Genomic DNA, 107,690 nt, shown 5'->3' on the forward strand with positions numbered 1-107,690 from the left:
TCCGCGCGCTGACGGTCATGGGCGTCCTGGAGGCGCGGCACGGCTCGGGTATCTACGTCACCGCGCTGGAGGCCGGCGATCTGCTGGAGACCTTCGGGGTGGTCGCCGACCTGTCGCGGGGTCCGCGGCTGGTGGAGCTGCTGGAGGTGCGCCGGATCCTGGAGTCGACGGCGACCGCGCTGGCCGCCGCACGCATCACCGACGACCGGCTGGCCGCCGTGGAGAAGCACCTGGCGGCGATGAACGCCACCGACGACCCGGAGGAGATCCTCGCCCACGACCTCGCCTTCCACCGGGAGATCGCGTCGGCCGCCGGCAACGAGACCATGGCCGCCATCCTGGACGGCCTGTCCTCGCGCACCTTCCGCGCCCGGGTCTGGCGCGGCTACCAGGAGGAGGGGGCCTTCGCCCGCACCCGCCGGGAGCACGCCGCCATCCACCGCGCCCTCGCCGCCCGCGACCCGGAGGCGGCGCGGGCGGCGGCAGCGGCCCATGTGGGCGAGGTGGAGGAGTGGCTGCGGGCCCAGCTGGGCGGTTAGCGCCGGCCTCAGCGCCTCCGAAGCCGCAGCGTCACCAGCTCGAACGGCCGCAGCCGTACGCCGATGCGCTCCCCGTCGGCCCGCGGTGCCGGGGCGTCCGGCAGCGGGCGTTCCAGCAGGTCGGTGACGGTGACGCCGGCGACCGGGAACCCGGCCGTCAGCGTGGCCCGGGCCCGGCCGCCGTGGGCCTCGTGGAAGCGGACGACCACGTCCCCGCTGCCGTCGTCGGCGAGTTTCACGGCCGTGATCACGACGGCGTCGTGATCGGCGGTGACCAGGGGGGCGACCTCCCGCGCTCCGGTCGTGTGCCGTTCCGGCAGGTTGATCCGCCAGCCCTCGCGGACCGCGTCGGCGACGCCGGCGCCGGGAAGCAGGGCGTGCCGGAAGCGGTGGACGCCCTGGTCGGTCTCGGGGTCGGGGAAGCGCGGGGCGCGCAGCAGGGAGACGCGGACCGTCGTGGTCGTACCGTGGTCGCCGTCGGCGCGGACGGTGCGGGTGACGTCGTGGCCGTAGGTGGAGTCGTTGACGACCGCGACGCCCCAGCCGGGTTCCTCCAGGTGGACGAAGCGGTGGTTGCAGGCCTCGAACTTGGCCGCCTCCCACGAGGTGTTGGTGTGGGTCGGGCGGAAGACGTGCCCGAACTGGGTCTCCGACGCGTACCGTTCGGCGTGCAGGTCGAGCGGGAAGGCCAGTTTCAGGAACTTCTCCGTCTCGTGCCAGTCGACCTCGGTGTCGATGAGCAGCCGCCGTTCCCCGGGATGCAGGGACAGCAGCTGGGTCACCCGGGAGGAGCCGAAGGTCCGGACGATCCGCACCGAGGCACCGTCCTCGCCGGCCGTGACCGACTCGGCGTCGGTGAGGTCGGTGACGGTGTTGCGGTAGAAGGAGTCGACGTCCCAGGCGTCCCACATGTTCGGGAAGTCCGGGTGGAGCTGGAGGAGGTTCGCGGCCCGGCCGGGGGCGACGGTCTCGCGGTCGGCGGCCGGGTCGTAGGCGGAGACCACCAGGCCCCGGGCGTCGACGGTGATCCGCAGCAGGCCGTTGTCCAGCGTGAAGCCGCCGTCCTCGCGGGGGGCGAGCGTGGTGGCGCCGGCCTCGGCCGGGGTGGCGGCGCCGCGGGCCGGGACGCCGTGGCGGGCGTGCGGGGCCGCGTTGAAGACCAGCGGGGTGGTGCCCGCGCCGGCGAGCGCGCGCTGCGCGGCCTCGGTGATCGCGGTCAGTTCGGCGGCCACCCGCTCGTACGTCGCCCGCGCCTCCCGGTGCACCCAGGCGATGGAGGAGCCGGGCAGGATGTCGTGGAACTGGTGGAGCAGCACCGTCTTCCAGACGCGGTCCAGCTCCGCGTACGGGTAGGGGAATCCGGTGCGTACGGCGGCGGTGGCCGCCCACAGCTCGGCCTCGTACAGCAGGTGTTCGCTGCGCCGGTTGCCCTGCTTGGTCTTCGCCTGGCTGGTGAGGGTGGCGCGGTGCAGTTCGAGGTACAGCTCGCCCACCCAGACGGGCGGTTCGGGGTACTCGGCCTCGGCCTTCTCGAAGAACGCGCGCGGTGTTTCCCAGGTGACGGTGGGTGAGCCCTCCAGGTCGCGCAGCCGGGCCGCCTTGGCGACCATCTCGCGGGTGGTGCCGCCGCCTCCGTCGCCCCAGCCGGTGGGCGCCAGGGAGTGCCGGGCCCGGCCCTTGTCCTTGAAGTTGCGGGCGGCGTGGGCGAGTTCGCTGCCCTTCATCGAGCAGTTGTAGGTGTCGACGGGCGGGAAGTGGGTGAAGATCCGGGTGCCGTCGATGCCCTCCCAGTGGAAGGTGTGGTGCGGGAACGTGTTCGTCTGCGACCAGGAGATCTTCTGCGTCAGCAGCCACTTGGAGCCGGCCGCCTTGATGATCTGCGGCAGACCCGCGGCGAAGCCGAAGGTGTCCGGCAGCCAGGCCTCCTCGTTCTCGACGCCGAACTCGTCGAGGAAGAACCGCTTCCCGTGCACGAACTGCCGGGCCATCGCCTCCGAGCCGGGCATGTTGGTGTCCGACTCCACCCACATCCCGCCGGCCGGCACGAACCGCCCCTCCGCGACGGCCTTCTTCACCCGTGCCCACACCTCGGGCCGGTGCTCCTTCACCCAGGCCCACTGCTGCGCCTGGGACATGGCGAACACGAACTCCGGCTCGTCCTCGATGAGCGCGGTCATGTTGGACGTCGTCCGGGCCACCTTGCGCACGGTCTCGCGCAGCGGCCACAGCCAGGCCGAGTCGATGTGCGCGTGCCCGACCGCGCTGATGCGGTGCGCGGACGGCACGGCGGGCGCGGACAGCACGCCGGTCAGCTGCTGCCGGGCCCGGTCGGCCGTGCCGTTGACGTCCTGGAGGTCGACGGCGTCCAGGGCGCGTTCGACCGCGCGCAGGATGTCGTGCCGGCGCGTGGAGTCCACGGGCAGCTCCGCCATCAGCTCGCCCAGCGCCTCCAGGTCCAGGACCAGCTGCCACACGGTCTCGTCGAAGACGGCGAGGTCCATGCGGGTGAGCGTGTACTGCGGCTCCTGGCCGGCGGTGTCCTTGTCGCCGAGCCGGGTGGGCCGGAAGGGGTGGTAGTCGAGGATGACCGGGTTGGAGGCGGCCTCGATGTGCAGCCGCACCTCCTCGCCGCCCGCGACGGGGGCGCCGACGCGCACCCACTGGTTGCGCGGGTTGAGGCCCTTCACCGGGGTGCCGTCGGGCCGGTAGACCAGGCCCTCGCACTGGAATCCGGGCATGTTCTCGTCGAAGCCCAGGTCCAGCAGTGCCTCGACGGTCCGCCCGGCCCACGCCTCGGGCACGGTCCCGGTCACCCGGAACCAGCTGGTGCCCCAGGGGGCACCCCACCGGGCGCCCACCTCGATCGGCTCGGGCTCCGCGGCGAGCCCCTCCGCGACGGGTACGGGTTCGCCGGGCGCGTGCCACACCGCTGCCCGCAGCGGCACGGACTCGGGGTATACGGCAGGGCGGATACGTTCGTCGAGGACGCGCCTGAGGCGGGCTTCCACCAGAGTGCGGTCGTCATGCATGCGGGGTGCTCCCTGCGGGTCCGGGTGATTACCAGGGGTGGGTGACGGTGGCGGCGGACGAGGCGTTGTACAGCTCCCCCACGGCGCGCACCTCCAACCGTGCGGTGCCCTCGTCCTGTTCGGGCCCGAGGCCGGTGACGTAGTACGCGCACTGGCCGGTGGCGCCGAGGAAGCGGCGGGTGCCGTCGGGGAGGAGGCGGTGGAGGGTGTAGTGGCGGACGGGGCCGGGGGCGGCGGTCCAGGCGAGGCGGAGGTCGCCGCCGTCGGCGGCGGTGACGCGGGCGGCGGAGGGGGCGGCGGGGGCGGGCGGGGTGCCGTCGGGGCGGACGGCGAGGCCGCCCAGCCGCCAGCGGACGGGGCCCTGGGCCGCGGTGAGCCGTACGCCGAGGGCTCGGAGGGTGCCGGACAGCCCGGTGAGCGGGACGGTCACCGTCTGCCAGCCGTTGACCGAGCGCACCCGGGTGCCGCCGTCGACGACCGACCACGCCGGGCTCCCGCTGTTGCCCGGCGGCTCCGTGCTTCCGCTGTTGACCGGGTTCACAGCGAGATACGTGTACGGCGGTGTCGTCCCCGGCGTACGCGGTTCGGCCGTCGCCACCGCCAGCTCGACGTTCACCTCCCCAGCGTCGCCCCGGAACGTCAGGTCGACAACCGTGTTCACACCGATCGGCAGCCGGGTCGCGTACACGTCCAGTACCGCCGGTTGATCGAGTACACCCGCCACCAGCACGCTGCTGCCGCCCCGCCAGGCGTCGGCGAAGTCGAAGGAGACGGCCGGCCGCTCCCCCGCCGTCCGCACCACCCACCGCCGCGACGGCAGCCGGTCCTGGAGCCCGAGGTGGCTCCAGGGCGCCTGGGAGGCGACGGCCCCCTCCTCGTACCACCGCAGCCCGTGCCCGGTGTTGAACACGCTCGCGAACGGCACCGAGGTCACGGTCGACCGGTCCGCCACGGACACCGCCGGTGCCCGCCACGCATCGCCCGGGTCGGGCCGCGACGGGTCCAGGGACCGCCCGGTCCAGAACCGGTCGTCGGCGGCGTGGAAGTCCTCGGGGGCGCGCCGGTCGGCGGGCAGGTGGTTGCGGGTCCACTCGGGCCGGTAGAAGCCGATCGACGCCACGTGCGGCTTGCCCGCCGGCACGATCGCGTCCCAGTCCGCGTACGTGCCGGACCCGTTCGACTCCACGTCGACACCGGCCCACAGCTCGTACCGGCTGCGCCCCAGCCGGTCCGCCTTCGTGCCGGACGAGGCGAGGGTGGCCGCGCTCCACCGGAAGTCCACGAACATGTCGTCGGCGGCCTGGAAGAACGCCTGGTTCTGGCTGTTCAGGGCGCCCTGCCAGCTGACCGTGCCGTTCACGGTCATCGCGTCGTACCAGGTCACCCGCTGTCCCCTGGCCGCCGCCAGGGCTCTCAGCTCCTTGACGAAGCCCAGCATGGCCGTGCCCAGCGCGGTGTTCCCGCCGCCGGTCTCGGCGTTCACGAACCAGCCGTCGAAGCCGTACGCCGCCGCGACGGCGACGAGTTGCGCGGCGAGCGGGTAGTGCCCGGTGGCGTCCTTCTGCACCAGGTCCCGCGTCCACTGCAGCTGTCCGCCGTAGGCCGCCGGCGGCAGGAAGACGTTCCCCAGGACGGGGACGCCGTGCCGGTGGGCGGCGTCCACGACCGGCGCGTTCGGCGCGAGGACCAGGCCCTCGCCGGCCGAGCCGCCCCAGAAGACCAGCTCGTCCAGGTAGGCCCAGTGGGTGAGGGCGTACGTGTCGGCGGTGGCCGAACCCTGGGAGGGGTTGCCCGACGTCGGCCCGAAGGAGACGAGCGCCTGGACGCGGGCCTGTCCGGAGCGGGCGGTGGTGTTGGCGGGGGTCGGGGTGAAGCGGGGGGCGAGCGGCACGGTCGCGGCGTTGAAGGCGAGGTCGGGGTCGTCGGCCGCGCGCCAGCTCTTCAGGCTGCGCCAGGTGATGCCGGGGCCGGGGCTGCCGGCGGGCAGTGTGTCCGGGTACCAGTAGGAGGCGTACGGCGGGGTGGCCGCGGCGGCGCGCGGGACCGCGGCGGCGGGCGGTGCGGGGGCCAGGGCGGGGGTCAGGGCGGTGGCACCGGCGGCGATCAGGACGGTGCGTCTGGCGGGGTTCACGAGCGGGTGCCTCCTTGGGGGGTGGGGAGTACCTGGTCGGGAGTGACGACGTCGGTGATGCCGCGCGCGGCGAGGTGGTCCTTGTCGTCGGCGCGCGTGTCGAGCACGGTGGTGGGGCGGGCGCCGTCGGCGACGAGCCGGAAGAAGGCGTCGAAGACGTCCCCGCCGGGCGCGCAGCGGGAACGCTGGGCGGGCTCGGCGGGTACGGCGAGGGCCGTGCCGCGCACCGCGGGGGTGCGGTGGGTCCGGCGGGCCGCGCCGGCCAGGACCCGGGCGATGTCCTTGGCGCGCCGGCCGTCGGTCAACAGGCCGAGGGAGTACTCCAGCTCGGGGAAGTCGGCGAGGGTGCGCGGGACGTCGTGGGAGCACCACCAGGTGATGCCCCACAGGTCCGGGCAGTCCAGGGCGTTCTCGATGGTCGCCTCGGCGAACGCGGCGGCGTGCTCGGCGGGCACCAGGGGCGCGGGGGCGCCGACCTCCTGGAGCCACACCGGCCGGTGCGGTTCGTCCGCCCAGGCCTTGCTCAGCTCGACCAGGTAGGCGGCGTGGTGCTCGGTGGGCACGGAGGTGCGGCCGTGGCGCTGGGCGGTGCCGTTGAACACCCAGGAGTGCACCGCGGTGAGGTCGCCGAGCCGGGCGGAGTGGCCGGGGGTGAAGGGCTGGTCGTCCTGGTACCAGGCGGCGTCGTAGGAGGCGTGCAGGTGGAGCCGGCCGGGGGCGCCCTCGGCACAGGCGGCGAGCATCCGGGTGAGCCAGCGCTCCGCCTGCTCGGCGGTGATCCGGTCGGGGTCGGGGTGGGGGCCGGCGGCGAACTGGTTGACCTCGTTGCCGACGGTCATGCCGAGGAAGCCCGGCCGGTCGGCGAGGGCGGCGGCGAGGGTGCGCAGATAGGCGGCCTGGCCGTCGGTGACGTCGGGGTCGGTGAAGAGGTTGCGGCGGTGCCAGGTGCGGGTCCAGGCGGGCAGGAAGTCGAAGCTGCTCACGTGCCCCTGGAGCCCGTCCACGTTGACGTCCAGGCCGCGTTCGGCGGCCGCGTCGGCCAGGGCCACGAGCTGGTCGACGGCGCGGGGGCGGATCAGGGTGCGGTTGGGCTGGAAGTAGGGCCACAGCGGGAAGACCCGGATGTGGTCGAGGCCGAGCGCGGCGATCGCGTCGAGGTCGGCGCGCACGGAGTCGAGGTCGAAGTCGAGCCAGTGGTGGAACCACCCTTCGCTGGGGGTGTAGTTGACGCCGAAGCGCACGGCAGGAGGCATGCGGTGTCCTTGGACTCGGGGGACGGCACTCGGGGAGGGTTCAGCCCTTGACCGCGCCCTCGCCGACGCCCCGGAAGAAGTACCGCTGGAGGCAGGCGAAGAGGGCGATGAGCGGCGCCACGGCGATCACGGTGCCGGCGGCGACGAGACGCTCGTCGTTGGCGAAGGTGCCGTGCAGGTAGTTGAGGCCGATGGTCAGCGTGAACTTGGACGGGTCGCTGAGCACGATCAGCGGCCACAGGAAGTCGTCCCAGGCGCCCATGAAGGCGAAGATCGCGACGACGGCGAGGGTGCCCTTCACCGACGGCAGGGCGATGCGCCGGAACCGCTGCCAGGCATCGGCGCCGTCGACGTAGGCCGCCTCCTCGATCTCGAAGGGCAGGTTGCGGAAGGCGTTCCGCATCAGCAGGACGTTCATGGCACCGACGGCGCCCGGCAGGACGACTCCGACCAGCGTGTTGTTGAGCCCGAGTTCGCGCATGGTGGTGAACTGGGCGATGACGATGCCCTCGACGGGCACGAGCATCGCCAGCACGAAGACGAGGGTGGCCGCGCCCCGTCCGCGGTAGCGCAGCCGGGCCAGGGCGTATCCGGCGAGCGCCGAACCGACGCAGTTGGTCACGACGTTGGCGGTGGCGACCTTCAGGGAGTTCAGGGCGTAGTCCCAGACCGGGACCGTGTCGGCGACCCGGGCGTAGTTGTGCAGGGTGGGGTGGCCGGGCAGGAAGCGGGGCGGGGAGCCGTAGATGTCCTCGGTGGGTCCCTTGAGGGAGGTGGACAGCTGCCAGAGGAACGGGCCGATGGTCAGCGCGAGGACGGCGAGGAGCAGCAGGTAGCGCCAGAGCAGTTCGCCGGCCCGGATCCGGCGGCCGTGCTCGTCGGTGACGCGCGGCTCCCGCGCTCCGGTGGCCGGCCGCTCGGGCCGTACCTTCTCCAGGACGCTCACGGCTCCTCCCTGCGGTCGGCGCGGAGCACGAGGAGCATCAGGGCCACGGTGACGGCGAACACGACGACGGAGAGGGCGGAGGCGTAGCCGACCCGGCCGGTGAGGCCCGTGCCGGTGCGCTGGACGAGCATGACGAGGGTGGTGTCCTCGCCGGCCGGGCCGCCGCTCGGGCCTGCCATCAGGTAGACCTCGGAGAACACCTTGAAGGCGGCGACGGACGACAGCGCGGCGACCAGGACCATGGTGGAGCGCACGGCGGGCACGGTGACCGAGAGGAAGCGGCGCACCGGTCCGGCGCCGTCCACGGCCGCCGCCTCGTACAGTTCGCGCGGCACGTTCGCCAGCGCGGCCAGGTAGATGATCATGTAGTACCCGAGGCCCTTCCACACCGTGACCGCCATGGCGCTGAGCAGGAGCAGCCACTGGTCGCTGAGGAACCCGATCCGGCCGATCCCGATGGTCTCCAGCAGGGAGTTGACCAGCCCGCGTTCGTCCAGCAGCCACACCCAGATCAGCCCGACCACGACGATCGAGGCGACGACCGGGGTGTAGAAGGCGGAGCGGAAGAAGGTGATCCCGGGGATGTTCTTCTGCACCAGCAGGGCGAGCAGCAGCGGCAGCAGGACGAGTGCCGGGACGACGCCCAGGATGTACAGGGCACTGTTGCGCAGGCCGGTCCAGAACATGTCGTCGTGGAGCAGCTCGCGGTAGTTGGCGAGGCCCACGAAGCGGCCCGGGACGAGGGTGCGGCGGTCGGTGAAGGAGTTCACCAGGGTGGAGACGAACGGGTAGAGCACGAAGGCGCCGGTGACCAGCAGGCCGGGGGCGGCGAACAGCCACGGGCTGTGCGGGAGCTGGCGTCTGATGCCGAGGGGCGCGGCCATGGCGGGTCAGCCCTGCTGGAGCAGCCGGTCGGCGGCGCCGACAGCGTTGTCGAGGGCTTCCTTGGGGCTCTCCTTGCCCTGGAGCGCCTTGGCGACCTCGTTGCGCAGCGCGGTCTTCATCTGCTCGCTGAACAGCACGGGTGTGTAGTTGACGGCGTTCTTCAGGGACTTGGCCGCGGCGACGCGCACCCGGGTCTCGTCGGTGCCGTCCTCCTTGGTGAAGTACGGGTCGTCGAGGGAGCCGGCGGTGCTCGGGAAGATGGCGACCTTCTTCGCGAAGGACATCTGGTTCCGTGCGTCGGTGACGAAGTGGGCGAAGGCGACGGCGGCGGGGGTGTGCCGGGTGCGGGAGTTGACCATCACGCCCATGACGTACATGTTGACGTGCCCGGTGCTGGTGATCTGGTCGGTGATGCCGATGTTCCGGTACAGGCTCGGCGCGTTCTTCTTGAAGTTGCCGAGGTCCAGGGCGCTGCCGGGGTTCATGGCGACGGCACCGGTGAGGAACTTCTTGCCGGCGGACTCCCCGGTGGCGGTGAGCGCCTGCGGATCGAGGGCCTTGGCGTCGTACAACTGCTTGTACTTCGTGAGCAGTTCGACCCCCTTGGCGTCGTTGAAGGCGAAGCCGGTGCCCTGTCCGTTCATGAGCGGGACGCCGTAGCGGCCGAAGTCCTCGATGGTGGGCACGTTGGCGAGGGTGGCGACCTTGCCGTGGCTCCTGCCGGCCATGCGCAGGGCGTCGGCGAAGAGTTCGTCGTACGTCCTCGGCGGCTGCTCCGGGTCGAGTCCGGCCTTCCTGAACAGCTCCTTGTTGTAGAAGAGCGGGCCGGTGTTCAGGTACCAGGGGAAGGCGTACACGCCCTTCATCCCCGGTATCCGGTGGCTGGCCCAGGCACCCTGCAGGTACTCGGACCGGTACTTCCCGGCGGCCTTGTCGAGGTCGAGGGCGAGGCCCGCCCTGGCGAGCGGGGCGACCAGGTCCGGGGAGACGTTGACGACGTCGGGGAGGGTGCCGCCGGCCGCGTCGGCGCTGAGCTTGTCCGGGTAGCCCTCGGCGGGCTGGTCGACCCACTTCACATGGGTGCCGGGGTACGTGTTCTCGAAGTCGGCGATCAGGCCCTCGAAGTAGGGCTTGAAGTTCGCGCGCAGGTTCCAGGTCTGGAAGGTGATGTCGCCCTCCACCTTGCCGGAGGCGTCGGTCGAGCCGCCGTCGTCACCGCCCGAACCGCAGGCGCTCAGCGGCAGGACGAGGGCGACGGCAGCGGCGGCGAGGGCTCTGCGGGGCATGGGCACGGGGACACGGCTCCCTTGCGGTGGCGGGCGGCGAGTGGCGTCGAAGACCTTGCCCGCGGCCTTCCGGGAAAGTCAATGGATTCACCGAGCTAAAGAAATACACACTTCATTAGTGCAGGCCAGAGCCCGAATGATCAGAGCTTGCCGTGATGAGCTAATGCGCTTTAGGGTCTTGACACTCAAGCGCATTAGCTCAAGCGCGTCAGCGAGCCTGCTCCCGAAGGGGGAGAAACGTGCCGACCAAACGGTCCCCGGCCCGCCGGCCCACGATGAAGGACATCGCCCGGCGCGCCGGAGTCTCCGAGAGCGCCGTGTCCTTCGCGCTCAACGACCGCCCCGGCGTCTCCGAGGCCACCCGCGCCCGGGTCCGCCGGGTCGCCGAACAGCTCGGCTGGCGTCCCAGCACGGCGGCCCGCGCGCTGTCCGGGGAGGGCGCGGCGACGGTCGGCTTCGTCCTGGCCCGCCCCGCGCACACGCTGGGCGTGGACTCGTTCTTCCTCCAGCTCGTCTCGGGCATCCAGGAGGTCCTGGCCGAGCGGCACCTCGGCCTCCTCTTCCAGGTGGCCGGGGACGTGGCCGACGAGTGCGCGGTGTACCGGCGCTGGTGGGCGGAGCACCGGGTGGACGGGGTGCTGGTGGCCGACCCCCGTGCGCGGGATCCCCGGCCCGACCTGCTGGACGAACTCGGGCTGCCCGCCGTGGTGATCGGCGGTGCGCCCGACGTCCGCCACCCCGGCCTGTCCACGGTCTGGGCGGACGACGCGGGCGCGATGGCCTCCGTCGTGGACGAGCTGACCGCCCTCGGCCACCGGCGGATCGTCCACATCGCGGGCCTCCCCGACCTCGCCCACACCCGGCGCCGCATCGCCACGCTGCGCGCGGAGGCGGAGCGGCGCGGCCTGACCGAGGTCCGCTCGCTGACCACGGACTACTCCGACGCGGAGGGCGCCGCGGTGACCCGCCGCGTGCTCGGCGGGTCACCGCCGCCGACGGCCCTCATCTACGACAACGACGTGATGGCCGTGGCCGGTGTGGCCGCCGCGACGGACCTGGGCTTCCGTGTCCCGCAGGACGTGTCGGTGGTCTCCTGGGAGGACTCGGCGCTGTGCCGCATGGTCACCCCGCGGCTGTCCGCCCTCTCCCGCGACAGCGCCGAGTTCGGCCGCACGGCGGCCCGGGAACTACTGGCCCTGCTGGACGGCAGCCCGGCCCGCTCGGTGGGGGTACCGGTGCCACGGCTGACGGGCCGGGGCAGCACGGGGGCGGCGGCTCCGTCCGACGCCGGGGAGTCGCCGGGCACGTGAGGGCCCGGCAGCGGCGCCCGGCGAACCGCGGACGTCTCGACGCGCCGCGGACGTCTCGACGCGCCGCGGCCTCTCGACGCGCCGTGGCCTCTCGACGCGCCGCGGCCTCTCGGCGCACCCCGGCCTCTCGGCGCACCCCGGCCTCTCGACGTACCGCCTCCGACCGGGCACAGTTCTCCTACCCCTCTTCCGTACCGATGAGTAACGAGGAGTGTCACGTGAGCAGCTGGGCCGGCCGGAGTGCCGTCGAGATCGCCGCCGCCGTCCGTGAGAAGCGGGTCACGCCCCGGGAGGTGGTGGCCGGGCACCTCGCGCGGATCGAGCGGCTCGACGGCCGCATCGGTGCGTTCCGGAAGGTCCGGGCCGAGGCGGCGCTGGCCGAGGCGGACGCGTTGGCCTCGCGTGCGGATCTGGGCGAACTGCCGCTCGCCGGCGTTCCGTTGGCGGTCAAGGACAACCTGGCGGTGCGCGGCGAGGCGCACCGCAACGGTTCCGCCGCCACCCCGGACGCCCCGGCCGCCGAGGACCACGTGACGGTGGCCCGGCTGCGGGCGGCCGGCGCGGTGGTCGTCGGGCTGACGAACGTGCCCGAGCTGTGCGTCTTCGGCACCACCGAGGGCCCGTACGGCACCGCCCGCAATCCCTGGGACCTCTCGCGCACGGCGGGCGGCTCCTCCGGCGGCAGCGCGGCGGCCGTCGCCGCGGGCCTGGTACCGCTCGCGCTCGGCAACGACGGCATGGGCTCGCTGCGCATCCCGGCCGCCAACTGCGGGCTCGTCACCCTGAAGCCGGGGCACGGAGTGGTGCCCGCCGGGATCGGGAACGGTGACTGGTTCGGCATGTCGGAGAACGGCCCGCTGGCCACGACGGTCGAGGACCTGCGGCTGATGCTGGCGGTCCTCGCCGGCACGACGTTCGAACTCCCGCAGGAGCGCGCCCGCCGGAAGATCGCCGCCGCGGTGCGCAGCCCGCTCGCCGGGGTGAGCGTGAGCCGTCCGTATACGACCGCCGTCCGGCAGGCGGCCGGCGTGCTGGCCCGGGCCGGGCACCGGGTACGGCGGGCCGAGCCGCCGTACCCGCTCTCCCTCGGCGTGACCGCGCTCCAGCACTGGACGGCGGGTACGGCGGTGGACGCCGCCGGCCTGGACCCGGCGCGGCTGGCCCGCCGGACCCGGGTGCACGCGGCCGTGGGCCGCCGGTTCGTCCGCCCGGTGCGCACCGGCGACGCCCGTGAGCGGCTGCGGGACCGGCTGACGCCGTTCTTCACCGAGTACGACGTGCTGCTCACCCCGGCGCTGGCCCGCCGCTCCCCGCAGGCCGGCCCGTGGCACGAACGCGGCTGGCTGCGCAACATCCTCGCCAATACCGCGTATTCGCCCTTCACTCCGGCGTGGAACCTGACGGGTTGGCCCGCGATGTCCGTACCGGCCGGCACCCTGCCCTCGGGCGCCCCCTGCGCCGTACAGCTCGTGGGGCGGCCGGGCACGGAGGCCGTACTGCTGGAGCTGGCGCAGGAACTGGAGGAGCTGAGCCCGTGGCAGCGGACGGCTCCTGTGGCGGACCGGCCCTGAAAGAAGTCATGAGGGGCGGCCGGGGAGAGCCGTAAAAAAGGGGAGCCCGGCACGGGCGTGAGTCCGTCACGTCCGTGCGGGCGGCGATCGCGAAGGGTTCGGAGGGGGGTCAGTCCACGCTCGGCAGGATGTGCGGCTCGGCGAGGTCGTCCTCGTAGCCCGCGAGGCGGATCGGGGCGGACCGGGCCCACACGTCGAGGCTGCCGAGTTCTCCGGGCCGTCGGCCCGCACGCTCCGTGTGTTCCTCGGGGCTCTGGTCGCGATTCGTCTTCTCCGGTGTCACCGCGCACTCCTTATGTGTCGGGCTCACCCTCGGGGCGTACCGGACAGCCTGTGCTCCGGTGCTCGACGCCCGCTCGGGTCTGGTTGGAAGGCCAGTTCGGACGCGGTGGCGCCGGTACGTCTGTCAGAGCGGGCCGTTGTCGACCGGCTCACCCCAGGACGGACGATGGGTGTGGGTGGGACCCCTTGGTGCTGTCCGTCCACTCCAGGTTAACCAAATGAGCGGGCATCCGCTCGATAGGGAATGCAAACAACCGGTAACCGATACGCTTCCTGTGGCTCCCCAATACCCCCTAATATGGGGCCTTTTGAAACAAGATGCTCACTCGGACGACTTGGGGAATCACCCACGTGGCCTACAGGAGCGAACACCTCTTCAAGTGCTGTTGGCCGGGCCGCAAGCCGGCCATGGTCTGCTGACGCGGCAACGGCTGTCTCGCGGAAGGACTGACGCATGGAGCTGCGCAGCGTCGAGGAGCTGATGGATCTGCTGTACGCCGGCCGGCACCGGCACGCGCTGCGGACCGCCGCGTTGCTGCGCCGCGGCCGCCCCGCCGACAAGGAGCTTCAGGTGGCGGGACTGGTGCGGGGGATCGGCCCGGTGCTCTGCCAGGGGAGCGAGGCGGAGCGGGCACGGGCCGCGGCCGACGCGGTGCGCGCCCTGCTCGGGGAGCGGGTGTTCCGGCTGGTGCGCGGGGACGCGGACCCGGGCGACGACGATGCGCTGCGGCTGCGCCAGGCCGGCGAGGAGAGCCGCACGGCCGGCTTCGACGCGGGTGTGCTGGAGGACTGGCGCACGGTGCTGGAGCTGGTGGCGGCCCGTCACGCGCGGCTCGGCGCGGTCGACTGAGGCCGGGCCGCCGCCCTGCCTCCCGATCCGCCGCCCCCGGTCCCGGGCCTTTTCATCCCGGACCTCACGATCCGGGACCTCCCGATCCCGGACCTCCCGATCCCGGACCTCCCGATCCCGGACCTCCCGATCCGTGCGTGGCCCGCGCGGCGGCTCACCACTTGCCGGGCGCGTAGTCCTTCAGGAAGACGCCGTACAGGTCCTCGCCCGCCTCGCCGCGCACGATCGGGTCGTAGACGCGGGCGGCGCCGTCGACCAGGTCGAGCGGGGCGTGGAAACCGGCCTCGGCGAGGCGCAGCTTGTCGTAGTGGGGGCGCTCGTCGGTGATCCAGCCGGTGTCGACCGAGGTCATGAGGATGCCGTCGGCCTGGAACATCTCCTCGGCACTGGTCCGCGTCACCATGTTCATCGCGGCCTTGGCGGCGTTGGTGTTGGGGTGGCCCGCCCCCTTGTAGCCGCGGCCGAACACGCCTTCCATGGCGGAGACGTTCACGACGTAGGCCCGTCCGCTCTCCGCCTTCCTCGCGGCGTCGGCCATGGCCGGGCGGAGCTTGCTGATCAGGATGAACGGCGCGGTGTAGTTGCACAGCTGGGTCTCGAGCAGCTCCACCGGGGAGATCTGGTCGATGGTCTGCACCCAGGTGTTGCTCTCGACGACGTCGGGCACCAGACCGCCCGCGTCGATGGCGGTGCCGTCGAGGTGCCGGGCGACACTGGCGTTGCCCGCGACGAGGGCGAGGTCGGCCACCTTCTGCGCGTCGAGGCCGCTGGTACCGACGGGCAGTGCGGCCAGGCCGTCGACCGCGCCGGAGTTGAAGGCGCCGATCACGTGGTGGGCGGGCAGCTCGCCGGCGGGCAGCGGGGCGCTCTCGCCCTCGACCAGGGCGGCGTAGGCGGAGGGCAGGCGGCGTACGGTCTGCGTGGCGTTGTTGACCAGGATGTCCAGCGGGCCCGCCTCGGCGACCTGGTCGGCCAGCGCGACGGCCTGGGCGGGGTCGCGCAGGTCGATGCCGACGATCTCCAGGCGGTGCATCCAGTCCGCCGAGTCCTCCATCGCCTTGAAGCGGCGGATGGCGTCCTTGGGGAACCGCGTGGTGACGGTGGTGTGCGCACCGTCCCGCAGCAGCCTGAGGGCGATGTACATGCCGATCTTGGCCCGGCCGCCGGTGAGCAGGGCGCGCTTGCCGGTGAGGTCGGCACGGGCGTCGCGCTTGGCCCGGTTGAGGCCGGCACAGTCGGGACAGAGCTGGTGGTAGAAGTAGTCGACTTCCACGTACCGGGTCTTGCAGGTGTAGCAGGAACGCGGGCGCTGGAGTATGCCCGCGATCTTGCCCGCCTCGACCTTGGAGGAGGGCAGGATGCCCTCGGTCTCGTCGTCGATGCGCTCGGCCGAGCCGGTGGCGGTCGCCTCGGTGACGGCGCGGTCGTGGGCGGTCTTGGCGGCGCGGCGCTCCTGGCGGCGGCGCTGCTTGACCACGCGGTAGACGTGCGAGGTGGCCCGGCGCACCTTGATCGCGTCGGGGTGGTCGACCTCCAGCCGGTCCAGTTCCTCCAGCACGCTCAGGCAGACGGCCAGGCGCTCGGGGTCGATACCGGGCCCGTGGACCACCTCGTCCACGGAGGCGTCCGTGGGCATGTCCATGGACGCCGAGCCGTCCTCTGTCACCGTCATCGCGCTGCCGCTTCCCTGATCACCCGCGCAGCGCTCCGACTCGCGCCCGCTTTCGAACAGCGGATTTTACGGACCTCCACCCCGGGGAACCAAACGGGCACGGTGGATCACCCGGAGTGGGACCGGCGGGCGGCGTCCCGCGACCACCCGCGCCCGCCGCCCTGCCTCCTCCCTCACGCACCCGCTCCCCCGCGCACCGCACCCGCACCGCGGCCTTTGACGGCGCGCCCCCAGGGGCCGCCCGCACCCGGCGACGCGGTCGCCCGGGTGGCCGGGTGGGCGCGGCCGTGCGGCCGTGCGGCCGTGCGGCCGGATCAGCCGTCGCAGACGGTCAGCAGGGTCTGCACCTCCGCCGACACCGCGTGCGCGAACCGGTCCAGGTCGGGTACGGCCTCCGCGTCGGCGACCAGGCCGTAGTGGACGCGTCCGCGGTACGTGGAGATCGCGACCGCCAGCGCCTGGCCGGGTGCGAGGGGGGCCAGGGGGTACACCTCGCTCAGCTCGTGGCCGCCGAGGCGCAGGCCCAGCCCGGGCAGGGGCACGCTGGTGACCAGGATGTCGAACCAGAGCCGGGCCGCCTGGCCGACCAGCGGTCCGCCGAGCCGGTGGCCGAGCGCCGGCACGTGGTCGGCGAGCAGCCCGACCGCGCCGGCGCCCCGGTTCGGCCCCGCGTCCTTGTTGCGGAGCATCGCGGTCCGCACCGTTTCGAGACGGCCGAGGGGGTCGGGCTCGTGGACCGGAAGCCGTATCAGGTAGCCGGAGAGCCGGTTCCCCTGTGGCTGGGCGGTGTGCGGGCGGCGCCGGGAGACGGGGATCAGGGCGCGCGGCGCCACCCCCTTGCTGCCGTCGCCGCGTTCGTCCAGCCAGCGGCGCAGCGCGCCGGCGACGACGGCGATGAGGACGTCGTTCACGGTGCCGCCGGCGCTCTTGCGCACCCGGTGGACGTCGTCGATGTCGAGCACGACCCCGGCGGTGCGGCGGGTGCCGCTGGGCGCGGAGGTCAGCGCGGCGGTCGGGCGCATGCCGAGGGTGGACAGGGCGAGGGAGGCGCCGATGTCCAGGGCCCGGCCCATGTCCGACAGAGCTCCCCGGACCAGTCCGGGGACCCGTGTGGGCAGCCGGCGTACGTCGGAGAGCAGGCCCTGCGGCGGCTCGACGGCGCGGGGCGCGCGTTCGGGCAGGTCGACGGGGTCCAGGACCCCGGCGGCGAGCTTCAGGGCGCGCAGCCCGTCGGCGAGGGCGTGGTGGAACTTGAAGAGGACGGCGAAGGAGACCCCGTCCCCGCCGGGCAGGACGTGCGCCTCCCAGGGGGGCCGGCCGCGCTCCAGCGGACGCTCCATCAGCCGGCCGGCGGCGGCGTGGAAGTCGTCGGTCGGGGCGTGCAGCCGTACGTGGTCGAGCGGGTCGAAGTCCGGGTCCGTCTCGCGGGCGGCGCCGCCGAAGGCGAGCGGCTGCCAGAGGTCGCGGATGCGCATGCGCAGGCCGGGGACGGCGGCGGCGCGGGCGGCGAGCAGGTCGGCGGCGTGGGCCCCGGCCGTGGGCGAGTGCGCGGCGAAGACGCCGAGCGCGCCGAGGTGCATCGGGTGCCGGTCGGACTCCATGTTCCAGAAGGCCAGGTCGAGAGGAGCGAGCAGGTCGGAAGTCAAGGGCTTGCCTCACGCGTCGACAAGGGGTGGATCAGCAGTCAATCCCCGCTGGACGATTACGGTCAAGTACGATCACGCTACGCTCAGTTAACGCCAGGTTAAGTCCCGCCGCCGGTGCAGGAGACGGGACGCGGGCGACGGCTGGGGTCATCTCAGGACGGGCGGCGCCGCTTCGGGTGACGTACCCCACTCCGACGGGCGCGGGCCGACCGTGAAGGCGAGGGAGCGCACGGAGCGCAGGGCGCCGGTGGTCAGATAGGTGCGGCCGTGCGGTCTGCCGTCCGTGCGGACGGACTGGACGTAGCGGTCGGCGGCCGAGGTGCCGGGCGCGGTGACCGTCAGCCGGCCGGCGGGCCAGTAGCGGCGGTCCAGGGTCAGGTCGACGCGGTCGAAGACGGGGGTGGTCAGGCCCCAGGTGTCGTAGCCGGGCTGGACCGGGAAGAGGCCGATGGAGGACAGGACGTGCCAGGCGGACATGGTGCCCAGGTCGTCGTTGCCGGTCATGCCGGCGGGGCTGTCGGTGAACAGGGTGAGTGCCGCGTGCACCACGTCCGTGGTCTTCCAGGGCTGGCCGGTGGAGAGGTAGGTGTAGGGGGCGATGAGGTCCGGCTCGTTCATCGGGTTGTACACGGCGGCGTTGTAGTAGGCGTACGGGTCGCCGTGCACCCACACCTCGCGGGCGGTCCCCTCCGGGTCGGCGAGCAGCCGGTCGTAGGCGAAGAAGGTGTCCAGGCGGGCGTTGGCCGCGCGGGTGCCGCCGATCAGGCCGACCATGCCGGGGACGTCCTGCGGGACGAGCCACTGGTACTGCCAGGCCGTGCCCTCGTGGAAGCCCGTGCCGCGGGCCGGGTCCGGCGAGCCGGTGAAGGCGCCGGAGGTGTCGCGGGCCCGGAAGAAGCCGGTGGCGGGGTCGAAGACGTTCCGGTAGTTCCGCGAACGGGCGGCGTACCGGGCGGCGTCGTCCCGGTGGCCGAGGTCGCGGGCCATCTGGGCGAGCATCCCGTCGGCGAGCGCGTACTCCAGGGTGACGGAGGCGCCGTGGTGGTAGTCGGAGTCGCCCATCTTGGCGTACGGCCGGTCCTTGACGTACGGCGCGAAACCGTTCGCGATGTACTCGGCGTTGGCCTCCCGCCCGATGCCCGGGTACGCGGCGGGCGGCACGCCGTCGGCGTTCTTCCGCAGCGCCCGGTAGGCCCGCTCCTCGAAGCCCTTCAGCAGCCCCATCCGGTAGGCGGTGGTCAGGAACGGGGTGACCGGGTCACCGCTCATGATGTTCGTCTCGACCGGGCCGTAGCCCCACTTGGGCAGCCACCCGCCGTCCTCGTCGACCGCGACCACGGAGCGGGCCATGTCCCGTGCCTCGCGCGGAGCGAGCAGCGCGAGCAGCTGGGCCTGGGTGCGGTAGGTGTCCCACAGCGACCAGTTCTGGTAGTAGGTGAAGCCGCGGGCGCGGTGGGTACGACGGTCCCAGCCGAGGTAGCGGCCGTCGGCGTCGCTGCCGATGTTGGGCGCGAGGTGGGCCCGGTACACCGAGGAGTAGAAGGCCCGGCGCAGCGCGGGCGTACCCCCGCGCACCCGGACGGCGGCGAGCCGGCGCTCCCACTCCTCGCGGGCCCGGTGGCGTACGGCGTCGAAGGACCGGCCGCCCTCGGCCCGCAGGTTGGCCGCCGCACCGCGCGCGTCGACGTACGACAGGGCCGTGGTCGCCTCCACCGTGCGGTCCCGGGTGGTGTCGAAGCGGACGTAGGCGCCGCCGGACCCGCTGCGGGCGCCCGGGGCGACGGTCCCGCCGTCCCAGGTGCCGTAGGCGGTGAAGGAGCGGCTGAAGCGGGTGATCGTGTGGACCGTGTAGGGGCCGGTGTCCCGGCAGAAGCCGTGGCCGGTGATCTCGGTGCTCACGGTGCGGTCGTCCAGGATGCGCACCGTGCTGCTCACCGGCTTGTGCAGCGCCTGGGCGGCGTTCAGCAGGACGTTGGCCCGGTCGGTGGCCGGGAAGGTGTAGCGCTGTACGCCGGTGCGGGCGGTCGCGGTGAGTTCGGCGCGGATGCCGCTGTCGAGGCCGACCCGGTAGTAGCCGGGGCTCGCCTCCTCGTCGTCGTGCGAGAAGGCCGCCGCGTACCGGGCGTAGTCCGTCTGGGTGACGTCGCCGGTGGTGGGCAGCACGGGCAGGTCCCCGCCGATGCGGCAGCCCACGCCCGAGAGGTGGACCAGGGAGAAGCCGCGGACACGGTTCTGCGCGTAGTCGTAGCCGGTGCTGTGCCCGGTGTCCGGGGAGAGCTGCACCATGCCGAAGGGCACGGCCGCGCCGGGGAAGGTGTTGCCCTCGTTCTGGCTCCCGATGAACGGGTTGACCAGGTCGGCGAGGTGGCCGTCGGTCCGCTCGGCGGCCCGTGCGGCGGGGGTGGCGATCAGCGCCGACGCTGCCATCACCCCGGCCAGGCAGAGCCGCGTGCGCCGGGTCCCTCTCATGTCGGATGACCTCCGCAGGTTGGACATCGTTGGCTGCATCCTGAACGGCGGAGGCCGAAAACCCGGGCATTCGTGGATATTTCCATGGAACGCGTCGCGCGTGGACGCAAGGGCCCCGGGCTGAGGGCTGGTCAGAGGGCCGGGGCTGAAGCCCTCGTGGCCGCGGGCGGACCCCGGCCCGGCGGCCGCGGGGTCCACCACCCGCTCCTCGTCGGCGAGCAGGGCGAGGACGGCGGGCAGGTCGCTACGGGGTGCCGGACGGAACGCGAGTGCGAAGGCAGCGGGTATGACGTCGGCCCCAACGCATCGCTACGGCACTACGGCACTACGGCACCCGCTGCCCCTTGCCCAGCGCGATGACACCGCCCTTGGAGACGGTGTACAGCTCGGCGTCGCGCTCCGGGTTGACGCCGATCGTCGCGCCGGGCGGCACCTCGACGTTCTTGTCCAGGACGGCACCGCGCACCACCGCGCCCCGGCCGACGTGCACGTTGTCGTGCAGCACCGAGCCCTGCACGACCGCGCCCGGGTCGACCCGTACCCCCGGCGACAGCACGGACCGGGTGACCTGACCGCGGATCAGGCAGCCGGAGCTGATGATGGACTCGCTCGCGATGCCGCCCGCGTTGAAGCGGGCCGGGGACAGCTGGTAGGAGTGCGTGTAGACGGGCCACTGCCGGTTGTAGAGGTTGAACGCGGGGCGCTCGGCGATCAGGTCCATGTGCGCCTCGTAGTAGGCGTCCAGGGTGCCCACGTCCCGCCAGTAGCCCTGGTCGCGGCTGGTCTCGCCGGGCACGTGGTTGTCGCTGAAGTCGTACAGCTGTGCCTCGCCGCGCGCGGTCAGCTGGGGCAGGATCGAGCCGCCCATGTCGTGCGCGGACCGGCTGTCCTCGGCGTCCCGGTGCAACGCCTCGATCAGGGCCTTGGTGGTGAAGACGTAGTTGCCCATCGAGGCGAAGACGCTCTCCGGGTCGTCGGGGAGACCCGGCGGGTCCGCCGGCTTCTCCAGGAACCGCTCGACGGCACGGCCGTCCGGGCCCGGTGTGATCACCCCGAAGGAGGAGGACTGCGCGCGCGGCACCCTGATGCCGGCCACCGTCACCCCCGCACCGCCCTCGATGTGCTGGGCGAGCATCTGCCGCGGATCCATGCGGTAGACGTGGTCGGCGCCGAACACGGCCACGTACTCGGGCTGTTCGTCATGGACCAGGTTCAGGGACTGCAGGATCGCGTCGGCGCTGCCCAGGTACCAGCGCGGGCCGAGGCGCTGCTGGGCGGGGACCGGGGTGACGTAGTTCCCGAGCAGGCTGGACATCCGCCAGGTGGTGGTGATGTGCCGGTCCAGCGAGTGCGACTTGTACTGGGTCAGCACGCAGATGCGCAGCACGTCGGCGTTGACGAGGTTGGACAGGACGAAGTCGACCAGCCGGTAGGTGCCGCCGAAGGTGACGGCCGGTTTGGCACGGTCCGCGGTCAGCGGCATCAGGCGTTTGCCCTCGCCGCCCGCCAGCACGATCCCGAGTACGGAAGGCCCTCCACGACGCATGGCCGCTCCCCTCACCGTGGTTGACACCATGGCTGCCCCGAGCAGGCCGGACTAAGCCTGCTTGAGGATCTCCTCGTACAGCCCCGCCGTGCGGCGGGCCACCGCGTCCCAGCCGAACTCCCCGACCGCGCGGGCCCGTCCGGCCTCCCCCATCCGCCGGGCCGTCTGAGGGTCGGCGAGGACGGTGTCCAGCGCCCGGGCGAGCCCGGAGGCGAAGTCGTCGTCCGCCTCGACCAGCAGACCGGTGCGGCCGTCCGCCACGACCTCCGGGATACCGCCCACCCGGGACGCGACGACCGGTGTGCCGCAGGCCATCGCCTCCAGGTTGACGATGCCGAGCGGCTCGTACACCGAGGGACAGACGAACACCGCGGCCCGGGTGAGGAGTTGGACGACCTCCGTGCGCGGCAGCATCTGCGGGATCCAGAACACGCCCTCCCGGACCCGGCGCAGCTCCTCGAACAGCTCCTGGAACTCCCGGTCGATCTCCGGGGTGTCGGGCGCGCCCGCGCACAGCACGACCTGGGCGCCCGGGTCGATGTCCCGTACCGCGCGCAGCAGATGGGGCACGCCCTTCTGCCGGGTGATCCGGCCGACGAACAGGACGTACGGGCGGCCCGGGTCGATGCCGTGCCGGGTGAGCGCGTCGGTGCCGTGGTCGGGCCGGTAGAGCCGGGTGTCGATGCCGTTGTGCACGACGTGCACCCGGGCCGGGTCGAGGGCCGGGTAGCAGGCCAGGATGTCCTCCCGCATGGCACCGGAGACGGCGATCACCGCGTCGGCGGCCTCGATCGCGGTGCGCTCGGCCCAGCCCGACAGCGCGTACCCGCCGCCGAGTTGCTCGGCCTTCCACGGACGCAGCGGCTCCAGCGAGTGGGCGGTGACCACGTGCGGGATGCCGTACAGGAGCTTGGCGACATGGCCGGCGAGGCCCGCGTACCAGGTGTGGGAGTGGACGAGTTCGCGGCCTTCGAGGGCGGCGGCCATGGCGAGGTCCACGGAGAAGGTGCGCAGCGCGTCGTTGGCGCCGTCGAGGGCGGACCAGGGGCGGTGGCGTACGACGCCGACCCCGCGGCCCTCGCCCCAGCAGTGCACCTCCAGGTCCACCAGTGAGGCCAACTCGCGGGCGAGGAACTCCACATGGACACCGGCGCCGCCGTACACGTCCGGGGGGTACTCCCGGCTCAGCAGTCCCACTCGCACCCGACAACCCCCTGGTCTCGGCGGCAGGTCCCCTTCATGGTCACCCAGATGCGGCGCCCGGGGAAGAGCGCGGGGACGTGCGGGGGGAAGAGCCCGGGGACGTGGGCGGTGCGGGGCGGGGCGGGCGGGTGAGGCAGCAGTCGCCGCAGAGCCCGCCGCCGGGGACGCGGTAGTACAGGCAGCAGCTGCGGCGCCGGAAGGCGGTGCCGGTGCGGGTGCCGGTGGCGTTCAGCAGGGGATGGGCGAAGAGTTCGGCGGTGAGGGCGCGGGTGCGGGCCGCGACGTCGGTACGGCCGTGGGCGCGGGACCAGCGGCCCAGCTCCCGGGCCGTCGCGGCGAGCGCGGAGCCCGCGTTGCCCCACAGGAGGCCGGCCGCGACGCCGTAGCGGGCGTGCAGGGTCGCGGCCAGCGGCTCCAGGTGGGCGTGCAGCACGGCGGCGGTGAGGGCGGCGGCCGTGTCCCCGGGCCGCGGGCGCGGTTCGGTGAGCCACAGGTCGTCGGGGGCGGCGGCGCGGACGTCCCAGCGCAGCAGGCGGGGGTCCAGGTCGGGCAGTCGGCCGTACAGGACGGCGCAGCCGAGGGCCACCGACCAGAGCCGGGCGGCCAGTCCCTGGTGGGCGAGGGAGGCGGCGACCCGCGGCTCGGCGGTCCGCAGCCGCTCGGCGACGGTGGCGACGCGCGACGCCACCGGGTCGCCGTGACCGTCCGGGGCGCCCCCCGCATAGCCCTCCGCGAGGGTGGGCAGCCGCGGCGGGCCGGCGGCTCCGGCCGTCTCCGGGAGGGTGCGCAGGACGAAGAAGCCGCCCAGCGGGCGCAGCGCGGCGAGTTCGGGGTCGAGGTCCACGACAGGTACTCGTACCAGGCGCTTCGCGGGGACGGCCGGGCGGGTGTCCACCTCGTGTACCCCCCTCCAGGGGATGATCATCTGCCCTGTGTACTCCATCGGCAGTAGGACGCATTGCGTGCTCAGGTACGACGACGGGAAGTGCGCGGGCGGGCAGAGTGTTGGCCATGAGAGCCGACCGCACGCCGCACCGGGCCCAGGACGCCCGGCGCACGCAGAGGAGACACCGATGAGCGCGCTGGCGTTGTCCGTGCTCCTGTCGTTCGTCTCCGCCCTCGCCTACGCGGGCGGAGCGATCGTGCAGGAGCAGGTCGCGGTGTCCGGCCCCGCCGGCGGGTACCTTCCGCTGCGCCGGCCCGGCTGGTGGGGCGCGCTCGCGCTCAACGGTCTCGGCGGTGTGCTGCACGTCGTGGCGCTCGCCTGCGGGCCGCTCAGCCTGGTCCAGCCGCTCGGCGCGCTGACCATCGTCTTCGCTCTGCCCATGGCGGCGCTGTGCGTGGGCCGCCGGGCCGGCGCGACCGCCTGGCGGGGCGCCCTCATGGCCACGGCGGGCCTCGCCGGTCTGCTCTCCCTGGTCGGCTCCTCCTCCGCGCACTCCCTCGACCCGGCCCAGCGGCTGGTGGTCGCGCTGGTCACCGGCGGGGCGGTGGCGGCGCTGATGTGCGCGGGCCTGGCCGTGCACCGGCACCCCGCGGTGCGCAGCGTGCTGCTCGCCACCGCGTCGGGCATCGCCTTCGGCATGTCCTCGGTGTTCACCAAGACCGTGGCCGTCGACTGGACCGGGGGCATCGGCCTCGGCGGTCTGTCCTCGCTCGCGGTGATCGGCGTGTTCGCGGCGGCCGGCGTGCTGCTGTCCCAGGCCTCCTACCGGGGCGGCGGCCTCGCCGCCCCGCTGGCCACGCTGACGGTGGTCAATCCGGTGCTGGCGGCGGCGGTCGGCATCCTCATGTTCGGCGAGACGTTCCGCTACGGCACCACGGGCACCGCGCTCGCCCTGGGCTGCGGAGTGGTGGCGGCGGGCGGCCTGCTCATGCTGACGACGGAGCGGATGGATCCCGCGGCGACGTCGGACACCGCCGCACCGTCCCCGGCCACGGCCGCACCGGCGCCGGCCTCGGCCGCCCCGGCTTCAGCCTCGGCCGCACCGGCCCCGGCCACCCCGGTCTCGGCCGCGGCCGTGGTGGAGGCCGGGGTGGCGCCGGCCGTGGTGTTCGCGGCCGGCGCCTTCGCCGTACCCGGTGGGCCGGCCGTTGCCGAGCCGTCGGCCGCCCCGGGCGCGGCGGCGGGGGCACACCTCGGCGTGCCCCGGCAGCGCGGCGCCGGGCACGGCGTGACGGGCCGGGCCGGGGGTGCCGGGACCGGCGCCGCGACGGGTGCCGGACCGGCCGCGACGGTGCTCGGCGAGCTGCTCCTGCCGGCTCCGGCCGGGAGCGGGGCGGGGGGCGTCGGAGCGCCGGCCGCCGGGGCGCCGGCCGCCGGGGCGCTCCCCGTCTCCTACGTGCCGCTGTCCGCGAGCTTCCATGTGCCGCTGCCGGTCCGGGACCGGCGGCGCGCCCGCGTCACATCCTGACGTAGGCCGCGCCCGCGTCAGATCCTGACGCCGCCGGCCCGGAGATAGGCGAGCGGGTCGATGTCCGAGCCGAAGCCGGGCCCCGTCCGTACCTCGAAGTGCAGATGCGGGCCCGTGACGTTCCCGGTGGCGCCGGAGCGGCCGATGCGCTGGCCCGTGGCGACGGTCTGGCCCGCCCGCACGGCGATGGCCGAGAGGTGGGCGTACTGCGTGTAGCGGCCGTCGGAGTGCCGGATCACCACCTGGTAGCCGTACGAGCCGCCCCAGCCCGCGGCCACCACCCGCCCGGCCGCCGCCGCCTTCACGGAGGTGCCGGTCGGCACGAGGAAGTCGACGCCGGTGTGGTAGCCCTTCGACCAGTGGGAGCCGGCCACGTGGTAGCCGGTGCCGACGGACGCGGTCACCGGGGCGACGAGGGCGTGCCGGGCCGGGGGCGTCGTGCGGTGCGTGGTGGGGTGTTCCGAAGGGGCTTTCTTCTTCGGGGACTTGGGTGGCGCGGTGCGGGTGTGCGTGCCGCTCAGGCTGAGCCGCTGGCCCGGCAGGATCATGTCGGGATCGGCGCCGATCGTGGCACGGTTGCCCGTGTACAGCGCTCGCCAGCCGCCCGGCACATGGTGGTCGCCGGCGATGCCGGAGAGGGTGTCGCCGTGCACCACCGTGTACATCTCGGCCCGGCCGGCCCGGGACTGCGGGGTGGTCTGCGGCTGAACGTCCCTGACCGAGCGGGACCGCGTGGCGGCGGACTCGGCGGAGCGGGTGGCGGCGGACTCGGCGGGACGCGTGGCGGCGGAGTCGGTGTGCACGTCGGGGCTGCCGCCCCGGGCCAGCCCGCCCCGTACCGAGCACACCGGCCAGGCGCCCGGCCCCTGCCCGTCCAGGACCTTCTCGGCGACGGCGACCTGCTCGGCCCGGGTGGCGAGGTCGGCGCGCGGTGCGTACCGGGTGCCGCCGTACGCCTCCCAGGTGGACTGGGTGAACTGCAGCCCGCCGTAGAAGCCGTTGCCGGTGTTGATGCTCCAGTTTCCGCTGGACTCGCAGGCGGCGACCTTGTTCCAGGTGGCCGCGTCGGCGGCGTCCGCGGTGCCGGCGGCGACCAGCGGCAGCGCCAGGCCGGCGCCGCCCGCCGTGACGGTGAGTGAGGCGCGGTTGATCCTGTTCGGCTGGTACCGGCGATGCCGGCCGCGTACGGCCATGTCCGAATTCCCCTCGGCATGCGTCAGGAGCGGCAAAAGTAAGCGCCACGAACAGGCCATGACAAGACGGTAAACCGGCCTCGCGCCGGGGCCAGTTGGCCGGAAGGGGACCCTGCCCGAGCCGGTGGGCCGGTGACTGAGGCGGAAGGCGGTCGCGCCGCGTACTCATGCCTGGCGGGTCGGATGTGCGCTCGCCGTAGCGGCACGTCAGGATGGGCGAGGACCCGTACTGACGGAGCCGTAGTACACGAGGCAACCAGGGAGCAGGCGGTATGAGCACTTCAGCGCAGATCGGTGTCACGGGCCTCGCGGTCATGGGCCGCAACCTAGCCCGCAACTTCGCGCGCAACGGCTACACGGTCGCCGTCCACAACCGCACGGTGTCGCGGACGAAGGCGCTGGTGGAGGAGTTCGGGCACGAGGGCGACTTCGTCGCGGCCGAGACCGCCGAGGAGTTCGTCGCGGCCCTGGAGCGTCCGCGCCGCCTGGTCGTCATGGTGAAGGCGGGCGGGCCGACGGACGCGGTGATCGAGGAGTTCGCGCCGCTGCTGGAGCCCGGCGACATGATCATCGACGGGGGCAACGCGCACTTCGCGGACACCCGGCGCCGGGAGCGGGAGCTGCGGGAGCGGGGCATCCACTTCGTCGGCACGGGCATCTCCGGCGGTGAGGAGGGCGCGCTGCACGGGCCGAGCATCATGCCGGGCGGTTCGAAGGAGTCGTACGACTCGCTGGGCCCGATGCTGGAGAAGATCTCCGCGAAGGCCGCCGACGGCGCGCCGTGCGTGACGCACGTGGGCCCCGACGGTGCCGGGCACTTCGTGAAGATGGTCCACAACGGCATCGAGTACGCCGACATGCAGCTGATCGGTGAGGCGTACCAGTTGCTGCGCGATGTCGCCGGGTACGAGCCCGCGCAGATCGCGGACATCTTCCGCACCTGGAACACCGGCCGGCTGGACTCGTACCTGATCGAGATCACCGCCGAGGTGCTGTCCCACGTGGACGAGGCCACCGGCAAGCCGTTCGTGGACGTGGTGGTGGACCAGGCCGAGCAGAAGGGCACCGGCCGCTGGACCGTGCAGATCGCGCTGGACCTCGGCGTTCCGGTGTCCGGGATCGCGGAGGCGGTCTTCGCCCGTTCGCTGTCCGGCCACGCGGAGCTGCGGGCCGCCTCGCGGGACCTGGCCGGGCCGCAGCCCGCCCCGCTGAGCGAGTCGGAGGCGGCGGCCTTCGCGGACCGGGTGGAGCAGGCGCTGTACGCGTCCAAGATCGTGTCGTACACGCAGGGCTTCCACGAGATCGCCGCGGGCAGCGAGGAGTACGGCTGGGACATCGACCTCGGCGCCGTCTCCTCGATCTGGCGCGGGGGCTGCATCATCCGCGCGGCCTTCCTCGACCGCATCCGCTCCGCGTACGACGCCCGGGGCGACCTGCCGAGCCTGCTGTCCGACGAGACGTTCGCGCGGGAGATCGCCGACGCGCAGGACGACTGGCGGGAGGTGCTGATCGCGGCGACCCGGCAGGGAGTACCGACGCCCGGGTTCGCGGCGGCGCTGGCCTACTACGACGCGCTGCGGGCGCCGCGCCTGCCGGCGGCCCTGACGCAGGGCCAGCGGGACTTCTTCGGGGCGCACACCTACCGGCGGGTGGACCGGGAGGGGTCGTTCCACACGCTGTGGGGCGGGGACCGGTCGGAGGTGTCCGCCTGACGGGGGCGTGACCGACCGGCGACGCCCGCCCCGACGGGAGCGCGACCGACCGGCGATGCCCGGCCCGACGGGAGCGGAACCGACCGGCGATGCCCGCTGGCGGGGCCTGGCCTGACGAGGCCCCCCGGGGCGGGGTGCGGGTCGGGCGCGGCTGGTCGTGCGGGCGTGCTCTTGCGGGCGTGGTCGGGCGCGGCTGGTGGTGTCACCCGGCCCCCGGCCGACACGCACCCCGGCGGCACTCCCCCGCGCCGCCGTCCGAGAGGCCGGTCCGTCTCAGGTGAGGGGCGGGCCCGGTTCCGGGTCGGGTACGGGCTCCGGGCCCGGCGGAATGGGTGAGGGCGAGGGCTCCGGCGGGCCGGGGTGCGGCGGGGCCGGTGGCGGGGTCGGGGTGGGCTCCGGCAGGGGCGGGGTGGGCTGCGGGCCCGGTTCCGGCGGCGGGACCGGGGTGGGGTACGGGTCCGGCGGGGTCGGCTGCGGGCCCGGGCCCGGTGTCGGGCCCGGCGGAACCGGGTCGGGGTGCGGATTCGTCATGGGTGTCCTCCGGGCAGTCACGGGACGTCGCCTCTGGACTACTCCCCCGCCTACCCTTCGGCCGCACGCCCACTCACCCGACGGCAGCACCGAACGGATCCAGGCGGGTGGCACCCGTGGGCCCCGGCGCCACGGGGCCCCGGGCGGAGGCGAGGGCCGGACGGAGGCGAGGGCCGGACGGAGGCGAGGGCCGGACGGAGGCGAGGGCCGGACGGAGGCGAGGGCCGGACGGCGTCAGGTGCTCGGGCGGAGGCGCAGGCGGGGGCGGGGCCCCGGGGAGACCGTCCGCCCGGTCAGAACCGTTCCGGGTGGGCGCGCAGCCAGTCCTTGGCGGCCGACAGCAGGCCCGGGTCGGCCGGCGGGGCCGCCTCGGGGTGGCGTTCGGCCCACTTCACGACGTACGGGCAGAGCGGGGCCACCGGGACGCCCTCGCGCTCGGCGAGGGCGTACAGCTCGCGGGCGAGGGACCCGGCGATGCCCTTGCCCTCGTGGGCGGGCTCGACGACGGTGTGGACGGGGACCAGGGCGCGCTCGGGCGCCTCCAGCACGAAGTACTCGATGCGACCGACGACTTCACCGTCGCCGACGGCCTCCAGGCGGCCCGCCGCCCGGTCGTCGCGGATCTCGGTCTCGCTCACGGGCACGCACGCTCCTGGTCCTGTCGCTGGTCCGCCGGTCAGGCCCCTACGGCCTGCGGGCTGCGCTCCTGGTCCGATCCGGGGACCGGTTCGGACGGGTCGGCGCCGAGGGACACGATCCGGTTGCCGGCGTCGACATGCACGACCCGGGGCCGCAGCTCGCGGGCCTCCGCGTCGGTGACCTGAGCGTAGCTGATGATGATCACGAGGTCCCCGGGGTGCACCAGGTGGGCCGCGGCCCCGTTGATCCCGATCACGCCGGACCCGCGCTCGCCCTCGATGACGTACGTCTCCAGCCGGGCCCCGTTGGTGACGTCGACGATGTGCACCAGTTCCCCGGGCAGCAGGTCGGCCGCGTCGAGAAGGTCGGCGTCGATGGTCACGGATCCCACGTAGTGCAGGTCGGCCTGGGTGACCGTGGCGCGGTGGATCTTGGACTTGAACATGGTGCGCAGCATGTTGGACTCCTCGAAGACGGCTCCCTGCCTGCTTTGTGCAGGTCAAGGGCTGTTCTCTCACCTTACAGCGGCCCGCCACCCACGCGCTTCCGACGCCCGTCGCGGGCTTTTCGCTGACCGCTTGCCGACTTGGCTGACGCTTCGCCAGCCCCATGCGGAAGGCTCTTCACGAGCCTTGCCTCTCACCTTCGGCCAACAAACGGGCCCAGACTATAGACCGTCTACCGCAGGCACATCGAGATCTGTGTCACGTCAGCGTCGAGGCAGAGGACTCGGCCTACGGTCTTCCTCATCCCCTGGCCGCGCGGCCCGCGCCGCTCCCCCGACGACGACGGCGTGTTCACGACACGTCGAACAGGCGTTCCGCGTTGCGCAGCGCGTGCCCCGCCACCCGCTTGCCGAGGGCGAGGCCGGCCACGTCGGCCGAGCGGGTGTGGATGCCGGAGTAGACGCGGGCGTCCTCGTTGTCCTGGGACAGCTGACTCCAGGCCGTGTATGTGCGCGTCACTCCGGGGGCGGTGGGGCTGGTCAGCTCGAACGGTGCGGTACGCGGCCCGGTGAGCTCCGTGAGGATCGTTTCCGCCGCGCCCGAGTAGGTGTTGTGGCCGCTGGGGTAGTCGGGGTGGGCCGGCGTGACGTGCAGCGGCGTCCAGTCGGGGTCGAGCGTGCCGGCGCGGAGGGCCGTGACGGGGCGCCAGCGCAGGTACGCGTACTTGGTGTCGGAGGTGGCGATCTGCGTGTCCACCAGGGCGATGTGGAACAGCGCCACCAGCGCGGCCCGTGCGGGGACGAAGCGTGGCGACCGGGCCAGGGCGACCCTCAGCGGCTCGGTGTACAGCGTCAGTGAGGAGCCCAGCCAGAAGGTGGCGGTCTCGGTCTGCAGCGCTGTGCGCACGGTGCTGTCCACGGCCCCGTACGCCCGTACCTCGGCCAGGTCGGCACGATAGCGCGCGGAGTCCAGGGCGGGCGGCGCGGGCAGCCGGTACTGGTCGGGGCCGTCCAGCAGGAAGGGTCTCGCGAGCCGGTTGCCGTACTGTGCGGCGGGGGCGTAGGCGGGCGGCGTCGGCTGCCACACGCCGGGGGCCGCGGGCGGCACGGTGAAGGGCGCGTTGACCGAGGCCGGGTCGAGACCGTCGCCCTCGCGGGAAGCGAGGGCCAGCCGTGCCTGGCGCGCACCGGCCGCCACACCCTTCGACTTGGCCAACCCGTCCGGGACGCGGTCCAGAGTGGTGCGCAACGCGGCATCCAGTTCCTGGGTGCGGGACGGGACCAGGGCCAGCAAGGCATCGTGTACGGCGGACGCCAGGGCCGCGTCCTGGAAGTCCCTCCGGTCGACGCCGGGCGGCACCTCGCGGGTGGCTCGGGCCGCCGCGAGCCAACTGATGGCCCAGGTACGGTTGTTGGTGATCTGGGTGGCGGCGCCGGCGGCCGCGATGGTGGCGGCCGTCAGGTCGTACCAGTCGAGTGCCACGGACGGGCGCGACGTCCGTTCGTCCGCCACGGCAGCCGTGGCGGACGGGACGGTGACGGAGGCGGCCAGCAGGGCGGCCGAGCCCAGCGCCCTCAGGGCGGAGCGGCGGGTGGTGAGCGGGTGCACGGGTACTCCCTCGCGGAGGTGCGGTGACTGCTGTGGACCGGGGCGCAGGTGAGGGTCAGCTACACAGCGCGGCGGCGACACGCAGCAGATCAACGGCGCGCCGCCGAGCGAACCGCAGGGAGATCGGCATGCCGGGGACGCTATCCAGGCCCCGACCCCCGGTCAACGAAAGGCGGTTGCCTGCCTGACATTGCAATGGCGGCTTCGCGTCCCCGCCATACGCCCGTTACCCGAGGACCTTTCGAGACGAAGCGACGGCTCGTCTCTCGACATTGACGGGCTACGACGGCGATAGGTAGCTTTTCAACCGGCATTGAGTGTCAGCGTCAAGCCCTGGCTTGCTGACCGGCAACCCTCCGACGCGGTGGGGTGCTCCAGGTGAAAGCCCGGCCGGGTCGCCGATCCGGCAAGCGCGTGGCGCCGTGGCAGGGGCCTGGGACACGGAGGGGTGAGCGTGCGGTACAGCAGCGTCCCCGGTCCCTCCCCCATGTGTGCGGCGACTTTCTCTCGGTTTTCCCGCCGACGCCACATCGATCTGCAGCGCATCACCAGCTGTCTGTGTCATGGCTGACTGCGTCCCGTCGGCTGTCTGAGGACGTTCAGCGCTGTTCGACGCCCGCGGCGCTCTTCTGTCGTTCCCCCCTCGTCCCCACGAGGGCTTTCGTGTTCACCCACCCCCGCCACAGCGACATCCGCGAGCTGCTCGCGGTGATCCCTGCGGCCGCCATGCCACGGCCGCGTCCCGGCCGATGCAAGCAAGGGAGCCCGCATGACCGTTCATGACACCACCGCAGACCTGTCCGCCTTCACCCACGACTGGCAGGAATGGCACACCAGGCAGGAGGCGGTACTCGCCGCCCCGCACGGGTTCCTCGCGATCACCGGGCAGCACTGGCTGGGTGAGGAACCGCAGCGTATCCCGGACGCTCCGGGCGCCTGGTCGACCGGGGCCGACGGGGTCGTCGTCATCCTCGACGACGGTGAGGAACTGGTCGTGGACGGCGTCCCCGTCCGCGGCGAGCACCGCTTCGGGGTGCTCCCGGAGCGCGGCGGAGTCAACGCGGTCTGGGGCGACGCCGTGATCGAGGTGGCCAAGCGCGGCGGACACGACATCGTCCGTCCCCGGCACCCGGACAACCCCCTGCGCACCGCCTTCACCGGCACGCCCGCCTATGCCCCGCATCCCCGCTGGGTGGTGACCGGCCGCTACACGGCCTTCGACGAGCCACGACCGACGACCGTGGGCGCGGCGGTCGAGGGCCTCGAGCACGTGTACGACGCACCGGGCCGGGTCGAGTTCGAACTGGACGGACGGCCCCAGGCCCTCACCGTGTTCCCCGGACACAGCCCGGGCAGTCTGCTGGTGCTGTTCACCGACGCGACGTCCGGGGTCACCACCTACGCCGCCAACCGGGCCCTCGTCCTCCCCCCGCCCGCCGCCGACGGCACGGTCGTCCTGGACTTCAACCGGGCGGCGAACCTGCCGTGCGCCTACACCGATCTGGCCACCTGCCCGCTGCCACCGGCAGAGAACCGGCTGCCCGTGGCGATCGAGGCCGGGCAGAAGATCCCACGTGAGCGGAGCGGCTCCTGAATGCCTCGCGCCACCGAGAAGACCACGACGAAGAGGGCGGACACCGCATGAGCACACCCACGATCAGCTCGCTGGCCTTTCTCACCCCGGGAAACTTCGCCGATGACGACCCGTACACCGGCCTGGAGGAAACCCTGCAGCTGTTCGAGTACGGCGAACGACTCGGCTTCGACGGTGCCTGGATCCGGCAACGCCATCTCGAACACGGTGTCGGCTCGGCCGCGGTGTTCCTCGCCGCCGCCGGCCAGCGCACCGAGCGGGTGGAACTGGGGACCGCGGTCATCCCGATCGGGTACGAGAACCCGTTCCGCCTCGCCGAGGACCTGGCGCTCGCCGACGTACTGTCCCGCGGCCGCCTGCAGGTCGGCTTCAGCACCGGCATGCCGCACGCCGAACTCCTCGGTGACCTGGTCCACGACGGGGACTGGCACAGCTTCGACCTGTCGTACGGCAGGATCGCCCGTGTCATCGACCACCTGCGCGGCGACTATCTCGGCGGCCCCGACACGGTCATCCGGTCGCCCGGCAACACCCAGCGGCCGCGCCTGCAGCCGCACGACCCCGGCCTGGTGGACCGGGTCTGGTACGGCGGGGGAAGTCTGCGCTCGATCCGCTGGGCCGCCGAGCACGGCCTGAACCTGCTCAGCGGCAACATCGTGACGGGCGAGGGCACCGACGACTTCACCACGGCCCAGCTCGCCCTGCTCTCCGAACACCGGCGGTTGATCACCAGCGACCGCTCGCCACGGGTGGCATTGGGACGGGTGATCGTGCCGTTCGACAGCGCGGACGCGACGACCCGGGCCCGCTACCGTGCGTACGCGGCCAGTCGGCACGCACGCACCCTGACGCCGCAGGGCCCGAAGCGGACCCTGTTCGCCCCGGACGTGGTGGGAACCGCGGACCAGATCCTGGAGCAGCTGACCGCTGATCCCGTGGTCGCGGCCGTCTCGGAGCTGCGTCTGGAGCTGCCGTACGAGTTCGAACGGGCCGACTACGAGCAGATCCTGTACGACGTACGGCACTCGATCGCGCCTGAGCTGGGCTGGCGGCCCGACTCCGCGCTGCTGCACGAGGCGGGCCGATGAGCCCCGATCCGCGGGAGCCGCCGTGCGGCCGGAGATCCACACCCGGGAGCCGTTTCGCCGACGGCCACCGCTTCAACCGATGCCGGGGCGAACGACACTGGGGTGCCACCTCTCCTCTTCGGCCACAGAGCGATCAGGTCGCTGCGGAGACTCGCATTGCGCGGCCGTCTGCTGACCGAGTTCCCGGCGGCCCTCGGCAGCGGACGGTGCCGCGTTCAAGACGGTGACGCGTTTGCGTGCTGCTCACGTCGGTCGGCAGAATCTTCACCTCGCCAGCCGTGATCACGTAAAGGTAATGTCCCGCTGCGCTGAGTCACGCGATGTAGATCCGGGCGCTCTCGTACTGGCGTTTGGTCTCGGGTGTGGGGGCTACTCGCACCCGGAAGCCTGCCCGCGGCGAGGGCCGGCGAAGTCGACGCGCTCCTGCTGGCGGTCTCCGCCGACGGAACCATGCAGAACGGACAGCAAGGGGATGGTCGCGATGACCGTAGCGACACAGCAGGGCGGCGGGGGCGGTTCCAGCGGACTGTATGACGTCCTGGAACTCATTCTCGACCGCGGACTGGTGATCGACGCGTTCGTGCGGGTCTCCCTCGTGGGCATCGAGATACTCAAGATCGACATACGGGTCGTGGTCGCCAGCGTCGACACCTACCTCCGCTTCGCCGAGGCGTGCAACCGCCTCGACCTCGAAGCGGGACCCCGCAAGCCGGCCGGACTCACCGAACTCACGGGAAAGATGACGGAGTCCGGTGCCCGCGGCAAGACCAAGGGAGCCCTGTCCGGCGCCGCGGAGACCATCTCCGAAGCCTTCAGGCAGGCACGCGACGAGGGCCAGGAGCGTCAGGGCGAGCGGGCCACGCGCAGGGGAGGGGAATAGCAGATGAGCACCTACGTCTACGGGATCATCCGCGCCTCCCACTCCCCCCTCCCCCAGGACCTGGACGGCGTCGGGGACCCCTCGCAGCCGGTGCGCGTACTGCGCGAGGGCGAGCTGGCCGCGATCGTCAGCGACGCCCCCGAGGAGCTGCGGCCCAAACGCCGTGATCTGCTCGCCCACCAGCACGTCCTGGACGAAGCAGGAGCAGACGGAGTGGTCCTGCCCATGCGGTTCGCCAGCGCCGCGCCGGACGACGACACGGTGACCCGGGTGCTCGCCGAGCGCGCCGGGCAATTGCTCGAGCGGCTGCAGGCGCTGGACGGCATGGCGGAGTACAACATCAAGGCCAACCACAACGAGGATGCCGTCCTCCGTCTGATCATGGCGAGCCACGACGACATCCGGTCCCTGGCCCAGGCGAACCGCGAAGCCGGCGGAGGCACGCAGGAGGACAGGATCCGGCTCGGGGAAATGGTCGCTGCCGCCGTCCAGGAACGCGAGGCGAGAGACGCGGAGCTGCTTCACCAGGCGCTGGCACCGATGGTCCGGGCGGTCAGCGTCGGAGCGCAGAGCACGGGCTGGCTGGCCAACCTTTCCTGCCTGGTGGAGCGCCGTTCGGCGGAGCGGTTCCTGACCGCGGTCGATGCACTCCGCCAGGAGCACCCGCACCTCGAGCTGCGGGTCAACGGCCCGCTGCCGCCCTACAGCTTCGCCGAACCCCCCTCATCCCCGCAGGCCGAAGGCGGCATCACAGAAGCGTTCGGAACCGCGGCAACCCAGCAGGACGAGTAGACGAGTAAGAGGCCGCCTTAGGCCCACACCTGACATCTTTGCGAGACCGACACGAAAGGCAAGGAGGCCAGGACACGGCAGCCGGCCCGGCTCCCCGTCCGGCGAGCGCAGGGCTCTGCCTCCGCTCGCCTCATGCCGGGCTTTTCATCCACGCGACGAGTCGGGCGAGCCAGCGCTCCTTCGCTCGGCCAGGCGGACCGTCCAGGTGCCGAGGAAGGTGCGTGCGTCGTACCGCTGCGTCCGGCCGGACCGGATCCGGTCCCGTTCGGGTTCTCGGCTCCCCCGTGGGCACACGCGTGCGCCCCGCCGGCTCACACGTGCACCGTTGATGAGCTGGCACGCCGGCGAGGACTTGCTCCACGTGTCCGCCGCAGCCCTCGTAGGTCGCCTTCCGGCATGACTCGCAGACAGCGCGTCGGCACATAATTCCCCTTCATTCACGCCACTATTAACGACCAGTAATATTAACAGTTTCGTCACAGCCGAATTCACGGTTTCGCCACACACAGCTCCCATATCTGCACCGTCTCCACGAACACCCGACCCCGTCGACAGAAGGGGCGCTCATGAGGCGGCACCACGACCCAATGATGCGTGACATGCCTCACTCGGCAATGTCGAGTGGTCATGCTCAGAATCCCCTGAAGTTGCCCGCCCTGCGGCAACAGTGGTTCCATCTCGCCCGGTCGAGAAACGGAGGAACCCCTTTCGTGTTGTGACAGGCCGTCACCGCGTCCTTTTTCAGTTCGTCGACCCGGACGCGGCGAGGCAAGAGACCGAGAACGGCAACCGCCCTCACGGATCGGGTGGTGTGCGCCGGTCAGAAGGGAGCAACGTGAGTTGCTCGCACGCCGCAGGATGCCCCCTCTTCCCCTTGCTCAGGGCGAGCTTGCAAGGGTGGCGCGACTACTACTGCGACAGCGAGGATCAGTGGCTCGGCTGTGCGCGCTACCAGGTGTCACTCACCGGCGAGCGTGTACCGATCAGTCTGCTGCCCAACGGGGCGAGCGCGCGACATCTTGAAGTCGCGGCCACCGGCGCGGACCCTTTCGACGCCGCCGCCCCGGAGCAGAGACTCCAGCAGGCCCCTGCACCACACCACCCCCGGCCCCAGGAGAACGCGTCCTGGTCGCCGACGGCACCCGCCGGGCCGCCCGAGCCGCCGGGACCCGTGCCCGCGGCATCGGAGACGGGGGCTCAGTTCGGGCCTGCATCTTCGACGGTACCGGTTTCGCACTACCGACCGTCAACGTCTGCACCAATTCCCCAGCCTCCGGACCGTTCATCCCGGCACGCGGGGCAACCCGCCAATGCGAGGCGCGGCTGGTGGACTCGATTCACCGAATGGATGGGAGGCCCCGCATGAGTGGCTACTGGCCCTGGTGGGCCGGCGCTGCCGGACTCGCACTGATCACCATCAACTACGCCCTCACCACCGACCGGTCCTTCGGGGTGTCGTCCGCGTGGGACCGCGTGCTGCACTGGCGCAGGGAACGCCGCCTCGAGGAGATGGACGCGGAATTCACCGACGAGCGCGCTCTCGCTGACGCTCTCGCAGCAGCTACGGCAGAGCACTTCGGCACCAGCCCCACCGCGCCGCCTGCCCCGTACGGGACTTCACAGCTGCTCGAGACAGGCGCCGAGCCGACGGTGAACGAGGACACCTCGGTGACGAACCCCGGCCCGGCCCCGCTCGTGACCCAGGCCGCCCTGCTGATATCGATCTTCTTCGGCGGACTGATCGCCGCGGTCACCTCCGGGCGGTTCCACCTCCGCTTCGACATGGGCCCGGGCTTCCGGAACGTGGTCACCGCACATCCGGCCACCATGACCGTCCTGCTGTTCCTCGGGGGCGTTCTGGTCGGCTTCGGCACCCGGCTGGCCGGCGGGTGCAGCTCCGGCCACGGACTCAACGGCTGCGGCCGTCTACGCCCGGTCAGCCTCGTGGCGACCGCCGTGTTCTTCGGCACCGCCGTCGCGGTGTCGTTCCTGCTGTGGAAGGTGATCTGATGCGTACCCGGGGTGCGATTCTGCTGGCCAACATCATCACCGGGCTGACACTCGGCTACACCGTCTCCAACATCGGCTTCGGCGACTACACCGAACTGAACCGCATGTTCACCTTCCAGGACCTGCGCATGCTCCTCTCCTTCGCCGGCGCCGTCGTGATCATCGTGTGCGCGTTCGCTCTGCTGCGGGTCCGCCGCACCCCGGGGCGCATCCATGCCGGCGTGATCCCCGGCGCGGTGCTGTTCGGTACCGGCTGGGCGATCTCAGGCGGATGCCCGGCCATCCCGATCGTCCAGGTCGCCTCCGGATACCTGCCCGCCCTCGTCACCATCCTCGGCGTCACCGTCGGTATCCGGCTGTGCCGCTGGGCCAACGCCCGCTACTTCCACCTGGACCGCGGCTCCTGCGGCCTGTGACCAGGGACATCCCCCGACAGCCCGCCGACACGAACGACCGCGTGGGGGTGAGCCTCCGTATCGCTCTGCTCGGGCCCATCCGGCCCACACCGACCCGTTGCCGTCTCCGACGGCGCCAGTCGCACACGTGTACCCGGTAGACGTCGCCGGCCGCTGCCGGTCATGCTCGTCCGCCTTCCGGTCCGACGGCTCATCGCGGAGCCGACGGCGGAGCGCTCGGACGGTCGGAACCGTGACGACGGCTGGTCGGGGCATCGCGATCGAGACACACCCGGCCGGCCCGGTACCAGCGACGTACCCTCCCCGGTCGGCGGGCGACACGGCGGAAGGCGGGACACCCCGGTCACAGATCTTTCAGGGTGGTCCGAAGCTAAGATCGAGTATCTTCTGTCGACCCGGGTCCGGGAGCCCTGACCTGGGGAAATCAGCAGGAGCTGTCCTGCGGCGCGGTGGCGATGGATCATCCTGTCCCGCTCTCCGGGTACCGTCAGGGTATGAGTCATCCGCACCCCGAGCTGAAAGCCGCCCCGCCCCTTCCCGAAGGAGGGCTGCGGGTCATCGCCCTGGGCGGCCTGGGTGAGATCGGCCGCAACATGACCGTCTTCGAGCACGCGGGCAAGCTGCTCATCGTCGACTGTGGCGTGCTGTTCCCCGAAGAGACGCAGCCCGGCGTGGACGTGATCCTGCCGGACTTCACCTCGATCCGGCACCGGCTGGACGACATCGTGGCCGTGGTACTCACCCACGGCCACGAGGACCACATCGGCGGCGTGCCGTACCTGCTGCGCGAGCGGAGGGACATCCCGGTCGTCGGTTCCAAGCTGACGCTGGCGTTCCTGGAGGCCAAGCTCAAGGAACACGGCATCCGCCCGCGCACGGTGCGGGTCCGGGAGGGCGACCGCCGTGCCTTCGGTCCCTTCGACTGCGAGTTCGTGGCGGTCAACCACTCCATCCCCGACAGCCTCGCGGTCGCGATCCGCACCCGGGCCGGGATGGTGCTGCACACCGGCGACTTCAAGATGGACCAGTTCCCTCTCGACGACCGCATCACCGATCTGCGCGCCTTCGCCCGCCTCGGCGAGGAGGGCGTGGACCTGTTCCTCACCGACTCCACGAACGCCGAAGTACCCGGCTTCACCACCTCCGAGCGTGAGCTGAACCCGGCGATCGAGCAGGTGATGCGCACCGCGCCGCGCCGGGTCATCGTCTCCAGTTTCGCCAGCCACGTGCACCGCATCCAGCAGGTCCTGGACGCCGCCCACCAGCACGGCCGCAAGGTCGCCTTCGTCGGCCGGTCGATGGTCCGCAACATGGGCATCGCCCGTGACCTGGGCTATCTGAACGTCCCCTCCGGTCTGGTCGTGAGCACGAAGGAGCTGGAGAAGCTCCCGGATCACAAGGTCGCTCTGGTGTGCACCGGCTCCCAGGGCGAACCGATGGCCGCGCTGTCACGGATGGCCAACCGCGACCACATGATCCGCATCGGCAAGGACGACACCGTCCTGCTCGCCAGCTCCCTCATCCCCGGCAACGAGAACGCCATCTACCGGGTGATCAACGGACTCACCCGGTGGGGTGCCCACGTGGTCCACAAGGGCAACGCCAAGGTGCACGTCTCCGGGCATGCCAGCGCCGGCGAACTCGTCTACTGCTACAACATCGTCAAGCCGCGCAACGTCATGCCCGTGCACGGCGAATTCCGCCACCTGCGGGCCAACGCCGACCTCGCCATCCGTACCGGTGTCGACCCCGACCGGGTCGTCATCGCCGAGGACGGCGTCGTCGTCGACCTGGTCGACGGGCGCGCATCCATCACCGGCAAGGTCCCCGCCGGCAACGTCTACGTGGACGGCATGGAGGTCGGCGGTGCCACCGAGGCATCCCTGAAGGACCGCCTCACTCTCGCCGCCGAAGGCGTGGTCACGGTGGTGGCGATCGTCGACGCCGACACCGGCGCCCTCGCCGAGGCCCCCGACTTCCTGGCCCGGGGCTTCGTCCACGACGACGCCACCTTCGAGCCGGTCGTCCCCGTCATCGAGAAGACCCTGGCCACCGCGGCCGAGGAGGGCGTCGGGGACGCGCGCCAACTCGAACAACTCCTCGCCCGCGCCGTGGCGAACTGGGCGTTCCGCACCCACCGCCGCAAGCCCCTCATCATCCCGGTCATCATCGACGCCTGAGCCCGGCCCGGCAGCACGGTCCCCGTCCCTGCCTCGGCACCGCCCGCGACGGATCTCCCGGGCGGTGCCGCCCCGGTCGGTTGCCGCTCCTTCTTCTCCCGGTTCGCCCCTCGGCGCCCGCTCCATGCACCACGCCCGCTCGCGGTTCTCTCATCCGTGGAGTTCCGTGGAGTTCCGTGGAGTCCGGCGGCGCGTTGAGCCGCCTGAGCCGCGGACCGGCGGTGCGGTCCGTCGGCGGCCTCGTCCGCCTGCAGTGCGTCGGGTGCCTCGGGTTCGGGCGTTCTGATCAGGTTGATGTCTTCGGGCGAGGCTCGCGGCCCTCGGCGCGCAGTTGCTCGTTGATGCGCAGCGCTTCTTCGAGCTGGTCTTCGAGGATGACGATGCGGCAGGCGGCCTCTATGGAGGTGCCCTGGTCGACGAGTTCGCGGGCGCGGGCAGCGATGCGCAGCTGGTACCGGGAGTAGCGGCGATGGCCGCCGTCGGAACGCAGCGGGGTGATCAGGCGGTGGTCACCGAGGGCACGGAGGAAGGCAGGGGTGGTGCCGAGCATCTCGGCGGCGCGGCCCATGGTGTAGGCGGGGTAGTTGTCGTCGTCGAGAGGGCCGACGGGACGGGAACCGGCAGGCGGCATAGACCTCTTCTTTCGGGGACGCGTCGGGGGGCCCGGGTGCCGTACCGGCACCCGGGCCCCGAGCTTTCAACACCATCTACCGGCGCACTGCGCCGGCCCTCTTCTTCCGCAGGTACCGCCTGGGAGGGCGGGATTGCGGGGATCGCGGATGCGTGACCGGGGACCACCTTCCAATCCGGGGCCTTGCGGTACCCGGGCGGACTGCTTCCTCGCCCGGGCGATCCTGATGGCGTTCTGCTCCTTACCTTTCGATTACGCGGATACCGCGGGTGCTGCTCACAGCCCTGCTGGGCCGTGTCCTTCTGAGCTGCCTGCACAGCAGTTCGTGCCTGCTGTGCCCACTTCGACTTCTGGGTACGAAGACAACGCTAACCCCGTGGCGGCGGCATGTCTATCGTCGCCACGACAGTTTTTCTGCATGGAACGTGCGCCTGCTTCCACCTCGGACGCACCTGGAGTCCCCCGTCACGTCCCCTCGCCAGGACAGGACGACGGCACGGACGGAGGGCGCCATGCGGCGAAGCCGGTGCCCCGCGAACCGGCTCACCGCGTCATTCCGAAGGAATACGAAACTCGAATTCGGGACGGTCCCACAGGACGGCGGGCGGGTTCGCGAGGGCGGTCCCGGTCCGTATCGCCCCGACGCGGTGGTAGAAGTCCTCGGCGGGACGATGCGAGACGACCTTGACGCGGTCGAGCCCGGCGGCACGGGCCTCGGACTGCATGTGCGCGACGAGCAGTCGTCCGATGCCCCGTCCTTGCGCTTCGTCGGCGACGAACAGCAGGTCGAGCTCCGGTGGAGCGAGCACGAGCGAGTAGAAGCCGAGGACCCGGCCTCCCTGCTCGTCGGAGCCGACGGCCACGTAGGTGCGGTGGGCCTCGATGTAGTCGGGACCGACCCGGTAGCCCGCGACTGCGGCCGCGTACTTGCCCTCGTAGGCGCCTGAGCCACGCACGAGCCGGGTGAGCCTTTTGGCATCCCGCGCGACGGCCCTCCGTATGGTGACCTGCTGACTGATCGGGGAGGTGCGTGAACCCATCGGGAGAGTATGTCGCACCGGGGGGGTGCCTTCGTTCGGAGGGTTCGGCAGGCGTTCCTGCACCGCTCTCGTCCTCGCCCGCTTGCAAGGCCCGGACACCGGCCCCTGGACGCTTCGCAAGACAGTGCGATTCCGAAATCGACGGCAGGTGAATCGTCGTCCGCGGGTTGAAAACCGAGGGACGTGGCACCCGTCCGGCGGCGGGCCGGCCACGCGAACCACGTCTCGTAGAGGCCAACGGTCCGGCAATGAGCCGCTAGGCCGCACGAGGCCGGTACGACCCGCCGGCCCGGTTGTCGTCGCGGGGCTGCCCGGCGACAACCGGTGCGGCCGGCCCGAGCCGTTACCGGGACGCCCATGGCAAGGGCACCATGGCGGATGCTCCCCATCGTCCGGACTCCCTCGCAGCGGTTGCCGAACTCGTCCGTCTCGCCACCCGGCCGCGGTGTCACCGTTTCCCCTGCCCCCTCCGGCCCGGCCGGACGGGCCGGGCGCGTGCCCGGACGCCGCACGCGCGCGAGGCACGCAGAGTGCCGCTGAGGCGGCCGGACTGCGGGACTGATCGACTCAGCCGCCGCTCTTGCGCCTGAACGACCGCTGGCTCGCAGCCGGGCCGTGCGCTGCGCGCACCTTGGACGCATCCGGGTTGGCGCCGACATCGGCCGCGTCCCCCTGCGCACCGCGCTTGCGCTCCAGGGCTTCACGGAACTTGCGCTTGAGGTCGTAGTTGCCGTCGCTGTCCGGCTCCAGAGGGGACGTCTCCGGGGCAGCCGGCTCCGAACCTTCCGTAGATACGGGCTCTGCGGTCATGGTGACCTCCTGGGTTCGGGGGTGGGCCAGCACAGCTTGTCATGCCGGGCGAGGCCCGGGACGCCGACAACATCATCCTGTTCCGTTTCGGGACGGGCTCAGGGCTGTCGATCCCGTGGTGACGAGACTCGCGGACAGGGCAAGTGGGTCTCAGCCGCTGCGACGGACGCGGGCGGCCTTGCGGGCCTCGGCGAGCTTGCGGGCCTCGCCGGCCTTGCGGGACGTGCCGCGGGCACCGCGGGAGGTGTCCTTGCTGGTGCCGAGGCCGCGGAAGGGAGCGTTGCTGTTCTTGGGCCGGGGGACGGCGGGCCCGCCGTCGAGCGGGGTGCCGGAGGGAGTCCTGGCGCCGGTGATCCGGCTCAGCTCCGCCTCGCCCGAGCGCACCTTGGTGACGGTCGGCTCGATGCCGGCCTCGGCCATCATGCGGCTCGTCTCGCGGCGCTGGCCCGCCGGCACGAGCGTGACCACGCTGCCGGACTCGCCGGCGCGGGCGGTGCGGCCGGCCCGGTGCACATAGTCCTTGGGGTCCGTGGGCGGGTCGACGTTGACCACGAGATCGAGGCCGTCGACGTGCAGGCCACGGGCCGCGACGTTGGTCGCCACCAGAGCGGTGATCTCGCCGTTCTTGAACTGCGCCAGAGTCCGTGTGCGCTGCGGCTGGGACTTGCCGCTGTGCAGGGCCCCGGCGTGCACCCCGCTGGCCCGCAGGTGCCGGGTGAGCTGGTCGACGGAGTGCTTGGTGTCGAGGAACAGCAGTACGCGGCCGTCGCGGGCGGCGATCTCCGTGACGACGGCGTAGCGGTCGGGGCCGTGGACGACCAGAACGTGGTGCTCCATCGTCGTGACCGTGCCCGCGGGCGGGTCGACCGAGTGGACGACGGGGTCGTGCAGGTAGCGGCGGACCAGCAGATCGACGTCGCGATCCAGAGTGGCCGAGAACAGCATCCTCTGACCGTCGGGGTGTACCTGGTCAAGGACGTCGACGACCTGCGGCAGGAATCCCAGGTCGCACATCTGGTCGGCCTCGTCCATCACGGTGATCCTCACCCGTCCCAGGCGGCAGGCGTTGCGCTCGATCAGGTCGTGCAGGCGGCCGGGGGTGGCGACGACCACCTCGGCTCCCTGGCGCAGCGCGGCGACCTGCCGGCCGATCGACATGCCGCCGACGACCGTGGCCATCCGCACCTGCAGGGCCTCGGCGTACGGCGTCAGCGCCTCGGTGACCTGTTGGGCCAGCTCCCGGGTGGGCACGAGGATCAGAGCGTACGGCTGCTTCGGTTCGGCGCGCCGCCCGGCCGTGCGCGTCAGCAGCGGCAGGCCGAAGGCGAGCGTCTTGCCCGATCCGGTGCGTCCACGTCCCAGGACGTCGCGCCCCTTCAGGGCATCGGGAAGTGTGGCGGCCTGGATCGGAAAAAGTTCACGCATCCCGAGTCGGCTCAGTGTCCGCAGCACCCCGGCCGGCAGTTCCAGACCGGCGAAGGAGACGGCCGGGGGCAGCGCCGGGATCGTGGCCTCGGGCCGGGCGGGACCGCCGTGAGCGATGCCGGAGTCATCGGGGTGCTTCATGAACAGCCTTCCGCAGAGGAACGAACCGAGGAAGGCCCGGCAGGCTGGTCCAGCCCACGCACAAGCGGAACCGAACGGGCAGAACGCCTACCGCGACGACCACGCAAACGCACAACGATAACACAAGGCGCGCCATCGCCCGTGATACCGATCGCCCCTCGCGCGTGCACCGACGCAGCCCGGCAGCCCTTCCGGCGAAGCCCGGCAGCCCCACTCCTGTCTCACCGGACCGGTATCGGTGGTGGTCGCCGCACGTGGACGCGGTACAGGGTCGGCAAGCCGGACACCGACCGGCCCCGACCCTTCGCCCCAAGGGGCCGTGCTCGTGACCGTCCGGTCCGCCCGGCCCGAGGGCGACCGGATACAGTGCGCGGGACGGCAGCCTGGTCAGGGAGGGCAAGCGTGACCACCACCAGCAACACCCGGCCCGCCGACGGTGAGGCGCAGGCGCCGCGGCGGAGCCGGCTGCACCGCCTGATGCGCTTCCTCCCCCTGGTCGCCCCCGTCCTGTTGTGGGCCGTGCCCTGCTGGGTGCTCCTGTACACCGGCCAGCACTGGCCGCTGCCCGTCGCACTGGCCGGCACCGTCCTGTTCGTCCTCGGCCTCATGTGTATGCCGCTCGCGATGGTCCGCGGCCACGGCCGGCGCCAGCAGGACCGGGCGGCGATCGTCGGTGACACCCTGCTGGGCACCAGCTGGGTCCTGTTCACCTGGTCCGTTCTGCTCGGCGTCCTCTTGCGGCTCGCCCTGACCGCGGCCGGCGTCGGCGAGAGCCATGACCGGGCCCGGATCGTCACCTGGGCCGTCCTCGGCGTCACCGCCGTACTGCTCGCCTGGGGGTACGCCGAGGCCCGCCGCGTTCCCCGCGTGCGCCGACTCGACGTGCAACTCCCGCGGCTGGGCGCCGGACTGGACGGCCTGCGTGTCGTCCTCCTCACCGACACCCACTACGGCCCACTCGATCGCGCCCGCTGGTCGGCGCGGGTGTGCGAGAGGGTGAACAGCCTGGAGGCCGACCTGGTCTGCCACACCGGCGACATCGCGGACGGCACGGCCGAACGCCGCCGCGCCCAGGCCGTCCCACTCGGTACCGTGCGGGCCACCCGTGCCCGCGTGTACGTCACCGGCAACCACGAGTACTACAGCGAGGCCCAGGGCTGGGTCGACCTGATGGACGAGCTGGGCTGGGAGCCGCTGCGCAACCGCCACCTGCTGCTCGAACGCGGAGGCGACACCCTCGTGGTCGCCGGCGTGGACGACGTCACCGCCGAGTCCTCCGGTCTGGCGGGCCACCGCGCCCACCTCGCCGGAGCCCTGAACGGCACGGATCCCGACCTGCCCGTCCTGCTCCTGGCACACCAGCCCAAGTTCATCGGCCGGGCGGCAGCCGCCGGTGTCGACCTCCAGCTTTCCGGCCACACCCACGGCGGCCAGATCTGGCCCTTCCACCACCTGGTCCGCATCGACCAGCCCGCCCTCGCCGGCCTCAGCCACCACGGCACCCGCACCCTCCTCTACACCAGCCGCGGCACCGGCTTCTGGGGACCGCCGTTCCGCGTCTTCGCCCCCAGCGAGATCACCCTGCTCGTACTCCGCTCCCCCCACCTGCCCACCGCGCCGTAGCACCGGACGGGCCCACAGGTCCGGTCGCAGAGGCAGACTCAGAAGCAGTCCGCGGGCATGTCGAGGGTGGTGCGGTCGAGGCTTTCCAGCAGTGCGAACTGCGCCTGCGTGCGGGGCAGTTCGTACCGGAAGAAGTACTGACCCGCCCGGCGCTTGCCCTCGTAGAAGGCGCCGCTGTGTCCGGCGGCGGCCAGCATCTGCTCCAGCCACATCCAGGCGACCACGACGTGTCCCACGGCCTCCAGGTAGACCGAGGCGTTGGCGAGGGCGGTCTCGGCGTCGCCGGCCTCCCACAGGCGCCGTGTCACGGCGGCGACGCGGGCGACGGAGGCGTCCAGCTGTCGTCCGAAGCCGGCGGTCCGGTCGTCCGCGGCCGCCGCGCGGGCGGTCGTCATGGAGATGGTCTCGATGAGCAGGCGGAGCCCCGCGCCGCCGTCCATGACGACCTTCCGGCCCAGCAGGTCGAGGCCGTGGACGCCGTGCGTCCCCTCGTGGATGGGGTTGAGGCGGTTGTCCCGGTAGAACTGCTCGACGTTGTACTCGCGGGTGTAGCCGTAGCCGCCGTGGACCTGGATGGCGAGGTTGTTGGCCTCCAGGCACCACTGGGAAGGCCAGCTCTTGGCGATCGGGGTGAGCATGTCCAGCAACAGACCGGCGCGGGCCCGCTCGTCGGCCGTCGGGGCGGTGCGCTCATCGTCCAGCAGCCGCCCGCAGTACAGGATGAGAGCCAGCGCGCCTTCGACGTACGACTTCTGGGCGAGCAGCATGCGCCGGACGTCGGGGTGCCCGACGATCGGGATCTGGGGGGTGGTGGCGTCCCTGGCCGCGAGCGGGCGCCCCTGGGGCCGCGTGCGCGCGTAGTCCAGGGCGTGCAGGTAGCCGGTGTAACCGAGCGCCGTCGCACCGAGGCCGACACCGATGCGGGCCTCGTTCATCATGTGGAACATGTAGGACAGTCCGCGGTGGGGCTCCCCGACCAGGAAGCCGACGGCACCGGGGGCTCCGCCGGGCCGGAAGACGCCCTCACCGAAGTTCAGCAGCGTGTTGGTCGTCCCTCGACAGCCCATCTTGTGATTGAGGCCGGCCAGGGCGACGTCGTTGCGCTCGCCGAGCGTTCCGTCGGCCCCCACCAGGATTTTGGGGACGATGAAGAGCGAGAGCCCCTTCACCCCGGGCGGGCCGCCGGGGATCCTGGCCAGGACCAGGTGGACGATGTTCTCCGTCAGTTCGTGGTCGCCGGCCGAGATCCACATCTTGTTGCCGAACAGGCGGTAGGTGCCGTCGTCGGCCCGTTCCGCGCGGGTGCGCACGTCGGCCAGCGAGGATCCCGCCTGGGGTTCCGACAGGCACATGGTCCCGGAGAAGCGGCCCTCGACCATCGGGCGGACGTAGGTGTCGATCTGCCCGGGGGTGCCGTGGGCCAGCAGCAGGTTCGCGTTGCCGATGGTGAGGAAGGGATAGGCGGCCGTTCCCACGTTGGCCGCCTGGAACCAGGCGAAGCAGGCGTTGGCCACCACGCTGGGCAGCTGCATGCCGCCCACCTCGTGGTCCATGCCCCCGCCGATCAGCCCGGCGCCGGCGAAGACCTTCAGGGCCTCTCCGACTTCGGGGATGACGTGCACGCGCTCGCCGTCGAAGCGGGGCTCCTGGGTGTCGTTCTTCTTGTTGTGCGGGGCGAAGTGCCGGGTGGCGATCGTCTCGCCGAGATCCAGTACCGCGTCGAAGGTTTCGCGCGAGTGGTCGGCGAAGCGGGGGCGCGCGGTCAGGGATTCGACCTCGAGCCACTCGTGCAGCAGGAAGTCGAGGTCGCGGCGGGAGAGCAGGAGGGAGGCCATGGTGTTCTTCTTCTCGGGTTCGGGGGTTGTTGGTGTCACGGGTTGCTCGTGCCACGGGTTGTTTGTGCCACGGGCTGTTTGTGCCACGGGCTGTTTGTGCCACGGGGAGGGGAGCTGTCGCCGGCCGGTCAGACCGTGGTGCCGAGGCCGCCGTCGACGGGGATGGCGGGGCCGGTGACGTAGGCGCCCGCACGGCTGGCCGGATGGACGGCGACGCCCGCCAGGTCGTCCGGCCGCCCGATCCGGCGCAGCGGAGCCGACTCCGCGGTCGCCTCACCCGTGGCGTCCAGGGTGGCGGCCGTCATCCTGGACTCGAAGGGGCCGGTCACGGGGGAGGTTCTGTCGGGGAGGGAGAACAGTGAGGTACCAGCGGACTCCTGCGGGGAGGGGTGGCACGGGCAGGCTGGTCCCGCCCGAGTAGATACTAAGCAGTCGCTTAGAGATGGGCCAAGCCCCGCGTCCGCGAACCCTCGTCCCGCTCCTGACGCGGCACCCACCGGGCGCCCGACCCGGGGATCACCAGCAACGGCACAGGGGCTGTCGTATTCGATTCGGCTTGCTTCGGAAATCGGCACGGCGGAGAAAGGCCGCCCCTTCTCCCATCTCTGCCACCCCTTCTCCTGTCCCCCTTTCTCTCACCTCTGTCATGCGGGGTGTTCCGCGTGTTTCATAGAGGTGTGGTCTGAGGTGCGCGACCATACGGAAGCGGCACAGCGCATTTTCCGGCCGGTGGGCGCCACGGCACGTCGATGGTGCGGGTCGGCGTGCTCGACACCAGCAAAACCAACGACGTCAAGAGCGACAGCCGGCAGAAGGAACACGAGACAGGAAGAAGGACGGGCATGTCCGGCAGTGAAAGCGAGAATCCAGTAATCCCGTCACCGACGCCCACACCGACTCGGCGGCCCAGGACGAACAGGGACTGGTGGCCGAATCAGCTGGACCTCCAGGTTCTCCACCAGCACTCGCCCCGAGCCAACCCGATGGACGAGGACTTCGACTACGCGAAGGAGTTCGCGACCCTCGACGTCGACGCGCTGAAGCGTGACGTCTTCGAGATGATGACGACATCCCAGGACTGGTGGCCCGCCGACTACGGTCACTACGGACCGCTCTTCATCCGGATGAGCTGGCATGCCGCGGGAACGTACCGCATCGCGGACGGCCGCGGCGGTGGCGGCAGCGGCGCACAGCGCTTCGCCCCCCTCAACAGCTGGCCGGACAACGCGAGCCTGGACAAGGCGCGCCGTCTGCTGTGGCCGGTGAAACAGAAGTACGGCCGGAAGATCTCCTGGGCCGATCTTCTGGTCTTCGCCGGGAACTGTGCCATGGAATCCATGGGGTTCAAGACGTTCGGGTTCGGTTTCGGACGAGAGGACATCTGGGAACCCGAGGAGATCTTCTGGGGGCCTGAGGACACATGGCTCGGAGATGAGCGCTACAGCGGCGACAGGGAACTCACCGGTCCTTTCGCCGCCGTACAGATGGGACTGATCTACGTCAATCCGGAGGGGCCCAACGGAAACCCGGACCCGGTGGCCGCCGCCCAGGACATCCGGGAGACGTTCGGGCGCATGGCGATGAACGACGAGGAGACGGTCGCGCTCATCGTCGGCGGTCACACCTTCGGCAAGTGCCACGGCGCGGTGGAAGCCAGTTACATCGGCCCGGAGCCCGAGGCTGCCCCCATCGAGCAGCAGGGCCTCGGCTGGCGGAACACCTACGGCAGCGGCACGGGCCCCCACGCGCTCACCAGTGGCCTGGAGGGCGCGTGGACCACCGAGCCGACCCAGTGGGACAACGGGTATCTGGACAATCTCTACGGGTACGAGTGGGAGCTGACGAGCAGTCCCGCCGGCGCCCACCAGTGGACTCCCTCGGATCCCGCGGCCCGGGACACCGTACGAGACGCCCACGATCCGTCGAAGCGGCACGCGCCCATGATGCTGACGACGGACCTCGCGCTGAAGGTGGACCCGGTCTACGGCCCGATCACGAAGAGGTTCCACGAGAACCCGGACGAACTGGCGGTGGCGTTCGCCAAGGCGTGGTACAAACTGCTGCACCGCGACATGGGACCGCTTTCGCGTTACCTCGGCCCGTGGATTCCCGAGCCGCAGCTGTGGCAGGACCCGGTTCCCGCCGTCGATCACGAGCTGGTCGGGGACGAGGACATCGCCGCCCTCAAGGACCGGATCCTCGCCTCGGGGCTCTCCGGCTCCCAGCTGGTCACCACCGCCTGGTCGTCGGCGGCGAGCTTCCGCGGCACCGACAAGCGCGGCGGGGCGAACGGGGCACGGATCCGGCTCGCGCCGCAGAAGGACTGGGCGCTCAACGACGTCCCCGAGGTGACGGAGGCAGTGCGCACGCTGGAGGGGATCCAGCAGGACTTCAACCTCTCCCGGACCGACGGAACGCGGGTCTCCCTCGCCGACCTGATCGTCCTCGGCGGGTGCGCGGCCGTCGAGCAGGCCGCGAGGAACGCCGGGTACGACATCACGGTCCCGTTCGCACCGGGGCGTACGGACGCCTCCCAGGAGCAGACCGACGCGGCGTCGTTCGCCGTGCTGGAGCCCAGGGCGGACGCCTTCCGCAACTACCTTCCGGCGGGCGAGAAGCTGTCGCCGGAGACCCTCATGCTGGACCGCGCCAACCTGCTCACGCTGACCGCTCCCGAGATGACGGTGCTGATCGGCGGCATGCGGGCCCTGAACACCGGTTTCCAGGGGTCTCCCCACGGTGTCTTCACCCACCGGCCGGGAGTCCTGACCAACGACTTCTTCGTCAACCTGCTCGACATGGGCACGGAGTGGAAGGCGTCGGCCACGGACGAGAACGTGTTCGAAGGCCGGGATCGCGCCACCGGCGAGGTCAAGTGGACCGCCACCGCCGTCGACCTGATCTTCGGTGCGCACTCCCAGCTCCGGGCCGTCTCGGAGGTCTACGCGTCCCGGGACGCGGAAGAGAAGTTCGTGCGCGACTTCGTGACGGCGTGGAACAAGGTGATGAATCTCGACCGGTTCGACCTCGCCTGAGCCCGACACCCCGGGCGGCCCTCGGCGGCCGCCCGGGACGTGGCGAAGTGTGCACTCCCCGGCGCCGGGCCAGGTCCCTGCGGGGCGGCAGCCGGGCCGGAACCGTATGACTCGGCGACGGCAGTGCCCAAGCCCCAGCGCCCCCGTTCTGTCGTTCGGCCTCCGTACCACTCCCCCCCGACCCGGCCATTGAACAGCAGCCCACCTCGACACGGTCGACCGAGCGGCTCCCGAGGCAGCCGCGGAGGGGGGCCGGCGTCCGCGAGTCGATGAGCGCTGTCGGTTCCAGCACGGGCAACACGCTCGCCGGGTCCTTCGACGCCACGTTCGGACGCGAGACGTTCCAGGGCCGCAAGAACCGACCCAGCGAGCGCGAAGCTCGCCCTGCGGCGTTCCACCGGCCGCACCGCCGCAACCATGCGACGCCGTAACTGTCACCCCGGCACAGTCCGATCGCACCGAGTCCGGCCACGTTCAGCGAGCGCCTGCCTGCGCGTCAGCGGCTTTTCGATCCGCGAAGCGTACACAAATTCGAATTACCGAATTCAGTGAACGCGTTGACGATGCTAACAAGCATTGGCCATGCTCGAACTGCCAACACAGCGCATCAGCAGCCCGCGTGGCCCCCTCCGCCGCGCCCGCACTCCGGGAATCGACCATGACCGATCAGTCTCCCGCGTCCCTCCGCGATCTTCTCGTCGATCGCCTGCACTACTCGGACCTTGCGCCTCCGGTCCGGGAGCTGCTGCGCGAGCTCGTGCCGGAGGAGCAGGCCAGGAGCGGCGGAGGGCGGGTCGGGCCCGTGCAGCTCCGGTCCATCACCGCGGCCGGGTGGCGGGGCATCGGTCCGCGGACCACCCTCGAACTGCCGCCGGGGCCCGGGCTGGTCATCGTCGCGGGGCCGAACGGCTCCGGCAAGTCGAGTTTCGCCGAAGCCGCCGAGACCGCCCTCACGGGGCGCAACTCCCGCTGGGACGGGCGGCGGGCCACCGACTGGCAGAAGGGCTGGCGCAACCTGCACAGTCCCGATGTCACTCCCGAGGTCTCCCTCGTGCTGTCCGTTGGTGAGCGGGGCGAAGCCGTCACCGTACGGCGGACCTGGCACGGGACCAAGGTCGACGAGGCCCGTACCCGGGTCGAGGGGCCAGACGGCTCGGAGCGGAAACTGGAGGAGGTCGTCGACGCCGAGGCGCTGGACCTCTCCCGGCCGTTCCTGCCGTACAGCGAACTCGGTTCGATGATCAACGGCACGCTCGGCGGACTGCACGACGCCTTCTTCAAGCTCCTCGGGCTCGAACTGCTCGCCGAGTTCGACGCCCGGGTCAAGGACACCGTGAGCGGGTGCAAACAGACGGTCGAGCACACGGACGCGCTCACCGCGCGGCTCCTCGACGAACTGGGCACGCTCGACGACCCCAGGGCCCGCGAGGCGGCACAGGCGCTGTCGACGGCCAAGCCGGACGTCGGCCGGGTGCGTGCGCTGCTCGCGCGCCGTGCTCCGGCCGCCGAGGCCGAGCTGGGCCGGCTGCGGCAGCAGGCCACTCTCGCCGGGCCGGATCCGGCGGAGGTCGGCGGGGCCGTCGCCCGGCTGCGGGAGGCTGCCGCGGGTGCCGAGGAGGCCCGGTACGGCAGCGCGGAGGAGGCCCGCCGCCTGGCCGGATTGCTGGAGGCGGCGATCGAGCACCAGCGGCGTTCCCGCGGCACGGACTGTCCCGTGTGCGGTGCCGAGGACCGGCTGGACCGGGCGTGGGCCGAGCAGGCGCGGAGGGAGGTGGAGCGGCTCCAGACGGCGGCCGCGGACGCCGAAGCCGCCCGGCAGAAGGTGGCGGTCTCGGTTCGGGCCGTGCACGACCTCGTACAGCCGGTCCCGGTGTGGCTGCGGGGCGAGGGCTCCCCGCTCACGGCGGTGTGGCAGGAGTGGGCCCGGTGCCGGGACGTCGCCCATCCCAGGGAGCTGGCGGACCGTGTCGAGCGGGCCGCCGCCGCGCTGGACGATACGTGCCGGCAGGTGCGTGAGGAGGCCGCCCGGCGGCTCGCCGAGCACGACGGTGCCTGGCAGCCGTTCGCCGTACGGCTCGCCGCGTGGGCCGACGCGGCGGAGGCCAAGGAGGCCGCGGTCGACCGGGGCAAGCACGCGCGGAAGGCGCGGACCTGGCTGCGGCCGATCATCGACGAACTGCGGGATGAGCGGCTGCGTCCCTTCGCCCGGCGGTCGCAGGAGGTGTGGCGGCAGCTGTGCGAACACAGCAGCGTCACGCTCGGTTCCGTCACCCTCGGCGGCACACCGGGGCGCGGCAGGGTCGTACTGGACGTCTCCGTCGACGACATGTCCGCCCCCGCCTACAGCGTGATGAGCCAGGGCGAGCTGCACTCCCTCGCGCTCTCCCTCTTCCTGCCGCGCGCCACGCACGCCGCCAGCCCGTTCGGCTTCCTGGTCATCGACGACCCCGTGCAGTCCATGGACCCCGAGAAGGTCGAGGGGCTGGCCCGCGTCCTCGACGCGTGCGCCCGGGACAGGCAGGTGATCGTGTTCACCCACGACACGCGGCTCCAGCAGGCCGTCGCACACCTCGGCATCAAGGCGACCGTCCTGGGTGTGAGCCGCCAGACCGACTCGGTGGTGGGCGTGGAGACGCTCACCGACCCGGTGGAGCAGGCTCTCGGTGAGGCGCGGGCCGTCTCCCTGGACCCCGGCCTGCCGCAGGACGTGGCCGATCACGTACTGCCCGCCATGTGCCGGGTGGCGGTGGAGGCCGCCTGCCTGGAGACCGCGCGGCGCAGGCTCCGCGACGAGAAGGGTCTCGGGCTGCGGGCGGTCGAGGAGCGCGTGGAGTGCCTTGACCGCACCAAGTCGTACGCGGCCCTCGCCCTGCTCGGCGACGAACAGCAGCACGCCCGTGCGGCCGTCGAGTGGATCTGTCCCGGGGGCTGGGCGTTGATCGAGGTCTTCAACTCGGGTGCCCACACTCCCCTGCCGACCGTCGACGACCGCAAGGACCTCGTCCGCCGTACCCGGAAGCTCGCGACGGCGATCCGCGGCAGCGCCCGGGCTCAGCTCACCGGAGGCGCCCGATGAGTACCTCACCGGAGATCCTCGTGAAGGCCGCCGACCGTCTCCTGCTCCCCGCGCCCGGCACCGTGCCCACCCTGGGCCCCGGCCTGCGCGCCCGTGCCGCCGCGGTGCTGCTGCGCATGGCGCTCGACCGGGCCCTGGACGGCTACTGGCAGCGGGTCACTCCGTCGATGACGCGGATCGGCAAGCACCGGATGCTGTGCCTGGAGTGGTACGCGGGCCACGACACCGCCCGCCGGTGCCGCACCACCTGGTCGGCGCTCAGTACCGCATGCCACTACCGCGCGGGGGAACTGCCCCCGACCACAGCGGAGATCCGCACCCGGTTGCCGGAGGTCACCACCCTGCTGGCGGCCCTGCGCGAGAGGCCGGACACGGTGTCCGCCGCGTCGGCGGCGGACACCTGAGGGTGTGTGCCGCGTCCCGTACCGATCGGATCCCCCACACCCCGGAGCACAAGGACTTTCCCTTGGACACCCGCCGCTACCGCATGGTCGTCGACAGCGGACTCGACTACGTCACCACAGGCGCCCAGGTCGACGACCGCCTGCGCCACTGGCTCAAGGAGCCCCCGAAGGGGTACGACGTCGCCGCCTTCGCCGAGGGGCGCAACGAGATAGCCCGCGGCGTCACCCTGGACCACGATTCGGCCACGGGAACCACCGGGGCGTACGGACGCTGGCGGCTACGGGAGGCGCTGCCCGGCGGGACCTGGCAGACCACCGTGCTGATCCGCCGGAGCGGTGACAGCCCCACCAGGGTCCAGCTCGACGTCGAACACCTCCCGGACGACCCCGATGCGGTGCCCGTGCCGGCCAAGACGCCACGGCTCGCGGCCGGTCTCCTGGACGTCCTCGACGCGCGTGACGGCCTCGCCGACGTCACCGCACAGCCCCAGGTGGTCGAGGCCGCGGACGTCGACGCGGTCATCGACGAGCTGTGCGACGAGACGCGGCGCCTGCCGATCGTGGTGGCGAGCACACCGTACGGGGTCGACTTCGACACCTGGCTGGAGCACACGGTGGACCCCTTGGTCCGCCCCCTGGCCGGACTCGCCATCCTCTACGTCCTCCCTCCCGAGGCGGAGACCGGCTTCAACCGGGCTCTGGAGTACCACCGGGTCTACGGCGGCGGTGTGCGTACCTACCTGCCGGGCGTCGATCCGGCATGGCCCGCGGACGGACTGCGGCACCGGGTGATGTCCCGCCGGATGATCACCGAACGGCCGTCCCACTCCCGCCGGATCCTCGCCCAACTGCCCCAGCGGCTGGCGACCCGCACCCCGCTGCCCGCCGAACTGGACTCGGTGCCGGTCATGCGGACCCGAGCCCGCGGCGGCTCCCACGCGCCGGAACTGGAACGGCTGCGCGACGAGAACATCGCGCTCCTGGAGATCCTGGAGGAGGCCGGCCGGGAGCAACGCGTGCGGGCCGACGAGATCCGCGACCTCACACACGAACTGCGCAAGGCGGAGGACAACGAGACACTGCTCATCGCCGAGTACGACGAGCAGTACCACGAACTGCACAAGGCCCGGGCACAGGTACAGGCCCTTCAGCGACACCTGGTGGCCATCGGTGCCGGCGCGGCGGCCTACACCCCCGTCTCGGTGCCGGACGACGAACCGGAGTCCTTCGAGGAGCTTCTCGACCGCGTCGCCGGGCTGACCCGACTGCATTTCACCGGCTCACGCAAGACAACCGTCGAACTCGACGCCCAGGCGTACGGATCCTCGTGGGTGCGCATGACCTGGGACGCGGTGCTGGCGCTTCAGGACTTCGCGGAGGCGGCCGCCGCGGGGCAGGCGGACCGCGACTTCAAGCAGTGGTGCTCGGACGTCCCGAACGGGGTGCGCACGATCTCACCGAGGAAGATCGTGCGCGACGAGTCGAAGTCGGTGAAGGGCAATGCCGGCTGGCGCCGCGAGCGCACCTTCCCCGTGCCGGAACGTGTGCATCCGGCGCGGAAGGTTTTCATGGGGGCGCACGTGCGGGTCGGCGGCGGCAACACGATCGCGCCCCGCCTGCACTACTACGACGGCGCCCGCACGGAACACGGCATCTTCATCGGGTACATCGGCCCGCACCTGACCAACACTCTGACGTAGGAACGCACCCACGAGACGGCGCGCCGTGCCCAGAGGCCGGCCGAGAGACATCGCTTCACTCCACCGAAGGACGCTGGTGCCCCCGGGCGCCGACGCCCTCGGCGTGGTCCTGGCTGCCCCGGAGCACCCGTGCGCAGGACTCCTCCTCGGCGCTCACCGGGCCTCGGGCGGGCGGCCGGTCCGGAGCATGCGCAGTACGGCCCGTTCGGCGGGGCCTTGCGTGGCGGGGGTGCCGTAGGGGCCTCCGTCGCCGAGCCGGGGCAGCGCGGCGGCGACCGTCACGCCTTCCTCGTACAGCTCGATCACCCGCGGGTTGATGTAGGAGGCGCGGCAGATCGCGGGGGTGTTGCCGAGGTACCCGGCCACCTCGCGCGCCGCCCGGGTGATGGCCCGGCGCCGGGCGGTCTCGCTGCGCGCGACGGATTCCGAGACGGCGAGGGCCACGGCGGCCATGACGGTGGCGTGCCAGGTGCGGAAGTCCTTCGCGGTGATGTCCAGGCCGGCCAGTTCCCTGAGGTAGGCGTTGATGTCGTCGCCGCTCAGCTCGTGCCAGGTGTGCTGCTGCCGGTAGGCCAGGAGCCGGTCGCTCCCGTCCCGGCGCCGCCGCAGCGCGGTCAGGGTGCGGCAGGCGGCGGGGTCCGTGACCGTCTTGGTGATCTCCTTGCCGTGCTTGCCGGTGAAGGCGAACAGCACGGCACCGTCCTGGCAGCGGGAGTGCTCGCGCAGCAGCGTGGTGAGGCCGTAGCTGTGGTTCAGTTCGGTGTAGCGGTCGCTGCCGACGCGGAAGAAACCGAGGTCGAGCAGGCGTACTGCCGTGGCCAGGACCCGCTGCCGGCTCAGTCCCCGATCGCTCAGGTGTCCCTCGACCGCCTCCCTCACCACGGGCAGGACCTCGGCGACATCGAGCACGTGCTCGTGCTTGGTCTGCTCCTGTTCGGCGCGGAACTGGGGGTGATACAGGTACTGGCGGCGTCCGGCGGCGTCGGTGCCCACCGCCTGGAGGTGCCCGTTGGCCCGGGTGCAGATCCACACGTCACGCCAGGCCGGGGGTATGACCAACTCCCGGATCCGGGTCAGTTCCGTCGGGTCGCGCAGCGGCTCGCCCCGGGCGTCGAGGTACCGGAAGCCGCGCCCGTGTCGCAGGCGGCGGTAGCCGGGGTCGGTGGGACGACTGTGGCAGAGACGCATCCGGCCTCCTGGGGCTCGCCGGGGACCGGACTCCTCTCGTCGCCGTGCCGTGAGCCGGTCACCTGGTCACCCCTTCGACTACCCACATCGACGGCTTTCTCCGGATTCCGCGGGGGGAGAAATCGTACGGAGCCCGAAGGACCCCCCGTGCGACTGCTTCCTGCCCGCTTCCGCAGGGCAGGTGCGGTCTGCGGAGGCTACGACGATGGGCAGGTCCGGTCGGCCACTCGGATCACGTGCTCCGGCCCCGCGCCCGGGTCAGCTGCTTCAGTTCGATGATGGTGGCGACGGCACGCAGCCAGGTGGCCGCGGTGTCGTCGGCGGCGACTCCGCCCGCGAGTTCGGTGCCGGCCCGCAGCCACTCCCGTACGAGGGCGGCCGCTTCCCGGCGGGGCAGGGGCTCGGGCAGTTCCGCGGCGCGGGCCAGCCCGCCGGCGCGGACGGTGTCGGCGAGGAAGGCGACCGAGCGCGGCTCGGTGCCGAGGCGGTCGAGGATGACGGCCGCGGCCGCGGCGCCGTCACCGAACAGGGCGGTGCGGCGGGGGCCGGGCTCGGCGGTGAGGCCGTAGCGCAGCAGGACGGTGATGTCGAGCCGGGCCAGTTCGTCGTCCGTGCGGTCCGGCGGGTGTGGGGCGTCGTCGTCCGTGCGGTCCGGCGGGTGCGGGGCGTCGTCGTTCATGGCGGGGCCTCGGGTGTCTCGTCTCATCTGGCTGGTCCGCCGCGGCTCAGTCGACGGTGACGGTGTAGGTGATGCGCTCGGGGGCCTGGGACGGGGTGGCCGCACCCGTGGTCGGGGTGGCGGAGGGTCCGGTCGTCGCGGGGGGCAGGGTGGAAGTGTTGCCCTGGCAGGTGGAGAAGGTGCAGTGCAGCAGCGTGAACCGGGTGGTCCCCTTGCCCCTGGCCTCGAAGGTGAAGGTGAGCCGGCCGCCGGCGCCGTCCATCGGCTCGTCGCCGGAGTCCGACGCGTAGGCGTGACCGCGGCTGACCAGCACCGAGGTGTCGGGCCTGGGGTCGACCAGGTACCAGTACTCGCGGGTGGAGGCGTTCTGGCGGACGGTGAGCGTGAAGCGCTCGCCCGGCTTCGCGGTGATGCTGGTGTCCTTCACCGAGTGGCTCGTCGGACGGCTCCCGTGGTGGCTCGCGGTGCCCGTGGGGCCGCCGGCCGGTTCGTCGGTGCCCGAGCCGCAGCCCGTGGCGAGAGCGAGGAGCGCGGTCGCCGCGAGCGCGGCACCGCCCCTGCTACCGCGGAAGATAGACGCTGTACGCATTGGGGAGATCACTGTTGGAAGCCTTGCCCATGTGGCCGTTGATGAAGTCGTCCTCGCTGACCCAGGTGGTCGAGCCCCAGGGGTTGTACACCTGGAGCATGTCACCCTCCTGGGCGATGATCGTCATGGCGTGGGCACCCTCCTTGCCCGAGACGTCGACCGGCACCGGCCGTCCCTCCGCCACCGACTTCTCGACCTGGGTGAGGACCGCCCTGCGGTCGGCGGCGCTGTTGAGGTCCTGGCGCTCGTAGTCGCTGCCGGTGGCACTGCCGACGGCGGAGTCGTTGATCCGTTCCTGGCCCTCGGGGCCCATGCCGCCCCAGTTCTTGCCGCCGTCGCCTTCGGTGTGCAGCCGGTGCTGCTCGGCCACCAGGCGCTGCTTGAAGGCCTCGGGGTCGTCCTGCTGCCCGTCGGGGCCGCCGGTGAGGTCGAGCGCGTAGAGGGGGTCGACCATGGCCCGGGACGTGACGGTGGACGAGGCCACGCAGGTGCCCTCGGAGCCGTCGCCGCCCTGGATCCACCGCTGGCCGTCGAACGTGACGTAGTCCTTGTTGTTGTTCGAGCCGTCCGGGGCCAGACCCTCGTCGTTCATGCTGTCCTTCCGGGTGACCACCGGAGTGAGGTGCCGGCGCAGCCAGGCGGGGTCCTTGCCGTGGATCTTGTTCTGGAACGTCCCGATCTCGGCGACGCTGTGACCGGCGGCCAGGGCCTTCATCAGATAGGCCCGCTCCTGCGGGCTGTCCGACTGCGCCAGCATCCGTTCCATGGCCGTCTCGTCGTCGAGGTTCAGCTGGTCCATGCGGGTCGACGCGCGCGCCAGGTCGCCGGGTGTGAGGATCTCGTTGAGCTCGGTGTCGGCGTCCGCGACGCCGGTGTCGGCGAGCATCAGCTTGTCGACGGCGGTGAGTTCGCTGGTCTCCATCTTTCCGGCCCGTGCCTCGGCGGCCCACTTGTTCAGCTCCCGGGCCGCGACGCGGGTGGCCTCCTGCGCGTCGGCGACGGCGGTGTGCATCAGGTCGACCGCGAAGGAGCCGAAGTGGGCGGCGTTCTTGCGGTCCCACTCCTCCTCGTCGTTCTCGTGCAGGTCGTCGAAGAAGCCGTCCTTGCCGCCGAGCGTCTTCTTCTGCTCCAGCAGCTGTCCGCGGCCCTGCTCGTCCTTGCTCTGCGCCGCGATGATCGCGTCGGCCAGCGTCAGCAGCACCGTCGCGCAGCCCTGGAACGCCTCGCTCATCTGGGTCGCGGACCGGCCGGCGGCGTTCACCGCGTCGGAGGCGAGGATGCTCGTGTCGCCGACCCACACCTGCGGAAGGCCCTTGCGGCCCACCCGGTCGACCTGGTCGAAGACGCTGCCGACGTGGTCGACCTGGCCGCGGTAGAGGCTCGCCAGGCTCTCCAGCAGGCCCGGGTCGCCGCCCGGCCGGGGCACGGAGAGGGCGTCGTCGATCAGGTCGAGGAGCTCGTTCTTGCTGCCGGCCCCGAGCATCTTCTTGGAGAGCCCGGCGAGCCATTCGAGGCGCAGGGAAGGGGAGTCGAGGGGAGAGGAGAAGAACGACACCGGCCCGGTCCTCAGTAGCGCGACAGGGCCGAGGTGCGCCCGCCCTGCGTCGATGTGTCGGTCAGGCTGCTCGTACCGCCGACGGTGACGCCGTCCGCGTGCTGCTTCACCAGGCCGTCGGTGTCGTGGTAGGTCTTCTTGGCCAACTGCACCTTGCCGCCCAGTTCGTGCAGGGCCGACGCCAGCGTCTTGGACTCCGCCTCCCAGGCCTTGACGAACGCGTTCAGCGCCGACGCGGCGTCCTCGCCGCCGGCGTCGTCGTACGAGTAGCTCATGCGCGCCTTGACGGCCGAGCTGACGGCGTCCATGTCCCTGCCGGCGTCGTCCAGTTGCCGGGCCTGGCCGGTCATACCTGCCCTGACCTGGTAGCCGTCCGACCCCACCGCGCCTCCCCCGTATGCATCCGATCGTGACCGCGGGCAGGCTAACACGCAGCGTATATACGGACGATCACGCACCGACCCCCACACACACCTCCTCCACATCACCCACCCGGGGCAACCCCTGCTCCCGCTGGGGCGCCAAGGGTCCGTTCGCGCCGACCGTGTACGGCGTCCGCGACAGCCAGTGCAGCTGGTACTACGACGAGAAGAACGACGGCTTCGCGTACGACGGCCTGACCCCTGAAGTGACACCCCGGTGCGGCCCGTACGGGCTCGGGCCAGGTCGTCCCGGGCGCGGGTGCCGAGCCGTCGGTGCGGCGCGCCGCACCCCGAGCGGTCCCGTCACGGGCGCCGGCCCGTCACCGCTTCGCCACGAGGTCCCTGAGCGCGATGTTGAGTTCCAGGACGTTCACGCGGGGTTCGCCGAGGAAGCCGAGGGTGCGGCCGGTGGTGTGGTCCTCGACCAGCTTGTCGACCACGGTGACGGGCAGGCCGTTCCTCGCGGCGACCCGGTGGACCTGGAGCCGGGCGTAGGCCGGGGAGATGTCCGGGTCCAGGCCGGAGCCGGAGGAGGTGACGGCGTCGGCGGGGACGTCCGAGGGCCTGACCCGGTGGCCGGGCACCGAGTTGTCCTTCACCACGGCGGCCTTGGCGGCCTCGACCTGCCTGGTCAGCTCCTTGCTGTCGGCGGCCAGGTTGGTCGCGCCGGAGAGGATGAGCCGGTACCGGGTGTTCAGCGAGTTCTGCCCGAGGCCGTGCGCGGGGCGGGGCTGGAAGTACCGCAGGCTGTATCCCTGTTGGCCGATCAGGGACGAGCCCACGACCTTGCCGTCCGCCTCGGTCTCCGAGCCGTTCGCCTTGCCGGGGAAGAGTGCCTGGGCCACGCCTGTGACGGTCAGTGGATAGAGGATGCCGGTGAGCACGGTCAGCACGAGCAGCGCGCGCAGGGCCGCGCCCAGCAACCGGGTGGTTCGCAGGAGGGAGTTGTTCATGACGGTCAGCCGATCCCGGGGACGAGGGAGATGAGCAGGTCGATGATCTTGATGCCGATGAACGGGGCGACCAGGCCGCCGAGACCGTAGATGCCGAGGTTGCGCCGCAGCATCCTGTCGGCGCTCATGGGCCGGTACCGCACGCCCTTCAGGGACAGCGGCACCAGCGCGATGATGATCAGCGCGTTGAACACGACCGCCGACAGGATCGCGGAGTTCGGCGAGGACAGGTGCATGATGTTGAGCTTGTCCAGGCCGGGGTAGACGGCCGCGAACAGCGCCGGGATGATCGCGAAGTACTTGGCGACGTCGTTGGCGATGGAGAACGTCGTCAACGCGCCCCGGGTGATCAGCAGTTGCTTGCCGATCTCCACGATCTCGATCAGCTTGGTGGGGTTGGAGTCGAGGTCGACCATGTTGCCGGCCTCCTTGGCGGCCGACGTGCCGGTGTTCATCGCCACGCCGACGTCCGCCTGGGCGAGGGCCGGCGCGTCGTTGGTACCGTCACCGGTCATCGCGACCAGCTTGCCGCCGGCCTGCTCCCGCTTGATGAGGGCCATCTTGTCCTCGGGAGTGGCCTCGGCGAGGAAGTCGTCGACGCCCGCCTCCTCGGCGATCGCCTTGGCGGTCAGCGGGTTGTCACCCGTGATCATGACGGTCTTGATGCCCATGCGGCGCAGTTCCTCGAACCGCTCCCGCATGCCCTCCTTGACGACGTCCTTGAGGTGGACGACGCCCAGCACGCGGGCGCCCCCGCCGTCCTCGACGGCGACCAGCAGCGGGGTGCCGCCCTCCTCGGCGATCCGGTCGGCCGTCCGGTCCGCGTCCTCGGCGACCGTGCCGCCCCGCTCCTCGACCCAGGCGATGACCGAGGCCGTGGCGCCCTTGCGGATCTTCCGGCCGTCCACGTCGACACCCGACATCCGGGTCTGCGCGGTGAACTCGATCCACTCGGCGCCGACCAGCTCGCCCTGGTGCCGCTCGCGCAGCCCGTACCTCTCCTTGGCGAGGACGACGATCGAGCGGCCCTCCGGCGTCTCGTCCGCGAGGGACGACAGCTGGGCCGCGTCCGCGATCTCGGCCTCGGTGGTGCCCTTCACGGGCACGAACTCGGCGGCCTGCCGGTTGCCGAGGGTGATGGTGCCGGTCTTGTCCAGCAGCAGGGTGGAGACGTCGCCGGCGGCCTCGACCGCGCGCCCGGACATGGCGAGCACGTTGCGCTGGACCAGGCGGTCCATGCCCGCGATGCCGATCGCGGAGAGCAGGGCGCCGATCGTGGTCGGGATGAGGCAGACCAGCAGGGCGACCAGGACGACCATGGTCAGGTGCGTACCCGCATGGTTCGCGAGCGGGGGCAGGGTGGCGCAGGCCAGCAGGAAGACGATGGTCAGCGACGCCAGCAGGATGTTCAGCGCGATCTCGTTGGGCGTCTTCTGCCGGGCGGCGCCTTCGACCAGGTTGATCATCCGGTCGATGAAGGTCTCCCCCGGCCGCGTCGTGATCCTGACGACGATCCGGTCGGACAGGACCTTCGTGCCGCCCGTGACGGCGCTGCGGTCCCCGCCGGACTCGCGGATGACCGGGGCGGACTCGCCGGTGATGGCCGATTCGTCCACGGAGGCGACGCCCTCGACGACGTCACCGTCACCGGGGATGACGTCGCCGGCCTCGCAGACGACCAGGTCGCCGATGGTCAGCGCGGTGCCGGGGACCTGTTCCTCGGAGCCGTCCGCCAGGAGCCGGCGGGCGACGGTGTCGGTCTTGGCCTTGCGCAGGGTGTCGGCCTGCGCCTTGCCCCGGCCCTCGGCCACGGCCTCCGCCAGGTTGGCGAAGATCACCGTCAGCCACAGCCAGGCGCTGATGGTCCAGCCGAACCAGTCGCCCGGGTGCTGGAAGGAGAAGACGGTGGTCAGGACCGAGCCGATCCACACCACGAACATCACGGGGGACGTGACCATCACCCGCGGGTCGAGTTTGCGGCAGGCTTCCGGCAGGGACTTCAGCAACTGCCCGGGTTCGAAGAGGCCCGCTCCGACACGGCCCTCGGCGGGCCTGTGCCCGGTCGGTGCGTCCTGGTGGGGCGCAAGGGTGGGAGTGGACATCGCGTCCTCGTGGTTCTCCGTTCGGGTGGTCATCACGCCAGCCCCTCGGCGAGCGGGCCCAGTGCCAGGGCCGGGAAGTACGTGAGACCGGTGATGATCAGGATCGCGCCGACCAGCAGGCCGGTGAACAGCGGCTTCTCGGTGCGCAGGGTGCCCGCCGTGGCCGGGACGGGCTGCTGTCCGGCGAGCGAGCCGGCCAGGGCCAGCACGAACACCATCGGCAGGAAACGGCCGAGCAGCATCGCGAACCCGGTCATGGTGTTGAACCAGTCGGTGTTCGCGTTCAGCCCGGCGAAGGCCGAGCCGTTGTTGTTCGCCGCCGACGTGAACGCGTACAGCACCTCCGAGAACCCGTGCGCGCCGGAGTTCAGCATCGAGTGCGGCGGGGTCGGCAGCGCCATGGAGGCCGCGGTGAAGACCAGCACCAGGGCAGGGGTGACGAGGATGTAGCAGGCGGCGAGCTTCATCTCGCGGCCGCCGATCTTCTTGCCCAGGTACTCGGGCGTACGGCCGACCATCAGACCGGCGATGAACACCGCGATGACCGCCATGATCAGCATGCCGTAGAGCCCGGAGCCGACCCCGCCGGGCGCGATCTCGCCCAGCATCATGCCCAGCATCGTGATCCCGCCGCCGAGCCCGGTGAAGGAGGAGTGGAAGGAGTCCACCGCGCCCGTCGACGTCAGTGTGGTCGACACCGCGAAGATCGAGGAGCCGCCGACACCGAAGCGGACCTCCTTGCCCTCCATCGCCCCGCCGGCCGCCTGGAGCGCCGGGCCGTGGTGGGCGAACTCCGTCCACATCATCAGCGCGGTGAAGCCGAGCCAGATGGTGAACATCGTGGCGAGGATCGCGTAGCCCTGCCTGACGCTGCCGACCAGCACGCCGAAGGTGCGGGTCAGCGAGAACGGGATCACCAGGATCAGGAAGATCTCCAGCAGGTTGGAGAACGGGGTCGGGTTCTCGAAGGGGTGGGCGGAGTTGGCGTTGGCGAGGCCACCGCCGTTCGTGCCCAGCTCCTTGATGGCCTCCGTCGACGCGTACGCGCCGCCGCCCCACTGTTGCCGGCCGCCCATGAACTGCCCGACCTCGTGGACGCCGGAGAAGTTCTGGATCGCACCGCAGGCCACCAGAACCACCGCGGCCAGGGCGGCGATCGGCAGCAGGATCCGCAGGGTGCCGCGCACCAGGTCGGACCAGAAGTTGCCCAGTTCGCCCGTGCGTGACCGGGCGAAACCGCGCACGAGGGCCACGGCGACGGCCATGCCGACGGCGGCGGAGACGAAGTTCTGCACGGCCAGACCGGCGGTCTGTACGACATGGCCCATGCTCTGCTCGCCGTAGTACGACTGCCAGTTGGTGTTCGTCACGAACGAGACGGCCGTGTTGAACGACTGCGCCGGGTTCACCGAGGAGAAACCCATCGAGCCGGGCAGCACGCCCTGGAGCCGCTGGAGCAGGTAGAGGAAGAGCACACCGACCAGCGAGAAGGCCAGCACACCGCGCAGATACGCGGGCCAGGCCATCTCGGTGTCGGGGTCGGCACCGATGCCCTTGTAGATCCACTTCTCCACCCGCAGGTGTTTCTTCGAGGAGTAGACCCGGGCCATGCAGGTGCCGAAGGGGATGTGGACGAGCGCCAGCGCGCCCGTCAGGGCGAGCAGTTGCAGCACGCCTGCCAGTACGGGACCCATGGGCGCGCTCAGAACCTCTCCGGGAAGATCAGGGCGAGGACGAGATAGCCCAGCAGGGCGACGGCCACGACCAGGCCGACGATGTTCTCGGCGGTCACAGCTTCGTCACCCCCTTGGCGACGAGGGCCACCAGCGCGAATCCCGCGAGCACGGCGACGACGAAGGCCAGATCGGCCATCGTGAACTCCTGGAGTGAGGTTCGGTGAGAACGGACGATTAGAGGAAACCGCTTCTCTGGCCGGATCCGGCCGTCCGTTGACGCCTCTCTTACGGCCGCCCGTACGGCCTTGACGGGTTCCTTACGGCGCCTGCGCCTGCGCCTGCTCCAGGAGGTGGGGTGACCGGCGCGGCCGGTGTCACGTCACCCGACGGGAAGGGTCTCCCGCATCGCCTTCGCCGTGCCGGCCGGGTCGTAGTCCTCGGGGACACCGGGGACCAGGATGATGTCGCCGGCGATGTGCCGCGAGCGCAGCGGGGCGATCTCCTGGTACGCGGGTGAGTCCCACCAGGCCCGGGCCTCGGCGATCCCGGGGAAGGAGATCACCACGACGTGCCCGGGCCAGCTGCCCTCCTTGACCTCGTGCTGCGCGGCGTGCACGAGGAAGCGACCGCCGTACGGCTGGAAGGTGGCGGTGATGCGCTCGATGTACTCGGCGATCTCCGGGTGCGGGGCGGCTTCCCGCAGGTGCGCTATGGCGTAGGCGGGCATGGTGTCCTTCCGGTCGGTCGGGCTCCGTACGCCGACGATCGTGACACGCGGGCCGGCCCGGGATCGATGACCTGGGAGGTAAGGACGGTCAGAGGCGCGGGAGACGGTAGCGGCCGGGGTCCACCGTCGCGGTGAGGCCGTTGAGCAGCAGGCGGGTGCCGCCGCGCAGGTGGGCGGCGTCCTGGGTGCCGTCTCCGGTGGGGACGAGCCAGGTGTACTGCTCGGTCCAGGTCAGGCGGGAGCCGACGGGCAGGTCGGCGAGTTCGACGGTGACGAGGGAGATCCAGCGGGTGCTGCCGTCGACCTCGGCCTCGTAGACGTAGACGATCCGGGTGTCCGGCACGATGTGCAGGAACCGGGAGCGGTTGGCGAGGTGTTCCTCGGTGTCGCCGGAGACGAAGACGTTGCGGGCGGTCTCGCCGCCGCCGACCCGGAAGTCCAGCTCGTGCTCGGCGGTGGCGGATCGGCCGGGAAGGCGGAACCAGCGGCGCCGCAGGGAGGGGTCGGCGAAGCCGCGGAAGACCTCGGCCCGCGCCACCGTGAAGTCCAGGTCGAGGGAGAAGGAACCGTGCAGCGCGCGGGGCGCTGACGCGGCGGCCGGTGCGGGGCCGGCCGGAGCGTCAGGCCGGGGATCGGCCGGGGCATCAGGCCGGGAACCGGTCGGGGCGGAACCGTTCGGGGAGCCGGGCCGGGGATCGGCCGGGGCGGAATCGGCCGGAGAACCGAGCCGGGAGCCGGCCGGGGAGTTCGCCGCCTGCGCGAGGTGACCTGCGTCCATTGGCTCAACCTAGCACGGGCGGGGGCGCCGGCCGGGCGCCCCGCGCCCGCGGTCAGAGCCAGCCGTCGAGCGACTTCAGGAAGCCGTCGAGGTCGTCGCGGTGGATGCAGTGCCCGGTGTCCGGCACGTACACCACCTCGAAGCCGCGCCCGCGCAGCCGTTCGGCCAGCTCGTCCGGTACGAGGTGGTGGTCGCCGGCGCCCTGGACCAGCGAGGGCACCTCGGCACGCGCCGGGATCAGGTCCCGGTCGCTCTGCAGCCACTCGATGGCCCGGACGTCCCAGCGGGCGTACCCAGCCAGTTCCGCCTCGATGTCCTCGGGCTGCCAGCGCGGGCAGAGTTGGCGCATGCTGTCGGCGGTGGCCGACTTGGTGGCCTGGGCGAACTCCCGTACCTCGTCGACCGATTTCGCGCCGAGCTTCCACGCCGGGTCGCTGTAGACGACCTTGGCGGGGCGCAGGCCGGGCACCGCGAGGGCGAGCACGGGCGCGCCGAGGGAGTGGGCGAGGGCCAGGTCGACGCCGGCCGGGACCGATTCCACGAGGTCGGCGGCGAGCAGTTCGGGGGTGTACGCGTCGGCGTGCGGGCTGTCCCCGTGGCCGCGCAGGTCCGGCATGATCACGCGGTAGCCGCGCTCGGCGAGGGCCGGCGCCACCCGGCGCCAGGTGTCGGCCGACGACATCACGCTGTGGACGAGGAGCACCGTCCGGTCGCCGTCGCCGACCTCGTGCAGTGCGAGCTTCATGATCGGGGTGTCCTTTCGACACACGGGTGGGACAACGGTGCAGTTCAGCTGTTCGGTTCGGCCAGTTCCAGCAGTGCCTTCGCGGCCAGCCGGTAGCCCATCGGGCCCAGGCCGACGACGATGCCGGAGGCCAGCGGGGCGATCACGGACTCGTGCCGGAACTGCTCCCGGGCCCAGACGTTGCTCAGGTGCACCTCGATCCAGGGCCGCGGGTAGGCGGCGAGGGAGTCGCGCAGGCTCCAGCCGGCCATCATCAGCGCGCCGGGGTTGACGATGGCGCCGACGGTGTCGTGGTGCCGGTTGATGTCGCGCACCAGGTCGCCCTCGGAGTCGTGCTGGAGGGAGAGCACCTCCCAGCCGGCCCCGCTCACCTCGGCGGCGACGGCCTTCTCGATGTCGGCGAGGGTGTCGGTGCCGTAGATCTCGGGCTGGCGGCGGCCCAGGATGCCGAGGTTGGGGCCGTTCAGCAGGAGCAGGGTGCTCATGGGGTCACCTCACTGTTCGACGTGCCGGACCGTCCGGAGCCGTGCGGGGCGCGGGCGGAGCCGGCGTCCTCCAGGCTGAGTTCGGAGTCGGCGAGTTCCTCGGCGCGGGTCATCGCGGCCCGCAGGACGGGCGGCGTCATCAGCGAGGTCACGATCGCGACCAGGACGATGATGGTGTACGAGTCGGTGTCCAGGACGCCGAGGCGCAGACCGGTCATCGCCACGACGACCTCGACCACGCCACGGCAGTTCATGCCGGCCCCGAGCGCGAGCGCCTCCCACCGGTTGAGGCGGCTGAACCGGGCGCCGAGGAAGGCGCCGGAGAACTTGCCGAGGACGGCGACGGCGAGCACGGCGAGGGCCGCGGCGAGGACGTCGAGGTGGCGCAGGCCGGTGAGGTCCATCCGCAGCCCGGCGGTGGCGAAGAACAGCGGGGCGAGGAAGCCCAGCGCGGTGCTCTTCAGCGGTTCCAGCTTCTCGCGGTCCAGGTCCTTGCTGGTGCCGACCAGGACGCCGACGACGAAGGCACCGAAGATCGACTCCAGCTTCATCGCCTGGGTGGCCGCGGCGCCGAACAGGACCAGGACGACGACCGTCATGATGGTGGGGGCGGCGCCCTCGGCCCGGCCCGCCCGGCGCAGCGCGGCGCCCACCAGCGGGCGGCCGGCCAGCACGGCGAACAGCACGACACCGACCGGGTAGAGCACGGCGGTCGCCACGACGCCCGCGGTGAGTCCGGCGGTGGCCATCGCGGAGACCACGGACAGCAGGAACCAGCCGACGATGTCGTCCACGACGCCGGCGGACAGGATCAGCTGGCCGATGTCGCGGTGCAGCAGCTTCATGTCGAGGAGGGTCTTGGCGATCACCGGGATGGCGGTGACGCACATCGCGACGCCGAGGAAGAACGCGAAGACCGTGGAGTCGACGCCGTCCGGCAGCAGGATGCCGCTCAGCGCGAAGCCGGTCGCGATGCCGAGGCCGAGGGGCAGCACCAGGCCGGCGATGCTGACCCGGGCGGCGGTGACCCCCCGCTTGCGGACGAGGCCGAAGTTCAGCTCGGCGCCGGTGACCCCGACGAGGAGCAGCACGCCGAGCTGGCCGGTGGCGTCGAGCATGTGCATCTGCTCCGGCTGCTGGGGCAGCAGCCAGTGGGAGAAGGAGGGCAGCACGTGCTGGAGCACGGAGGGGCCGAGCAGCATGCCCGCGCACAGCTCGCCCACGACCGCGGGCATGCGGAAGCGCTCGGCGAGCCGGCCGAGGACGAGGGCGAACAGCAGCAGGAAGGCGAGCTGGAGGAGGAAGACCAGCAGGGAGTGGGGGGCGATGGTCGGCACGGGGTTGGCGAGCGTCACCGGGCCGGCGGGCGTCAGGGGACTGGCGAGCGTCACGGGCTCTTCCCTCGTCGGGGCGGTCGGTGGGATCAGCGGGTGGTGTCGGCGCCCTGGCCGCTCAGACTGCGGGACAGGAGTGCGATGACCTCGGCGCTCCGCTCGACGTGGAAGAAGTGCCCGCCCCGGAAGACCTGGACGTCGGTCGGGCCGGTGGTGTGCTCCTCCCAGGCGTGGGCCTCGTCCAGCGTGGTCCGGGGGTCGGCGTCACCGGTGAGCACGGTCACCGGGCAGTCGAGCATCGTGCCGGGGTCGTGCCGGTAGTTCTCGATGGCGGTGTAGTCGCTGCGGATCGCCGGCAGGAACATCGCCAGCACCTCCGGGTCGGCCAGGATCGCCTGGTTGGGGCCGCTGAGGGCGCGCAGTTCGGCCAGCACCTGCTCGTCGGTGGCGGCGTGCACGCGCTCGTCGCGGTACCGGGAGGGAGCGCGCCGGCCGGAGGCGAACAGCCGTATCGGGGAGGGCAGTTGAGCCTCGCGCATGCGCAGGGCCACCTCGTAGGCGAGGACGGCTCCCATGCTGTGACCGAACAGGGCGAGCGGCCGGTCGTCCAGGTGGCGCAGCGCCGCGAAGATCTGGTCGGCGTAGTCGGGGATGTTGTCGATGCCGGGTTCGTGCCGGCGCGTCTGCCGGCCCGGGTACTGCACGGCGAGGACCTCGACCGCGGGCGCGAGGGCCGTGGCGACCGGGAAGAAGAAGCTCGCCGAACCGCCGGCGTGGGGAAGGCAGACGAGCCGTACCGCGCTGTCGGGCGAGGGGCGGAAGACGCTGACCCACTTCTCGAACTGTGCCGTTGCTCCAGGCATGCCGAATGGCTCGCTTTCACGTCGGGGAACTGCGCGGATCAGCGTCTGGTACGGGACTTCGGCAGGTTATGCCGAGCGGTCGCGCGGCCGGTATCCCTCAACCTGATAGCCCTCGGGCGGATCCCGGCCGGAACCGGCCGACGGGCCGTACGCTCACCACGAGTCACCCGAGCAGGGCCCGTCAGCAGGCCGTACCGAGGGGGTTTCCATGTCCGCTGTCCCACCCAACGGCACGAGGACGTCCGCGAGTTCGCATGACACGGATGTGCTCGTCGTCGGATACGGGCCGGTCGGCTCGGTGCTGGCGGTGCTGCTGGCGCAGCGCGGCTGGCGGGTGACGGTCCTCGAACGCCGGCGGCGGCCGTACACGCTGCCCCGTGCGACGAGTTTCGACGGGGAGACCGCCCGGCTGCTGGCCGGTACGGGCGTCGGCGGGGAGCTGGGCCGGATCACCGAGCCGGGCACCGGCTACCAGTGGCGCACGGCGGACGGGGAGACGCTGCTGGACATCGAGTTCACCACCGAGGGGCCGTACGGCTGGCCCGACGCCAACACCATGCACCAGCCGGCGCTGGAGGAGCTGCTCGCCGCCCGTGCCGCCGAGTTGCCGGGCATCACGGTGCTGCGGGACCGCCGGGTCGTGGATCTCGCCGACGGCCCGGACGGGGTGACGGTGACGGCCGAGGACGAGGAGGGGGCGACGCGGACCTTCTCGGCGCGCTGGGTGGTCGGCTGCGACGGCGCGAACAGCTTCGTACGGGAACGGATGGGCGTGTCCGTCACCGATCTCGGGTTCTCCTACGAGTGGCTGCTGTGCGACGTGGAGCTGCGTGAGCCGCGGGAGTTCGCGCCGACCAATGTGCAGCTGTGCGATCCGGCCCGGCCGACCACGCTGGTCGGGAGCGGGCCGGGGCACCGGCGCTGGGAGTTCATGCGGCTGCCGGGCGAGCGGGCGGCCGACCTGAACCGGGAGGAGACCGCGTGGCGGCTGCTCGCACCGTACGGCGTCACCCCGGACACCGCGCGGCTGCTGCGCAGCACGACGTACATCTTCCAGGCGCGGTGGGCCGACGAGTGGCGGGCGGGGCATGTGCTGCTGGCCGGGGACGCGGCCCATCTGATGCCGCCGTTCGCGGGGCAGGGCATGTGCTCGGGCGTACGGGACGTGGTCGGTCTGGCCTGGCGGCTGGACCTGGTGCTGCGCGGCACCGCCCCGGAGTCGCTGCTGGACAGCTACACCGAGGAGCGCCGGGTGCAGGTCCGTGAGTCGATCCTGGCGTCGGTGCAGCTGGGGCGGCTGATCTGTGTGACGGACGCGGCGGCCGCGGCGGAGCGGGACGCGACGGTGCTGGCGAACCGGCGCGGGCGGGGCCCCGGCCGGCCGGACCCGGCCCGGCCGATCACCTGCGGCCTGCTGCACCGCCCGGACGGCACGGACACCCGGGTGCCGCCCACGGGCGAGGTCCTGCCGCACGCCCGGCTGCTCGGGCCGTCCGGCGCCCCGCCGCTGGAGGACCCGGTGCGCGGCGGGTTCGTCCTGTTCACCAAGGCGGAGGCGGAGACGGGCCTCACCCCGGACCGGCTGTCGTTCCTGCGGGACGTCGGTGCGCGGGTGGTCCGCCTGTGGCCGGCCGGCGGCGCGTACGACGGCACGGGCGGCGCGGTGGAGGCGGTGGACGCTCTGGACGCCGACGGGGTGCTGCGCGCCTGGCTCGACCGGTACGGCGCCACCGCCCTGCTGGTACGCCCCGACTACCACGTCTTCGGCACGGCCACCGGTCCTGACGGGACGGCCCTGCTCGTGGACGACCTCCGCACCCGACTGACCACACCGGCACCGGCACCCGCGGGGCGCCCCGGCTGACCCGGCGGGGCGGGCGCGGACGGCTTCCCGCCGGGACAACCTCCGCGCCCGGCGGCGGGGTTGCCGGTCGGGGGAACCGGCGGCGCCGGCCGCTGCCGCGCGGGCGGGCGCGCGGGGAGGGGCCTCCGGGGACAGGGGCCGGGCGGGGGCGGGCGTCCGGGGTGGTCAGAGGCGTTGGGCCAGGAGGACCGCACCGCGTAGCGATGAGAGGCCGCCCAGCCGGGCGGGGGTGAGGGGTGGGGTGGGGTGGCCGGGGCGGGCGAGTGCGGTGAGGTGGGTGGTGACGGCGGGCAGGAGGGCCGGGATGCCCGCCGCGAAGCCGCCGCCCAGCACGGCTCGGTCGGGGTGGAGGAGCTCGGTGACGCTCGTGAGGGCCGTGGCCAGGGCGCGGGCCGTGCGGTCCAGGGCCGTGACCGCCCAGGGCAGGTGGTCGCGCAGGCCGGCCCGTAGCTCGTCGAAGGTGACCGGGGCGCCGCGGAGTGCGGCGGCGTGGGCGAGGGTGGCCGGTCCGGACGCGGTCGCCTGGAGGCAGCCCCGGCGTCCGCAGACGCACTCGGGGCCGTCCTGGTCGATCGTCAGGTGGCCGATCTCGAAGGAGCCGCGCGCGGGCCCGGGGCACAGCGTGCCGTCGAGGACGAGTCCGCCGCCCACTCCTGTGCCGACGCCGACGTAGAGCAGGTGGGCGCAGTCGGCCGCGTCCGCCTCGGCGAGGGCGCCGAGGTCGCCGTCGTCGGCCCAGGCGACCGGAGTTCGGGGGAACAGCCCGCGTAGGGCGGGGCCCAGGGCGAGCCCGGCCCACGCGGGGCGGCTGGGCCAGGCGGTGACCCGTTCGTCGGGTCCGACGGTGGCGGGCATGGCGACGCCGACGGCCCGTACGTCCGCCAGGGCGGGGAAGGCCTTGAGGTGTGCGGCCAGGTCGGCCAGGTCGGCCTCGGCGTCCCGGTGCGGGCCCCAGGTGAAGGCCGACTCCTCTGTCCGGCCGTCGGCGGTCTCCACGCGCAGGGCGACCTTGGTGCCGCCGACGTCGATGCCCAGGCAGCCCGGCGCGGTGACGCCGGGCTGCCGGTCACGGGGAGCGGGCACGCTCAGTCGCCCGGTACGGCCGGGCACAGCGCGAGCAGGTCGCAGGGGCGGCGCAGGACCGCGTCGGGCCCGGCGGCGAGCAGTTCCTCCTCGTCGGGACCGACCCACAGGGCGGCGGCGGAGGCCACTCCGGCGTCGCGGGCGCTGGCCAGGTCGGTGGGCGCGTCGCCGACCATGATGGCCTGCTCGGGCGGCACGTCCAGCAGTTCCAGCGCGCGCTGCACGATGTCCGGTGCGGGCTTGGGCCGGGGCACCTCGTCGGAGCCGATGACGTGCGCGAAGAACGGCAGCAGGCCGAGCCCGTCGAGCAGCGAGCGGGCGCGGTCACCGGCCTTGCCCGTGGCCACGGCCAGCCTGAGGCCCCGCACCCGCAGGGTCAGCAGGAGTTCGAGGACGCCGTCGAAGACCTCCACGCGGTGGGCGAGCCGGTAGCTCTCGCGGACGAAGGGCTCCTCCATCTCCAGCGGCAGCCCCATGATCCGCATGATGTCGGGGAAGTAGCGCCCCTGGTGGCGCACGTACTCCTCGAACGGGGCCGGGCCGTCGCCGACGACCTCCGCGTAGGCGACCGCGAAGGCCTCCCGCATGACGGCGAAGCTGTCGACGATCACCCCGTCCAGGTCGAAGACGACCGCCCGCCGGGTTGCCGTCAGGAGGCCGGCCGGGGCGAGGGGCCGGTCGGGCGAGTGGACTGTCATGGGGTCCTCATCTGCTGGTGGTCTGCTGGTACGCGGGCTCGCTCGGCCCGTCGCGTCCGGCCCGGGCGGAGGCGTAGAGGCGCTCCATGAGCCGTACGGTGGTGCGTGCCTCGGCGACGGCCCGGCCGCGGCCGGCCGGGTCGGCGAGGAGGGCGGGCACGCCGTCCAGCTGCCGCCCGTACTCCGCGCCGACGGGTTCGGCGGGGACGGGCAGCCGGCGGGTGGTGCCCTCGCGGGTGAGGGTGAGGACGGACTCGGGCTGCCGGTTGGGGCTGAAGCCGAAGGTGCAGCGCAGTTCGGCGGTGCCGGCGCTGCCCTCGATCCGGATCAGGGACAGGTCCGTCGCCTCGTGCGAGGCCCAACTGGCGCGGAGGGAGACGGAGATGCCGTCCTCGCGGAGCAGGAAGCCGCGGGCGGTGTCCTCGACGTCGCCGGTGAGGGCGGCGGCGGGCCGCTCGCGGCGCCAGGCCGCGGACCACTCGCCGGTGTTGAGGAAGTCGTCCGAGACGGCGCCGACGGCCTGGTGGACCGGGGACGGGCCGAGCAGCGCGGTCAGGGTGTCCACGAGGTGCCAGCCGAGGTCGACCAGGGCGCCGCCGCCGGCCTCGCTGCGCCGGGTGAACCAGCCGCCCGCCCGCGGCACCCCGCGGGCCCGCACCCAGGCCAGGTCGACGTGCCGCACCTTCCCCACCTCGGGCAGGACCGCCGCCAGTTCGAGGACGTCCGCGCGGTGGCGGGCGGCGCTGCCGGCCAGCAGCAGGCCGCCGGCCCGCTCGGCCGCGGCCAGGGTGTCGGCCTCGGTGCCGGACAGGCACACCGGTTTCTCCAGGAAGACGGACACGCCCCGGCCGAGCAGGCCGGCGGCGACCGTGGTGTGCAGGTGGTTGGGTACGGCGACGACGGCGAGGTCGACGGCCCGGGGGTCGAGCGCGTCCGTCGCGGCGTGGGCGGGTACGCCCGTCTCCGCGACGGCGTCCGCCCGGGCGGCGGGGTCGGGGTCGACGACGGCGACCAGGTCGAAGTCGGGGTGGGCCCGCAGCCGGGGCAGCCACAGCTCCCGCCCCGCCCAGCCGAGCCCCACCACGGCGGCCCGTACGCTCATATCGCGGCCACTGCGTCCGCGATGATCTCGGCCGTGAGTTCCAGGTCCCGCTCGTCGGCGAGGAGGACCCGGTGGTGCAGCCAGACGCAGTCGCTGCTGATGGCCTCGGTGTGCGGGCAGCGCTCGGCGACCTGCTCCACGGTCTCGTCGGGGGCGCCGGTCTCCCAGAAGGCGTCGGTGCGGTAGACGGCGCGGAACGCGGCGAACGCGGGCAGCCCGGCCTCGACCAGCCGGTCCACCAGGGCGTTGCGGTCCGCCTCGGTGATGCCGGGGATCCGGAACATCGCCATGTAGTGGGTGTTCTGGTCGGCGCGGACGTCACCGCCCTGCGGCACGACGCCGTCGACGGCACCGAGCAGCCGGGACAGCAGCGCCCAGCGCCGGTCGCGCAGCTCCGTCTGGGCGGGCAGGCGGCGCAGCTGGGCGCGCAGCACGGCGGCGGAGAACTCGTTGAGCCGCATGTTGGTGCCGGCGACCTGGTGCTTGTAGTGCCGGTCGGTGCGCGGCCGGCCGCAGCTGTGCCGCAGGAACGCCGCCTCGTACAGGTCGCTGTCGGGGAACAGGACGGCGCCGCCCTCGCCGGCGGTCATCAGCTTGCCGTTCTGGAAGGAGAACGCGGCGACCGTGCCGAGTTCACCGACCCGCTTGCCCTGCCAGCGGGCGCCCTGGGCGTGGGCCGCGTCCTGCAGGATCGCTACGCCGGTGTCGGCGGAGAGCTTGCCGAGGGCGTCCATGTCGGCCATCAGACCGGCCATGTGCACGGGCATGATGACGCGGGTGCGCGGGGTGACGGCGGCGGCCGCGGCGGCGACGTCGATGTTGTACGTGTCGGGGTCGACGTCGACGGGGACCGCGACGGCGCCGATGCGCTGGGCGGCCTGCGAGGAGGAGATGAAGGTGAAGGCGGGCACGATGACCTCGGTGCCCGGGCCGGCGCCCATGACCTGGAGGGCGAGTTCGAGGGCGTGGGTGCCGTTGGTGACGGCGAGGGCGTGCGGGGCGCCGTGGAATTCGGCGAACTCCTGCTCGAAGGAGGCGACTTCCTCCCCGCCCATGCGCCACCACTGGCCCTGTTCGAGGGCCCGGATCAGACCGGTGCGCTCCTCGTCGTCGTACTGGGGCCATGTGGGGAATTCCGGTGCCGGTCGCGCGTTCATGGTTCTCCAAATCTCCGTCGGGAACGGGCTGGGCGGGAGTGAGCGGGCGAGGCGAAGGGGGCGACAGAGCCGGTCCGGACGGTTCGCGCAGTGCTGGCCGTCCTCAGACTAGGACGCGGTGTGCCGGGCCTCCCATCCCTCGGTCTGGTAGTCGGCCGGTGGCGGGTCGGTCAGGGCGTGTGCAGTCCGAAGAACGCACGGTAGGAGTCGATCTGTCCGGTGAGCATGTGCCGTCCGTGGTGCACGTGGAGTCCGTGGGCGTCGGCCTCGCGCAGCAGCCGGGTCTCGCGGGGTTTCATGATGATGTCGGCGACGACGGCGCCCGGTGGCAGCGCGTGCGGCGGGAAGGGCAGCGGGTCGTCGGGGCGCAGGCCGAGCGGGGTGGCGTTGACGGCGATGTCGCTGTCGGCCAGGGGCGGTTCGCCGGCGGCCCGGACGCGGCCGGGCCAGTGGGCGGCCAGCCGGTCGACGAGGGCGGTCAGCCGTGGGGTGTCGGGGTCGGTGACGGTCAGCCGGTCCGCTCCGGCGGCGAGCAGGGCCGCCGCGATGGCGCTGCCGGCCCCGCCCGCGCCGACGAGTGCCACGCGGGCGCCCTTCGGCTGGTGCCCGGCCTGGGCGAGGCCCGCGACGAAGCCGGAGCCGTCGAAGTTCTCGGCGAGCCAGGTTCCGTCGGGTTCACGGCGCAGCGCGTTGGCGCTGCCGGTGATCTCGACGGTGGGGCTGCGCCGGTCGGCGAGCAGGGCGGCGGCCGTCTTGTGCGGGACGGTGACGAACAGGCCGTCGAGGTTGCCGACGCGCTGGAGCCCGCGGACGACCGGCTCCAGGTCGGCGGGGCGGACGTGCACGGGAACGAGTACGGCGTCGATGCCGAGGCGGGCGAAGAGCGGGTTGAGCAGTCCGGGCGACTGGACCTGGCCGACCGGGTCGCCGAGGACGGCGTAGAGCCGGGTGGTTCCGCTGACCAGGGTCTGCCGGGGGGTGCCGGCGGGGGCCTGCTGCGGGGTGTCGGTCATCGGGGTGCCTCCGTGCTGCGCGTCGCCCAGGTCGCGTACGACTCCGCGACGGTGAAGGCGAGTTCCATGGACTGTTCGGCGTTGAGGCGGGGGTCGCAGGCGGTGCGGTAGCGGGCGGGCAGGTCGTCCTCGGTCAGGCCGCGGGCGCCGCCGGTGCACTCGGTGACGTCCTCCCCGGTCGCCTCCAGGTGCAGGCCGCCGGGGTGGGTGCCGAGCGCCCGGTGCACCTCCAGGAAGCCGGTGATCTCGTCGAGGATGTGGTCGTAGCACCGCGTCTTGTAGCCGGCCGCGGTGGTGCGGGAGTTGCCGTGCATGGGGTCGCAGCTCCAGATGACCTGGCGGCCGGAGGCGGTGACCTTCTCCACGATCGGCGGGAGCACCTCGCGCACCCGGTCGTGGCCCATCCGGCTGATCAGGGTGACCCGGCCCGGTTCGCCGTGCGGGTCGAGGCGTCGTACGTAGTCGAGCGCCTGTTCCGGGGTGGTGCCGGGGCCGATCTTCACGCCGACGGGGTTGGCGAGCAGTTCGGCGAAGGCGATGTGCGCGCCGTCGGGGTGCCGGGTGCGCTCCCCGATCCACAGGAAGTGGGCGAGTCCGCTGGACAGCCGGGGTTCGGGGCCGTCGGGGTCGGCCCACAGCAGGGTGCGTTCGTAGTCGAGCAGCAGTGCCTCGTGGCTGGTCCAGATCTCGCCGAGGCGGGGGGCGGGGGCGCCGACGCCGGTCATGAAGCGCAGCCCGCGGCCGATCTCCGCGGCGCGTGCCCGGTGCCGGCGGCCTCCGGGCGCGGTGCTGACGAACCGGTGGTTCTCCTCGTGCAGGGCGTGCGCGTCGGCGAGGTCGCCGTGGGCGAGCCGGCGGACGACGGTCATCGCCTCCCGGGCGTGGTGGTGGGCGCGCGCCATGCGTTCGGGGTCGGGGGTGCGGGCGGTGTGGCTGGGTTCGGCGGAGTTGACGATGTCGCCCCGGTACACGGGCAGTCCGTGCGCGTCGACGGCCGCGGAGCGGGGCTTGGCGTACTGTCCGGCGGCGCGCGCCACCGTGACCACGGGCAGGCCGGCGGCGTGGGTGAGGACGAGCGCCATCCGCCGGAGCAGGCCGAGGTTGGCCCGCAGGTGGGGTTCGGTGCTCTCGGCGAAGGTCTCGGCGCAGTCGCCGGACTGCAGCAGGAGGGCCTCGCCGCGGGCGACGGCGCCGAGCCGGTCGAGCAGCCGCCGGGTCTCGGCGGGCGTGACGAGGGGCTCGCCGGCGGTCAGCCGGCGGACCACGGCCCGGACCCGGTCGGGGTCGGGCCAGCCGGGTTGCTGTGCGGCGGGCCTGGCCAGGGCCGCTTCGAGCCGGTCGGCGAGGGTGCGCTCGACGGCCCGCCGCCGGATCCGCCCGGGGGTGCCGGGCGGCCACCGTGGTGAGTACGTCATGTCACCGCCGCCTCCGTTCCCGCGGTGCCGGCCGGGGTGCCGGTGACGAGCCGGTCGAGGGGGGCGCGTTCCATCCGGGCCAGGGCCTCGGCGACCGCCTGCTCGGGCACGTCGGTGACGAGGTCCGCGCCGGACGGGCCGTCCAGGACGAAGGTGAGGCCCGAGCGGGCCTTCTTGTCCCGCCGCATCAGCTCGATCAGGGTGCCGGGGTCGGCGTCGTCGGGCAGTGCGGTGGGCAGGCCGTAGGAGGCGACGTGGGCGCGGTGTTCGCTCACCCGGTCGGGTCCGATCCGGCCGAGGAGGCCGGCGAGGAGCCCCGCGAAGACGGTACCGATGGCGACGCCCTCGCCGTGCCGCAGGGCGAAGCCGGTGGCGGCCTCCAGGGCGTGGCCGAGGGTGTGGCCGTAGTTGAGCAGGTGCCTGAGGCCGGTGTCGCGTTCGTCGGCGGAGACGATGCCGGCCTTGAGGGTGACGCTGGCCGCGATCTGTTCGGCGAGCGGCAGTCCGTGCAGGCCGGGGGCGCCGATGAAGTGGCAGCGGGCGATCTCCCCGAGCCCGTTGCGCAGTTCGCGGGGCGGCAGGGTGGTCAGGTAGTCGGTGTCGCACAGCACGGCGGCGGGCTGCCAGTAGGCGCCCACGAGGTTCTTGCCCTCGGGCAGGTTGACGGCGGTCTTGCCGCCGACGCTGGCGTCGACCTGGGCGAGGAGTGTGGTCGGCAGGTGGACGACGGGGATTCCGCGGTGGTAGAGCGCGGCGGCGAGGCCGACGACGTCGGTGGTGGTGCCGCCGCCGACGGAGACGACGGCGTCGGAGCGGGTCAGCCCGAACCGTACGAACGCGGCGCACAGGGACTCCACCGTGGCGAGGGTCTTGTCCGGTTCGCCGTCCCGGGCGGGCAGCAGCAGTGTCTCCGCGCCGGTGTCGGGCACCCACTCCGGGGGGCGGGCCGAGACCACGGCGACGCGCCGGGCGCCGAGTCTGCCGATGATCCCGGGCAGGGCGGAGCGCACTCCGGGACCGATGAGCACATCGTAGGACCGGTCGCCGAAGCGCACCGGGACTTGTCTTGTCACTTCCGTCTCACCTTGTTCGGTAGTGCGCGGATTGTTCGGTAGTGCGCGGACTCGGTCGGTCGCCCGGAGCCCGGCCGGCGGCGGCACACCGCGGCCGGGTCTCCGTGGCGGACGGGCCCCGGAGGGCTCGGGCCTCCGGAGAGGGGCGTTACTGGCCGGCGGTCACCCGGCGGATGCGGGACTCGGCACGCTCCTTGCGGTCCTGCTCGTCCAGGTGCGGGTAGGACGGGCAGCCGTAGACCCGCTGGAACGGCTCGAAGGTGTCCCACTCGGGGCGCCTGCGCATCTCCTGGGCGACCGCGTTGTGCTCGCTCCAGAAGTCGCCGCCGATCAGCCGGATCAGGTAGCGCTCCAGCGTGTCGCGGTCGGTGGTGCGGCCGGCGTCGGCGGCGACCGCGACCAGTTCACCGTCGTAGAAGGCGTGGATGAGCCGGATGTAGGTGTCGTAGCCGGTCTTGAAGAAGTTCTCGTACTCCGCGATCAGCCGGTCGGCGTCCTGCGGGTCCTTCAGGGCCCGGCTGATGTTCTCGGCGGCGCGGACCGCGGTGGCGGAGGCGACGAGGACACCGCCGGAGAACATGGGGTCGCCGAAGCAGCCGGCGTCGCCGACCATGACCCAGCCGGGGCCGGTGACGGTGTCGGCGTGGTAGCAGTAGTCGGTCTCGACCTTCAGGTCCATGATCGGGCGGGTGCCGGTCAGCCGGGTGGTGATCCGCGGTACCCGGGCGAGGTGCTCCTCGAAGACCTTCTCCGGGGTGGAGGCGCGGAAGACGTCGCGGGGCATGACGGTGCCGACGCTGATGACGTCCTTGGACAGCGGGATGGCCCACACCCAGCCGTCGGCGTGCGCGCCCACCTGGATGTCGCCCTCGACACCGAGGTTGTGCTTCTCGTCCAGGCCGTCGTAGTGCCGGAACACCGCGACCATGCGGAGCTTCTCCAGCGTCTTGCGCAGCCCGAACTTGTGGGCGATGCGCCCGGAGCGCCCGCTGGCGTCGACGACGTACCGCGAGCGGACCTCGTGCTCCTCGCCGCCCTCGGTGTAGCGGACGCCCACCATGCGGTCGCCCTCCATCAGCAGCTCGCCGACGGTGGCGCCGAAGTGGATGTCGGCGCCGGCCTTGCCGGCCTCCTCGACGAGCATGCGGTCGAACCTGGACCGCTGGACCTGGAAGGCACGGTCGTAGCGGCCCTCGCCCTGCTTGCCGAAGTCGGCGCGGAAGACACCGGAGAAGAACTTCGTCTCGGTCGGGTCGATGAACTCGCCGCCGAACTTGGGGACGTAGCCCCCGCTCTCCACCGCCTCCCGGATGCCGATCCGGTCGAACAGGCCCATCATGTACGGCAGCAGGGACTCGCCGATGTGGAAGCGCGGGTTCTCCTCGCGCTCCAGGAGCACCACGGAGTGCCCCTCCTTGGCCAGCGTGTAGGCGCTCACCGCGCCGGCCGGTCCCCCGCCGATGACGACGACGTCGGCCGAGTTGTTGCTCATGGAATGTCCTTCCGGTCGGTTGCTGGTGATGTGCTCGGGTGGGTCCGCCGGCCGGTCACGCGAGGCCGGCGGGGTCGGGGTCGCCGGTGAGCAGGGCGGTGACGAACCGTTGGTGTTCGGCGTCGTCCACGACGGTGCGGACGCGTTCGCGGCCGTCCCGGACGACCAGGAGCCGGCGGCCCTTGAGGACGGCCTGGCCGTCGGCGAAGGTCCGGCCGCACAGGGTGCCCTGGCCGTCGTCCGGGGCGGCGGTGGCGTGGTGGGCGCGGGCCCGGTCCTCCAGTTCCTTCCAGTCGTGCCACTGGCGGGCCTGGAGCCGGAAGGTGTAGACGGTGCCCCACCGGGTGACGCGCCCGCGCCGCTGCAGGGCGATCGCCTCGCCGCCCTCGTCGTCCTTGCGGACGAGCCGGTACTGGCAGCCGTACTGGGTCTGCACCTCGTCGCTGACGCGCAGCGGTTCGAGGTACGACGGTCCGGGGTAGCCGACGTCGACGAGCCACTGCTCGCCGTCGACGACGGCCCGGATGAACATGTGCTCGATCTCGGTGCCGAAGTTCTCCCGGCCCTCGGCGGTGCTCGCGGCCAGCAGGGACACCTCGTAGCCCAGTTCGGACAGGAGCCGGAAGAAGAGCCGGTTGAGCTGGAAGCAGGTGCCGCCCAGGCCCTCCATGATCCCGGCGCGGAACACCTCGTCCTCGTCCACGTCCACGAGGTGGACGCCGTCGGCGAAGCCCTGCCCCGCGACGTTGTACGGCACAGTCATCAGGTGCTGTTTGTGCAGCGTGCGCAGGGTGTCGAGGTCGGGCCCCGGCGCCTGCCCGGCCCAGCCGATGCGCTGGAGATAGGCATCCACGTCGAACATGAGGTCATCTGCTCCCTTGGGGTCGGTGCGGTGGGTGGGCGCCTCAGACGGACAGGGCCACGGGCCCGTTCGCGTCCTCGCCGTACATGCGCTCGGTCAGATGGGCGACGATCAGCGCGGCGGTCGGATGGTCGAGGACGAGGCCCGCGCCGAGCTTGGTGCCGGTCAGCTCGCCGAGCCGGTTGCGCAGTTCCAGGGCGGTCAGCGAGTCGAAGCCGATCCCGAACAGGCCCTGGTCGGCGTCGACCCGGTGGTCGCCGGCGTAACCGAGGACAACGGCGATCCGGGTGAGCACCAGCTCCAGGAGTGCCTCCGCCCGCTTCCCCGCCGGCAGCTCGGCCAGGCGTTCGGCCAGCCGACGCCGCTCGTCCCCGGTGACCGCGGCCCGCGCCGACTGCCGGCCCGCGCGGGCCGGCCCGCGCAGCAGCGGCGGCACGGTGGCCCCGGCGGTCGCGTCGGCCCGCAGACCCCGCAGGGCCGGCTTGGCCGGCACGAGCAGGGTCCGGTCGCTGCCCAGCGCCGCGTCGGTGACAAGGAGCGGTTCGAGGTACGAGGGTCCCGGGCAGCCGGCGTCGACGAGCCGATCGGCGCCTTCCAGCGCGACCCGGCTGAACATATGCTCCACCTCGGTGCCCAGGTTCTCCCAGCCGTCGGCGGTGCTGGCCGCCACCGGCGTGGCGTCCTAGCCCAGTTCGCTCAGGAAGCCTGTGCAGCGTCTCGATGCTCACCTTTTTCTCGCCGTCGCAGCCGATGCGCGCCGGAGATACGCCTCCGCGTTGAGCACTCCCTGGGCTCCTTTCGCCGTTCGTTTCCACCTTGTGGCTGGTGTCGATTTCCCGTCACACGGCCACCCCGGAGAGACCAGACGCTTCCTCGCCGAAGAGCCGCCCGTACAAGTGGGCGGCGATCAGCGCCGGCGTCGGGTAGTTGAAGACCAGTCCAGGCTCGAGCTTGGCACCGAGCGACTTGTTCATTCTGTTACGCAGTTCAAGCGCAGTGAGCGAGTCGAGGCCGATCTCGAAGAGGCCCTGGTCTGCATCGATCAGCTGGGCCGTCTCGTAGCCGAGGACGATTCCCACCTCGGTCCGTACGAAATCGACGAGGGCCGTCGCCCGTTCAGCCGGGGGCAGTTCCACGAGTTTTTCGGTGAGCCGAGAACGCTCGTCGCCCGAAACAGTCGACCGCGCAGCCTTCCGCCGGGCCGCGACCAGCCCGCGAAGGAGTGTGGGAGTCTCCCGGCCCGCGGCGGCATCGGCCCGCAAGGCTCGCAGGTCCAGCTTGGTCGGGACGAGCAGGGAGCGGTCGCTGTGCAGGGCGGCGTCGAACAGCTCCAGGCCTTCCGCGGAAGTCATGGGCTGCACCCCACCGCGCCGGTTCAACCTTCTCTGGAGGACCTCGTCGGCGTGGTTCGCCCCCATACCCGTGGTCTGCAACCACGGGCCCCAGGCAAGGGACAGCGCAGGCAGGCCGTCAGCGCGGCGCCTAGCCATCAGACCGTCCATGTAGGCGTTGGCAGCAGCATAACTGCCCGTACCAGCGCCCATGAAGATCGCGGATACGGATGAATACACGACAAACGCGTCGAGGTCTGGAGCGAATACTCGGGTGGCCTCGTCCAGTCGACGTGTCGCCGTCACCTTCGCTGCGAACACTCTCTCCAGACTGTCCCGGTCGATCTCACCGATGACTCCGACATCGATAAGGCCGGCGGCGTGAACGACAGCAGAAAGCCGGTGCTTCACCCTGGACGGCTCGGTCAGCCCGGACAGCAGGGTCTTCAGTGCCTCCGAATCGGCCACGTCACAGGCCGGGACAGCGACCGACTCGGCGCCCAGTGCGTGGAGTTCGGCGACCAGATCCTGAGCGCCGTCCGCCTCCAGACCACGCCGACTGGTGAGGACGAGGTGGCGGATGCCGTGCTTGGTGACAAGGTGACGGGCCAGCGCCGCACCGAGAGCGCCGGTGCCGCCGGTCACCAGGACTGTGCCCTCCGGGTCCAGCACCGTACCAGTGGGCGAGGCGGATGACGCCGGAACGCCGACCCGGGTGAGCCGGGGAACATAGAACCCTGTGCCACGCAGCGCGACCTGGGGCTCACCAAGCGCAAGAACAGTGCCCAACAGTGCGGCGAGGGTGGTGCTTTCAGAGGCCTCTGGCGCTTCGGCGGCTGGGGTGGATTCGTCGGCTTCTGTGTCCAGCAGGATGATCCGCTCCGGGTGTTCCGCCTGCGCGGCGCGCACCAATCCCCACACGGCGGCACCAGCCGGGTCGGTGACGGTGGCGTCGCCTCCCGCCGCCACGGCGCCCCGAGTGACCACCACCAGCCGTGTACGTTCGAAGCCGCCACCTGCGAGCCACGTCTGGACGGCCTCCAGGACCCGGTCGGTCAGGTCCAGCGGGCTGACGTCCGAGCCCTTGGTGGCGGCCGTCAATATCACTGCCTCGGGCGCGCCAGACACCCCGGTCAGCACCTCGTCGGCCAGGGTGGCCACCTCTTCGGCGGACGTGACCGACGCCCAGGATGGCACCGACTTGGCTGTACGCGTGCTCACGGCCGGCAGTTCGGTCCAGTCCACACCGAACAGTGCGTCGCGGCTGTCGTCGGCCGTCATCCGGCCCAACTGCTCGACCGACACGGGTCGGGAGATCAGCGATTGCAGGCTGAGCACCGGACTACCCGTCGAGTCGGCAGCCTCGAGAGAGAGGGTGTCGTCGACGGACCGCACAATCCGCACGCGCAGCTCGGAGGCACCGGTGGCGTGCAGGCGCAGCCCCGTCCAGAAGAACGGCACGGGTATGCCGGCTTCTGTGTCGGCACGGTCCTCGTCCACCGGGTCCGCAAGCACCGCGGCCAACGTGCCGGAGTGCAGGGCGGCGTCCAGCAGCGCGGGGTGAACGCCGAAGCGACTCGCGTCGCCGCGCTGCTCGTCGGGCAAGGCGATCTCTGCGAAGACTTCCTCGCCACGCCGCCACACCGCACGTACACCCTGGAACGCCGGACCGTAGCCGTAACCCACCGCTGCCAGAAGATCGTAGCCACCCGCGACCGGAAGCCTCTCGGCGCCGGCCGGCGGCCAGACCGAGACATCGAAGCCCGCCATGTCCGCACCCCCGGCCAGGTCCGCTCCCAGCCGGCCGGTGGCATGACGGGTCCAGACGTCGCTGTCGTGATCCCCGGTGGTGTCCTCGGACGCCGAGTACACGGCGATCGTGCGGGTGCCGTCCTCGCCGGGGCCGCCGACGGTGACCTGGACACGGACACCGCCCTGCTCAGGCACCACGAGCGGCGCCTCAATCACCAGCTCCTCCACCACACCGCAACCGACCTCGTCACCAGCACGAACCGCCAGCTCCACCAGGCCCGTACCAGGCAGGAGCACAACCCCGCCCACCAGGTGATCGCCCAGCCACGGGTGCGTACGCAGGGACAGCCGGGAGGTGCACAGGACACCACCGGTCTCCGGCACCGCCACCACCGCGCCCAGCAACGGATGATCAGCACCCGTCAGGCCCAGTCCGACAGCGTCGAGGTCAGGAACCGGACGCAGCCAGTAGTGCTGGTGATCGAAGGCATACGTCGGAAGATCGACCCGCCCGGCCTCGGCACCGGCCGGCAGCATTGCCGCCCAGTCCACGACCACACCCCGGACGAAAAGCTCGGCGGCCGCGGTGAGCAGGGTCTGCGTTTCGGAACGACCGTCTCGAAGCGCGGCGATGCAGGCCGCCCGCTCACCAGCGGACTCCTGCACCACACCCGACAGGGCGGCACCGGGGCCGAGCTCGACGAAGACCACGTCACCGCCGCCATCAGCGGTGCCGCCCGCCGACACGACACCGTCGGCGAAGCGGACCGTGCGGCGCGCGTGATCCACCCAGTAGCGCGGGTCGGTGAGTTGCCCCGGCTCGGCGAACCGCCCGGTCACGTTCGACACCACCGGGAACCTCGGCTCCGACCACGACACCCGCGACAGCACGGCGGCGAACTCGCCGAGCATCGGCTCCGTCAGGACCGAATGGAAGGCATGGGAAACGGCCAGCCGCTTGGTCTTGTGGCCCCGCTCCGCCAGCTGCGCCGCCACCGCCAGCACGGCATCCTCGACACCGGAAAGCACCACCGATGCCGGACCGTTGACCGCCGCCAGCTCCACACCCTCGCCCAGCAGGCCGGCAACCTCATCCTCCGAGGCCGCCACGGCGACCATCACGCCGCCGGCCGGCAGCGCCTGCATCAACCGGCCCCGAGCCGCCACCACCGCAGCCGCATCCGCGAGCGACAGAACCCCAGCCACATGCGCCGCGGTGATCTCACCGACCGAGTGGCCCATCACCGCATCCGGCTTCACACCCCACGACTCGACCAGCCGGAACAGCGCCGTCTCCACCGCGAACAACCCCGCCTGGGTAAACACCGTCTGCCCCAGGTCACCGGCGTTGCCGAGGACCACGTCCCTGACCGAATGCTCCACCCAGCCCGACAGCTGCCCGTCCAGCGCCGCGCACACCTCGTCGAAAGCGTCGGCGAACACCGGGAACCGGTCGTACAACTCACCCCCCATACCGGCTCGCTGCGAACCCTGCCCCGGGAACACCAGCACCGTACGGACCGAACCGCCGGCACTACCGCTGACAACCCCAGGGCTCGACTCACCCCGCGCCAGCACACCGAGCCCCGCCAACGCCTCCTCACGCGAACCGGCCACCACCACCGCACGCTCGGACAGCACCGCCCGCTGAGCGACCAACGCACCCGCCACACGCGGCAGGAACACGTCCTGGCCACCGAGGAACTCCGCCAGTCGCTCCGCCTGCCCCGCCAGCGAGCCAGCACTCCGCGCCGACACCACCAACGGCACCACACCGTCCACGACATCCACCACAGGCACAGGCACAGGCTCCGCCTCAGGCTCCGGTGCCTGCTCCAGAATCACGTGCGCATTGGTTCCGCTCAGGCCGAATGAGGACACCGCCGCCCGGCGCGGCCGTTCGACCTCCGGCCAGGCGCGGGCCTCGGTGAGCAGTTCGACCGCGCCGACCGTCCAGTCGACCTGCGCGGAGGGCGCGTCCACGTGGAGGGTCGCAGGCATGACACCGTGCCGCAGGGCCTGTACGGCCTTGATCACGCCGGCCACCCCGGCGGCGGCCTGGGCGTGCCCGATGTTCGACTTCAGCGAGCCGAGCCACAGCGGCCGTTCCGGGTCCCGGTCACGGCCGTACGTCGCCAGCAGGGCCTGCGCCTCGATCGGGTCGCCGAGGACCGTGCCCGTGCCGTGGCCCTCCACCAGGTCCACGTCCGCCGGGGTCAGCCCGGCGGCGGCGAGCGCCTTGCGGATCACCCGTTGCTGCGAAGGCCCGTTGGGCGCGGTGAGCCCGTTGGAGGCGCCGTCCTGGTTGACGGCCGAGCCGCGGAGGACCGCGAGGACCGGGTGCCCCTGGCGCCGCGCCTCCGACAGCCGTTCCAGTACGACCACACCCGCGCCCTCGGCCCAGCCCGTGCCGTCGGCGGCGTCGGCGTACGACTTGCACCGCCCGTCCGAGGCCAGCGCCCGCTGCCGGGAGAATTCCATGAACATCCCGGGCCCGGCCATCACCGTGCAGCCACCGGCCAGGGCCAGGGAGCACTCGCCGTTGCGCAGGGCCTGCGCGGCCAGGTGCAGGGCGACCAGCGAGGAGGAGCAGGCGGTGTCCACGGTCACCGCGGGGCCCTCGAAGCCGAAGACGTACGACACCCGGCCGGAGGCCACACTGGCCCCGGCGCCGGTCAGCGCGAAACCGCCGACCTCCTCCGGCAGGTCACCGCCCGAGTAGTAGTCGACGCCCATGATGCCGCTGAACACGCCGACGTCGGTGCCCTTGAGCGCGGTGGGGTCGATCCCGGCCCGCTCCAGCGCCTCCCAGGAGGTCTCCAACAGCAGCCGCTGCTGCGGGTCCATGGCCACCGCCTCGCGGGGCGAGATCCCGAAGAACACCGGGTCGAACAGCGGTGCCTCGTGCAGGAAGCCGCCCTGGGCGACGTAGGGGGTGCCGGCGTGTCCGGGGTCGGCGACGAAGACCTCGTCGAGGTCCCAGCCGCGGTCCGTGGGGAACCCCGTGACGCCGTCGCGGCCCTCACGGACCAGGCGCCACAGGTCCTCGGGGCTGCCGACTCCGCCGGGCAGCCGGCAGGCCATGCCCACCACGGCGACCGGCTCGTCCGGGTCGTGCGGCACGGCCATCGGCGCGGGCGCGGCCGGGGTCACACCCTGGAACTCCTCGTGGAGGTACCGGGCGAGGGCGAGCGGGGTCGGGTAGTCGAAGACGGCGGTGGCAGGCAGGTTGAGTCCGGTGGCCTCGCGCAGCCGGTTGCGCAGTTCGACGGAGGTGAGGGAATCGAACCCGGCGTCCTTGAACGCCGTTTCGGCCCTGACCCCCTCCGGCCCGGCGTGCCCGAGAACGTTTGCGGCATGGGTGCGGACCAGGTCGAGCAGCAGCGCCTCCCGCTCGGCGGGGGCCAGCCCGGCCAGCCGCCCCGCCAGTCCGTCCCGGCCCTCGCGTCCGCTCCCGCGCGCGGCACGCCGGCCCGGGCGGACCAGCCCGCGCAGCAGCGGCGGCACGGTGGCCCCGCCGGTGGCGTCGGCCCGCAGCCCGCGCAGGTCCAGTTTGACCGGCACGAGCAGGGCGTGCCCGCTGCCCAGCGCCGCGTCGAACAGCTCCATGCCCTCCTCGGGGCCGAGGGCCAGCACGCCCCCCCGGCGGCTCATGCGGCTGCGGGACAGGTCGTCCAGGCCGGCGCCCATGCCGGTGGTCTGCTCCCACAGGCCCCAGGCGAGGGACTGTGCCGGGAACCCGGCCGCCCGGCGGCGTGCCATCAGCGCGTCCATGCAGGCGTTGGCGGCGCCGTAACTCCCGGTGCCCGCGCCTAGGAAGACACCGGAGACGGACGAGTAGGTGACGAACGCGTCGAGGTCCGGGGCGAGTTCGCGGGTCAGCGCGTCCAGGTGCTCCACGGCCGTCACCTTCGGCGCGAACACCCGCTCCAGCCGCGCGGGGTCGATCTCCCCGACCACGCCCGCGTCGAACACACCGGCCGCGTGGACGACGGCGGTCAGCCGGGGCTTCCCGGGCCCGGTCAGTCCGGCCAGCAGGGCCGCCACCGCGTCCCGGTCGGTCACGTCGCACGCGGGCACCGCGACCGACTCGGCGCCCAGCCCCTGAAGCTCCGCCACCAGCTCCCGCGCTCCCTCGGCCTCCGGGCCGCGCCGACTGACGAGGGCGAGGTGGCGGATGCCGTGCCGGGTCACCAGGTGCCGGGCGAGCAGCCCGGCCAGGGAGCCGGTGCCGCCGGTGATCAGGACCGTGCCGTCCGGGTCGAGCACCGGCTCGGCCGGGGCGGCCCCGGCGACCCGGGCGAGGCGCGGCATGTACAGCGCCGGACCGCGGACGGCCACCTGCGGTTCGCCGGTCGCCAGCACCGCGTCGAGGTCCACCTCGTCCGTCTCGGTGTCGACGAGGACGATCCGGTCCGGGTTCTCCGCCTGCGCGGCCCGCACCAGACCCCAGACGGCCGCCCCACCGGGATCGGTGGCCGTCTCCTCTCCCCCGGCCGGCACCGCACCCCGGGTCACCACGACCAGCCGGCCGTCCTCGGTGGCCCGGTCGTCCGCGAGCCACGCCTGTACGGCCTCCAGCACCCGGCCCGCCAGCGTCACCGGGGTCTTTCCGGCCGCACGGGCGTCGACCACCGACGCCACACCGGCGCCGGCACCGGCCACGGGCGGCAGCTCGCTCCACTCCACCCGGTACAGCGCGTCGGTGCCGGGTGCACCGGCCGCCGCTTCGAGCTGCTCGCTGGAGACGGCCCGCGAGACCAGCGAGTCCAGGGTCAGCACCGGGCCGCCGGTGTCGTCCACGGCCTCGAGCGACAGCGTGTCCGGGTCGGGCCGCAGCAGCCGTACCCGGATCGACGTGGCACCGGAGGCGTGCAGCGTGAGCCCGTTCCAGGCGAACGGCAGCCGCACGACCGCCTCCTCCTCCGCCGCAGCACCGTCGGCCACCTCGGCAGCCGCGTCAAGGATGCTCGCGTGCAGCGCGGCGTCGAGCAGCGCCGGATGAATACCGAACCCGACGGCGTTCTCCCGCTGCTCCTGCGGTACGACGACCTCGGCGAACAGCTCGCCCTCGCGCCGCCAGACCTTCCGCACGCACTGGAACGCCGGGCCGTAGCCGTAACCCGCGCGCGTCAGCTTCTCGTAGCCGCCGGAGATGTCGACCTGCTGGGCGCCCGGCGGGGGCCAGGCGGTGAAGTCGAAGGTGTCGGTGGGGGTGGCGGCCGTGCTGAGCGTGCCGCTGGCGTGCCGGGTCCAGGCGTCCGGACCGCTCTCCGTGCCGACGTCCTGGCGCGTGGAGTACACCTCCACGCTGCGGGCGCCGGTCTCGTCCGGCCCGCCGACGGCGACCTGGACCCGTACGGCACCCTGCTCCGGGACCACCAGGGGCGCCTCGATGACGAGCTCGTCCAGCACTCCGCAGCCGACCTCGTCACCGGCCCGTACCGCGAGTTCCACCAGCCCGGTGCCGGGGACCAGCACCACTCCCCCGATGGCGTGGTCCGCCAGCCAGGGATGCGTGCGCAGGGACAGCCGGGAGGTCAACACCAGCCCGTCGGACTGCGGCAGCTGCACCACCGCCCCCAGCAACGGATGATCCGCCGCGCCCTGCCCCAGGGCGGTGGCATCCATGAGGGGGCGGGGGGCCGGGAGCCAGTAGGGCTGGTGGTCGAAGGCGTACGTCGGGAGGTCCACGTGTGTTTCGGTGGCGCCCTTCGGGAGGGCTGCCGCCCAGTGCACCTCGGTGCCGCGTACGAAGAGGTGTGCCACGGCCGACAGGAGGGTCTGAGCCTCGCCGCGCTCGTCGCGCAGGGCGGGCACGCTCACCGCGTCCTCGCCGGCCGACTCCGTGATCGCACCGGTCAGCGCTCCGCCGGGGCCGAGTTCCAGGAACACCGACCCGCCGGAAGCGGCGATCCCCTCGGCGAACCGGACCGGACGGCGCACGTGCTCCACCCAGTAGCCCGGATCCGTCAACTGGCCCGGCTCCGCAAGCCGGCCCGTCACGTTGGACACCACCGGGATCGACGGCTCGCTCCAGGTCAGCCCATCCAAGGCCGCGGCGAACTCCGCCAGCATCGGCTCCATCAGTGCCGAGTGGAAGGCGTGCGAGACGGTGAGCCGCTTGACCCGGCGGCCCTGCTCGCGCAGCCTCTCCGCAACAGCGAGAACCGCCGCCTCATCACCCGACAGGACGACCGAACCGGGCGCGTTCACCGCCGCCAAGTCCACACCGGCACCCAGGTGTTCGGCGATCTCCGCCTCGGTCGCGGCCACGGCGACCATCGCACCACCCGCCGGCAGGGCCTGCATCAACCGACCCCGCGCCGCGACCAGCGCCGCCGCGTCCTCCAGCGACAGCACCCCGGCCACATGCGCGGCGACGACCTCGCCGATCGAGTGCCCGGCCACCACGTCCGGCCGTACACCCCAGGACTCCACCAACCGGAACAACGCCGACTCCACCGCGAACAACCCGGCCTGGGTGAACACCGTCTGGCCCAGCAAGCCCGCGTCCCCGAAGATCACATCCTTGACCGACTGCTCCAGGCCGAGCTGCCCGTCCAATGCCGCACAGGCGTCGTCCAACGCCCGCGCGAACACCGGATACCGTTCATACAACTCACGCCCCATGCCAACCCGTTGAGACCCCTGCCCCGGGAACACGAACACGGTCCGGCCGTTGACGTCCGAGCCCGTCACCACGACCGGTGAGGACTCACCCGCAGCCAGCGTCTCCAGCCCGGCCACCGCCTCCTCACGCGACCCGGCGACGACCACCGCCCGCTCCGACAACACCGCCCGCCGGGACACAAGCGCCCCCGCAACCGCCGCCAACGGCACATCGGTCTCGCCCACGAACGCGGCCAACCGCCCCGCCTGCCCCGCCAGCGCACCGGCGCTCCGCGCCGACACCACCACTGGTGTCGGGCCCTCAGCGGGGGCCACCGGCTCGGCAGTGGGCTCCTCCGGTGCCTGTTCCAGGATGACGTGCGCGTTGGTGCCACTGACGCCGAAGCCGGAGACGCCGGCACGGCGCGGTCGGTCCAGTGGCGGCCAGTCGCGGGCCTCGGTGAGCAGTCGTACGGCGCCCGTATCCCAGTCGACGCGGGGGGACGGTTCGTCGACGTGCAGGGTGGCCGGGAGGACGCCGTGCCGCATGGCCTGGATCATCTTGATGACGCCGGCGACGCCCGCGGCTGCCTGAGTGTGCCCGATGTTGGACTTCAGCGATCCGAGCCACAGGGGCTGCTCGCGGTCCTGGCCGTAGGTGGCCAGGAGGGCCTGGGCCTCGATCGGGTCGCCGAGGACCGTGCCCGTGCCGTGGCCCTCCACGGCGTCCACGTCGGCGGGGGCCAATCCGGCCGCGGCCAGGGCCTTGCGGATGACCCGTTGCTGTGAGGGACCGTTGGGGGCCGTCAGGCCGTTGGAGGCGCCATCCTGGTTGACCGCTGTGCCGCGTACGACGGCCAGCACCCGATGCCCCTTGCGCTGCGCCTCCGACAGTCGTTCCAGGACGACGACTCCCGCGCCCTCGGCCCAGCCCGTGCCGTCGGCGGTGGACGAGTAGGCCTTGCAGCGGCCGTCGGCGGCCAGGCCCCGCTGCCGGGAGAAGTCGATGAACAGGCCGGGTGTGGCCATGACGGTGGCGCCGCCCGCCAGGGCCATCGTGCACTCGCCGCGCCGCAGCGCCTGCACGGCGAGGTGGATGGCGACCAGGGAGGACGAGCAGGCGGTGTCGAGGGTGACGGCGGGGCCCTCGAAGCCGAAGACGTAGGAGATGCGGCCGGAGGCCACGCTGGACGCGGCGCCGGTGCCGGTGAAGCCCTCCAGCTCAGGCGGAACGCTGCCGCCGGCGAAGTAGTCGACGCCCATGATGCCGTTGAAGACGCCGACGTCCGTTCCCTTCAACGACAGGGGATCGATGCCGGCCCGCTCCAGCGCCTCCCACGACGTCTCCAGCAGCAGCCGCTGCTGCGGGTCCATCGCCAGCGCCTCACGCGGTGAGATGCCGAAGAAACCGGCGTCGAACAGGCCGGCGCCCCGAAGGAACCCGCCCTGGTCGACGTAGGAGGTGCCGGTTGACTCGGGGTCGGCGTCCAGCAGGGTGCCGAGGTCCCAGCCGCGGTCGTCCGGGAAGCCGGACACTCCGTCACGGCCCTCGGCGACCAACTCCCACAGGTCTTCAGGCGAGTTGACGCCGCCGGGGAGCCGGCAGGCCATGCCCACGATGGCGATCGGCTCGCGCGACGCGGCCAGTAGCTGCTGGTTCCGCTTCTTCAGCGTGCCGACCTCTTCCAGCGACTTCCGCAGCGCCTCGACAAGCTTCTCGTAGGAAGCACTCACTGTCCCTGCCCCAATCTGTCGTGTGCCGTGTCAGCCTTCGAGGGATTCGCTGTCGCCGAGCGCGAGGTGTACCAGGTCGTCGACGTCCAAGTCAGCCAGTGCTCCCTGCGTGGTGTCCGGTTCGTCGGGCGCGGGTGCGCCGTGTTCAATGGCGGCCAGTTGGACCAGCGCGTCCAGCAGGCCGGCTTCTCGGAACCGATCCAGCGGGAGGGTGAGCAGCGCGTGGCGCAACCGTTCCTCGTCCGCCTCCGCCGTCGACCGCTGCCCGACGGCGCCCTCCGGGACGAGTTCACCGTGCAGGTGGCGGGCCAGGGCGAGCGGCGTGGGATAGTCGAAAACCACGGTGGCGGAGAGGTTGACCCCGGTCGCGGCGCGCAGTCGGTTGCGCAGTTCCACGGAGGTGAGGGAGTCGAACCCGGCGTCCTTGAACGCCGTCTCAGTCCCGACGCCGTCCGCTCCGGCGTGACCGAGTACACCGGCCACATGCCCGCGGACGACGTCCAGTAGCACGGCCTCCTGCCGGTCGCGGTCGAGACCCGCCAGCCGACGCAGTAGGCCGTCCCCGCCGTCGCCGGCCACGGCCCGCGCCGACTGCCGCCCGGCTCGGACGAGTTGGCGGAGCAGCGGCGGCACTCCGGAGCCCGTGGCCGCCTCGGTGCGTACGGCTCTGAGGTCCAGCTTGACCGGGACCAGCAGTGTGTCGCCGCCGGTCAGGGCCGCGTCGAAGAGGGCCAGGCCCTCCTGCGGGGCGAGCGGCAGGATGCCACCGCGCCGGTTGCCGCGGGTGCGGGCCGCCGCTTCCGTGCCGGCGGTCATCCCGGTGGTCTGTTCCCAGGGCCCCCAGGCCAGCGACAGCGCGGGCAGGCCGGCCGCCCGGCGCCGGGCCATCGCGGCGTCCAGCCAGGCGTTGGCGGCGGCGTAGTTGCCCTGCCCGGCCGAACCGAACAGCCCGGAGGCGGAGGAGAACACCGCGAACGTCGTCAGGTCCCGCGTGCGGGTCAGCTCGTCCAGGTGGTGTACGGCCGCCACCTTCGGCGCGAAGACGTGGGCCAGGCGCTCCCGGTCGAGCGTGCCGATCACGCCATCGTCCAGGACGCCCGCGGTGTGCAGGACTGCGGTCAGCGGATGCTCGTCGGATACGGAGTCCAGCAGGGCGGCGACCGCCTCGCGGTCGGCGATGTCGCAGGCGGCCACGCGTACGGTCGTCGCGCCGAGCGCGGTCAGCTCGGTGACCAGTTCCGGCGCGTCCTCGGCGTCCGGGCCGCGCCGGCTCGCCAGCACCAGGTGCCGGACGCCGTGCCGCTCAACCAGGTGCCGGGCGAGCAGGGAGCCCAGCGAGCCGGTGCCTCCGGTGACGAGGACGGTGCCGTCCGGGTTCCAGCTCGGGTCCCTGGGGGCGGTGGCGGCCCGTACCAGGCGCGGGGCGCGGAGGGTCGTACCGTGCAGCGCGAGCTGCGGTTCGCCGGCCGCCGCAGCGGTGGTGAGGAGGGCGGCGAGGGAGTCGTCGTCCTCCAACGGCGTGTCGGTGTCGATGAGCGTGATCCGGTCGGGGTTCTCCGCCTGGGCGGCCCGTACGAGCCCCCAGACGGCCGCCCCCGCCGGGTCGGTCACGGTGTCCTCACCGGCGGCGGGCACCGCGCCCCGGGTGATGACCACGAGCCGGGACTCCGCGAGCCGCCCGCCGGCCAGCCAGGCCTGCAGGACGTCCAGGACCCGGGCGGTGCGCTCCAAGGCGTCGTCGGAGCCGTCGGCAGGTACGACCAGCAGCTCCGGCACGGTGTCAACGGCCAGATCGGCGGCGGTGGCGACCCGCGCCCAGGCCGGCGCCGGGGTGCCCGAGCGGGTCGGCACGGTGACGTCGGTCCACTCCACGCGGAACAACGCGTCAGCGCGGGGCGCGCCGGCCGCGGCCTGCAACTGCTCGGCGTTGACCGCGCGGAACACCAGGGACTCGGTCGTCAGCACCGGCTCACCGGTCTCGTCGGCGGCCTGGACCGCCACCGCGTCGGGCCCGGACGGTGCCACCCGCACCCGCAGCGCCGAAGCGCCCGAGGCGTGCAGCGCCAGCCGGTTCCAGGCGAACGGCAGGACCGTGCCGGGTGCGTCGCCGGGAGCGGTCGCGTCGGCCGGGGTGACGAATCCGTTGGCGTGCAGGGCGGCGTCCAGCAGGGCGGGGTGGATGCCGAACCGGGCCGCTTCCTCACGCTGCCCGTCCGGCACGGCGACCTCGGCGTACACCTCGCCACCGCGCCGCCACACCGCCCGCAGGCCCTGGAACACCGGGCCGTACGTGTACCCCTTCTCGATGAGCCCGGAGTAGAAGGCGTCGACATCCACCTCGACCCGCTCGGCGCCGGGCGGCGGCCAGGCGGTGAAGTCGAAGGTGCCGCCGGTCGCCGGGACCGTGCTGGTGAGGGTGCCGGTGGCGTGGCGGGTCCAGGCGTCGGTGCCGATCTCGCCGACGGCGTCCTCACGGGCCGAGTAGACGGCCACCGTCCGCGCGCCGTTGTCGTCCGGACCTCCCACGGCGACCTGCACCCGGACACCGCCCTGCTCGGGCACGACGAGAGGGGCCTCGATGACCAGTTCGTCCAGCACCCCGCACCCGGCCTCGTCACCGGCACGCACCGCGAGTTCGACCAACCCGGTACCGGGCACCAGCACCACCCCGCCCACCGCGTGGTCCGCCAGCCACGGATGCGTACGCAGCGACAACCGCGACGTGCACAGCAGACCGCCCGTCTCCGGAACCTCCACGACCGCACCGAGCAGCGGATGGTCGGCCGTGCTCTGACCGAGCGCGACCGCGTCCGTGGCCGGTGCCGTCTGGAGCCAGTAGTGACGGTGCTCGAAGGCATACGTCGGCAGGTCCACCTGAGCCTCAGTGGCACCCTTCGGCAGGACCGCCGCCCAGTCGACCCGCGCGCCGCGGACGAACAGCTCGGCCACCGACAGCAGGAGTGTCTGTGCCTCGTCGCGGTCGTCGCGCAGGGCGGGCACGCTCACCGCGTCCTCGCCGGCCGACTCCGCGATGGCACCGGTCAGGGCGCCGCCGGGGCCCAGCTCCAGGAACACCGATCCGCCGGAGGCCTTGATGCCGTCCGCGAAACGGACGGGACGACGGACGTGCTCGACCCAGTAGGCCGGGTCGGTCAACTGGCCCGGCTCGGCCAGCTCTCCCGTCACGTTCGACACGACCGGGATCACCGGCTCGTTCCACGTCAGCCCCGACAGAGCCTGCGCGAAGTCGGCCAGCATCGGCTCCATCAGCACCGAATGGAAAGCATGCGAGACCGTCAGCCGCTTCACCCGGCGACCCTGCTCGCGCAGCTTCTCCGCGACGGCCGTGACCGCTCCCTCGTCACCGGACAGGACCACCGAACCCGGAGCATTCACCGCCGCCAAGTCCACACCGTCACCCAGGTGCTCGGCGATCTCCACCTCGGTCGCGGCCACCGCGACCATGGCACCACCCGACGGCAGCGCCTGCATCAACCGACCCCGCGCCGCCACCAGCGCCGCCGCGTCCTCCAGCGACAGCACCCCGGCCACATGCGCGGCGACGACCTCGCCTATCGAGTGCCCGGCCAGCACGTCCGGCCGTACACCCCAGGACTCCACCAGCCGGAACAACGCCGACTCCACCGCGAACAGCCCGGCCTGGGTGAACACCGTCCGGTCCAGCAGACCGTCACCCGCGTCACCGAAGACCACGTCCCTGACCGAGTGATCCAGGTCGAGCTGCCCGTCCAGGGCGGCGCAGGCCTCGTCCAACGCCTGCGCGAAGACCGGATACCTGGCGTACAACTCGCGTCCCATACGGGCTCGTTGGGAACCCTGCCCCGGGAACACGAACACGGTCCTGCCGTCGGTGTCCGAGCCGGTGACGACGAACGGCGAGGCCTCGCCCGCGGCCACCGACTCCAGTCCGGCCACCGCTTCCTCCGGCGACCCGGCGACGACCACGGCCCGCTCGGACAGCACCGCCCTCCGGGACACCAGCGCTCCCGCAACGGCTGTGAGGGGAAGCTCCGTTCGGCCGACGAACTCCGCCAGTCGTGCCGCCTGCCCGGCAAGGGCGCCGGCGCTCCGCGCGGAGACGAGCAGCGGCACCATGCCGTCGGCCGGGGTCACCGGCTCGGTGGCGGGTTCCTCCGGTGCCTGCTCCAGGATCACGTGGGCGTTGGTGCCGCTGACACCGAAGCCGGAGACGCCGACGCGGCGCGGCCGGTTCACGTCCGGCCACTCGCGGGCCTCCGTCAGCAGTTCGACCGCTCCGTCCGACCAGTCGACCTGGGAGGTCGGGGTGTCGACGTGCAGGGTGGCGGGCAGGATGCCGTGTCGCATGGCCTGGACCATCTTGATCACTCCGGCCACGCCCGCGGCCATCTGGGTGTGCCCGATGTTCGACTTCAACGAGCCCAGCCAGAGGGGTTGTTCGCGGTCCTGGCCGTAGGTGGCGAGCAGGGCCTGGGCCTCGATCGGGTCGCCGAGGACGGTGCCGGTGCCGTGGCCCTCCACCGCGTCGACGTCCGCCGTCGTCAGCCCGGCGTTGGCGAGCGCCTTGCGGATGACCCGCTGCTGCGACGGACCGTTGGGGGCGGTGAGGCCGTTGGACGCGCCGTCCTGGTTCACCGCGCTGCCCCGCACCACCGCCAGGACCCGGTGACCCTTGCGCCGGGCCTCCGACAGCCGCTCCAGTACGACGACTCCGGCGCCCTCGGCCCAGCCCGTGCCGTCGGCCGCGTCCGCGTACGACTTGCAGCGGCCGTCCGAGGCCAGACCCCGCTGCCGGGAGAACTCGACGAAGGTGCCGGGGGTGGCCATCACGGTGGCTCCGCCGGCGAGGGCCATCGAGCACTCGCCGCCGCGCAGGGCCTGGGCGGCGAGGTGGATCGCGACGAGGGAGGAGGAGCAGGCGGTGTCGACGGTGACGGCGGGGCCCTCGAAGCCGAAGACGTAGGCGACGCGTCCGGAGGCCACGCTGCCCATGCCTCCGGTGCCGGTGAAGCCCTCCAGTTCGGGCGGCACCGGGCCGGAGGTGCCGTAGCCCTGGCCCATCAGGCCGGAGAAGACGCCGACGTCCGTGCCCTTCAGGGAGAGCGGGTCGATACCGGCCCGCTCCAGTGCCTCCCAGGACGTTTCGAGGAGGAGCCGCTGCTGCGGGTCCATCGCCAGCGCCTCACGCGGGGATATGCCGAAGAAGCCGGCGTCGAAGAGGGCTGCGTCGTAGAGGAAGCCGCCCTGGCTCACGTAGGACGTGCCGGCCTGGTCCGGGTCGTCGCTGAAGAAGCCGCTCAGGTCCCAGCCGCGGTCGTCGGGGAAGCCGGACATCGCGTCGCGGCCCTCGGACACCAACCGCCACAGCTCCTCCGGGCTGTTGACGCCGCCGGGGAGGCGGCAGGCCATGCCGACGATCGCGATCGGCTCGTCCGGGTCGGCGAGCGCGGGGGCCGTCGCCGGTGCCGGGACGGTCGCCGTCGTCTCACCCAGCTCGCCGTGCAGATGACGGGCCAGGGCCAGCGGGTTCGGGTGGTCGAAGACGGCCGTGGCGGCCAGCTTGAGGCCGGTGGCCTCGCGGAGCCGGTTGCGCAGTTCGACCGAGGTCAGCGAGTCGAACCCGGAGTCACGGAACGCCGTGTCCGGCTTGATGCCCTCGGGGCCGGCGTGGCCGAGCACGGTCGCCGCGTGCGTGCGCACCAGATCCAGCAGCAGCGCCTCCTGCTCCGCTGCGCCCAGTCCGGCGAGCCGGTCCGCCAGGCCGCCGCCGCTGTCGCCGGCCGCGGCCCGCACGGTCTGCCGGCCGGTGCGCACCAGGCCGCGCAGGAGAGTGGGGACCGCCCGGCCGGCCCCGGCGTCGGTGCGCAGCTGCCGCAGGTCCAGTTTGGCCGGGACGAGCAGGGCCTCGCCGGTGCGCAGGGCGGCGTCGAAGAGGTCCATGCCCTCCTCGGGGGACATGGGCAGGACACCGCCGCGCCGGTTCATCCGGCTGCGGGTGAGGTCGTCCATGCCGGCCGCCATGCCGCCGGTGGCCTGGTCCCACAGACCCCAGGCGAGGGAGGTGGCGGGCAGGCCCGCGGCCCGGCGCTGGTGGGCCACGGCGTCCAGGAAGGCGTTGGCCGCCGCGTAGCTGCCTGTGCCCGCGCCGAGGAAGACGGAGGAGACGGAGGAGAAGACGACGAACGCGGCCAGTTCCGGAGCCAGTTCGCGGGTCAGCTCGTCCAGGTGCCGTACGGCGGTCACCTTCGGTGCGAAGACGCCCGCGACCTGTTCGGGCCGGATGGTGCCGATCACTCCGGCGTCGGCGATACCGGCGGTGTGCACGACCCCGGTCAGCGGGCGTCCGCCCCGGCAGGCCTCGGTCAGCAGGGCGGCGACCGCGTCGCGGTCCGTGACGTCGCAGGCGGCCACCGTGACCTCGGCGGCGCCGAGTCCGGTGAGTTCCGCGACCAACTCGGCTGCTCCGTCGGCGGCTTGGCCGCGGCGGCTGGCGAGGACGAGGTGACGGATGCCGTGGCGGACGACCAGGTGCCGGGCCAGCAGTCCGCCGAGCGAGCCGGTACCGCCGGTGATCAGGACCGTGCCCTCCGGGTCCAGCGCGCGGGGCCCTTCGGCGGCCCCCCGGTCGGGACCGCCGGCCGCGGTGGCGCGGGCGAGCCGGGGGATGTACAGCATCTCGCCGCGCAACGCCAGTTCGGGCTCGGAGTCGGTCGTCAGGTGGCCGAGGACGGGGGCGAGTTCGGGGGTGAGGTGTCCGTGTGCGAGGTCCAGGTCGAGGCCGAAGTCCGGGTCGGGGGCGAGGTCCGGGTCGGGGTGGGGGCCGGGGGCGACGTCGGGGTCGAGGTCGATGAGCACGATGCGGTCCGGGTTCTCGGACTGCGCGGCCCGGATCAGGCCCCACACCGCGCCGCCCGCCGGATCGGTGACGGCTCCGTCGGCGCCGGCAGGCACGGCGCCACGGGTGGCCACCACCAGCCGGGTCGGCTCCAGGGCGGGAGCGGCCAGCCAGGCCTGCACCGCCGCCAGCACCCGGTTCGTCAGCGCCAGCGCCGGGTCGTCCGCGCCCTGGTCGTGGGATGCGAAGGCCTCCAGGACGACGAGCGTGGGCAGCTCCTCCGCAGCGCCCTCCGCCAGGGCGGCGACATCGGCGGCCGAGCGCACCCCGGCCCAGACCGGCTGCTCACCCGCCGGGGTGGCGGCTCCGGGCAGCGCGGTCCACTCGACGCGGAACAGGGAGTCGTCGCTCGCCGTACCCGCGGCGCTCTCCAACTGTCCGGCGGCGAGCGGTCGTAGCTCCGCCGACTCCGCGCGCAGGACCAGCCCGCCGGCCTGGTCGACCGCCTCCAGCGCCAGCGCTTCCCGGCCGAGCGGCGTGATCCGTACCCGCAGCGCCGTGGCGCCGACGGCGTGCAGCGCGAGACCGCGCCAGGTCAGGTACTGCCACACCCGGGAGCCGCCGTCGGCCACGGCCGCGTCCAGCAGGGCCGGGTGCAGGGCGGCGTCCAGCAGCGCCGGGTGGAGTCCGAACCGCTGGGCCTCCTCACGCTCATCCTCGGGTACGGCGACCTCGGCGAGGATCTCCTCACCGAGCCGCCAGAGCGCCCGTACGGCCCGGAAGGCGGGCCCGTGCTCGTAACCGCGCCGGACCAGTCCGCCATACAGCGCCTCCACGTCGACGCGCTGGGCACCGGGTGGCGGCCAGGCACCGAAGTCACCCCGCGGGCTCTCGCCGGGCTTGGGCGTCGCCGTCAGCACACCGGTGGCGTGCCGGACCCAGGCCTCCGCCCCGACCACCTCGGTGGCGTCCTCGCGTGTCGAGTACACGGTGACCGTGCGGCAGCCGCTCTCGTCCACGCCGCCGACCGCGACCTGGACGCGTACCCCGCCCTGCTCCGGCAGCACCAGCGGGGCGGCGACCGTGAGTTTGTCCACGGTTCCGCACCCGACCTCGTCACCGGCCCGCACGGCCAGCTCGACCAGGGCAGCGGCGGGCACGAGGACCACCCCGCCGACGGTGTGGTCCGCCAGCCAGGGGTGCGTGCGCAGGGACCACCGCGAGGTGCACAACACACCGCCGCTCTCGGGTACTTCCACGACCGCACCGAGCAGCGGGTGGTCCGTGGGCGCCTGCCCGAGGGCCGTCGCGTCGGTCGCTCCGTTCAGCCGGAGCCAGTAGTGCCGGTGGTCGAAGGCGTACGTCGGCAGGTCGACAGGGGTGTCGCCGCTGCCCTCGGGCAGCACGGCCGTCCAGTCCACGGCCACGCCCTTGACGAACACGGCGGCCATCGACGCGAGCAGCCGCCGCAGACCGCCCTCTTCACGGCGCAGGGACCCGGTGACGACGGTGTCGGACTCCACCGTCGCCTCGTCCACGATCTCGTTGACCGGCTGGACGAGGACCGGATGGGCACTGGACTCGACGAACACCGTGTGGCCCTCGGCCAGCAACGCGGCCACCGCCGGGCCGAAACGCACCTGACTGCGCAGGTTCCGGTACCAGTAGCCGCCGTCGAGCACCCCCGCCTCACGCACCCACTCACCGGTGACCGTGGAGAAGAACGGCACCAGCGGGGCCTGGCTGCGGACGTCCGCGAACGCCTCCGCCAACGCGCCCTCGATCGCCTCGACATGACGAGTGTGCGAGGCGTAGTCCACCGCCACCCGCCGGACACGGACACCGTCGGCCTCCAGCACGGCCAGCGCCTCGTCCAGCGCCTCCGCGTCACCGGCGACCACCACCGAGGTCGGACCGTTGACAGCCGCGACCTCAACGCGCCCATCCCAGTCGGCGATCCGGGCGACAGCCTCTTCCTCGGACAGTGCCACCGAGGCCATCCCGCCCCGGCCCGCCAGCTCCCCGGCGATCACCCGACTACGCACCGCGACGATCCGGGCCGCGTCCTCCAGCGACAGGGCTCCGGCGACACAGGCGGCCGCGATCTCACCCTGCGAGTGACCCACCACCGCATCCGGTACGACACCCACCGACGCCCACACCGCCGCCAGACCGACCATCACCGCGAAACTCGCCGGCTGGACGACATCGACCCGGTCCAGCAGATCGACATCACCGCGCAGAACGGCCGTAAGGTCCCAGTCCACCCACGGCTCCAGCGCCCGGGCACACTCCTCGACCCGCTCCGCGAACACCGGCGAGGACTCCAGCAACTCCCGGCCCATCCCCAGCCACTGCGACCCCTGACCCGGAAACACCAGCACCGTCCGCCCAGCAGCCCCCGCACCACCGCTCACCACGGCAGGACTGCTCTCGCCGTTCGCCAGCGCCGCCAGCCCGGCCACCGCTTCCTCCCGCGACCCGGCGACCACCACGGCCCGTTCGCCGAGCAGGGCTCGTTGGGAGACGAGAGCGGCCGCGAGATCCGGGAGGGAGACGTCCGTGCCGGCGGTGAACGCGGCCAGGCGGCCGGCCTGGCCCGTCAGGGCCGTTTCGGAGGCCGCCGACACCACCAGGGGGACCACGCCGTCGGCCGAGGGCACCGGCTCCGCAGCCGACGGTTCCTCCGGGGGCTCTTCAAGGATCAGATGGGCGTTGGTGCCGCTGACGCCGAAGGAGGAGACGCCGGCCCGGCGCGGGCGGCCGGTCCGGGGCCAGTCCCGCTCCTCGGTCAGCAGCTCGACGGCCCCGGCCGACCAGTCGACCTGGGAGGAAGGGGTGTCGACGTGCAGCGTGGCGGGCAGGACACCGTGCCGCATCGCCTGGACCATCTTGATGACGCCGGCCACACCGGCGGCGGCCTGCGTATGGCCGATGTTGGACTTCAACGAACCGAGCAGGAGCGGCCGTTCGCGGTCCTGGCCGTAGGTGGCGAGGAGCGCCTGCGCCTCGATCGGGTCGCCGAGGACCGTTCCCGTGCCGTGGCCCTCGACCACGTCCACGTCCGCCGGGGTCAGGCCCGCCTCGGACAGCGCCTTGCGGATGACGCGCTGTTGGGAGGGGCCGTTGGGAGCGGTCAGGCCGTTCGACGCGCCGTCCTGGTTGACGGCCGACGCGCGGACGACGGCGAGCACCCGGTGGCCGTTGCGGCGGGCGTCGGACAGGCGCTCCAGGACGACCACGCCCGCGCCCTCGGCCCAGCCGGTGCCGTCGGCCGCATCGGCGTACGACTTGCAGCGGCCGTCGGCGGCCAGCGCGCGCTGCCGGGAGAACTGCATGAACATACCGGGGCCGGCCATGACGGTGGCACCGCCGGCCAGGGCCATGGAGCACTCCCCGCGCCGCAGGGCCTGCGCGGCCAGGTGCATGGCGACCAGGGAGGAGGAGCAGGCCGTGTCCACGGTCACCGCGGGGCCTTCGAGACCGAAGACGTACGAGATGCGGCCCGAAGCCACGCTTCCGGTGGTGCCGGTGCCGGTGAAGCCCTCCAGCTCCGGCGGGACCGGGCCGCCGGTGGCGTAACCCTCGTTGATGACGCCGACGAACACGCCGGTGTCCGAGCCCTTGAGGGTCAGCGCGTCGATGCCGGCCCGCTCCAGCGCCTCCCAGGACATTTCGAGGAGGAGCCGCTGCTGCGGGTCCATCGCCACCGCCTCACGCGGTGAGATACCGAACAGTCCCGCGTCGAAGAGGGCCGCCTCGTGCAGGAAGCCGCCCTGGTCGACGTAGGACTTGCCTGTTTTGTCGGGGTCGGCGTCGAACAGCTCCTCCAGGTCCCAGCCTCGGTCGGTCGGGAACCCCGAGACGCCGTCGCCGCGTTCGCGGACGAGTCGCCACAGGTCGTCGGGGCCGGTCACCCCGCCGGGCAGCCGGCACGCCATGCCCACGATCGCGATCGGCTCCGCCTTCTCGGCCTCAAGTTCACGGACGCGTTGCTGGGAGCGGCGCGCGTCGGCGAGAACGCGCTTGAGGTAGTCGCGAAGCTTGCTTTCATCCGCCATTGCGGGTCAGCTCCTAGTTGGGGCTAAGGCGTCAGGTGGACTGCGGGGCGGGCGTGGACATGGCCGGACTGGACGGCCGGTGGGTTCTGGCCGGGGGGCCGGCCGCTAGCGGGCTGGGGGCTGGTCGGCTGGTGACTGGGGGCTGGTCGGCTGGTGGCTGTGGTCAGTGGCCGAACTCGGTGTCGATCAGCTCGAACAGTTCGTCGTCGGAGGCGGAGTCGAAGTCCACGCCCTCCTCGGCGTGCTGTTCGGTGACGTTCGCCGTGGACCAGGTGGTCAGCAGGCCCTGGAGCCGGGTGGCGACCTGGGCACGGGTGGTGTCGTCGGGTGCGGTGTCGGACAGCAGCACCTCCAGCTTGCTGAGTTCGGCGAGCAGGGGGTGCGTGGTCGGGGCGGCCTGGTCGCCCGGGGCCAGCCGGTCGTGCAGGTGACGGGCGAGGGCGAGGGGGGTCGGGTAGTCGAAGACGGCGGTGGCGGGCAGGTTGAGGCCGGTGGCCTCGCGGAGCCGGTTGCGCAGTTCGACGGAGGTGAGGGAGTCGAACCCGGTGTCCTTGAACGCCGTCTCGGCCCTGACCTGGTCCGCCCCGGTGTGCCCGAGGACGGTCGCCACCTGGCCCTGCACCAGCGTCAGCAGCAGGTTCTCCTGCTCGGCCGGGGAGAGCGTGGCCAGCTTGCGGGCGAGTCCGCCGGAGTCCCCGGCACCGGCCCGGGCGGCCTTCCGGCCGGTCCGGACCAGTCCCCGGAGCAGGGGCGCGACACCGGCACCCAGCGCGGCGTCGGCGCGCAGCGCCCTCAGGTCCAGTTTCACGGGCACCACCAGCGCCTCACCCGCCGACAGGGCCGCGTCGAGCAGCTCCATGCCCTCCGCGAGCGTGAGCGGTACGACGCCTCCTCGCCTGCCGGTCCGGTTCCGTGCGGCCTCTCCGCCGGCCGTGTCCTGGCCGCCCGTCGGCTCCCACGGGCCCCAGGCCAGCGAGACGGCGGGCAGTCCGGCCGCCCGGCGCCGGTGGGCGACCGCGTCCAGACTGGCGTTGGCCGCCGCGTAACCGCCGGTGCCCGCGCCCAGGAAGACGGAGGAGGCGGAGGACAGCAGAACGAACGCGGCCAGTTCGGGGGCGAGTTCGCGGGTCAGCTCGTCCAGGTGCTGAACCGCCGTCACCTTCGGGGCGAAGACCCGCTCCATCCGGTCCTGGTCCATCTCGCCGATCACCCCAGCGTCGAAGACACGCGCCGCGTGGACGACACCGGTCAGCGGACGGGCGTCCGGTACGGCGGCGAGGAGCGCGGCGACCGCGTCACGATCGGTGACGTCGCACGCGACCACGGACACGGCGGCACCCCGCTCCCCGAGTTCGGCGACGAGCCGATCCGCGCCCTCGGCCTCCGGACCCCGCCGGCTCGCCAGCAGCAGATGCCGCACACCGTGCCGCTCGACCAGGTGCCGGGCGACCGCGCTGCCGAGCATTCCGGTGCCACCGGTGATCAGGACCGTGCCCTCCGGGTCCAGCAGCGGCGCCTCGGAGCCTCCGGCCGCGGACAGCCGGGCCAGCCGCGGCATGTACAGCGCCGGACCGCGGACGGCCACCTGCGGTTCGCCGGTCGCCAGCACCGCGTCGAGGTCCACCTCGTCCGTCTCGGTGTCGACGAGGACGATCCGGTCCGGGTTCTCCGCCTGCGCGGCCCGCACCAGACCCCAGACGGCCGCCCCACCGGGATCGGTGACCGCCCCCTCTCCCCCGGCCGGCACCGCACCCCGGGTCACCACGACCAGCCGGCCGTCCTCGGCGCCCTCATCCGCCAACCAGCCCTGTACGGCGGCCAACACCCGCCCCGCCAATGCCACGGGGGTGTCGTCTCCGCTGGTACGGGCCTCGACCACCGTCACGTCCGGGACCTCACCGGCACCGGACGCGGGCGGCAGCTCCCTCCACTCCACCCGGAACAGCGCGTCGTCCGCGCCGGTGCCGGCCGCCGCCGTCAGCTGCCCGGCCGGGACCGGCCGTAGCGTGACGGCCTCCGCCGTGACGACCGTGCCGCCGGCCTCGTCGGCGGCCTGGACCGCCAGCGCCCCGGAGGCGGACGGCGCGAGGCGCACGCGCAGCGCGGTGGCACCCTCGGCGTGCAGCTCCAGCCGGCTCCACTCCAGCGGCTGCCGGACCTCAGCGTCGTCCGTCGCCCTGGCCCCCAGCAGCGCCGGGTGCAGGGCGGCGTCCAGCAGGGCGGGGTGGATGCCGAACCGGGCCGCCGCGTCCCGCTGTCCGTCCGGCAGCACGACCTCGGCGAACAGCTCGTCGCCGCGCCGCCACAGTGCCCGCAGCCCCTGGAAGACCGGACCGTATTCGTAGCCGCTCCGGAGCAGTCGCTCGTCCGCACCGGACAGGTCCTCCGCCTGCGCGCCGGGCGGGGGCCAGGCGCTGAAGTCGAAGGCGTCGGGAGTGGTCGGCGTACCGGTGAGGTGTCCGGTGGCGTGCCGGGTCCACGCGCCCGCGCCGATCTCGCCGACGGCGTCCTCCCGCGCGGAGTGGACGGCCACCGGGCGGCGCCCCTCCGCGTCGGGGGCTTCGACCGTGACCTGCACCCGCACGCCGCCCTGCTCCGGCACGACCAGCGGGGCCTCGATCACCAACTCGTCCACGACACCGCAGCCGACCTCGTCACCGGCCCGCACGGCCAGCTCCACCAGCCCGGCACCGGGCACGACCACCACTCCCCCGACCGCGTGATCGGCCAGCCATGAGTGCGTGCGCAGGGACAGCCGCGAGGTGAAGACCAGCCCGTCCGACTGCGGCAACGGCACCACCGCACCGAGCAGCGGATGGTTCGCCGTGCTCTGACCGAGCGCGACCGCGTCCGTGGCCGGTGCCGTCTGGAGCCAGTAGTGACGGTGCTCGAAGGCATACGTCGGCAGGTCCACGTGCGCTTCGGTGGCACCCTTCGGCAGGACCGCCGCCCAGTTCACCTTGGTTCCGTGTACGAAGAGACGGGCCACGGCCGACAGGAGGGTCTGTGCCTCGCCACGCTCGTCGCGCAGGGCGGCCACGCTCACCGCGGTGTCGTCGGCCGACTCCGTGATGGCGCCGGTCAGGGCGCCGCCGGGGCCCAGCTCCAGGAACACCGATCCGCCGGAGGCCTTGATGCCGTCCGCGAAACGGACGGGGCGGCGGACGTGCTCGACCCAGTAGGCAGGGTCGGTCAACTGGCCCGGCTCGGCCAGCTCTCCGGTCACGTTCGACACGACCGGGATCACCGGCTCGTTCCACGTCAGCCCCGACAGAGCCTGCGCGAAGTCGGCCAGCATCGGCTCCATCAGCACCGAGTGGAAAGCATGCGAGACGGTCAGCCGCTTGACCCGGCGGCCCTGCTCGCGCAGCTTCTCCGCGACAGCCGTGACCGCTGCCTCATCGCCGGACAGGACCACCGAGCCGGGCGCGTTCACCGCCGCCAAGTCCACACCGTCACCGAGGTGTTCGGTGATCTCCGCCTCGGTCGCGGCCACCGCGACCATCGCACCACCCGACGGCAGCGCCTGCATCAACCGACCCCGCGCCGCTACCAGCGCCGCCGCGTCCTCCAGCGACAGCACCCCGGCCACATGCGCCGCGACGACCTCACCGATGGAGTGCCCGGCCAGCACGTCCGGCCGTACACCCCAGGACTCCACCAGCCGGA

Annotated in this window: 71 protein-coding genes, 1 pseudogene and 1 riboswitch (1 of these 73 running past the window's edge); of the genes and pseudogenes, 20 read left to right on the plus strand and 52 right to left on the minus strand. The window is 72.5% G+C overall.

Annotated elements, in window-relative coordinates:
- Window positions 1-539, plus strand: the 3' portion of a protein-coding gene (locus IEZ20_RS17980; RefSeq protein WP_189299690.1) for a FadR/GntR family transcriptional regulator. It extends 163 nt beyond the left edge of the window; the window shows 539 of its 702 coding nt (coding positions 164-702); its start codon lies off the left edge, out of view; the stop codon is at window positions 537-539.
- 8 nt (window positions 540-547) lie between these two features.
- Here IEZ20_RS17980 and IEZ20_RS17985 read toward each other — a convergent pair whose 3' ends face one another.
- From IEZ20_RS17985 to IEZ20_RS18010, 6 genes are read right to left on the minus strand one after another with little or no spacing between them, the layout of a single operon-like run.
- Window positions 548-3,568, minus strand: coding sequence for an alpha-mannosidase (locus IEZ20_RS17985; protein ID WP_189299692.1), 3,021 nt, complete (start codon window positions 3,566-3,568; stop codon window positions 548-550).
- Between the two features lie 28 nt (window positions 3,569-3,596).
- Window positions 3,597-5,699: an endo-beta-N-acetylglucosaminidase gene (locus tag IEZ20_RS17990; protein ID WP_189299693.1), complete on the minus strand. Its 2,103-nt coding sequence runs from the start codon at window positions 5,697-5,699 to the stop codon at window positions 3,597-3,599.
- A complete protein-coding gene (locus IEZ20_RS17995; protein WP_189299696.1) occupies window positions 5,696-6,952 on the minus strand; it encodes a glycoside hydrolase 5 family protein in 1,257 nt (418 codons plus the stop codon). Before IEZ20_RS17995 ends, IEZ20_RS17990 begins: the two co-directional genes overlap by 4 nt.
- A gap of 40 nt (window positions 6,953-6,992) precedes the next feature.
- A complete protein-coding gene (locus tag IEZ20_RS18000) occupies window positions 6,993-7,898 on the minus strand; it encodes a carbohydrate ABC transporter permease (RefSeq protein WP_189299698.1) in 906 nt (301 codons plus the stop codon).
- Window positions 7,895-8,782 (minus strand): carbohydrate ABC transporter permease, encoded by an 888-nt coding sequence (locus IEZ20_RS18005; protein ID WP_189299700.1) that lies wholly within the window; start codon window positions 8,780-8,782, stop codon window positions 7,895-7,897. Before IEZ20_RS18005 ends, IEZ20_RS18000 begins: the two co-directional genes overlap by 4 nt.
- A 6-nt stretch (window positions 8,783-8,788) precedes the next feature.
- A complete protein-coding gene (locus IEZ20_RS18010) occupies window positions 8,789-10,075 on the minus strand; it encodes an ABC transporter substrate-binding protein (protein WP_189299708.1) in 1,287 nt (428 codons plus the stop codon).
- A gap of 233 nt (window positions 10,076-10,308) precedes the next feature.
- Between IEZ20_RS18010 and IEZ20_RS18015 the strand changes: the two genes are divergently transcribed.
- Both IEZ20_RS18015 and IEZ20_RS18020 read left to right on the plus strand, forming a co-directional pair.
- Window positions 10,309-11,379, plus strand: coding sequence for a LacI family DNA-binding transcriptional regulator (locus IEZ20_RS18015; RefSeq protein WP_189299710.1), 1,071 nt, complete (start codon window positions 10,309-10,311; stop codon window positions 11,377-11,379).
- Between the two features lie 218 nt (window positions 11,380-11,597).
- Window positions 11,598-12,950: an amidase gene (locus tag IEZ20_RS18020; protein ID WP_189299712.1), complete on the plus strand. Its 1,353-nt coding sequence runs from the start codon at window positions 11,598-11,600 to the stop codon at window positions 12,948-12,950.
- Window positions 12,951-13,059: 109 nt separating this feature from the next.
- Here the strand turns inward: IEZ20_RS18020 and IEZ20_RS18025 are convergent, their stop codons facing one another.
- On the minus strand, window positions 13,060-13,233 hold the full coding sequence (locus IEZ20_RS18025; protein WP_189299714.1) for a hypothetical protein: 174 nt from the start codon (window positions 13,231-13,233) through the stop codon (window positions 13,060-13,062).
- Between the two features lie 453 nt (window positions 13,234-13,686).
- On the opposite strand from IEZ20_RS18025, the gene IEZ20_RS18030 reads away from it, so the two are divergent.
- Entirely contained in the window at window positions 13,687-14,082 is a 396-nt protein-coding gene (locus tag IEZ20_RS18030) for a hypothetical protein (protein ID WP_189299716.1), read from the plus strand.
- A 154-nt stretch (window positions 14,083-14,236) separates the two neighbouring features.
- Here IEZ20_RS18030 and IEZ20_RS18035 read toward each other — a convergent pair whose 3' ends face one another.
- The 6 genes from IEZ20_RS18035 to IEZ20_RS18060 all read right to left on the minus strand — a co-directional run bounded on the left by IEZ20_RS18035 (window position 14,237) and on the right by IEZ20_RS18060 (window position 23,462).
- On the minus strand, window positions 14,237-15,754 hold the full coding sequence (locus IEZ20_RS18035) for an SDR family NAD(P)-dependent oxidoreductase (protein ID WP_189299718.1): 1,518 nt from the start codon (window positions 15,752-15,754) through the stop codon (window positions 14,237-14,239).
- 314 nt (window positions 15,755-16,068) lie between these two features.
- Entirely contained in the window at window positions 16,069-17,400 is a 1,332-nt protein-coding gene (locus IEZ20_RS18040) for a wax ester/triacylglycerol synthase family O-acyltransferase (protein ID WP_189299721.1), read from the minus strand.
- A gap of 147 nt (window positions 17,401-17,547) precedes the next feature.
- Entirely contained in the window at window positions 17,548-19,869 is a 2,322-nt protein-coding gene (locus IEZ20_RS18045; protein WP_189299723.1) for a GH92 family glycosyl hydrolase, read from the minus strand.
- Between the two features lie 325 nt (window positions 19,870-20,194).
- A complete protein-coding gene (gene glgC, locus IEZ20_RS18050) occupies window positions 20,195-21,415 on the minus strand; it encodes a glucose-1-phosphate adenylyltransferase (protein ID WP_189299725.1) in 1,221 nt (406 codons plus the stop codon).
- A 51-nt stretch (window positions 21,416-21,466) separates the two neighbouring features.
- Entirely contained in the window at window positions 21,467-22,618 is a 1,152-nt protein-coding gene (gene glgA / locus IEZ20_RS18055; RefSeq protein ID WP_189299727.1) for a glycogen synthase, read from the minus strand.
- 40 nt (window positions 22,619-22,658) lie between these two features.
- Complete coding sequence (locus tag IEZ20_RS18060; protein WP_189299910.1) at window positions 22,659-23,462, minus strand: (2Fe-2S)-binding protein; 804 nt, start codon at window positions 23,460-23,462, stop codon at window positions 22,659-22,661.
- A gap of 229 nt (window positions 23,463-23,691) precedes the next feature.
- On the opposite strand from IEZ20_RS18060, the gene IEZ20_RS18065 reads away from it, so the two are divergent.
- Window positions 23,692-25,032 carry a DMT family transporter gene (locus IEZ20_RS18065; RefSeq protein WP_189299730.1) on the plus strand — a complete coding sequence of 447 codons (1,341 nt, stop codon included), beginning with the start codon at window positions 23,692-23,694 and terminating at the stop codon, window positions 25,030-25,032.
- A gap of 17 nt (window positions 25,033-25,049) precedes the next feature.
- Here IEZ20_RS18065 and IEZ20_RS18070 read toward each other — a convergent pair whose 3' ends face one another.
- Entirely contained in the window at window positions 25,050-26,225 is a 1,176-nt protein-coding gene (locus IEZ20_RS18070) for a transglycosylase family protein (protein WP_189299732.1), read from the minus strand.
- Window positions 26,226-26,497: 272 nt separating this feature from the next.
- Here IEZ20_RS18070 and gnd point away from each other — a divergent pair, with 272 nt between their 5' ends.
- Window positions 26,498-27,937: an NADP-dependent phosphogluconate dehydrogenase gene (gene gnd, locus IEZ20_RS18075; RefSeq protein ID WP_189299734.1), complete on the plus strand. Its 1,440-nt coding sequence runs from the start codon at window positions 26,498-26,500 to the stop codon at window positions 27,935-27,937.
- Between the two features lie 824 nt (window positions 27,938-28,761).
- Here gnd and IEZ20_RS18080 read toward each other — a convergent pair.
- From IEZ20_RS18080 to IEZ20_RS18090, 3 genes are all read right to left on the minus strand, one after another.
- Entirely contained in the window at window positions 28,762-29,106 is a 345-nt protein-coding gene (locus IEZ20_RS18080) for a GNAT family N-acetyltransferase (RefSeq protein WP_189299736.1), read from the minus strand.
- 38 nt (window positions 29,107-29,144) lie between these two features.
- Complete coding sequence (gene panD / locus IEZ20_RS18085; RefSeq protein ID WP_189299738.1) at window positions 29,145-29,564, minus strand: aspartate 1-decarboxylase; 420 nt, start codon at window positions 29,562-29,564, stop codon at window positions 29,145-29,147.
- Between the two features lie 340 nt (window positions 29,565-29,904).
- On the minus strand, window positions 29,905-31,161 hold the full coding sequence (locus IEZ20_RS18090; RefSeq protein WP_189299740.1) for a vanadium-dependent haloperoxidase: 1,257 nt from the start codon (window positions 31,159-31,161) through the stop codon (window positions 29,905-29,907).
- A 309-nt stretch (window positions 31,162-31,470) separates the two neighbouring features.
- Window positions 31,471-31,580, plus strand: a riboswitch (SAM riboswitch).
- Window positions 31,581-31,648: 68 nt separating this feature from the next.
- On the opposite strand from IEZ20_RS18090, the gene IEZ20_RS40720 reads away from it, so the two are divergent.
- From IEZ20_RS40720 to IEZ20_RS18110, 5 genes are all read left to right on the plus strand, one after another.
- Window positions 31,649-31,732 (plus strand): putative leader peptide, encoded by an 84-nt coding sequence (locus tag IEZ20_RS40720; RefSeq protein ID WP_345523771.1) that lies wholly within the window; start codon window positions 31,649-31,651, stop codon window positions 31,730-31,732.
- A gap of 198 nt (window positions 31,733-31,930) precedes the next feature.
- On the plus strand, window positions 31,931-32,755 hold the full coding sequence (locus IEZ20_RS18095; RefSeq protein WP_189299742.1) for a DUF1684 domain-containing protein: 825 nt from the start codon (window positions 31,931-31,933) through the stop codon (window positions 32,753-32,755).
- Window positions 32,756-32,802: 47 nt separating this feature from the next.
- On the plus strand, window positions 32,803-33,843 hold the full coding sequence (locus IEZ20_RS18100) for an LLM class flavin-dependent oxidoreductase (RefSeq protein WP_189299744.1): 1,041 nt from the start codon (window positions 32,803-32,805) through the stop codon (window positions 33,841-33,843).
- 481 nt (window positions 33,844-34,324) lie between these two features.
- The gene (locus IEZ20_RS18105) at window positions 34,325-34,723 is read left to right on the plus strand and encodes a gas vesicle structural protein GvpA (protein WP_189299746.1); all 399 of its coding nucleotides are present in this window, start codon (window positions 34,325-34,327) and stop codon (window positions 34,721-34,723) included.
- A gap of 3 nt (window positions 34,724-34,726) precedes the next feature.
- Window positions 34,727-35,515, plus strand: coding sequence for a GvpL/GvpF family gas vesicle protein (locus IEZ20_RS18110; protein WP_189299748.1), 789 nt, complete (start codon window positions 34,727-34,729; stop codon window positions 35,513-35,515).
- A gap of 130 nt (window positions 35,516-35,645) precedes the next feature.
- Here IEZ20_RS18110 and IEZ20_RS40945 read toward each other — a convergent pair whose 3' ends face one another.
- Window positions 35,646-35,939, minus strand: a complete 294-nt coding sequence (locus tag IEZ20_RS40945; protein WP_506004958.1) for a DUF8730 family Cys-rich protein — start codon at window positions 35,937-35,939, stop codon at window positions 35,646-35,648.
- A gap of 938 nt (window positions 35,940-36,877) precedes the next feature.
- Here IEZ20_RS40945 and IEZ20_RS18115 point away from each other — a divergent pair.
- The 3 genes from IEZ20_RS18115 to IEZ20_RS18125 all read left to right on the plus strand — a co-directional run bounded on the left by IEZ20_RS18115 (window position 36,878) and on the right by IEZ20_RS18125 (window position 40,121).
- Window positions 36,878-37,525, plus strand: coding sequence for a YeeE/YedE family protein (locus IEZ20_RS18115; protein ID WP_189299750.1), 648 nt, complete (start codon window positions 36,878-36,880; stop codon window positions 37,523-37,525).
- Window positions 37,525-37,941 (plus strand): YeeE/YedE thiosulfate transporter family protein, encoded by a 417-nt coding sequence (locus IEZ20_RS18120; RefSeq protein WP_189299752.1) that lies wholly within the window; start codon window positions 37,525-37,527, stop codon window positions 37,939-37,941. The genes IEZ20_RS18115 and IEZ20_RS18120 overlap by 1 nt, the downstream gene beginning before the upstream one ends.
- 494 nt (window positions 37,942-38,435) lie before the next feature.
- Window positions 38,436-40,121 (plus strand): ribonuclease J, encoded by a 1,686-nt coding sequence (locus tag IEZ20_RS18125; RefSeq protein WP_189299754.1) that lies wholly within the window; start codon window positions 38,436-38,438, stop codon window positions 40,119-40,121.
- A 286-nt stretch (window positions 40,122-40,407) separates the two neighbouring features.
- Here IEZ20_RS18125 and IEZ20_RS18130 read toward each other — a convergent pair whose 3' ends face one another.
- The 4 genes from IEZ20_RS18130 to IEZ20_RS18145 form a co-directional block, all read right to left on the minus strand.
- Window positions 40,408-40,752: a MerR family transcriptional regulator gene (locus IEZ20_RS18130; protein WP_189299756.1), complete on the minus strand. Its 345-nt coding sequence runs from the start codon at window positions 40,750-40,752 to the stop codon at window positions 40,408-40,410.
- 551 nt (window positions 40,753-41,303) lie between these two features.
- Window positions 41,304-41,792 (minus strand): GNAT family N-acetyltransferase, encoded by a 489-nt coding sequence (locus tag IEZ20_RS18135; protein WP_189299758.1) that lies wholly within the window; start codon window positions 41,790-41,792, stop codon window positions 41,304-41,306.
- Window positions 41,793-42,359: 567 nt separating this feature from the next.
- Entirely contained in the window at window positions 42,360-42,602 is a 243-nt protein-coding gene (locus IEZ20_RS18140; RefSeq protein WP_189299760.1) for a DUF5302 domain-containing protein, read from the minus strand.
- 150 nt (window positions 42,603-42,752) lie between these two features.
- Entirely contained in the window at window positions 42,753-44,168 is a 1,416-nt protein-coding gene (locus IEZ20_RS18145) for a DEAD/DEAH box helicase (RefSeq protein WP_189299762.1), read from the minus strand.
- Between the two features lie 402 nt (window positions 44,169-44,570).
- Between IEZ20_RS18145 and IEZ20_RS18150 the strand changes: the two genes are divergently transcribed.
- Window positions 44,571-45,791 carry a metallophosphoesterase gene (locus IEZ20_RS18150; RefSeq protein WP_189299766.1) on the plus strand — a complete coding sequence of 407 codons (1,221 nt, stop codon included), beginning with the start codon at window positions 44,571-44,573 and terminating at the stop codon, window positions 45,789-45,791.
- Window positions 45,792-45,829: 38 nt separating this feature from the next.
- Here IEZ20_RS18150 and IEZ20_RS18155 read toward each other — a convergent pair whose 3' ends face one another.
- Together IEZ20_RS18155 and IEZ20_RS18160 are read right to left on the minus strand one after the other, a co-directional pair.
- Complete coding sequence (locus IEZ20_RS18155) at window positions 45,830-47,626, minus strand: acyl-CoA dehydrogenase (protein ID WP_189299912.1); 1,797 nt, start codon at window positions 47,624-47,626, stop codon at window positions 45,830-45,832.
- A 128-nt stretch (window positions 47,627-47,754) separates the two neighbouring features.
- Window positions 47,755-47,955: an SDR family oxidoreductase gene (locus IEZ20_RS18160; protein ID WP_373303941.1), complete on the minus strand. Its 201-nt coding sequence runs from the start codon at window positions 47,953-47,955 to the stop codon at window positions 47,755-47,757.
- A 513-nt stretch (window positions 47,956-48,468) separates the two neighbouring features.
- On the opposite strand from IEZ20_RS18160, the gene katG reads away from it, so the two are divergent.
- The 4 genes from katG (at window position 48,469) to IEZ20_RS18180 (ending at window position 55,841) form a co-directional block, all read left to right on the plus strand.
- Window positions 48,469-50,661 carry a catalase/peroxidase HPI gene (gene katG / locus IEZ20_RS18165; protein WP_189299777.1) on the plus strand — a complete coding sequence of 731 codons (2,193 nt, stop codon included), beginning with the start codon at window positions 48,469-48,471 and terminating at the stop codon, window positions 50,659-50,661.
- Window positions 50,662-51,319: 658 nt separating this feature from the next.
- On the plus strand, window positions 51,320-53,737 hold the full coding sequence (locus tag IEZ20_RS18170; protein ID WP_189299791.1) for an ATP-binding protein: 2,418 nt from the start codon (window positions 51,320-51,322) through the stop codon (window positions 53,735-53,737).
- Window positions 53,734-54,141 carry a hypothetical protein gene (locus IEZ20_RS18175; protein WP_189299793.1) on the plus strand — a complete coding sequence of 136 codons (408 nt, stop codon included), beginning with the start codon at window positions 53,734-53,736 and terminating at the stop codon, window positions 54,139-54,141. Before IEZ20_RS18170 ends, IEZ20_RS18175 begins: the two co-directional genes overlap by 4 nt.
- A gap of 62 nt (window positions 54,142-54,203) precedes the next feature.
- A complete protein-coding gene (locus IEZ20_RS18180; RefSeq protein WP_189299796.1) occupies window positions 54,204-55,841 on the plus strand; it encodes a hypothetical protein in 1,638 nt (545 codons plus the stop codon).
- Between the two features lie 153 nt (window positions 55,842-55,994).
- Here the strand turns inward: IEZ20_RS18180 and IEZ20_RS18185 are convergent, their stop codons facing one another.
- The 15 genes from IEZ20_RS18185 to IEZ20_RS18255 all read right to left on the minus strand — a co-directional run bounded on the left by IEZ20_RS18185 (window position 55,995) and on the right by IEZ20_RS18255 (window position 69,937).
- On the minus strand, window positions 55,995-57,029 hold the full coding sequence (locus IEZ20_RS18185; RefSeq protein WP_189299798.1) for a DNA topoisomerase IB: 1,035 nt from the start codon (window positions 57,027-57,029) through the stop codon (window positions 55,995-55,997).
- 232 nt (window positions 57,030-57,261) lie between these two features.
- Window positions 57,262-57,708: a hypothetical protein gene (locus IEZ20_RS18190; RefSeq protein WP_189299800.1), complete on the minus strand. Its 447-nt coding sequence runs from the start codon at window positions 57,706-57,708 to the stop codon at window positions 57,262-57,264.
- A gap of 46 nt (window positions 57,709-57,754) precedes the next feature.
- Window positions 57,755-58,297 carry a protease inhibitor I42 family protein gene (locus IEZ20_RS18195; protein WP_189299803.1) on the minus strand — a complete coding sequence of 181 codons (543 nt, stop codon included), beginning with the start codon at window positions 58,295-58,297 and terminating at the stop codon, window positions 57,755-57,757.
- Window positions 58,269-59,852: a peptidoglycan-binding protein gene (locus tag IEZ20_RS18200; RefSeq protein ID WP_189299805.1), complete on the minus strand. Its 1,584-nt coding sequence runs from the start codon at window positions 59,850-59,852 to the stop codon at window positions 58,269-58,271. The genes IEZ20_RS18195 and IEZ20_RS18200 overlap by 29 nt, the downstream gene beginning before the upstream one ends.
- Before the next feature lie 11 nt (window positions 59,853-59,863).
- Window positions 59,864-60,202, minus strand: a complete 339-nt coding sequence (locus IEZ20_RS18205; protein WP_229896123.1) for a hypothetical protein — start codon at window positions 60,200-60,202, stop codon at window positions 59,864-59,866.
- 392 nt (window positions 60,203-60,594) lie between these two features.
- Complete coding sequence (locus tag IEZ20_RS18210; RefSeq protein WP_189299809.1) at window positions 60,595-61,227, minus strand: potassium-transporting ATPase subunit C; 633 nt, start codon at window positions 61,225-61,227, stop codon at window positions 60,595-60,597.
- A 5-nt stretch (window positions 61,228-61,232) separates the two neighbouring features.
- On the minus strand, window positions 61,233-63,362 hold the full coding sequence (gene kdpB / locus IEZ20_RS18215) for a potassium-transporting ATPase subunit KdpB (protein WP_189299811.1): 2,130 nt from the start codon (window positions 63,360-63,362) through the stop codon (window positions 61,233-61,235).
- Window positions 63,362-65,023, minus strand: a complete 1,662-nt coding sequence (gene kdpA, locus IEZ20_RS18220; protein WP_189299815.1) for a potassium-transporting ATPase subunit KdpA — start codon at window positions 65,021-65,023, stop codon at window positions 63,362-63,364. The genes kdpB and kdpA overlap by 1 nt, the downstream gene beginning before the upstream one ends.
- 8 nt (window positions 65,024-65,031) lie before the next feature.
- Window positions 65,032-65,121, minus strand: coding sequence for a K(+)-transporting ATPase subunit F (gene kdpF / locus IEZ20_RS18225; protein ID WP_016434100.1), 90 nt, complete (start codon window positions 65,119-65,121; stop codon window positions 65,032-65,034).
- Window positions 65,122-65,384: 263 nt separating this feature from the next.
- Entirely contained in the window at window positions 65,385-65,732 is a 348-nt protein-coding gene (locus IEZ20_RS18230; protein ID WP_189299817.1) for a DUF1330 domain-containing protein, read from the minus strand.
- 88 nt (window positions 65,733-65,820) lie between these two features.
- Window positions 65,821-66,510 carry an SRPBCC domain-containing protein gene (locus IEZ20_RS18235; RefSeq protein WP_229896124.1) on the minus strand — a complete coding sequence of 230 codons (690 nt, stop codon included), beginning with the start codon at window positions 66,508-66,510 and terminating at the stop codon, window positions 65,821-65,823.
- A gap of 52 nt (window positions 66,511-66,562) precedes the next feature.
- On the minus strand, window positions 66,563-67,255 hold the full coding sequence (locus IEZ20_RS18240) for an alpha/beta fold hydrolase (protein ID WP_189299819.1): 693 nt from the start codon (window positions 67,253-67,255) through the stop codon (window positions 66,563-66,565).
- A 44-nt stretch (window positions 67,256-67,299) separates the two neighbouring features.
- Window positions 67,300-67,740, minus strand: coding sequence for a type II 3-dehydroquinate dehydratase (locus IEZ20_RS18245; protein WP_189299821.1), 441 nt, complete (start codon window positions 67,738-67,740; stop codon window positions 67,300-67,302).
- Window positions 67,737-69,131 (minus strand): cation:proton antiporter, encoded by a 1,395-nt coding sequence (locus IEZ20_RS18250; protein ID WP_229896125.1) that lies wholly within the window; start codon window positions 69,129-69,131, stop codon window positions 67,737-67,739. The genes IEZ20_RS18245 and IEZ20_RS18250 overlap by 4 nt, the downstream gene beginning before the upstream one ends.
- 32 nt (window positions 69,132-69,163) lie before the next feature.
- Window positions 69,164-69,937, minus strand: coding sequence for a thioesterase II family protein (locus IEZ20_RS18255; RefSeq protein ID WP_189299823.1), 774 nt, complete (start codon window positions 69,935-69,937; stop codon window positions 69,164-69,166).
- 208 nt (window positions 69,938-70,145) lie between these two features.
- On the opposite strand from IEZ20_RS18255, the gene mhpA reads away from it, so the two are divergent.
- A complete protein-coding gene (gene mhpA / locus IEZ20_RS18260; RefSeq protein ID WP_189299825.1) occupies window positions 70,146-71,801 on the plus strand; it encodes a bifunctional 3-(3-hydroxy-phenyl)propionate/3-hydroxycinnamic acid hydroxylase MhpA in 1,656 nt (551 codons plus the stop codon).
- Between the two features lie 165 nt (window positions 71,802-71,966).
- Here the strand turns inward: mhpA and IEZ20_RS18265 are convergent, their stop codons facing one another.
- The 13 genes and pseudogenes from IEZ20_RS18265 to IEZ20_RS18325 all read right to left on the minus strand — a co-directional run.
- Window positions 71,967-72,884, minus strand: a complete 918-nt coding sequence (locus tag IEZ20_RS18265) for an ROK family protein (RefSeq protein WP_189299827.1) — start codon at window positions 72,882-72,884, stop codon at window positions 71,967-71,969.
- Between the two features lie 2 nt (window positions 72,885-72,886).
- The gene (locus IEZ20_RS18270) at window positions 72,887-73,582 is read right to left on the minus strand and encodes an HAD-IA family hydrolase (protein WP_189299829.1); all 696 of its coding nucleotides are present in this window, start codon (window positions 73,580-73,582) and stop codon (window positions 72,887-72,889) included.
- 7 nt (window positions 73,583-73,589) lie between these two features.
- Window positions 73,590-74,684, minus strand: coding sequence for a Gfo/Idh/MocA family protein (locus IEZ20_RS18275; protein WP_189299833.1), 1,095 nt, complete (start codon window positions 74,682-74,684; stop codon window positions 73,590-73,592).
- Window positions 74,681-75,841, minus strand: a complete 1,161-nt coding sequence (gene rifK / locus IEZ20_RS18280) for a 3-amino-5-hydroxybenzoate synthase (RefSeq protein ID WP_189299836.1) — start codon at window positions 75,839-75,841, stop codon at window positions 74,681-74,683. Before rifK ends, IEZ20_RS18275 begins: the two co-directional genes overlap by 4 nt.
- Window positions 75,842-76,011: 170 nt before the next feature.
- Window positions 76,012-76,854 carry a shikimate dehydrogenase family protein gene (locus IEZ20_RS18285; RefSeq protein ID WP_189299838.1) on the minus strand — a complete coding sequence of 281 codons (843 nt, stop codon included), beginning with the start codon at window positions 76,852-76,854 and terminating at the stop codon, window positions 76,012-76,014.
- Window positions 76,851-78,269 (minus strand): 3-deoxy-7-phosphoheptulonate synthase, encoded by a 1,419-nt coding sequence (locus tag IEZ20_RS18290; protein ID WP_189299841.1) that lies wholly within the window; start codon window positions 78,267-78,269, stop codon window positions 76,851-76,853. Before IEZ20_RS18290 ends, IEZ20_RS18285 begins: the two co-directional genes overlap by 4 nt.
- The gene (locus tag IEZ20_RS18295) at window positions 78,266-79,342 is read right to left on the minus strand and encodes a 3-dehydroquinate synthase family protein (RefSeq protein WP_189299843.1); all 1,077 of its coding nucleotides are present in this window, start codon (window positions 79,340-79,342) and stop codon (window positions 78,266-78,268) included. Before IEZ20_RS18295 ends, IEZ20_RS18290 begins: the two co-directional genes overlap by 4 nt.
- Before the next feature lie 148 nt (window positions 79,343-79,490).
- Window positions 79,491-80,834, minus strand: a complete 1,344-nt coding sequence (locus IEZ20_RS18300; protein WP_189299846.1) for an NAD(P)/FAD-dependent oxidoreductase — start codon at window positions 80,832-80,834, stop codon at window positions 79,491-79,493.
- A 55-nt stretch (window positions 80,835-80,889) separates the two neighbouring features.
- The gene (locus IEZ20_RS18305; protein ID WP_189299849.1) at window positions 80,890-81,696 is read right to left on the minus strand and encodes an arylamine N-acetyltransferase; all 807 of its coding nucleotides are present in this window, start codon (window positions 81,694-81,696) and stop codon (window positions 80,890-80,892) included.
- A 43-nt stretch (window positions 81,697-81,739) separates the two neighbouring features.
- Complete coding sequence (locus tag IEZ20_RS18310; RefSeq protein WP_189299851.1) at window positions 81,740-82,366, minus strand: acyl carrier protein; 627 nt, start codon at window positions 82,364-82,366, stop codon at window positions 81,740-81,742.
- 169 nt (window positions 82,367-82,535) lie between these two features.
- Window positions 82,536-93,104: pseudogene (locus IEZ20_RS40395) on the minus strand (type I polyketide synthase); the annotation flags it as partial.
- A 51-nt stretch (window positions 93,105-93,155) separates the two neighbouring features.
- The gene (locus IEZ20_RS18320; protein WP_189299855.1) at window positions 93,156-104,021 is read right to left on the minus strand and encodes a type I polyketide synthase; all 10,866 of its coding nucleotides are present in this window, start codon (window positions 104,019-104,021) and stop codon (window positions 93,156-93,158) included.
- A 163-nt stretch (window positions 104,022-104,184) separates the two neighbouring features.
- Window positions 104,185-107,690 (minus strand): SDR family NAD(P)-dependent oxidoreductase (locus IEZ20_RS18325; RefSeq protein WP_189299857.1); only part of this gene is annotated, 3,506 nt, incomplete at its 5' end.

Origin of the sequence: Streptomyces cinerochromogenes (genome assembly GCF_014648635.1) — a bacterium.
Classification (GTDB): domain Bacteria; phylum Actinomycetota; class Actinomycetes; order Streptomycetales; family Streptomycetaceae; genus Streptomyces; species Streptomyces cinerochromogenes.

Bases quoted from the DNA above. Each gene is read 5' to 3' on its own strand.
- IEZ20_RS17985 (WP_189299692.1), bottom strand. From the start codon at position 3,568: ATGCATGACGACCGCACTCTGGTGGAAGCCCGCCTCAGGCGCGTCCTC.
- IEZ20_RS17995 (WP_189299696.1), bottom strand. From the start codon at position 6,952: ATGCCTCCTGCCGTGCGCTTCGGCGTCAACTACACCCCCAGCGAAGGG.
- IEZ20_RS18005 (WP_189299700.1), bottom strand. From the start codon at position 8,782: ATGGCCGCGCCCCTCGGCATCAGACGCCAGCTCCCGCACAGCCCGTGG.
- IEZ20_RS18030 (WP_189299716.1), top strand. From the start codon at position 13,687: ATGGAGCTGCGCAGCGTCGAGGAGCTGATGGATCTGCTGTACGCCGGC.
- IEZ20_RS18035 (WP_189299718.1), bottom strand. From the start codon at position 15,754: ATGACGGTGACAGAGGACGGCTCGGCGTCCATGGACATGCCCACGGAC.
- IEZ20_RS18045 (WP_189299723.1), bottom strand. From the start codon at position 19,869: ATGAGAGGGACCCGGCGCACGCGGCTCTGCCTGGCCGGGGTGATGGCA.
- glgC (WP_189299725.1), bottom strand. From the start codon at position 21,415: ATGCGTCGTGGAGGGCCTTCCGTACTCGGGATCGTGCTGGCGGGCGGC.
- IEZ20_RS18065 (WP_189299730.1), top strand. From the start codon at position 23,692: ATGAGCGCGCTGGCGTTGTCCGTGCTCCTGTCGTTCGTCTCCGCCCTC.
- IEZ20_RS18070 (WP_189299732.1), bottom strand. From the start codon at position 26,225: ATGGCCGTACGCGGCCGGCATCGCCGGTACCAGCCGAACAGGATCAAC.
- gnd (WP_189299734.1), top strand. From the start codon at position 26,498: ATGAGCACTTCAGCGCAGATCGGTGTCACGGGCCTCGCGGTCATGGGC.
- panD (WP_189299738.1), bottom strand. From the start codon at position 29,564: ATGCTGCGCACCATGTTCAAGTCCAAGATCCACCGCGCCACGGTCACC.
- IEZ20_RS40720 (WP_345523771.1), top strand. From the start codon at position 31,649: ATGTGTGCGGCGACTTTCTCTCGGTTTTCCCGCCGACGCCACATCGAT.
- IEZ20_RS18095 (WP_189299742.1), top strand. From the start codon at position 31,931: ATGACCGTTCATGACACCACCGCAGACCTGTCCGCCTTCACCCACGAC.
- IEZ20_RS18100 (WP_189299744.1), top strand. From the start codon at position 32,803: ATGAGCACACCCACGATCAGCTCGCTGGCCTTTCTCACCCCGGGAAAC.
- IEZ20_RS18105 (WP_189299746.1), top strand. From the start codon at position 34,325: ATGACCGTAGCGACACAGCAGGGCGGCGGGGGCGGTTCCAGCGGACTG.
- IEZ20_RS18110 (WP_189299748.1), top strand. From the start codon at position 34,727: ATGAGCACCTACGTCTACGGGATCATCCGCGCCTCCCACTCCCCCCTC.
- IEZ20_RS40945 (WP_506004958.1), bottom strand. From the start codon at position 35,939: ATGTGCCGACGCGCTGTCTGCGAGTCATGCCGGAAGGCGACCTACGAG.
- IEZ20_RS18115 (WP_189299750.1), top strand. From the start codon at position 36,878: ATGAGTGGCTACTGGCCCTGGTGGGCCGGCGCTGCCGGACTCGCACTG.
- IEZ20_RS18120 (WP_189299752.1), top strand. From the start codon at position 37,525: ATGCGTACCCGGGGTGCGATTCTGCTGGCCAACATCATCACCGGGCTG.
- IEZ20_RS18125 (WP_189299754.1), top strand. From the start codon at position 38,436: ATGAGTCATCCGCACCCCGAGCTGAAAGCCGCCCCGCCCCTTCCCGAA.
- IEZ20_RS18130 (WP_189299756.1), bottom strand. From the start codon at position 40,752: ATGCCGCCTGCCGGTTCCCGTCCCGTCGGCCCTCTCGACGACGACAAC.
- IEZ20_RS18135 (WP_189299758.1), bottom strand. From the start codon at position 41,792: ATGGGTTCACGCACCTCCCCGATCAGTCAGCAGGTCACCATACGGAGG.
- IEZ20_RS18140 (WP_189299760.1), bottom strand. From the start codon at position 42,602: ATGACCGCAGAGCCCGTATCTACGGAAGGTTCGGAGCCGGCTGCCCCG.
- IEZ20_RS18145 (WP_189299762.1), bottom strand. From the start codon at position 44,168: ATGAAGCACCCCGATGACTCCGGCATCGCTCACGGCGGTCCCGCCCGG.
- IEZ20_RS18155 (WP_189299912.1), bottom strand. From the start codon at position 47,626: ATGGCCTCCCTCCTGCTCTCCCGCCGCGACCTCGACTTCCTGCTGCAC.
- katG (WP_189299777.1), top strand. From the start codon at position 48,469: ATGTCCGGCAGTGAAAGCGAGAATCCAGTAATCCCGTCACCGACGCCC.
- IEZ20_RS18170 (WP_189299791.1), top strand. From the start codon at position 51,320: ATGACCGATCAGTCTCCCGCGTCCCTCCGCGATCTTCTCGTCGATCGC.
- IEZ20_RS18175 (WP_189299793.1), top strand. From the start codon at position 53,734: ATGAGTACCTCACCGGAGATCCTCGTGAAGGCCGCCGACCGTCTCCTG.
- IEZ20_RS18185 (WP_189299798.1), bottom strand. From the start codon at position 57,029: ATGCGTCTCTGCCACAGTCGTCCCACCGACCCCGGCTACCGCCGCCTG.
- IEZ20_RS18190 (WP_189299800.1), bottom strand. From the start codon at position 57,708: ATGAACGACGACGCCCCGCACCCGCCGGACCGCACGGACGACGACGCC.
- IEZ20_RS18195 (WP_189299803.1), bottom strand. From the start codon at position 58,297: ATGCGTACAGCGTCTATCTTCCGCGGTAGCAGGGGCGGTGCCGCGCTC.
- IEZ20_RS18205 (WP_229896123.1), bottom strand. From the start codon at position 60,202: ATGACCGGCCAGGCCCGGCAACTGGACGACGCCGGCAGGGACATGGAC.
- IEZ20_RS18210 (WP_189299809.1), bottom strand. From the start codon at position 61,227: ATGAACAACTCCCTCCTGCGAACCACCCGGTTGCTGGGCGCGGCCCTG.
- kdpB (WP_189299811.1), bottom strand. From the start codon at position 63,362: ATGACCACCCGAACGGAGAACCACGAGGACGCGATGTCCACTCCCACC.
- kdpA (WP_189299815.1), bottom strand. From the start codon at position 65,023: ATGGGTCCCGTACTGGCAGGCGTGCTGCAACTGCTCGCCCTGACGGGC.
- IEZ20_RS18230 (WP_189299817.1), bottom strand. From the start codon at position 65,732: ATGCCCGCCTACGCCATAGCGCACCTGCGGGAAGCCGCCCCGCACCCG.
- IEZ20_RS18235 (WP_229896124.1), bottom strand. From the start codon at position 66,510: ATGGACGCAGGTCACCTCGCGCAGGCGGCGAACTCCCCGGCCGGCTCC.
- IEZ20_RS18240 (WP_189299819.1), bottom strand. From the start codon at position 67,255: ATGAAGCTCGCACTGCACGAGGTCGGCGACGGCGACCGGACGGTGCTC.
- IEZ20_RS18245 (WP_189299821.1), bottom strand. From the start codon at position 67,740: ATGAGCACCCTGCTCCTGCTGAACGGCCCCAACCTCGGCATCCTGGGC.
- IEZ20_RS18255 (WP_189299823.1), bottom strand. From the start codon at position 69,937: ATGCCTGGAGCAACGGCACAGTTCGAGAAGTGGGTCAGCGTCTTCCGC.
- mhpA (WP_189299825.1), top strand. From the start codon at position 70,146: ATGTCCGCTGTCCCACCCAACGGCACGAGGACGTCCGCGAGTTCGCAT.
- IEZ20_RS18270 (WP_189299829.1), bottom strand. From the start codon at position 73,582: ATGACAGTCCACTCGCCCGACCGGCCCCTCGCCCCGGCCGGCCTCCTG.
- IEZ20_RS18275 (WP_189299833.1), bottom strand. From the start codon at position 74,684: ATGAGCGTACGGGCCGCCGTGGTGGGGCTCGGCTGGGCGGGGCGGGAG.
- rifK (WP_189299836.1), bottom strand. From the start codon at position 75,841: ATGAACGCGCGACCGGCACCGGAATTCCCCACATGGCCCCAGTACGAC.
- IEZ20_RS18285 (WP_189299838.1), bottom strand. From the start codon at position 76,854: ATGACCGACACCCCGCAGCAGGCCCCCGCCGGCACCCCCCGGCAGACC.
- IEZ20_RS18290 (WP_189299841.1), bottom strand. From the start codon at position 78,269: ATGACGTACTCACCACGGTGGCCGCCCGGCACCCCCGGGCGGATCCGG.
- IEZ20_RS18300 (WP_189299846.1), bottom strand. From the start codon at position 80,834: ATGAGCAACAACTCGGCCGACGTCGTCGTCATCGGCGGGGGACCGGCC.
- IEZ20_RS18305 (WP_189299849.1), bottom strand. From the start codon at position 81,696: ATGTTCGACGTGGATGCCTATCTCCAGCGCATCGGCTGGGCCGGGCAG.
- IEZ20_RS18320 (WP_189299855.1), bottom strand. From the start codon at position 104,021: ATGGCGGATGAAAGCAAGCTTCGCGACTACCTCAAGCGCGTTCTCGCC.